General features: G+C 71.9%; 100 protein-coding genes and 2 tRNA genes (2 of these 102 only partly in view). 56 read left to right on the forward strand and 46 right to left on the reverse strand.

Annotation, left to right across the window (positions count from 1 at the left end):
* The 6 genes from MCBMB27_RS06610 to MCBMB27_RS06635 form a co-directional block, all read right to left on the reverse strand.
* On the reverse strand, positions 1 to 486 hold the start of the coding sequence (locus tag MCBMB27_RS06610) for a TonB-dependent siderophore receptor (RefSeq protein WP_051975939.1). It extends 1,695 nt beyond the left edge of the window; the window shows 486 of its 2,181 coding nt (coding positions 1-486); it begins with the start codon at positions 484 to 486; the stop codon falls past the left edge of the window.
* A 373-nt stretch (positions 487 to 859) separates the two neighbouring features.
* The gene (locus tag MCBMB27_RS06615) at positions 860 to 1,498 is read right to left on the reverse strand and encodes a TetR/AcrR family transcriptional regulator (RefSeq protein ID WP_075380106.1); all 639 of its coding nucleotides are present in this window, start codon (positions 1,496 to 1,498) and stop codon (positions 860 to 862) included.
* Complete coding sequence (locus tag MCBMB27_RS06620; protein WP_075380107.1) at positions 1,495 to 1,794, reverse strand: hypothetical protein; 300 nt, start codon at positions 1,792 to 1,794, stop codon at positions 1,495 to 1,497. Before MCBMB27_RS06620 ends, MCBMB27_RS06615 begins: the two co-directional genes overlap by 4 nt.
* A gap of 383 nt (positions 1,795 to 2,177) precedes the next feature.
* Positions 2,178 to 4,010 (reverse strand): NADPH-dependent assimilatory sulfite reductase hemoprotein subunit, encoded by a 1,833-nt coding sequence (locus MCBMB27_RS06625; RefSeq protein ID WP_043379496.1) that lies wholly within the window; start codon positions 4,008 to 4,010, stop codon positions 2,178 to 2,180.
* Positions 4,011 to 4,272: 262 nt separating this feature from the next.
* The gene (locus tag MCBMB27_RS06630) at positions 4,273 to 6,042 is read right to left on the reverse strand and encodes a diflavin oxidoreductase (protein WP_043756960.1); all 1,770 of its coding nucleotides are present in this window, start codon (positions 6,040 to 6,042) and stop codon (positions 4,273 to 4,275) included.
* A gap of 111 nt (positions 6,043 to 6,153) precedes the next feature.
* Positions 6,154 to 6,669 carry an Lrp/AsnC family transcriptional regulator gene (locus tag MCBMB27_RS06635; RefSeq protein WP_043351854.1) on the reverse strand — a complete coding sequence of 172 codons (516 nt, stop codon included), beginning with the start codon at positions 6,667 to 6,669 and terminating at the stop codon, positions 6,154 to 6,156.
* 269 nt (positions 6,670 to 6,938) lie between these two features.
* Here MCBMB27_RS06635 and MCBMB27_RS06640 point away from each other — a divergent pair, with 269 nt between their 5' ends.
* The 3 genes from MCBMB27_RS06640 to cysN are packed head-to-tail and all read left to right on the forward strand — an operon-like array spanning position 6,939 to position 10,128.
* Positions 6,939 to 7,763, forward strand: coding sequence for a phosphoadenylyl-sulfate reductase (locus tag MCBMB27_RS06640; RefSeq protein WP_043351853.1), 825 nt, complete (start codon positions 6,939 to 6,941; stop codon positions 7,761 to 7,763).
* Complete coding sequence (gene cysD, locus MCBMB27_RS06645) at positions 7,760 to 8,722, forward strand: sulfate adenylyltransferase subunit CysD (protein WP_043351851.1); 963 nt, start codon at positions 7,760 to 7,762, stop codon at positions 8,720 to 8,722. Before MCBMB27_RS06640 ends, cysD begins: the two co-directional genes overlap by 4 nt.
* The gene (gene cysN, locus MCBMB27_RS06650) at positions 8,722 to 10,128 is read left to right on the forward strand and encodes a sulfate adenylyltransferase subunit CysN (protein WP_075380108.1); all 1,407 of its coding nucleotides are present in this window, start codon (positions 8,722 to 8,724) and stop codon (positions 10,126 to 10,128) included. Before cysD ends, cysN begins: the two co-directional genes overlap by 1 nt.
* Positions 10,129 to 10,367: 239 nt before the next feature.
* On the opposite strand, the gene MCBMB27_RS06655 is transcribed toward cysN, so the two are convergent.
* Positions 10,368 to 11,408, reverse strand: coding sequence for a fumarylacetoacetate hydrolase family protein (locus tag MCBMB27_RS06655; RefSeq protein WP_083683413.1), 1,041 nt, complete (start codon positions 11,406 to 11,408; stop codon positions 10,368 to 10,370).
* 109 nt (positions 11,409 to 11,517) lie between these two features.
* The gene (locus tag MCBMB27_RS06660) at positions 11,518 to 12,543 is read right to left on the reverse strand and encodes an LLM class flavin-dependent oxidoreductase (protein ID WP_043386869.1); all 1,026 of its coding nucleotides are present in this window, start codon (positions 12,541 to 12,543) and stop codon (positions 11,518 to 11,520) included.
* 201 nt (positions 12,544 to 12,744) lie between these two features.
* Here MCBMB27_RS06660 and MCBMB27_RS06665 point away from each other — a divergent pair, with 201 nt between their 5' ends.
* The 3 genes from MCBMB27_RS06665 (at position 12,745) to MCBMB27_RS06675 (ending at position 15,959) form a co-directional block, all read left to right on the forward strand.
* Entirely contained in the window at positions 12,745 to 13,947 is a 1,203-nt protein-coding gene (locus MCBMB27_RS06665; RefSeq protein WP_043756972.1) for a pyridoxal phosphate-dependent aminotransferase, read from the forward strand.
* A gap of 578 nt (positions 13,948 to 14,525) precedes the next feature.
* On the forward strand, positions 14,526 to 14,891 hold the full coding sequence (locus MCBMB27_RS06670) for a hypothetical protein (protein WP_075380109.1): 366 nt from the start codon (positions 14,526 to 14,528) through the stop codon (positions 14,889 to 14,891).
* A gap of 114 nt (positions 14,892 to 15,005) precedes the next feature.
* Complete coding sequence (locus tag MCBMB27_RS06675; RefSeq protein WP_075380110.1) at positions 15,006 to 15,959, forward strand: DMT family transporter; 954 nt, start codon at positions 15,006 to 15,008, stop codon at positions 15,957 to 15,959.
* 30 nt (positions 15,960 to 15,989) lie between these two features.
* On the opposite strand, the gene MCBMB27_RS06680 is transcribed toward MCBMB27_RS06675, so the two are convergent.
* Positions 15,990 to 16,259, reverse strand: a complete 270-nt coding sequence (locus MCBMB27_RS06680) for a hypothetical protein (protein WP_043346930.1) — start codon at positions 16,257 to 16,259, stop codon at positions 15,990 to 15,992.
* Between the two features lie 333 nt (positions 16,260 to 16,592).
* On the opposite strand from MCBMB27_RS06680, the gene ileS reads away from it, so the two are divergent.
* The 7 genes from ileS to MCBMB27_RS06715 all read left to right on the forward strand — a co-directional run bounded on the left by ileS (position 16,593) and on the right by MCBMB27_RS06715 (position 26,432).
* Positions 16,593 to 19,559: an isoleucine--tRNA ligase gene (gene ileS, locus MCBMB27_RS06685; RefSeq protein ID WP_075380111.1), complete on the forward strand. Its 2,967-nt coding sequence runs from the start codon at positions 16,593 to 16,595 to the stop codon at positions 19,557 to 19,559.
* A gap of 232 nt (positions 19,560 to 19,791) precedes the next feature.
* Complete coding sequence (gene lspA, locus MCBMB27_RS06690; protein ID WP_043386857.1) at positions 19,792 to 20,307, forward strand: signal peptidase II; 516 nt, start codon at positions 19,792 to 19,794, stop codon at positions 20,305 to 20,307.
* A gap of 160 nt (positions 20,308 to 20,467) precedes the next feature.
* Positions 20,468 to 21,130 (forward strand): hypothetical protein, encoded by a 663-nt coding sequence (locus MCBMB27_RS06695; RefSeq protein ID WP_043346925.1) that lies wholly within the window; start codon positions 20,468 to 20,470, stop codon positions 21,128 to 21,130.
* A gap of 159 nt (positions 21,131 to 21,289) precedes the next feature.
* On the forward strand, positions 21,290 to 22,699 hold the full coding sequence (locus MCBMB27_RS06700) for a M16 family metallopeptidase (protein WP_043346924.1): 1,410 nt from the start codon (positions 21,290 to 21,292) through the stop codon (positions 22,697 to 22,699).
* Positions 22,700 to 22,805: 106 nt separating this feature from the next.
* Entirely contained in the window at positions 22,806 to 24,101 is a 1,296-nt protein-coding gene (locus MCBMB27_RS06705; protein WP_043756983.1) for a M16 family metallopeptidase, read from the forward strand.
* A gap of 292 nt (positions 24,102 to 24,393) precedes the next feature.
* Complete coding sequence (locus tag MCBMB27_RS06710) at positions 24,394 to 25,344, forward strand: ring-cleaving dioxygenase (protein ID WP_043346919.1); 951 nt, start codon at positions 24,394 to 24,396, stop codon at positions 25,342 to 25,344.
* Positions 25,345 to 25,658: 314 nt separating this feature from the next.
* On the forward strand, positions 25,659 to 26,432 hold the full coding sequence (locus tag MCBMB27_RS06715) for a ferredoxin--NADP reductase (protein WP_043346916.1): 774 nt from the start codon (positions 25,659 to 25,661) through the stop codon (positions 26,430 to 26,432).
* Positions 26,433 to 26,457: 25 nt separating this feature from the next.
* Here MCBMB27_RS06715 and MCBMB27_RS06720 read toward each other — a convergent pair whose 3' ends face one another.
* A complete protein-coding gene (locus MCBMB27_RS06720) occupies positions 26,458 to 26,751 on the reverse strand; it encodes a helix-turn-helix domain-containing protein (protein WP_043346915.1) in 294 nt (97 codons plus the stop codon).
* Between the two features lie 646 nt (positions 26,752 to 27,397).
* Here MCBMB27_RS06720 and MCBMB27_RS29490 point away from each other — a divergent pair.
* The 3 genes from MCBMB27_RS29490 (at position 27,398) to MCBMB27_RS06725 (ending at position 29,398) form a co-directional block, all read left to right on the forward strand.
* A tRNA-Ser gene (locus MCBMB27_RS29490) sits at positions 27,398 to 27,465 on the forward strand.
* Positions 27,466 to 27,597, forward strand: a tRNA-OTHER gene (locus tag MCBMB27_RS29495).
* Between the two features lie 226 nt (positions 27,598 to 27,823).
* On the forward strand, positions 27,824 to 29,398 hold the full coding sequence (locus MCBMB27_RS06725) for a TROVE domain-containing protein (RefSeq protein ID WP_075380112.1): 1,575 nt from the start codon (positions 27,824 to 27,826) through the stop codon (positions 29,396 to 29,398).
* Between the two features lie 34 nt (positions 29,399 to 29,432).
* On the opposite strand, the gene MCBMB27_RS06730 is transcribed toward MCBMB27_RS06725, so the two are convergent.
* A complete protein-coding gene (locus MCBMB27_RS06730; RefSeq protein ID WP_075380113.1) occupies positions 29,433 to 32,882 on the reverse strand; it encodes a DUF3971 domain-containing protein in 3,450 nt (1,149 codons plus the stop codon).
* A 183-nt stretch (positions 32,883 to 33,065) separates the two neighbouring features.
* Between MCBMB27_RS06730 and MCBMB27_RS06735 the strand changes: the two genes are divergently transcribed.
* The 8 genes from MCBMB27_RS06735 (at position 33,066) to MCBMB27_RS06760 (ending at position 39,510) form a co-directional block, all read left to right on the forward strand.
* A complete protein-coding gene (locus tag MCBMB27_RS06735; RefSeq protein ID WP_053608289.1) occupies positions 33,066 to 33,533 on the forward strand; it encodes a peroxiredoxin in 468 nt (155 codons plus the stop codon).
* A gap of 77 nt (positions 33,534 to 33,610) precedes the next feature.
* Positions 33,611 to 34,822 (forward strand): M23 family metallopeptidase, encoded by a 1,212-nt coding sequence (locus MCBMB27_RS06740; RefSeq protein ID WP_053608290.1) that lies wholly within the window; start codon positions 33,611 to 33,613, stop codon positions 34,820 to 34,822.
* A 57-nt stretch (positions 34,823 to 34,879) separates the two neighbouring features.
* On the forward strand, positions 34,880 to 35,110 hold the full coding sequence (locus MCBMB27_RS29500; protein ID WP_139231551.1) for a hypothetical protein: 231 nt from the start codon (positions 34,880 to 34,882) through the stop codon (positions 35,108 to 35,110).
* Between the two features lie 82 nt (positions 35,111 to 35,192).
* The gene (locus MCBMB27_RS06745; RefSeq protein WP_053608291.1) at positions 35,193 to 35,756 is read left to right on the forward strand and encodes a Uma2 family endonuclease; all 564 of its coding nucleotides are present in this window, start codon (positions 35,193 to 35,195) and stop codon (positions 35,754 to 35,756) included.
* Between the two features lie 49 nt (positions 35,757 to 35,805).
* Entirely contained in the window at positions 35,806 to 36,147 is a 342-nt protein-coding gene (locus tag MCBMB27_RS06750; RefSeq protein ID WP_043345965.1) for a hypothetical protein, read from the forward strand.
* 144 nt (positions 36,148 to 36,291) lie between these two features.
* Positions 36,292 to 37,143 (forward strand): DUF1206 domain-containing protein, encoded by an 852-nt coding sequence (locus MCBMB27_RS06755; RefSeq protein WP_043345966.1) that lies wholly within the window; start codon positions 36,292 to 36,294, stop codon positions 37,141 to 37,143.
* 106 nt (positions 37,144 to 37,249) lie between these two features.
* On the forward strand, positions 37,250 to 37,408 hold the full coding sequence (locus MCBMB27_RS30155; protein ID WP_164706392.1) for a hypothetical protein: 159 nt from the start codon (positions 37,250 to 37,252) through the stop codon (positions 37,406 to 37,408).
* 101 nt (positions 37,409 to 37,509) lie between these two features.
* Positions 37,510 to 39,510: an SDR family NAD(P)-dependent oxidoreductase gene (locus tag MCBMB27_RS06760; protein WP_075380114.1), complete on the forward strand. Its 2,001-nt coding sequence runs from the start codon at positions 37,510 to 37,512 to the stop codon at positions 39,508 to 39,510.
* A gap of 30 nt (positions 39,511 to 39,540) precedes the next feature.
* Here MCBMB27_RS06760 and MCBMB27_RS06765 read toward each other — a convergent pair whose 3' ends face one another.
* The gene (locus MCBMB27_RS06765) at positions 39,541 to 40,566 is read right to left on the reverse strand and encodes a cyclase family protein (protein ID WP_053608293.1); all 1,026 of its coding nucleotides are present in this window, start codon (positions 40,564 to 40,566) and stop codon (positions 39,541 to 39,543) included.
* 313 nt (positions 40,567 to 40,879) lie between these two features.
* Here MCBMB27_RS06765 and MCBMB27_RS06770 point away from each other — a divergent pair, with 313 nt between their 5' ends.
* The 9 genes from MCBMB27_RS06770 (at position 40,880) to MCBMB27_RS06810 (ending at position 51,894) form a co-directional block, all read left to right on the forward strand.
* The gene (locus tag MCBMB27_RS06770) at positions 40,880 to 42,139 is read left to right on the forward strand and encodes an ABC transporter substrate-binding protein (RefSeq protein ID WP_075380115.1); all 1,260 of its coding nucleotides are present in this window, start codon (positions 40,880 to 40,882) and stop codon (positions 42,137 to 42,139) included.
* Between the two features lie 18 nt (positions 42,140 to 42,157).
* Complete coding sequence (locus MCBMB27_RS06775) at positions 42,158 to 43,033, forward strand: branched-chain amino acid ABC transporter permease (RefSeq protein WP_043386828.1); 876 nt, start codon at positions 42,158 to 42,160, stop codon at positions 43,031 to 43,033.
* A gap of 313 nt (positions 43,034 to 43,346) precedes the next feature.
* Positions 43,347 to 44,267 (forward strand): branched-chain amino acid ABC transporter permease, encoded by a 921-nt coding sequence (locus MCBMB27_RS06780; RefSeq protein WP_043345981.1) that lies wholly within the window; start codon positions 43,347 to 43,349, stop codon positions 44,265 to 44,267.
* Positions 44,264 to 45,769 carry an ATP-binding cassette domain-containing protein gene (locus tag MCBMB27_RS06785; protein ID WP_053608294.1) on the forward strand — a complete coding sequence of 502 codons (1,506 nt, stop codon included), beginning with the start codon at positions 44,264 to 44,266 and terminating at the stop codon, positions 45,767 to 45,769. The genes MCBMB27_RS06780 and MCBMB27_RS06785 overlap by 4 nt, the downstream gene beginning before the upstream one ends.
* 295 nt (positions 45,770 to 46,064) lie before the next feature.
* Positions 46,065 to 47,300, forward strand: a complete 1,236-nt coding sequence (locus MCBMB27_RS06790) for an acyl-CoA dehydrogenase family protein (protein WP_043383145.1) — start codon at positions 46,065 to 46,067, stop codon at positions 47,298 to 47,300.
* The gene (locus tag MCBMB27_RS06795; RefSeq protein ID WP_043353020.1) at positions 47,297 to 48,355 is read left to right on the forward strand and encodes a phosphotransferase family protein; all 1,059 of its coding nucleotides are present in this window, start codon (positions 47,297 to 47,299) and stop codon (positions 48,353 to 48,355) included. The genes MCBMB27_RS06790 and MCBMB27_RS06795 overlap by 4 nt, the downstream gene beginning before the upstream one ends.
* Positions 48,356 to 48,357: 2 nt before the next feature.
* Positions 48,358 to 49,134, forward strand: a complete 777-nt coding sequence (locus tag MCBMB27_RS06800; protein WP_075380116.1) for an SDR family NAD(P)-dependent oxidoreductase — start codon at positions 48,358 to 48,360, stop codon at positions 49,132 to 49,134.
* Between the two features lie 220 nt (positions 49,135 to 49,354).
* A complete protein-coding gene (locus MCBMB27_RS06805; protein ID WP_075380117.1) occupies positions 49,355 to 50,125 on the forward strand; it encodes an SDR family NAD(P)-dependent oxidoreductase in 771 nt (256 codons plus the stop codon).
* Positions 50,122 to 51,894, forward strand: coding sequence for a class I adenylate-forming enzyme family protein (locus MCBMB27_RS06810; RefSeq protein WP_075380118.1), 1,773 nt, complete (start codon positions 50,122 to 50,124; stop codon positions 51,892 to 51,894). Before MCBMB27_RS06805 ends, MCBMB27_RS06810 begins: the two co-directional genes overlap by 4 nt.
* On the opposite strand, the gene MCBMB27_RS06815 is transcribed toward MCBMB27_RS06810, so the two are convergent.
* Entirely contained in the window at positions 51,861 to 52,442 is a 582-nt protein-coding gene (locus MCBMB27_RS06815) for a hypothetical protein (protein WP_043383130.1), read from the reverse strand. The genes MCBMB27_RS06810 and MCBMB27_RS06815 overlap by 34 nt on opposite strands.
* A gap of 585 nt (positions 52,443 to 53,027) precedes the next feature.
* Between MCBMB27_RS06815 and MCBMB27_RS06820 the strand changes: the two genes are divergently transcribed.
* Positions 53,028 to 54,767 carry a methyl-accepting chemotaxis protein gene (locus MCBMB27_RS06820; protein ID WP_075380119.1) on the forward strand — a complete coding sequence of 580 codons (1,740 nt, stop codon included), beginning with the start codon at positions 53,028 to 53,030 and terminating at the stop codon, positions 54,765 to 54,767.
* Positions 54,768 to 54,807: 40 nt separating this feature from the next.
* Here MCBMB27_RS06820 and MCBMB27_RS06825 read toward each other — a convergent pair whose 3' ends face one another.
* The 5 genes from MCBMB27_RS06825 to bchO all read right to left on the reverse strand — a co-directional run bounded on the left by MCBMB27_RS06825 (position 54,808) and on the right by bchO (position 59,613).
* Complete coding sequence (locus MCBMB27_RS06825; protein ID WP_075380120.1) at positions 54,808 to 56,061, reverse strand: cytochrome P450; 1,254 nt, start codon at positions 56,059 to 56,061, stop codon at positions 54,808 to 54,810.
* Between the two features lie 9 nt (positions 56,062 to 56,070).
* Entirely contained in the window at positions 56,071 to 57,342 is a 1,272-nt protein-coding gene (locus tag MCBMB27_RS06830) for an NAD(P)/FAD-dependent oxidoreductase (protein ID WP_075380121.1), read from the reverse strand.
* Positions 57,342 to 57,587, reverse strand: coding sequence for a ferredoxin (locus MCBMB27_RS06835; RefSeq protein WP_043383119.1), 246 nt, complete (start codon positions 57,585 to 57,587; stop codon positions 57,342 to 57,344). The genes MCBMB27_RS06830 and MCBMB27_RS06835 overlap by 1 nt, the downstream gene beginning before the upstream one ends.
* Positions 57,588 to 57,796: 209 nt before the next feature.
* A complete protein-coding gene (locus tag MCBMB27_RS06840; protein ID WP_043757034.1) occupies positions 57,797 to 58,582 on the reverse strand; it encodes a gamma-glutamyl-gamma-aminobutyrate hydrolase family protein in 786 nt (261 codons plus the stop codon).
* A gap of 122 nt (positions 58,583 to 58,704) precedes the next feature.
* Positions 58,705 to 59,613: an alpha/beta fold hydrolase BchO gene (bchO, locus tag MCBMB27_RS06845; protein WP_075380122.1), complete on the reverse strand. Its 909-nt coding sequence runs from the start codon at positions 59,611 to 59,613 to the stop codon at positions 58,705 to 58,707.
* A gap of 219 nt (positions 59,614 to 59,832) precedes the next feature.
* On the opposite strand from bchO, the gene MCBMB27_RS30160 reads away from it, so the two are divergent.
* Positions 59,833 to 59,979, forward strand: coding sequence for a hypothetical protein (locus MCBMB27_RS30160; RefSeq protein ID WP_164706391.1), 147 nt, complete (start codon positions 59,833 to 59,835; stop codon positions 59,977 to 59,979).
* Positions 59,980 to 60,010: 31 nt separating this feature from the next.
* Here MCBMB27_RS30160 and MCBMB27_RS06850 read toward each other — a convergent pair whose 3' ends face one another.
* From MCBMB27_RS06850 to bchF, 16 genes are all read right to left on the reverse strand, one after another.
* Complete coding sequence (locus MCBMB27_RS06850; RefSeq protein WP_236952926.1) at positions 60,011 to 61,639, reverse strand: magnesium chelatase subunit D; 1,629 nt, start codon at positions 61,637 to 61,639, stop codon at positions 60,011 to 60,013.
* Between the two features lie 268 nt (positions 61,640 to 61,907).
* On the reverse strand, positions 61,908 to 62,918 hold the full coding sequence (gene bchI, locus MCBMB27_RS06855; RefSeq protein ID WP_053608298.1) for a magnesium chelatase ATPase subunit I: 1,011 nt from the start codon (positions 62,916 to 62,918) through the stop codon (positions 61,908 to 61,910).
* A gap of 134 nt (positions 62,919 to 63,052) precedes the next feature.
* The gene (gene hemA / locus MCBMB27_RS06860) at positions 63,053 to 64,270 is read right to left on the reverse strand and encodes a 5-aminolevulinate synthase (RefSeq protein ID WP_043383104.1); all 1,218 of its coding nucleotides are present in this window, start codon (positions 64,268 to 64,270) and stop codon (positions 63,053 to 63,055) included.
* Between the two features lie 112 nt (positions 64,271 to 64,382).
* A complete protein-coding gene (puhE, locus tag MCBMB27_RS06865) occupies positions 64,383 to 65,177 on the reverse strand; it encodes a putative photosynthetic complex assembly protein PuhE (RefSeq protein WP_043354267.1) in 795 nt (264 codons plus the stop codon).
* 1 nt (position 65,178) lies between these two features.
* Positions 65,179 to 66,267 (reverse strand): magnesium-protoporphyrin IX monomethyl ester (oxidative) cyclase, encoded by a 1,089-nt coding sequence (gene acsF, locus MCBMB27_RS06870; protein ID WP_075380123.1) that lies wholly within the window; start codon positions 66,265 to 66,267, stop codon positions 65,179 to 65,181.
* Positions 66,264 to 66,560, reverse strand: a complete 297-nt coding sequence (locus MCBMB27_RS06875; RefSeq protein ID WP_020095258.1) for a hypothetical protein — start codon at positions 66,558 to 66,560, stop codon at positions 66,264 to 66,266. The genes acsF and MCBMB27_RS06875 overlap by 4 nt, the downstream gene beginning before the upstream one ends.
* Entirely contained in the window at positions 66,560 to 67,054 is a 495-nt protein-coding gene (gene puhC, locus MCBMB27_RS06880) for a photosynthetic complex assembly protein PuhC (protein ID WP_052083600.1), read from the reverse strand. Before puhC ends, MCBMB27_RS06875 begins: the two co-directional genes overlap by 1 nt.
* Before the next feature lie 11 nt (positions 67,055 to 67,065).
* Entirely contained in the window at positions 67,066 to 67,716 is a 651-nt protein-coding gene (gene puhB, locus MCBMB27_RS06885) for a photosynthetic complex putative assembly protein PuhB (RefSeq protein WP_043757042.1), read from the reverse strand.
* Positions 67,713 to 68,492, reverse strand: a complete 780-nt coding sequence (puhA, locus tag MCBMB27_RS06890; protein ID WP_043757045.1) for a photosynthetic reaction center subunit H — start codon at positions 68,490 to 68,492, stop codon at positions 67,713 to 67,715. The genes puhB and puhA overlap by 4 nt, the downstream gene beginning before the upstream one ends.
* An 18-nt stretch (positions 68,493 to 68,510) precedes the next feature.
* The gene (locus tag MCBMB27_RS06895; protein WP_043383090.1) at positions 68,511 to 69,941 is read right to left on the reverse strand and encodes a BCD family MFS transporter; all 1,431 of its coding nucleotides are present in this window, start codon (positions 69,939 to 69,941) and stop codon (positions 68,511 to 68,513) included.
* On the reverse strand, positions 69,938 to 70,690 hold the full coding sequence (bchM, locus tag MCBMB27_RS06900) for a magnesium protoporphyrin IX methyltransferase (protein WP_043757049.1): 753 nt from the start codon (positions 70,688 to 70,690) through the stop codon (positions 69,938 to 69,940). The genes MCBMB27_RS06895 and bchM overlap by 4 nt, the downstream gene beginning before the upstream one ends.
* A gap of 16 nt (positions 70,691 to 70,706) precedes the next feature.
* Positions 70,707 to 71,600, reverse strand: coding sequence for a ferredoxin:protochlorophyllide reductase (ATP-dependent) iron-sulfur ATP-binding protein (gene bchL / locus MCBMB27_RS06905; protein WP_043346558.1), 894 nt, complete (start codon positions 71,598 to 71,600; stop codon positions 70,707 to 70,709).
* Positions 71,597 to 75,301 carry a magnesium chelatase subunit H gene (locus tag MCBMB27_RS06910; protein WP_075380124.1) on the reverse strand — a complete coding sequence of 1,235 codons (3,705 nt, stop codon included), beginning with the start codon at positions 75,299 to 75,301 and terminating at the stop codon, positions 71,597 to 71,599. Before MCBMB27_RS06910 ends, bchL begins: the two co-directional genes overlap by 4 nt.
* On the reverse strand, positions 75,276 to 76,874 hold the full coding sequence (gene bchB / locus MCBMB27_RS06915) for a ferredoxin:protochlorophyllide reductase (ATP-dependent) subunit B (RefSeq protein ID WP_075380125.1): 1,599 nt from the start codon (positions 76,872 to 76,874) through the stop codon (positions 75,276 to 75,278). The genes MCBMB27_RS06910 and bchB overlap by 26 nt, the downstream gene beginning before the upstream one ends.
* A 4-nt stretch (positions 76,875 to 76,878) precedes the next feature.
* Positions 76,879 to 78,153 (reverse strand): ferredoxin:protochlorophyllide reductase (ATP-dependent) subunit N, encoded by a 1,275-nt coding sequence (locus MCBMB27_RS06920; RefSeq protein ID WP_075380126.1) that lies wholly within the window; start codon positions 78,151 to 78,153, stop codon positions 76,879 to 76,881.
* A complete protein-coding gene (gene bchF / locus MCBMB27_RS06925) occupies positions 78,150 to 78,656 on the reverse strand; it encodes a 2-vinyl bacteriochlorophyllide hydratase (RefSeq protein WP_043346566.1) in 507 nt (168 codons plus the stop codon). The genes MCBMB27_RS06920 and bchF overlap by 4 nt, the downstream gene beginning before the upstream one ends.
* Before the next feature lie 317 nt (positions 78,657 to 78,973).
* On the opposite strand from bchF, the gene MCBMB27_RS06930 reads away from it, so the two are divergent.
* From MCBMB27_RS06930 to MCBMB27_RS06970, 9 genes are all read left to right on the forward strand, one after another.
* Complete coding sequence (locus tag MCBMB27_RS06930) at positions 78,974 to 79,864, forward strand: cobalamin B12-binding domain-containing protein (protein WP_075380127.1); 891 nt, start codon at positions 78,974 to 78,976, stop codon at positions 79,862 to 79,864.
* A 40-nt stretch (positions 79,865 to 79,904) separates the two neighbouring features.
* The gene (gene ppsR / locus MCBMB27_RS06935) at positions 79,905 to 81,356 is read left to right on the forward strand and encodes a transcriptional regulator PpsR (RefSeq protein WP_075380128.1); all 1,452 of its coding nucleotides are present in this window, start codon (positions 79,905 to 79,907) and stop codon (positions 81,354 to 81,356) included.
* A gap of 292 nt (positions 81,357 to 81,648) precedes the next feature.
* Complete coding sequence (gene chlG, locus MCBMB27_RS06940; protein WP_075380129.1) at positions 81,649 to 82,533, forward strand: chlorophyll synthase ChlG; 885 nt, start codon at positions 81,649 to 81,651, stop codon at positions 82,531 to 82,533.
* Entirely contained in the window at positions 82,533 to 83,927 is a 1,395-nt protein-coding gene (locus MCBMB27_RS06945; protein ID WP_210281282.1) for a BCD family MFS transporter, read from the forward strand. The genes chlG and MCBMB27_RS06945 overlap by 1 nt, the downstream gene beginning before the upstream one ends.
* 4 nt (positions 83,928 to 83,931) lie before the next feature.
* Positions 83,932 to 85,158 carry a geranylgeranyl diphosphate reductase gene (locus MCBMB27_RS06950; RefSeq protein ID WP_043383072.1) on the forward strand — a complete coding sequence of 409 codons (1,227 nt, stop codon included), beginning with the start codon at positions 83,932 to 83,934 and terminating at the stop codon, positions 85,156 to 85,158.
* On the forward strand, positions 85,155 to 85,649 hold the full coding sequence (locus tag MCBMB27_RS06955; RefSeq protein WP_043383069.1) for a TspO/MBR family protein: 495 nt from the start codon (positions 85,155 to 85,157) through the stop codon (positions 85,647 to 85,649). Before MCBMB27_RS06950 ends, MCBMB27_RS06955 begins: the two co-directional genes overlap by 4 nt.
* A complete protein-coding gene (locus MCBMB27_RS06960) occupies positions 85,649 to 86,002 on the forward strand; it encodes a hypothetical protein (RefSeq protein ID WP_043353938.1) in 354 nt (117 codons plus the stop codon). Before MCBMB27_RS06955 ends, MCBMB27_RS06960 begins: the two co-directional genes overlap by 1 nt.
* A gap of 31 nt (positions 86,003 to 86,033) precedes the next feature.
* Complete coding sequence (locus tag MCBMB27_RS06965; RefSeq protein ID WP_075380130.1) at positions 86,034 to 87,629, forward strand: cytochrome c; 1,596 nt, start codon at positions 86,034 to 86,036, stop codon at positions 87,627 to 87,629.
* Between the two features lie 131 nt (positions 87,630 to 87,760).
* Positions 87,761 to 87,934, forward strand: coding sequence for a YqaE/Pmp3 family membrane protein (locus tag MCBMB27_RS06970; protein ID WP_012318839.1), 174 nt, complete (start codon positions 87,761 to 87,763; stop codon positions 87,932 to 87,934).
* A gap of 4 nt (positions 87,935 to 87,938) precedes the next feature.
* On the opposite strand, the gene MCBMB27_RS06975 is transcribed toward MCBMB27_RS06970, so the two are convergent.
* Positions 87,939 to 89,432: a L,D-transpeptidase family protein gene (locus MCBMB27_RS06975; protein WP_075380131.1), complete on the reverse strand. Its 1,494-nt coding sequence runs from the start codon at positions 89,430 to 89,432 to the stop codon at positions 87,939 to 87,941.
* Positions 89,433 to 89,593: 161 nt separating this feature from the next.
* Positions 89,594 to 90,757 carry an MFS transporter gene (locus MCBMB27_RS06980; RefSeq protein ID WP_043757069.1) on the reverse strand — a complete coding sequence of 388 codons (1,164 nt, stop codon included), beginning with the start codon at positions 90,755 to 90,757 and terminating at the stop codon, positions 89,594 to 89,596.
* A 274-nt stretch (positions 90,758 to 91,031) separates the two neighbouring features.
* Between MCBMB27_RS06980 and MCBMB27_RS06985 the strand changes: the two genes are divergently transcribed.
* Complete coding sequence (locus MCBMB27_RS06985; RefSeq protein ID WP_043761120.1) at positions 91,032 to 91,952, forward strand: LysR family transcriptional regulator; 921 nt, start codon at positions 91,032 to 91,034, stop codon at positions 91,950 to 91,952.
* A gap of 78 nt (positions 91,953 to 92,030) precedes the next feature.
* Here MCBMB27_RS06985 and MCBMB27_RS06990 read toward each other — a convergent pair whose 3' ends face one another.
* The 4 genes from MCBMB27_RS06990 to MCBMB27_RS07005 all read right to left on the reverse strand — a co-directional run bounded on the left by MCBMB27_RS06990 (position 92,031) and on the right by MCBMB27_RS07005 (position 95,793).
* Positions 92,031 to 92,762: a DUF1796 family putative cysteine peptidase gene (locus tag MCBMB27_RS06990; RefSeq protein ID WP_043353944.1), complete on the reverse strand. Its 732-nt coding sequence runs from the start codon at positions 92,760 to 92,762 to the stop codon at positions 92,031 to 92,033.
* The gene (locus MCBMB27_RS06995) at positions 92,759 to 93,721 is read right to left on the reverse strand and encodes an acetyl-CoA carboxylase carboxyltransferase subunit alpha (RefSeq protein ID WP_043757075.1); all 963 of its coding nucleotides are present in this window, start codon (positions 93,719 to 93,721) and stop codon (positions 92,759 to 92,761) included. The genes MCBMB27_RS06990 and MCBMB27_RS06995 overlap by 4 nt, the downstream gene beginning before the upstream one ends.
* Positions 93,722 to 93,878: 157 nt before the next feature.
* Entirely contained in the window at positions 93,879 to 95,252 is a 1,374-nt protein-coding gene (locus tag MCBMB27_RS07000) for a PleD family two-component system response regulator (RefSeq protein ID WP_043383055.1), read from the reverse strand.
* A gap of 172 nt (positions 95,253 to 95,424) precedes the next feature.
* On the reverse strand, positions 95,425 to 95,793 hold the full coding sequence (locus MCBMB27_RS07005; protein WP_043353956.1) for a response regulator: 369 nt from the start codon (positions 95,791 to 95,793) through the stop codon (positions 95,425 to 95,427).
* Between the two features lie 80 nt (positions 95,794 to 95,873).
* Between MCBMB27_RS07005 and MCBMB27_RS07010 the strand changes: the two genes are divergently transcribed.
* Entirely contained in the window at positions 95,874 to 96,170 is a 297-nt protein-coding gene (locus MCBMB27_RS07010; protein WP_043353976.1) for a DUF3572 domain-containing protein, read from the forward strand.
* 294 nt (positions 96,171 to 96,464) lie between these two features.
* Here the strand turns inward: MCBMB27_RS07010 and MCBMB27_RS07015 are convergent, their stop codons facing one another.
* Both MCBMB27_RS07015 and MCBMB27_RS07020 read right to left on the reverse strand, forming a co-directional pair.
* Complete coding sequence (locus MCBMB27_RS07015) at positions 96,465 to 97,376, reverse strand: cell envelope integrity EipB family protein (protein ID WP_075380132.1); 912 nt, start codon at positions 97,374 to 97,376, stop codon at positions 96,465 to 96,467.
* 109 nt (positions 97,377 to 97,485) lie between these two features.
* Positions 97,486 to 99,351 (reverse strand): ABC transporter ATP-binding protein, encoded by a 1,866-nt coding sequence (locus MCBMB27_RS07020; protein WP_043383052.1) that lies wholly within the window; start codon positions 99,349 to 99,351, stop codon positions 97,486 to 97,488.
* A 374-nt stretch (positions 99,352 to 99,725) separates the two neighbouring features.
* On the opposite strand from MCBMB27_RS07020, the gene MCBMB27_RS30910 reads away from it, so the two are divergent.
* Positions 99,726 to 100,022, forward strand: coding sequence for a helix-hairpin-helix domain-containing protein (locus MCBMB27_RS30910; protein ID WP_244538785.1), 297 nt, complete (start codon positions 99,726 to 99,728; stop codon positions 100,020 to 100,022).
* A 228-nt stretch (positions 100,023 to 100,250) separates the two neighbouring features.
* Here MCBMB27_RS30910 and trpB read toward each other — a convergent pair whose 3' ends face one another.
* Positions 100,251 to 101,492: a tryptophan synthase subunit beta gene (gene trpB / locus MCBMB27_RS07030; protein WP_043353967.1), complete on the reverse strand. Its 1,242-nt coding sequence runs from the start codon at positions 101,490 to 101,492 to the stop codon at positions 100,251 to 100,253.
* 142 nt (positions 101,493 to 101,634) lie between these two features.
* Between trpB and msrA the strand changes: the two genes are divergently transcribed.
* A complete protein-coding gene (gene msrA, locus MCBMB27_RS07035; RefSeq protein WP_043353969.1) occupies positions 101,635 to 102,351 on the forward strand; it encodes a peptide-methionine (S)-S-oxide reductase MsrA in 717 nt (238 codons plus the stop codon).
* A 22-nt stretch (positions 102,352 to 102,373) separates the two neighbouring features.
* Here msrA and MCBMB27_RS07040 read toward each other — a convergent pair whose 3' ends face one another.
* Both MCBMB27_RS07040 and MCBMB27_RS07045 read right to left on the reverse strand, forming a co-directional pair.
* Positions 102,374 to 103,318 (reverse strand): prephenate/arogenate dehydrogenase family protein, encoded by a 945-nt coding sequence (locus tag MCBMB27_RS07040; protein WP_043353972.1) that lies wholly within the window; start codon positions 103,316 to 103,318, stop codon positions 102,374 to 102,376.
* A complete protein-coding gene (locus tag MCBMB27_RS07045; protein ID WP_043383046.1) occupies positions 103,311 to 104,438 on the reverse strand; it encodes a pyridoxal phosphate-dependent aminotransferase in 1,128 nt (375 codons plus the stop codon). The genes MCBMB27_RS07040 and MCBMB27_RS07045 overlap by 8 nt, the downstream gene beginning before the upstream one ends.
* 491 nt (positions 104,439 to 104,929) lie before the next feature.
* Between MCBMB27_RS07045 and MCBMB27_RS07050 the strand changes: the two genes are divergently transcribed.
* The 8 genes from MCBMB27_RS07050 to cysC all read left to right on the forward strand — a co-directional run bounded on the left by MCBMB27_RS07050 (position 104,930) and on the right by cysC (position 110,486).
* Complete coding sequence (locus MCBMB27_RS07050) at positions 104,930 to 105,226, forward strand: hypothetical protein (protein WP_075380134.1); 297 nt, start codon at positions 104,930 to 104,932, stop codon at positions 105,224 to 105,226.
* Positions 105,227 to 105,412: 186 nt separating this feature from the next.
* A complete protein-coding gene (locus MCBMB27_RS30165; protein ID WP_164706390.1) occupies positions 105,413 to 105,580 on the forward strand; it encodes a hypothetical protein in 168 nt (55 codons plus the stop codon).
* Between the two features lie 82 nt (positions 105,581 to 105,662).
* On the forward strand, positions 105,663 to 105,842 hold the full coding sequence (locus MCBMB27_RS07060) for a hypothetical protein (protein WP_043355901.1): 180 nt from the start codon (positions 105,663 to 105,665) through the stop codon (positions 105,840 to 105,842).
* Between the two features lie 125 nt (positions 105,843 to 105,967).
* A complete protein-coding gene (locus tag MCBMB27_RS29505) occupies positions 105,968 to 106,129 on the forward strand; it encodes a hypothetical protein (RefSeq protein ID WP_158713284.1) in 162 nt (53 codons plus the stop codon).
* Positions 106,130 to 106,300: 171 nt separating this feature from the next.
* The gene (gene metX, locus MCBMB27_RS07065; RefSeq protein ID WP_043355903.1) at positions 106,301 to 107,506 is read left to right on the forward strand and encodes a homoserine O-acetyltransferase MetX; all 1,206 of its coding nucleotides are present in this window, start codon (positions 106,301 to 106,303) and stop codon (positions 107,504 to 107,506) included.
* A gap of 83 nt (positions 107,507 to 107,589) precedes the next feature.
* The gene (gene metW, locus MCBMB27_RS07070) at positions 107,590 to 108,288 is read left to right on the forward strand and encodes a methionine biosynthesis protein MetW (RefSeq protein WP_043355923.1); all 699 of its coding nucleotides are present in this window, start codon (positions 107,590 to 107,592) and stop codon (positions 108,286 to 108,288) included.
* Between the two features lie 346 nt (positions 108,289 to 108,634).
* Positions 108,635 to 109,756, forward strand: coding sequence for a hypothetical protein (locus MCBMB27_RS07075; RefSeq protein ID WP_043383043.1), 1,122 nt, complete (start codon positions 108,635 to 108,637; stop codon positions 109,754 to 109,756).
* Between the two features lie 82 nt (positions 109,757 to 109,838).
* Complete coding sequence (gene cysC / locus MCBMB27_RS07080) at positions 109,839 to 110,486, forward strand: adenylyl-sulfate kinase (protein WP_043383157.1); 648 nt, start codon at positions 109,839 to 109,841, stop codon at positions 110,484 to 110,486.
* Between the two features lie 138 nt (positions 110,487 to 110,624).
* Here the strand turns inward: cysC and MCBMB27_RS07085 are convergent, their stop codons facing one another.
* Positions 110,625 to 110,809 carry the 3' end of a sensor histidine kinase gene (locus tag MCBMB27_RS07085; RefSeq protein WP_043757087.1) on the reverse strand. It continues 1,159 nt past the right edge of the window, so 185 of the gene's 1,344 nt are visible here — the last part of the coding sequence; its start codon lies off the right edge, out of view — the gene reads right to left on this strand; its stop codon occupies positions 110,625 to 110,627.

Genomic DNA, 110,809 nt, shown 5'->3' on the forward strand with positions numbered 1-110,809 from the left:
CCGTGTGACCGGGTAGAAGTTGATCGCTGGATCGACCAGCACACCGTCGACGGCGAAGACCTGCGTGGAGAATCCGCGGATGAGGTAGTTCTGCGATCGTCCCTGGATGGTGCTGCCGAGCACGACGTTGCTGACGTTGGTTACGGCATCGGTCAGGCGCAGGTCCTGCTGGTCGGTCAGCACCGCGCGGGGAACGATGTTGATCGATTGCGGCGAGTCGCGCACGGGGGTGTCGGTGCGTGTGGCCGTCGCCGAGCGTGTCGCCCGATAGCCGATGACGGGGCCATCTGCCCGTTCACCGACCGGACCGGTACCGGTGACGCTGAGTTCCGAGAGAACGACCTCGTCGGCTGTCGGAGCGGATTGCGCGAGAACCTCTGCGGGCGAAGAAAATAGAAGGGCCGTTGCAAGTCCGGCTCGATAGAGAATCAAGCAAGAGCGATAATATTTGGCTTGATCGACGGCGTCGATCTGATCGGCTGGCATAATTTAAAATCATTCTTAGGAGTGGCGTCTCGATATGACGCTGTATTCCTAGAGTGCAAATGCCGCTCGATCTCAATGGCGATCGAGCATGGCGCGGATCGGGGGCGCATCCTGTGTCCGGGTGTTGCGTGAAGGGCACGATTTGTTCTGAAATACTTTGAAGTCATTCAAATCTGACAACTTTTGCGTGTGATTTGCTGAAACTTCGCAACCCGTTGCATCCGGTGACGGGCATCGGGATTCGTCCGCCGTACCCCGCCACATGGTGCAGGGGGTCGTCGGGAATGGCCGGCACGGCCGGCCCGCGATCGGGAATTGCGGTTGTGCGGGCTCCCTGTCCGTGCGGCCCATGGAGGCCGCCACGGAGCCGGGATCAGCGGGCTGCGGGCCGATCCGGTGTCGCCGGGCACGGCAGGCGGCCGTCGAGCCCGGCATGGAGGAGCGCGTGGATCTGGGTGACCGCCCCGGCGACGTCGTAATCGGGCAGCGCGGCGCGGCTCACGACGATCCCCTTCATCAGAGGCGCGAGGAGGGCGTAAAGCGCCGCCGGATCGCAAGCTGGCGCGGTGGCGAGCGCCGACAAGGTCGCAACGAACCAGTCCCGGCTCTCGACTTCGGTCTGCGCCGTCATGGCGGCGATGGCCGGATTGCGCGTCGATTCCGACCAGATTTCCACCCGCAGAGCCGCGGCTTCGCGGGTGATCGACATGAAGTAGCGGGCGATGAGGCCCAGCAACGTCCCGCGCGGGTCACTGCTGCCCTCCATCTCGGCGACCAGGAGCGTGCCGCGCTCGCGCTCACGCTCGACCAGCCCGAGGACCAGGGCCTCCTTGGATTCGAAGTAGCGGTAGAAGTTGCCCGGACTCATCGCAGCCTCGCGGGCGAGGTCCTGCATGGTGGTGCGATGGAAGCCGTTGCGCGTGAAGCAGGCTTCGGCGGCGTCGAGAATGTGCTCGCGCCGGGCGGAGGGCCCGACGCGGGCCTCCGCAAGTCCGTCCGCTGCGGCGGTCACTGCCCCGGCTGCGCGGCGACGGCCACCGGCGTGATGCGGCTCTGATCCTTGCCCAGGCTGGCGACGGTGCAGGATTGCGGTCCCTGATGCAGGTCCGCGCAGATCCGGGCCTGCCAGCCGTCCGGGCCGGCCCCGGTCCAGCCGATCAGCGCCAGCCAGGCGAGGGCCAGGACGGCGCCAAAGGTCAGGTTGGCGGGGGTGCAGACGGTGCGGAGCTGGGTGAGAGCGCCCGGGCCGCGGGCGCCGAAACGCTCGGCATCGAGATCGGACCAGCGGCCTTCGAGGGTGAGAGCCATCGTGCGCTCCTGTTGGCCTCACCTGTGTAATGAACGTTCATTCTCATGTCAATGAACGTTCATTCTCGTCGAGGTCGCGCAGCGGACGAAGGACGGCCTGCCGCCGATGCCTGCGGTTCGTCGGGAGGGAGGGCGCGATCGCTGCCGGGTCTTCGACGCCGGTGCAGGGTATGCCGGAGCGGCGGTTCGGACCGGTGCGCGGGCGGGACGCCGCTCCGGGTCCGCGATCCCTCCCGCCGCGCTCCGGCGGCTCGGGATCGGGGGCGCAGAATCAGTCGTGGTGGATCCGGTCATGCCGGAGCCGGGCCGGAACCCGTGATCCGCGGCTGTGTCGCGGTCTCGGCGCGTCCGGGAGCCCCGTCCCGGACGCGCGAGGCCTGCCGTCAGCCGAGCACGGCCGGCTTGAGGGCGCCGGTCCGCTCGTGGAAGTCCGGGCCGTTGGTGGTCCGGGCCACGTGGCCGGCGCGGATCAGGTAGTCGCCGAAATGCTCGCCCGGTTGCCGACCCTTCGCGTAGTCGGCAAACAGCGGATCGAGGGTGCTGCGGATCTCGGAGGCCGCGACGTCCTCCTTGTAGAGCTTGCTCAGGCGCGAGCCGTCGTGGGCGGCGCCGAGATAGAGGTGGTAGCGCTCGGGGCCGCGGCCCACGAGGCCGATCTCGGAGATGAACGGCCGGGCACAGCCGTTCGGGCAGCCGGTGGAGCGGATCGTGATCTCCTCCTCGGCCAGCCCATGGGACGCGAGGCTCTCCTCCAGCTCCGTCATCAGGTCCGGCAGGTAGCGCTCGCTCTCGGCGAGCGCCAGGCCGCAGGTCGGCAGGGCCACGCAGGCGAGCGAGTTGCGCCGCAGCGCGCCCGCGCCCCGGGTCAGGCCGTACTCGTCGACGAGCGCGTCGATCTCCGCGCGCTTCTCCGCCGGCACGTTGGCGATGATCACGTTCTGGTTGCCGGTGAGGCGGAAATCGCCCTCGTGCACCTCGGCGATGCGCCGCAGGCCCGAGAGGAATTGCGGCCCGCCCTCGATGTCCTTGATCCGGCCAGAAGGCACGTAGAGGGTGAGGTGATAGCGGCCGTCGTCGCCCTCGACCCAGCCGTAGCGGTCGCCGTTGTTGGTGAAGGTGAAGGGTTTGGGCGCGCCGAGCTTCTGGCCGATCCGCTTCTCCACCTCGGCCCGGAAGGCGTCGAGCCCGTAGCGCTCGATCGTGTATTTGAGGCGGGCGTTCTTGCGGTTCTTGCGGTTGCCCCAGTCGCGCTGGACCGTCATCACGGCCTCGGCGACCTTGAGGGCGTCCTCCGGCTTCACGAAGCCCATCACGTCGGCGGTGCGCGGGAAGGTGTCGGGCTCGCCGTGGGTCATGCCCATGCCGCCGCCCACCGTCACGTTCCAGCCCGTCACCTGGTTCTTCTTGTCCAGGATCGCGATGAAGCCGAGGTCGTGGGCGAAGATGTCGACCTCGTTGGAGGGCGGCACCGCCACGACCGTCTTGAACTTCCGCGGCAGGTAGGTCCGGCCGTAGACCGGCTCGACCTCGGCCGCGTCCTCGCCGCCGACCACGCGCTCGCCGTCGAGCCAGATCTCCCGCCACGCGCTGGTCTTGGGCAGCAGCGAGTCGGAGATGTCCTTGGCGAGCTGGTAGGCGGCCTTGTGGGCGCCGGTCTGGGCTGGGTTCGTCGCCGCCATGACGTTGCGGTTGACGTCGCCGCAGGCCGCGATCGTGTCGAGGAGCGCGCCGTCGATGGCCGCCATCGTGCGCTTCAGGTTCGACTTGATCACGCCGTGGTACTGGAAGGTCTGGCGCGTGGTCGCCCGCAGCGCCCCGCCCGCGTAGGTCCGGGCGATGTCGTCGAGGATCAGCCACTGCTTCGGGGTGATGACGCCGCCCGCGATGCGCAGGCGGATCATGAAGCTGTAGGCCTTGTCGAGCTTCTTCTTGGTCCGCTCGGGGCGCAGGTCGCGGTCGTCCTGCAGGTACATCCCGTGGAACTTCACGAGCTGCCCGTCATCCTCCGAGATCGCCCCCGTGGCGTGCTTCAGGAGGCCGTCCGCCAGCGTGCCGCGGAGATAGCCGCTGGCGATCTTGATGTGCTCGTTCGCCGCGAGCTGGGCCGCGCGGGCGGCCTCGGCATCGGTGATCGGCCGGTCGGTCGGCGGGGTCTCGTAGACGCGCTTGGCCGGGGTCGGGGTCTCGGCGGCGTCGCGGGGGCTGTGGTCGTCCATGGGGTGAATCCGTCTGTCTGAACGCGTCTCCCACCCCACGCGTCAGGGGTGGGTGCCGAGCGGAACGCGTGCCGGTTCACGGGAGGGGCGGGGTCCGCGACGGTCCCCCTCTCCCGTGCGGGAGAGGGTCGGGGAGAGGGATGCGCCCTCTCCGGAAAGACCTGGATCCCTCACCCTGTCCCTCTCCCGCACGGGAGAGGGGACCCGCGCCCCGTCCTGCTCCGCTCCAATCTCGATCCTGCGGCCTCGGAAGGCCGGTCCGTTAGTACACGTCCTGCTGGTAGCGGTGACCGCGCTCCAAAGCCGCGACCTGGGTCTCCGCGTCGGCGGCGCTCAGGTTCTTCACGGTCTGGTACGCGCCCACCACCGCGGCCCGCACGTCCTTGGCCATGTTCTTGGCATCGCCGCAGACGTAGAGATGGGCGCCCCCATCCAGCCAGGAGACCAACTCCTGCGCGTGCTGGGTGATCCGGTCCTGCACGTAGACCTTTTCCGGCTGGTCCCGCGAGAAGGCCACGTCGATCTTCGTGAGCGACCCGTCCTCCAGGGCGTCCTGCCACTCGAGCTGGTACAGGAAGTCGTGGGTGAAGTGCCGGTCGCCGAAGAACAGCCACGACCGCCCGGGGGCCTCGATCGCCCGGCGCTCCTGCACGAAGGCGCGGAACGGCGCGACGCCGGTGCCGGGGCCGACCATGATGATGTCGGTGGCCGGGTCCTGCGGCAGGCGGAAGTGGCGGTTCGGCTTCAGCCGCACCCGCAGCTTGGCGCCGTCGCGGATCCGGTCGGCCACGTGGACCGAGGCGACCCCCGAGCGGGCGCGGCCGTGGGTCTCGTAGCGCACCGCCGCGATGGCGAGGTGGACCTCGTCGCCCACCTCCTTGCGCGAGGAGGCGATCGAGTAGGCCCGCGGCGGCAGCGGCCGGGTGATGGTGCCGAGATGCTCGGCCGTGAGCTTGGCCGGGTAAGTCTCCAGCAGGTCGATCAGGTGCCGCCCCTCGATCCAGGCCTTGGCCTCGCCGCTGTCGATGAGCGTCTGCGCCTGCGTGTGGCCGGTGGCCTTGACGAAACGCTCGACCGTGGCGGCCGACAGCGTGGTGATGTCCCGCTCGGCCAGCAGCGCCTTGCGCAGGGCCTCGTCACCCGAGAGCCCGGCGGCGTTGAGGATCTCGTCCACGAGCTGCGGGTCGTTCTCAGGGAAGATTTCCAGCGAATCGCCCGGCTCGTAGGCCGGGGCGCCCTCCTCGAAGGCGAGGGCGAGGTGGATCGTCTCCTTGTCGGAGCGCGAGGAATTGAGGTTCACGTGCTCGACGACCTCGACCACCACGGGCTCGCGGCTCGGCTCGGCGTCGTCCTCCTCGCCGGTGCCGGCGCGGGCGAAGTCCACCGCCACGACGTTGTCGGGCTGCTCCGCCGGGGCGAGCGCCTTGAGCGCGCCCTTGATCCAGTCGGCCGCCGGCTTCTCGAAGTCGAGGTCGAGGTCGGCCCGCTCCGCGGCGCGCTTGCCTCCCAGCGCCTCGAAGCGTTCGTCGAGGGCCTTCCCGATGGCGCAGAACTCCGCGTAGGAGGTGTCGCCGAGCGCCAGCACCGCGAACTCGACGCCGTCGAGGCGCGGGGCGCCCTCCCCCATCAGCTCGCCATAGGCCCGCACGGCCCGGGCCGGCGGCTCGCCCTCGCCCCAGGTGGCCGCGATGGCGACGAGCTTGCCGGCCTTGGGCAGGGTCGCGATGTCGAGGTCGGCGAAATCCACGACCTTCGGCTTGAAGCCCTGCTTGCGCGCGAGCTTCGCGACGGTGCCGGCGAGCGCTTCGGAATTCCCCGATTCGCTCGCGTAGATCACCGTCAGCGGCGCGGCGGCCTTGGGCGGGGCGGCCGGCAAAGCGGCGGGCTGCCCACCGGCGGCGTCGAGGCCCGCCAGGAAGCCGGCCAGCCATGCGCGCTGCGTGGGGCTCGCGGCGCCGAGCACCGCATCGAGGCTGGCGCGCTCGCCGTCCCCGAACGGGGCGGTGCGCGGGAGGAGGTTCTGGCGGGACATTACGAGACCATGTCGGGGCCTGCGCGGCCCGTGTCAATCAAGAAACGTTCTTTTTGCAGAACGGGCGGAGACGAGAACATCACATTCGCTGCACTGCGAAAAAAGAGAATATCATTCTCCCACCACGGAGAGGACCGGGGAGGTGCCGGGCAGATGGCGCCCGTTCTTCGGCGGCGCCGGCAGCGGCAGCGCCGTCGTGGATTTCACCTTTTCCATGGCGAAGCGGGAGGTGACGTTCTTGAGCGGCAGCACCGCGATGAGGTGCTTGTAGAAGCTGTCATAGGCCTGCATGTCGGCGACGACGACGCGCAGCATGTAGTCCACGTCGCCCGCCATCCGGTAGAACTCCAGCACCTCCGGCATGGCCGAGACGGTTGCGGCGAAGCGCTGCAGCCAGTCCTGGGAATGGTCGGCGGTCTCGATGGAGACGAACACGGTCAGCCCGAGGCCGAGCTTCACCGGATCGAGCACCGCCACCCGCCGGTCGATGACCCCATCGGCCTCCAGCTTCTGGATCCGCTTCCAGCACGGGGTCTGCGACAGGCCCACGCGTTCGCCGATCGCCGCGATGGAGAGCGTCGCGTCGGTCTGCAGCAGGGCGAGAATCTTCAGATCGATCGCGTCCAAAGCTGTCTCCGTGGGCTTCCGCCGCGCGCGGGGCGCGGGCGCATATAGGAGGCTACCGGTCTCGGTGAGAAGAATCTTTTACCTCGGGACCAGGTTGCCCGCGCCGATTGCTGTGCGCAACCGCACGCCGAACCGCCGGCCCGACACCGTCAAGCGCGCCGGGGCGCCTTGACTTCGTTCGGTATAGCGAACATTTCCGCCCTTCGACAACAGGCATGGCGCAGGCCGTGGCCTTTCCACCCACCACGCGAACCCCGGGACATGGCGCGATGACCCGTCCGGACCGACAGACGGCCGAAGCCCTCGCGGAGCGGCTGTCCGGGCTCGACCTTCCAGGCCGCCTCCACCTGATCGCCGCCGAGATCCCCGGCCGCCTCGTCTTCACGACGAGCCTGGGCGTCGAGGATCAGGCGCTCACCCACGCCCTGGCCATGGCGGGCCTGGCGAAGGGGCGCGTCGAGATCGTCACCCTCGATACCGGCCGCCTCTTCGCCGAGACCTACGACACCTGGACCGAGACCGAAGCGGCCTACGGCATCCGGATCGCCGCCTATGCGCCCGAGCGCGCGGCCGCGGAGGCGTTCGTTCGGAACGAAGGCATCAACGGCTTCCGCCGCTCGGTGGCCGCCCGGCAGGCCTGCTGCGGCTTCCGCAAGGTCGAGCCGCTGGGCCGGGCGCTCGAAGGCGCGAGCGGCTGGCTTACGGGGCTGCGGGCCGGCCAGTCCGCCAACCGCGCCGAGACGCCGCTGGCCGAGTTCGACCCCGCCCGCGGCCTGATCAAGCTGAACCCCCTGGCCGATTGGTCCCGGGCGCAGGTCGACAGCTTCGTGCGCGAGAACTTCGTTCCCTACAACGTCCTGCACGACCGGGGCTTCCCGTCGATCGGCTGCGCCCCCTGCACCCGGGCCGTGAAACTCGGCGAGCCCGAGCGCGCCGGCCGCTGGTGGTGGGAGCAGGAGGAGAAGAAGGAATGCGGCCTGCATGTCGGACGCCCCGGGGCGTCGGTGCAGCCCGGCCAGGAGGCCGCCGTTTTCGAGACTTCTTTAAAGACTAACCAAGATCATTCAGCCCGCCAGCCGGAGTTCGCCCGATGAGCGCCGCCCTCGCCGCCACCGTGCCGCCGAGCGCCCCTGCGTCCGCACAGACCTCTGCCGACCGCCTCAGCCACCTCAAGCGGCTTGAGGCCGAGGCCATCCACATCTTCCGGGAGACGGTCGCCGAGACCGAGAACCCGGTGATGCTCTACTCGATCGGCAAGGATTCCTCGGTGCTGCTGCACCTCGCCCTCAAGGCCTTCGCGCCCGGGCGGCTGCCGTTCCCGCTGCTCCACGTCGACACCACATGGAAGTTCCGCGAGATGATCGCCTTCCGCGACGCCCGCGCCAAGGAACTCGGCCTCGACCTCCTGATCCACACGAACCCGGACGGGCTCGCCCGCGGCATCGGACCGGTGAGCCACGGCTCCGAGGTCCACACCGACGTGATGAAGACGCAGGCCCTGCGGCAGGCCCTCGACAAGCACAAGTTCGATGCGGCCTTCGGCGGCGCCCGCCGCGACGAGGAGGCGAGCCGCGCCAAGGAGCGGATCATCTCCCTGCGCACCGCACAGCACCGCTGGGACCCGAAGCGCCAGCGCGCCGAGCCCTGGCATCTCTACAATCTCAAGAAGAAGCGAGGCGAATCCCTGCGGGTCTTCCCGCTGTCGAACTGGACCGAGCTCGACATCTGGCTCTACATCGAGCAGGAAAACATTCCGATCGTGCCGCTCTACTTCGCCAAGGAGCGGCCCGTGGTGGAGCGCGACGGGCAGCTGATCATGGTCGACGACGACCGGCTGCCGTTGGCGCCCGGTGAGACCCCGCAGCAGCGGCTCGTCCGCTTCCGCACGCTCGGCTGCTACCCGCTCACCGGCGCGGTGGAGAGCGACGCCGCGACGCTCCCCGAGATCATCGGCGAGACGCTCGCCGCCCGCACCTCGGAGCGCCAGGGCCGGGTGATCGACAAGGACGGGGCCGGCGCCATGGAGCGCAAGAAGCAGGAGGGCTATTTCTGATGACGGTGCACCAGGCTCCTACGGCCTTCGCCGATCGCGCCTCCGGCTACGCGGCCTTCCTCACGGCCCACCGCAGCAAGGCGGTGCTGCGCTTCATCGCCTGCGGCTCGGTGGATGACGGCAAGTCGACCCTGATCGGGCGGCTCCTGCACGACACCAAGCAGATCTTCGACGACCAGATCTCGGCGCTCCAGCGCGATTCGCGCAAGCACGGGACGCAGGGGCAGGAGGTGGATCTCGCGCTGCTGGTGGACGGCCTCCAGGCCGAGCGCGAGCAGGGCATCACGATCGACGTCGCCTACCGGTTCTTCTCCACCGACAGGCGCTCGTTCATCGTGGCCGACACGCCCGGCCACGAGCAGTACACCCGCAACATGGCCACCGGCGCCTCGACGGCGGACGTGGCGGTGATCCTGGTCGATGCCCGCCAGGGCCTGACCCGCCAGACCCGGCGCCACGCGCTGCTGGTCTCGAATCTCGGGATCCGCCGGGTCGTGCTGGCGGTGAACAAGATGGATCTCGCCGGCTGGGCGCAGGGCACCTTCGACGGCATCGTCGCGGGCTTCTCCGACTTCGCCCGGGATCTGAACTTCGCCGAGGTCAAGGCGATCCCGCTCTCGGCCAAGAACGGCGACAACGTCGTGGAGCCGGGCATCGCGGCGCCCTGGTACACGGGCGGCCCCCTGCTCGCCTACCTGGAGACCGTGCCGGTCCGCGCCGAGGCGCTGAACGCGCCGTTCCGCATGGCGGTGCAGTGGGTCAACCGGCCCAATTCCGAGTTCCGCGGCTACAGCGGCCGGATCGCCAGCGGCCGGGTGCGCCCGGGCGATTCCGTGACGGTCCAGCCCTCCGGCCGGACCTCGACCGTGGCGCGGATCTACACCGCCGACGGCGACCTGCCCGAGGCCGGCGAGGACGAGTCAGTCACCCTGGTGCTGGCCGACCAGATCGACGCCTCCCGCGGTCAGGTGATCGTGGCCACCGACGCACCGATGCGGGTCACCGAGACCCTCGACGCCCGCCTGTTCTGGGCGGCCGAGACCGATCTCAGCCCGGGTGCCAGCCTGTTCGCCAAGATCGGCACCGCCACGGTCACCGCGACCGTGGAGCGGATCATCTCGCGCATCGATCCAGAGACCGGCAGGCCCGGCCCGGCCGAGCGCCTGTCGGCCAACGACATCGCCGACGTGGCCCTGCGCCTCGACCGGGCGGTGGCGGTCGACGCCTACGCGGAGAACCGCGAGACCGGCAGCCTGATCCTGATCGACCGCGAGACCACCGACACGGCGGCGCTCGGGCTGGTCCTGGCGCCGAAGACGGAAGCGGCCAAGCCGGCGACGCCCGATGCGAAACCTGCGGAAGGCGGCGGCTTCCTCGCCCGTCTCGGTCGCCTGTTCGGGCGCTGAGGACGGCCGGGCGCGCGACTGGTTTCAGGATCGGGCGCGGGTCCCCTCTCCCGTGCGGGAGAGGGACAGGGTGAGGGATCAGGTCTGTCCGGAGAGGGCTCGACCTGACTGCGCGGCAAGGACGGGCTCGATCCTGTGGCGTCTCGTCCCTCACCCCAACCCTCTCCCGCACGGGAGAGGGGGCCGGTCGCTTGCCGCGCCCGTGTAGGCGCAGCGGACCGGGCCGTCGCGCAACGCGATCAGACCAGCTTGAACCGCAGCGCCCCGAGCCCTTCCAGCTCCGAGACCACCTCGTCGCCGGGCTTCAGCCACGCCCGGTCCTTGCGCGGAGTCTTCTCGCCGAAGATCACCCCCTGCGGCGTGCCCGTGTAGAAGATGTCTCCCGGCTTGATCGTCATCACCTTGGACGCGAAGCTGATCAGCTGGCGGCAGTTGAAGATCATGTCGTTGGTGCTCCAGTCCTGGCGCACCTGGCCGTTGACCAGCGTCTTGAGCTTGAGGTTGTTCGGGTCCTTCACCCGGTCGGCGGTCACCAAGTAGGGGCCGAGCGGCGCGAACCCGTCCGAGGTCTTGCCGATCATGAATTGCGAGGTCAGCGTCTGGAGATCCCGGGCGCTGAAATCGTTGCCCGTGCAGTAGCCGGCGAGATAGTCGAGGGCGTCCGCCTCGGACACGTTCCGGCACTCGCGGCCGAACACCATCACCAGCTCGGTCTCGTAGTCGAATTCCCGCGCCGCCTGGGTCGGCAGCGTGATCGTGCCGCCGTGGTGGTTCAGGGCGTTGTTGTACTTGTTGAACAGCGGCGGGTCCTTGGGGATCGGCGTGCCGGTCTCCTCCGCGTGGTGGCGGTAGTTGAAGCCCATCATGATGATCTTCTCGGGCCGCGTGACCACCGGCGCGTAGGCGATGCCGGATTCCGCCAGCATGAAGCGCCCGTCGGGGGCGGCCTCGACCGCGTCGATCAGCGCCCGCAGCGCCGGGCCGCGCCCGTTCTGGAGAAGGTCGTCCATGTCGGTGGGAACCGGCATCCCGAGCGCCCGGCCGGCGGCTTCGACGTCGAGCACGCCGTCCCTGGTCTTCACGCCCAGGGCGTAGCCGTTGCCGCGGCGCATGTTGAGCAGGATCATGTCCCGGGGCATGCCGACGGGCGGCGGCGCCGCCGGCGCGGTGTTGGGCGCGGTCTTCGGAGCCGCCGTGCGCTCCTCGGCGGCCCGGGCCGGCGCCGCGGCGGCGGCGAGGCCCGCGGCCGTGGCGGTCAGGAATTCGCGTCGGTTGCCCATGCTGCCTCTCCTCCGGTCGGCCCGTCTGGTCGCGGGCGGTGATCCGGGCGGGAGCCTGCACGGCCGGCGGCGGCGCCGCCAGGACCCCGCGGCGGGGGCCGGTGACGGCTCAGGCCGCCTGTGAGGCGGCGCCGAGCCCCCAGGCCTGCGCCAGCAGCGCGTAGGATTCGTGCCGGGCGGCTTGGTCGGGGATCGCCGTGACGACCATCAGCTCGTCGGCCTGCGTGCGCTGGACCATGTCGGCGAGCCGGGCCCGCAGGGTCTCGGGGCCGCCCACGTGCAGGCGGTCTCGGCCGCGCGCGATCTGCATCCGCTCGGCGTCGGAATACGGGTAGGCCAGCGCCTCGGCGAGGCTCGGCAGCGGCCGGTACTCGCCCCGCTCCCGCCGCAGCGTCGCCAGCCGCGCGCTGGAGGCCAGCCGCTCGGCCTCCGCATCCGTGGGGGCGCAGATCGCCGCCACCGCCAGGATCGCGTGGGGCTTCGCGCCGAGCCGCGTCGGCTGGAACCGGTTCCGGTAATCCAGCATCGGCGGCTCCGCGGGCATCCCGGAGAAGTGCTGCGCGAAGCCGAAGCCGCAGCCGATCTCGGCGGCGAGGCGAGCGCTGTAATCGGAGGAGCCGAGCAGGAAGATCGGCGGCAGCGGCACCCCCGCGGGGCTCGCCTCGATCCGCGCGAACGGATGCCCCTCCGGGAAGCCGCCGTCCCAGAACAGGAGCTCCTGCAGGCGGTCGAGGAAATCGTCCCCGCCGCCCTCCCCCGGCGCCTCCCGGCGGCGCAGCGCCCGGGCGGTGAGGCCGTCGGTGCCGGGCGCGCGCCCGAGACCCAGATCGATCCGGCCCGGGAACAGCGCCTCCAGCACCCGGAAGCGCTCGGCCACCATCAGCGGCGCGTGGTTCGGAAGCATGATCCCGCCCGAGCCGACCCGGAGGTTGCGGGTCTCGGCGGCGATCTGGCCGATCATGATCTCGGGGGCGGGGCTCGCCACGTTGGGCAGGGCGTGGTGCTCGGCGAGCCAGTAGCGCCGGTAGCCGAGGCCGTCGACGTGGCGGGCGAGCGCCAGGGTGTCGTGCAGGGCCTGCGCCGGGGTCGAATCGGCGCCGACGAAGGAGAGGTCGAGGACGGAGAGCGGAGTCATGGACAGGATCTGGTAACGACGATCCCGCAAAGCGAGAGCGGCCGCGCAGGCGAGACCTGCGCCGCGCGCCCGGCGCGAGATCCGGCTTCGTGCCGCGCACCGCCTTGCCGGCTCAGCGTCCCGGGCCTAGGGTCCGCCGCGCCGCAAAAAGGGGCGGCGAACGGGCATTCCTCGCCCACGCAATCCGGAGCACCGCACGCCATGGCTCTCCTCGCCGACGTCCTCTCGCGGGTGAAGCCGTCCGCGACCATCGTGATGACCCAGAAGGCCCGGGACCTGAAGGCCTCCGGCGTCGACGTCATCAGCCTGTCGGTGGGCGAGCCCGACTTCGACACGCCCGAGCACATCAAGCAGGCCGCCATCGCGGCGATCCACCGGAACGAGACCCGCTACCCGCCGGTCTCCGGCATCGTGCCCCTGCGCGAGGCGATCGTGCGCAAGTTCAAGCGCGAGAACGGGCTCGACTACAAGGTCTCGCAGACCATCGTGGGCACGGGCGGCAAGCAGGTGCTGTACAACGCCTTCCTCGCCACCCTGAACCCCGGCGACGAGGTGGTGATCCCCCGCCCCTACTGGGTGTCCTACCCGGAGATGGTCGGCCTGTGCGGCGGCACGCCGGTCTTCGCCGACACCGACATGGCCAACGGCTTCAAGCTCCAGCCCGAGGAGCTCGACCGGGTCCTGACGCCGAAGACCAAGTGGATCGTCCTCAACTCGCCCTCGAACCCGTCTGGGGCCGCCTATTCCCGCGCCGAGATGAAGGCGCTGACCGACGTGCTGCTCCGCTATCCGGACGTGCACATCCTCACCGACGACATCTACGAGCACCTGACCTACGGCGATTTCGAATTCGTCACCCCGGCCCAGGTCGAGCCGGAGCTCGTCGAGCGGACGCTGACCATGAACGGCGTCTCGAAGGGCTACGCCATGACCGGCTGGCGCATCGGCTACGCGGCCGGGCCGGAGACGCTCATCAAGGCGATGGATTTCGTCCAGGGCCAGCAGACCTCCGGCGCCAGCACGATCGCGCAATGGGCTGCGGTCGCTGCCCTCGACGGCCCTCAGGATCACCTCGCCACGTTCCGGGCGGCCTTCCAGGGCCGGCGCGACCTCGTCGTGTCGATGCTCAACCAGACCAACGGCCTGACCTGCCCGACGCCCGAGGGCGCGTTCTACGTCTACCCGTCCTGCGCGGCGCTGATCGGCAAGAAGACGGAGGCCGGCAAGACCATCGAGACCGACGAGGACTTCGTCATGGAGCTGCTCCAGGCCGAGGGCGTGGCCGCGGTGCATGGCTCGGCCTTCGGGCTCGGCCCGAACCTGCGCATCTCCTACGCGACGTCGAACGCGGTGCTGGAGGAGGCCTGCCGGCGTATCCAGCGCTTCTGCGGCTCGCTGCGGTAGGGCCCTCCGGGCGATCCTTCCCGGGCGCGGACCCCGGTCCGCGCTCGGCGTGACGGGGCTCGCGCCCGCGCTCTTGCCCGCGCTCTCGGGGGCGCCCTCCGGTCGGCCGCGGGGCCCGCTGATACGCTTCGCCGCGGCCGCGGCGGCGCGCGGATCGCCGCGCGGGCCACCGAAACGGTCCCGCCTCTGTTGCCGGCTCGGCTGTCACCCTCTACACGGGCTGTCCCCAGCGGCCGATGCGCCTGAAGGTTTCGCGAGCCCGCTCGGGCCTGCATGGCAGCGGGGTCGGCAGTGACGGGGCGGTCCGGACCAGTTCTCTGGACCGTTCCTGTGAGGCTCAGTGGGCCGAGTCGCTGCAGGAGTGTCGGGAGCGCGGGGAACAGGAACCGCGGGTTCGGCGCAAGGCCCACAAGATTCCCCGTCGACCGAGCGCCGGAGCCGTCCCGACGCCGCGATCTGACCCGTTCCGGGACAGGCCCGAACGCGACGGTTGCGGCTTCGTTCACGCTCCCGCGCGATGATGCGTCCGGGCCGGGGATCCGGTTCCGCGTAACCGCGTTCTCTCGGGCCTGACGACCATGCGAGCCCTGCTCACCAGCGGCATCAAGGCGATCCTCGGCATCGCCGCGCTCTCCACCGCCGCCCACTGGACCTTGCGCGTGCAGCGCGAGTCCGCCGCGCCCGCCACCGCGACGGCGCGCCCGGCCGAACCGACCGTGACCGGCTCCATCGAGCCGCGCCGGGTCGAGCGGGCCGCCGCGCTGGTCCCCGCCTCGGTGCCGGCCCCTGCGGCGGCGGTTCCGGTGGCGGCCGCGCGCGCCGCTCCGGGGCTCGACCAGTCGCATCTGGCCGCCCTGATCGCCGGCGCCACGCCGCCCAAGCCGAAGCTCGCAAAGACCGCGACCAAGACGGCCTCCGCCGAGAAGGCCGCGGTGAAGCGCTGAGCTCCGCCCCGGCCCGGGCGATCGTGCGGGCTGCATGGTTCCCCTGCGCGCCGGCGGATACCGGCGAAGCGCCGGGCGTGGCAGTGAACCGGCCTCTACCGAGATGGGTCAGGCATGAGCACGCAGGTCGCGACCTCCGTCCCCGATGACATCGGCGCGCCGCGCGCCGCTCCGGAGGTCGACCTCGCCGGCCGCCGACGGATCGTCGGCATCGCGCTGATGTGCGGGGCCGTCGCCTTCTTCGCCAGCCTCGATGCCTGCGGCAAGACCCTGGCGCGGGCCGGCGTCGACCCGCTGGTCACCACCTTCATGCGCTACGCGGCCAGCGTCGCCATGATCTCCCTGGTCATCAACCCGGTGCGCACGCCGGGCGTGGTGAAGAGCCGGCGGCTGCCGTTGCAGATCGTCCGCTCGCTGCTGCTCTTCGCCTCCACGGCCCTGAACTTCCTGGCCCTGCGCTACCTGCAACTCGCCGAGACGATCTCGATCCAGTTCGCCGCGCCGCTCACCGTGGCGCTGCTCGCCGGGCCGCTGCTCGGCGAGTGGTCGTCGCGGGCGCGGCTTATGGCGATCGGCGTCGGCTTCCTGGGGGTGCTGGTGATCGTGCGCCCGGGCGTGGGCGGGATGCATCCGGCCGCGCTGCTGTGCGTCGCCAACGTCGTGGTCTACGCCTTCTACGCGATCATCACGCGCAAGCTCGCGGCCTACGATTCGACCGCCACGACCATGTTCTACACGGGGCTCGCGGGCCTCGCGCTGATGGCCCCGCTCCTGCCCTGGATCTGGACGAGCCCGGCGAGCCTGACCCACTGGGCCCTGCTGTTCGGGGTCGCGCTGTTCGGGACGCTGGGCCACTGGCTGCTGGTGATGGCCCATGCCCGGGCCCCGGCCAACGTGCTGGCACCGTTCATCTACACGCAGCTGCTGTGGTCGGTGACGCTGGGCTTCCTGCTGTTCGGCGACGTTCCGAGCCGCTGGACCGTGGCGGGCGCCATGATCGTCGTCGGCTCGGGCCTGTATCTCCTGGCGCAGGAGACGATCCGCCGGGACACGCGTCCGGCCGCCTGAGGCGGCCGGACGGTCCGGTGACGGATCGGGTCAGCGGCCCATGCGCTCCTGGCGCTCCATCCGCTCCTCGCGGCGGTTCTCGCGCGCACGCCGGGCCGGATCCGGATCGGTGCCGAGCACGCCGCCGACCGTGCCGGTGGCTGCGCCCACCGCGCCACCGACGACCCCGCCCACAGGACCGGCCGCAGCCGCGCCATCCTCGGCACCCCGCTGGGCGCCGCGGGCCGTGCCCTGGGCCTGCGCGGCGCCGGCAAAGGCGAGGGGCGCGAGGGCGAGGGTCGTGATCAGTAGCTTCTTCATGGGTCTGCTCCGGTCATACGGTCTGGGAGTCTCCGCGCCGCCTCGGGGCGCGGAGGATGTGCCTGTTCAACGGTTCAGGCGCCGATTGGTCCCATCCGCGGTCACGGGCGCGTGATCCGCGCTGCCGCTGGCCTCGGGCCGGAGCGGCTGATAGAGAACGGGTCATGCACGCTTCGCGCGCCCTGCGCGGCTTCGGCCGCCCGATCCGAATTACCGGCCCGGCCTCCGCCTGAGGGCCCGCTTCGGCGCGGCCGCGCGGAGGTCCGGGATCCTCCTGCCGCCTGACCCGATTCCGCCGGCCTTTCGCCGGCCCGACCGCCGATGCGAGATCCGATGACGACCCCCGAGACCGCGCCCGCCCGCGACTATTCCAAGACCCTGTTCCTGCCGCAGACCGAGTTCCCGATGCGCGCCGGCCTGCCGGTGCGCGAGCCGCTGTTCATCGAGCGCTGGAAGCGGATGGACCTCTACGGGAAGCTGCGCGCCGGCGGCCAGGGCCGGCCGAAATTCGTGCTCCACGACGGCCCGCCCTACGCCAACGGCAACATCCACATCGGCACGGCGCTCAACAAGATCCTCAAGGACGTGGTGGTCCGTTCGCAGACCGCCCTCGGCTTCGACGCCAACTACGTCCCGGGCTGGGACTGCCACGGCCTGCCGATCGAGTGGAAGATCGAGGAGCAGTACCGCGCCAAGGGCCGCAACAAGGACGACGTGCCGGTGATCGAGTTCCGGCAGGAATGCCGGACCTTCGCGGCCCACTGGCTCGACGTGCAGCGCGAGGAGTTCAAGCGGCTCGGCGTCACCGGCGACTGGGACCATCCCTACGCGACCATGGCGTACCCGGCCGAGGCGGTGATCGCCGACGAGCTGATGAAGTTCTCGATGAGCGGCCAGCTCTATCGTGGCTCGAAGCCCGTGATGTGGTCGGTGGTGGAGAAGACCGCGCTGGCCGAGGCGGAGGTCGAGTACGAGGAGCACGTCAGCGACACGATTTTTTGTGCTTTTCCGATCCGGTCCGGCGCCGAGGGTGATCTCGCGCAGGCCCGGGTGGTGATCTGGACGACCACCCCCTGGACGATCCCGGGCAACCGCGCGGTCGCCTACTCCAAGAAGATCGCCTACGGGCTGTATCGGGTCACCGAGGCGCCGGCCGACAACTGGGCGACCCCCGGCCAGACCTATGTCCTCGCCGACAGCCTGGCCGCGACCGTGTTCAAGGCCGCCCGCGTCGAGGCGTTCGCGCGCGTCGGCGACGTGAGCCCGGCGATGCTCGCCGCCCTCACCCTGGACCATCCCCTGGCCCAGCGCGGCTACGGCTTCGCGGTGCCGATGCTCGACGGCGACCATGTCACGGACGAGTCCGGCACGGGCTTCGTCCACACGGCGCCGAGCCACGGCCGCGAGGATTTCGAGCTCTGGATGGCGAGCGGCCGGTCGCTGCGCGAGCGCGGCATCGACACGACCATCCCCTACACGGTGGATGCGGACGGCGTGCTCACGGAGGCCGCCCCGGGCTTCACCGGCACCCGCGTGCTCACCGCCAAGGGCGAGAAGGGCGACGCCAACAAGGCGGTCATCGCCGCGCTGACCGAGGCCGGGGCGCTGATCGCCCGCGGGGTGCTGCGCCACCAATACCCGCATTCCTGGCGCTCCAAGAAGCCGGTGATCTTCCGCAACACGCCGCAATGGTTCATCGCCATGGACCGGCCGGTGGATTTGCTCGGCGACCGGACGCTCCGGGAAGTGGCCCTTCAGGGCATCGACGACACCCAGTGGGTGCCGGCCCAGGGCAAGAACCGCATCACCGGCATGGTCGCCAACCGGCCGGACTGGGTGGTCTCGCGCCAGCGCGCCTGGGGCGTGCCGATCACCGTGTTCGTACACCGGGAGACGGCCGAGATCCTGAAGGATGAGCGCGTCAACGCCCGCATCCGCGACGCCTTCGCGGCCGAGGGCGCCGATGCGTGGTTCCAGGACGACGCCGCCCAGCGCTTCCTGGCGCCGGACCACGACCCGGCCGCCTACGACAAGGTCACCGACGTCCTCGACGTCTGGTTCGATTCGGGCTCGACCCACGCCTTCGTGCTGGACGATCCGGAGGCCTTCCCGGGCCTCGCCGGGGTCCAGCGCGTCCGCGACGGCGGGCGGGACCGGGTCATGTACCTGGAGGGCTCCGACCAGCACCGCGGCTGGTTCCAGTCCTCGCTGCTCGAATCCGCCGGCACCCGCGGCCGGGCCCCCTACGACATCGTCCTGACCCACGGCTTCGTGCTCGACGGCAAGGGCCTGAAGATGTCGAAGTCCAAGGGCAACGTCGTCGCGCCGCAGAGCGTCATCAAGGATTCGGGGGCCGACATCCTGCGCCTGTGGGTCGCCGCCTCCGACTACACCGACGACCTGCGCATCGGACCGGAGATCATCAAGACCTTCGCGGAGACCTACCGGAAGCTGCGCAACTCGCTGCGGTGGATGCTGGGCTCGCTGGCCCACCGGGTTCAGGGCGACGACGTGGCCTACGCGGACATGCCGGAGCTGGAGCGGCTGATCCTGCACCGGCTCGCCGAGCTCGACGGCGAGATCCGCGAGGCCTACGCGGCCTTCGACACCAAGCGGGTGGTGGCGCTGCTCAACGGCTTCATGACCGGCGACCTGTCGTCCTTCTACTTCGATGTCCGCAAGGACGCCCTGTACTGCGACCCGATCTCCTCGGTCCGCCGCCGGGCGTCGCTGCAGGTGATCGACGAGGCCTTCCGGCGGGTGGCGATCTGGCTCGCCCCGGTGCTCGCCTTCACGGCCGAGGAGGCGTGGCTCGACCGCTACCCGTCCGAGGACGGATCGGTGCATCTCCAGACCCTGCCGGAGACCCCGGCCGCGTGGCTCGACGCCGCCCTCGCGGAGCGCTGGCACAAGATCCGGCGGGTGCGGCGGGTCGTGACCGGCGCCCTGGAGATCGAGCGCGCGGCGAAGCGTATCGGCGCGAGCCTGGAGGCGGCCCCGCACGTCTACGTGGCGGATCCCGAGTTGCTCGCCGCGCTCGAGGGCTGCGACTTCGCCGACACCTGCATCACCTCGGACATCACCGTGGTGGCGGGCGAGGGGCCGGCCGACGCCTTCCGCCTCGACGAGATCCGCGGCGTCGCCGTGGTGCCGAGCCCGGCCGAGGGGCGCAAATGCGCCCGCTCCTGGCGGGTGAGCCCCAGCGTTGGCAGCGATCCGGACTATCCGGACGTGACCCCCCGCGACGCCCGGGCCCTGCGCGAGTGGGACGCGGCGCATCCGGAGGCGAGCGCGGCGTGAAGAGGCGCGCGACGGTGCTCTCCCTCTCCTCCCTGCGGGGGAGAGTGGCCCTCGCGTCCGCGAGGGTCGGCAGAGGGGAGCCCGGCTTCCGGTTGCGGCGCGACCGTCTTGAAGCCCACAGCCTTTCTCTGCGCCGTCGCTCCCCTCTCTCCCGCTGCTGCGCAGGGTACCCTCCCCCGCAGAGGGGAGAGGGCGATGCGCCCGCACGGCACGGGTCGCGGGGTCGGCGCCCGTGACCCCCTTCCGCGCCGGCCTTCTGGCCCTCCTCCTCACCCTGGTCCTCGACCAGGCCTCCAAGCTCGGCCTCTATTTCGGCACCGACCTCGTGCTGACCCAGCCCTGGCGGCTGGCGCCGTTCGTCGACTTCGTCGTGGTCTGGAACCGGGGCGTCTCCTACGGCCTGTTCCAGCAGGAGGGCGGGATCGGGCGCTGGCTCCTCGTGGTCCTGTCGCTCGCCGCCGCGATCGGCCTCGGGATCTGGATGCGCCGGGCCGGCTCGCGGCTCCTCGGCGTCGCCCTGGGGCTCATCGTCGGCGGGGCGCTCGGCAACGCCATCGACCGGGCCGCCTACGGGGCGGTGTTCGACTTCGTCCATCTGCATGCCGGCGGCTGGTCCTGGTACGTGTTCAACGTCGCCGATGCGGCGATCGTGGCCGGCGTGATCGGCCTGATCCTCGACAGCCTGTCCCCGGACAGCCGCAAGGAGCGGCCGCTTCCGTCGCAGGGCGACCCCGCGCCGCGCCTGTGATCCGCGCAACACACAGGTCCACCTGCATGCCTGCCCTGGCGCAACGTGGCCAAGGCGCCATACGATCGCCGGAAACCGGTCTCAGGCCGGAACCCGTCGGATCAGGCCGCGCCGCGGTCATCCCAGAGCCGGACGCTCCGTCCGGAACCCGTGAGGCAGCATGACCGGGCATAGCAGGCTTCGTCCCCTCCTCTCCGCCGCGGTCGTCCTGGCCCCGCTCTGCGCCGGCACCGCGCAGGCGCAGGAGCGCGGCGAATTCATGCGCGACGCGCTGTCGGGCATCGGCCTCTTGGAGAAGCGCCAGGATCCGATCGACTATCACGAGCGCCCGCCGCTGGTGATGCCGCCCAAGATCGACGGCAAGGCCCTGCCCCAGCCCCGGGCGCGCTCCACCAGCACCGCGTGGCCGAAGGATCCCGAGATCGTCGAGCGCGAGCGCGCCGCCGTGGAGCGGCGTAATCCCAGGGGCGCCCAGGCCCAGGGCCGCTACGACGACAACAACGCGACGCTCTCCGTGGATGAGATGCGCGGCGGCCGCCGCGCCGGGGCGGGCCTCACGACCACGGCCGAGCGGAAGCCCGGCGACAACAACCGCGACGACAGCCTGCTCAGCCCCTTCGAGCTCCTGAAGGGCAAGAGCGCCAATGCCGAGCCGTCCGACATCGAGCCGAGCCGCGACACGCTCACGGATCCGCCGACCGGATACCGCCAGTCGCCCAAGAAGCTGGCCCGCCCGCCGTCGAGCGACCCGATCAACAACGCCAGCCGCGAACGCGAAGAGGCGGATCCCGGCGCGTATCTCCGGAAGCGCGCGCAGCAGTGACGGGGGCGCCGTGTCGCCGTTGCAACGACGACGCGGCATGGCAACATGAGATGATCGTCCCGGTACGGCTCTTGCCCACCGGAGACCAGGACGGCCCCGAACCACGAACGCGTCCTGTCGTGGAACGCTTCGATCCGGGGCCGGCAGAAGGAAAGCGGAATGCACCTGTTCAGGAAGGCGACGCCCCACCTCTTCCCGCTGCGTCCGGGTTCGTCCTTCGGCGGCAGCGCCGGCCGGGGCGAGGCCGCGCCGTTCGGGCGTTCCGAGGCGGGCGGACCGGAAGTGACGGCCTTCACCCTCGACAACGGCCTCGACGTGGTGGTCGTCCCCGACCACCGGGCCCCCGTCGCCACCCACATGATCTGGTACCGCAACGGCTCAGCCGATGATCCCCTCGGCCAGTCGGGCATCGCCCACTTCCTCGAGCACCTGATGTTCAAGGGCACCGAGAAGCACCCCGTCGGGGCCTTCTCCAAGGCGGTGTCGGGCCTGGGCGGCCAGGAGAACGCCTTCACCAGCTACGACTACACGGCCTATTTCCAGCGGGTCGCCCGGGATCATCTCGGCACCATGATGGCGTTCGAGGCGGACCGGATGAGCGGCCTCGTCCTCGACGATGCCGTCGTGGCGCCCGAGCGCGACGTGGTGCTGGAGGAGCGCCGCATGCGGGTCGAGACCGACCCCTCCGCGCAGCTCTCCGAGGCGATGGCCGCCGGCCTGTTCGTGCACCATCCCTACGGCATCCCGATCATCGGCTGGATGCACGAGATCGAGGGACTGAACCGCGAGCATGCGCTCGCCTACTACAAGCGCTTCTACACCCCCGAGAACGCCATCCTGGTGGTCGCGGGCGACGTCACCCCGGACGAGGTGCGTCGCCTCGCCGAGGACACCTACGGCCGCGTGACGCCCCAGGGCGCCCGGCCGGAGCGCCTGCGGGCGCGGGAGCCGGAGCCGAAGGCGCTGCGCCGCGTCGCCGTGGCCGACCCGAAGGTGGAGCAGCCGACCCTGCAGCGGCTCTACCTCACGCCCTCCTGCATCACCGCCCGCGACGGCGGCTGCCACGACCTGGAACTCCTCGCCGAGGTGCTGGGCGGCGGCTCGACCTCCTACCTCTACCGCAAGCTGGTCATGGAAAGCGGCCTCGCGGTGAATGCCGGCGCCTGGTACATGGGCTCGGCGATCGACGACACCCGCTTCTCCGTTTACGCGGTGCCCGCCGAGGGCGTGCCGCTGGAGAAGCTGGAGGAGGCCGTCGACAAGGTGCTGCGCCGCGCGCCCGCCGAGGCCCTGGACGCCGAGGCGATCGAGCGGGCCAAGACCCGCCTCGTGGCCGAGACCGTGTACTCCTCCGACAGCCAGTCGTCGCTGGCGCGCATCTACGGGTCTGCGCTCGCGATCGGCGAGACCATCGAGGAGGTCCGCCGCTGGCCGACCGATATCGAGGGGGTGACGCAGGACCGCCTCAAGACCGCCGCCGAGCGCTGGCTGACGCCGGCCCGCTCGGTGACCGGCTACCTGACCAAGGCGCAGGATCCGGACGCCCCGGTCGCGATGGCCGCCGAGTAGCCCCGGGCGCGTCCCGCCCGGCCCTCGGAGGGCCGGCACGGGGCGTGTGCCGAACGGGAGCCTTGGCCCGCTCCGCCGTCGCCCGAGAAAGAGACAAGAGGTTCCCATGAGCTTGGCCGAGACTCTGGTCGAGACCGCCGCCCCCGCCGCCACGTCGCCCACGACGGCGCTGCCGGTGACGACCGCCCCCGGCATCGAGGCGTGGCACGTCGAATCGCCGGTGGTGCCGATGATCGCCCTCGCCTTCACCTTCGAGGGCGGCGCCGCGCAGGACCCGGCGGGCAAGGCCGGCTGCGCCCAGATGCTGGCGCGGCTCCTCGATGAAGGGGCGGGCGACCTCACCTCCGACCTGTTCCAGGAGCGGCTGGCCGCCCGGGCCATCGAACTGTCCTTCCATGCCGGCGCCGACGCGGTCGGCGGCTCGCTGAAGATGCTGGTCAAGCATGCCGACGAGGGCATCGCCCTCCTCGCCCTGGCGCTGGCCAAGCCCCGCTTCGATCCGGACGCGATCGAGCGGGTTCGGGCCCAGATCATCGCCGGCCTGCGCTACCAGCAGAACGATCCGGGCGTCCTGGCCTCGCGGCGCTTCTTCAAGGAGGCCTTCGCCGGCCACCCCTACGCTCGACCCTCCTCCGGCACCGTGGAGAGCGTCGCGGCGATCACCCGCGAGGACCTGCTGGAGATGCATGCCCGCATCATCGGGCGCGGCCGGGTCAAGGTCGCGGCCGTCGGCGCCATCGGGGCGGAGCAACTCGCCGAGGGTCTGAACCGCGCCTTCGGGGCGCTCCCCGAGGCCGGGGCGCTGAAGGCGGTCCCGCGGACCGAGGTCCAGGATCTCGGCCGCCGCATCGTCGTCGACCTCGACGTGCCCCAGTCGGTGATCCGGTTCGGCATGGCCGGCGTGCCCTGGCGGGACCCGGATTTCATCCCGGCCTACGTGCTGAACCACATCCTCGGGGGCGGCGCCTTCACGTCCCGCCTGTTCCAGGAGGTGCGCGAGAAGCGCGGGCTGGCCTACTCGGTGGGGACCTCCCTGGTCAGCCACCGGTCCGCCGCGATGACCTGGGGCTACACCGCCACCAAGAACGAGCGCGTCGGCGAGGCGCTGTCGGTGATCGGCGACGAGATCGGCCGGCTCATCACCGACGGGCCGGACGACGACGAATTGCAGAAGGCCAAGGACTACCTCACCGGCTCCTACGCCCTGGGCTTCGACACCTCGACCAAGATCGCCCACCAGCTGGTGCAGATCGCCTTCGAGGAGCTCGGCATGGACTACATCGCCCGCCGCAACGCCATGGTCTCGGCCGTGACCCAGGCGGATATCCGCCGGGCCGCCGCCCGCACCTTCGCGGACGGCAAGATGCTGGTGGTCGCCGCCGGCCGTCCGGTCGGGCTCTGAGCTTTCGGAGCGGACCATCGAGGCGGTCGACCGCGAGGCCGTCCGCTCCAACCCTTCATCCTGGAGGCTGAACGATCGTCGATCGTTCAGCCTCGCAGGTGCTGTCCAGGGCCCGCACGGCTGGCTGGAAGACCTGTCCCAGTCCCCGCGCACGGCGTCGGCATCTCCGGACCGGATTGCGCCCGGACGAGGCGCCTTCCGACGCGATGTCGATCGGCCCGGAAGCCTCGGTGCTCGCAGTGCCGGCGGGGATCCCTACCTGAGACGCATCGGCGTCAACCCCCGGATCGACATGCACCTCACCGGCCTCCATCACCTCACGGCGGTGACCGCCCGCGCGGCCGAGAACGTCGCCTTCTACACCGGGACGCTGGGCCTGCGCCTCGTCAAGAAGACGGTGAATCAGGATGACGTCTCGGCCTACCACCTGTTCTACGCGGACGGGCTGGCGAGCCCCGGCACGGACATCACCTTCTTCGACTGGCCGGCGCCCCCGGAGCGGCGGGGCTCCAACAGCATCACCCGCACGCATCTGCGTGTGCCCGGCGAAGGCGCAGTGGCCTGGTGGCACGCCCGGCTGCGCGAGGCCGGGTTCGTCGAGGCCGAGCCCGCCCTGCGCGACGGGCGCCTCACCCTCGACTTCGAGGATCCGGAGGGTCAGCGCCTCGCCCTGGTCGATGACGGCGGGACCGGGCCGGAGCATCCCTGGGACGGCTCGCCGGTGCCGGCGGCCTACCAGATCCGCGGCCTCGGCCCGATCCGGCTCTCGGTGCCGGACCCGGCCCGCACCGCCGCGGTGCTGACCGAGGTGCTCGGCATGCGTCGGGACCGCGTCTTCGAGACGGGCGACGGGCCGGTGGCGGTCTACGCCATGGGGCCCGGCGGCCCGGCCGCGGAGGTCCAGCTCCTGGCCGATCGGTCCGCGCCGGCCCGCCAGGGCGCGGGCGCGGTTCACCACGTCGCCTTCCGCATCCCGGATGCGGATTACGGCGGCTGGGCCGACCGGCTCAAGGCCGCCCGGGTTCCGACCAGCGGGCCGGTGGACCGCTACTACTTCCGCAGCCTCTACTTCCGCGAGCCCAACGGCATCCTGTTCGAGATCGCCACGGATGGGCCCGGCTTCACCGCGGACGAGCCGCTGGAGACCCTGGGCGACCGCCTCGCCCTGCCGCCCTTCCTTGAGCCGCGCCGGGCCGAGATCGAGGCGGGATTGAAGCCGCTCCACCCCGGAACCGCCGGCTGATCGCGCCGCGCGAGGCCCGGCGGGCGGCAACCCTCCCATGTCCGGAGCGGTGCTGCAGACCTTCCGCGAAGACGCTAAATATTCGAACGATTCCAGGCCGTTCACTTCTTTCGCGAGTGTGATCCCGGCGCGCCTTGACGGGCGTGCTGCAACTGCGAAAGAAGCAGCGCGCGTGTGTCATCCGGATCCGGGCGGGCTCTCTCGTCGAGGATCCACCCCCGCCCGAGCGGGGCGGCGGGGATCCGCCGAACCACGGCCCCCGAATCGTCGGGACCGTGAGCCGAGCATCAGAGGATTCGAGGGCTGATCCGTCGATGAGCAAGTTCTACGAGGAGCGCGTCCTGTCGGTCCACCACTGGACCGACAATCTGTTCTCGTTCCGCACGACCCGCGACCCGGCGTTCCGGTTCCGCAACGGCGAGTTCACCATGATCGGCCTGGAGGTCGAGGGCCGGCCGCTGCTGCGCGCCTATTCCGTGGTCTCGGCCAATTACGAGGAGGAACTGGAGTTCTTCTCGATCAAGGTCCAGGACGGCCCGCTGACCTCGAAGCTCCAGCACCTCAAGGTCGGCGACCCGATCATCGTCGGCAAGAAGCCCACCGGCACCCTCGTGCTCGACAACCTCCTGCCGGGCAAGAACCTCTATCTGCTCGGCACCGGCACGGGGCTCGCGCCGTTCCTGTCGATCATCAAGGATCCGGAGGCTTACGAGCGCTTCGAGAAGGTCGTGCTGGTCCATGGCTGCCGGCAGGTGCAGGAACTCGCCTACGGCGAGACCATCACCGAGACGCTGCCCAAGCATGAATTCCTGGGGGAGATGATCTCGAACCAGCTGATCTACTACCCGACCGTGACCCGCGAGCCGTTCCGCAATCGCGGCCGGATCACCGACCTCATGGTCTCGGGCAAGCTGTTCGAGGATATCGGCCTGCCGGACATGTCGATCGAGAACGACCGGTTCATGCTGTGCGGCAGCCCCGACATGATCCGCGACACGCGCGAGCTGCTCTCGGGCCGCGGCTACGAGGAGGGCAACCACGGCGAGGCCGGTCACTACGTGATCGAGAAGGCGTTCGTGGAGAAGTAGCCCGCCGCGCAGGTCGGTTTCGGGTTCAGCCCGGTGCGGTCCGCCGCGCCGGGCTTTTCTGTGCCGGCCCGTCCCCGGATCCGGTCGCGGGGGCGGGGCGCAGGATCGCCCCGTATCCCTCCTGATCGTCGCCGACGAAGCGGATGCCCGCCCCTTCGAGGACCGTGCGGATCGCCGCGAGGGTCCGGTTGCGGGGCTGGACCTGTTCGCTCTCGATCATGTTCAGGGTGACGACGGAGACCGCGGCGCGGCTCGCGAGAACCCCTTGCGTCCATTTGAGAAGTCCGCGGCCGGCGCGGATCTGGGCGGCAGTGATCATGGCTCCGGCATCGCCCGAACTGAAAGAATTTTCAAGTTTCCGGTTGACGCAGGTCGAGCGCGGCCGTATCCACCCCGCCATCGGCCTGCCGGGCCGGTGATCCGAGGTTATCGCACCCTTGGGACGTCCGCGGCCGGCGAGCCGCGGGGGTGAAACGCCCAGTCCGCCTCGATCGGACATGACCGGCAGGCCCCTGACATTCACCGGCGCGGGCCGGAGACGCTCGGTTATCCCTGTCACGGATCCCCCCGAGCCTCATCGACACGCCCGCGTCACCCGCAGCCCCGTTCGGACGGAGCCTGGCATGAAACAGCACGACGGAATCGGCGTCGCGGCGTTCGCCCGTCCCGGGCTGATGCGACCGTTACGGTCGTATCGCGGGGCTCTCGGCCCGAGAGGCTGAGCGCGTCCGGGCGGAGCCCGGCGCCGCCGACGCGGTTCCCACGCGCGTCTCGAGGACCCTGCGGGCCGGCAGGGGACGGTTATCATCGGTAGAGCGCCGCGGGCTTGTCCCGCGGAGGTTGCGGGTTCGATCCCCGCCGGGGGCCGCGAGGTCGCCGGAGCTCATGCCCGTCCCCGACACCACGACCGCAGGGCCCCGCGAGACGACCGTGGAGCCGACCGTGCGCGGATCCCGACCGACGATGCGGGCCGGAGAGGAACGGTTATCCTGACGCAGGAGGAGGTCGCGGGTTCGAATCCCGCCGGGCCGCGAGGCCCGTAGCTCAGCCCGGATAGAGCGCCCAGACACCGTTCCTCACGCCACGACTGCATCGCCCGGACGCGGGCCGGAAGACGAAGGTTCTCGGGATCCGAGGGGTGCGGGTGCAAGTCCCGCCGGGCCGTCAGGCCCGTCGCTCAAGCAGAGCATCGGACAAGCCCTTCGTCGCCGCCACGCCCGCAGCCGGACGGAAACCCGCCCCCGACGACACGAGAGACCGGCCGCCCGGCAGCGGCGGAGGACGACGCGCTGCCGGGCGGCCGGTCTCTCGTGTCGTCCGCGCGCGCCGAAACGCGCCACCGGCCGGCGATCGGCCGCGATGGAGAGAGGAGAGACAGAGAGGAGCCCGCCATGACGAAGCTTGCACAGATGTTCCGGCTCCGAGCCACCCCGCAGGCGGAGCCGATCCTCGGCACGGTGCCGAACGCAGCCGGGGGCCACGCCTTCGCGGTCGGCGACTGGGCGCGGTTCGACCGCTTCCTGGTGCTCGGCTCCGAGGGCGGCTCGTACTACGCGAGCCCGCGCGCCCTGACCGCCGAGAACGCGGCTTCCGTGCAGCGGTGCATCGCGCAGGACGGCGCCCGCGCGGTCGCCGCCATCGTGGCGGTGAGCGAGGGCGGCCGGGCTCCGAAGCAGGATCCGGCGATCTTCGCCCTGGCGCTGGCGGCCGCTTCGGCGGATCTGGCGACCCGGCGCGCGGCGCTCGCGGCCCTGCCCCGGGTCTGCCGCACCGGCACGCACCTGTTCCAGTTCGCCGCGTCCGTCGAGGCGATGCGCGGCTGGGGCCGGGGCCTGCGCCGGGCCGTCGGCGGCTGGTACTGCGCCAAGCCCGTGGAGGCCCTGGCCTTCCAGGCGGTGAAGTACCGGGCCCGTCAGGGCTGGTCGCACCGCGACCTGCTGCGGCTGGCCCATCCGGAGACGGAGGAGCCCGCCCGGAAGGCGCTGTTCGACTGGATCTGCCGCGGCACCGTGACCGAGGCCGCCCCCGGGATCGTCCACGCCTTCGCGCAGGTGCAGGTGGAGGGCATCGACGGGGCGGTGGCCGCCGCCCTGGTGCGCTCGCACGGCCTGCCCTGGGAGGCGCTGCCGACCGGGCTGATGGGCAGCCGCGCGGTGAACGAGGCCCTGATCGAGCGGATGCCGGTCGGAGCCCTCGTGCGCCAGCTCGGCCGCCTCACGGCCGCGGGGGTGCTCGCGCCCTTCTCGGAGGGCACCGAGCATGTCCGGTCGGTCCTGTCGGACCGGGAGCGCATCCTCCGGGCGCGCCTCCACCCGATGGCGCTGCTGCTCGCCCTCAAGACCTACGCCTCCGGGCGCGGTCAGCGGGGCACGCTCGCCTGGGAGCCGGTGGCCGCGATCGTCGAGGCGCTGAACGCCGCGTTCTACACGGCGTTCAGCGCGGTGGAGCCCACGGGCCGGCGCCTCGTGCTGGCGCTGGACGTCTCGGGTTCGATGGGCGCCAGCACGGTCGCGGGCTCGACGCTCACGGCCCGGGAGGCGGCCGCCGCGATGGCGCTCGTCACCGCGGCGACCGAGGAGCACTGGCAGGTGCTCGGCTTCACCGACGGTCTGACGCCCCTGGCGATCGGCCCGTCGATGCGGCTCGATCAGGCGGTGCGGGCGACCGCCGACCTGCCGTTCGGCGCCACCGACTGCGCCCTGCCGATGCGCTGGGCGCTGGAGCGGGGCGTGAAGGCCGACGCGTTCGTGGTCTACACGGACTCGGAGACCTGGGCGGGGCCGGTCCACCCGGTCCAGGCCCTGCGGGCGTACCGGGAGAAAACCGGGATCCCGGCGAAGCTGGTGGTCGTGGGGCTGGTCTCCAACGGCTTCAGCATCGCCGACCCGGCGGATCCTGGCATGCTCGACGTGGTCGGCTTCGACGCGGCGGCACCGGCCGTGATCGCGGATATCATCCGCGCGTGAGACTGGGGCGGGCGGCTCTTCCGGGCTGCCCGCCCTATTGCTGCGGGACCCCCTGCATCCCGTCCGCGAAGGGGCCGCCGCCGGCGCTGAACAGCTTGCGCAGGAAGCCCGGGGCGATCGCCGAGAGCGGGTTCACGCTCACGTCCGGCGAGGCGAGCTTGCCGGAGACGCGGAAATTGACCGCGAACAGGCCCTCGTTGTGGCCGCCGCCCAGCAGCGGCCCGAGCAGGGGCAGCTGCGAGGCCACGTTGTTCAGGCCGTAGAGCGGCACGAAGGTGCCGGTCATGTCGGTGCGCTCGCGGCCGGTATCGAGCCAGCCCGACAGGGTGAAGCCCATGGCGGCGTTCGAGATCGCCGCGTCGCTGAAATCGACGCGGGTGCCGGTGCGCACGAAGTTTGCGCGCATACGATCGAAGCTGACGTCGCCCGCCCCCCGGCCCGGGGCGACCCGGCGGCCGCGGGCCGTCTCCGTGTCGGTCGGCTCCGGGCCCTGCGCCATGATGCTCGACAGCGCCGGCTCGTTGCGCAGGATGAAGTCGCGGATCTGCACGACGCCGGATTGCGGACCGTCGTTGAGGCCGATCCCGGCATTGAGCCGGCCGCCATACATGCGCCGGTACACGTCGACGAACCGCAGCGTCGCGCCGGCATCGGCCGAGTCCACCGCGAGCGTCGGCACGCCGCGCTCGCCGCGGGTGACCGTGGCGGCGAAGGGCGCGGCGCGGAACCGCCCGGTGATGGTGGCGGCCCGCAGGGTCTTCCCGTGCAGGGCGAGCTTCAGGTTGGCGCCGGTCAGGGCCTCCTCGTTGAAGCCGGTGACGATGGGAACCTGGATGTCGGCATCGACATCCTTCGGGTTCGCGTCCTTCGCCTCCCGGCCGCCCTTGGGATCGGGGGCGCCCAGGGATTTCAGGAACGGCCTTGCATCGACCACCGCGCCCCGGACCACGACCTTGTAGCCGCCGCCGGTCCGGTCGAGGCTCACGCGCAGGTCGTCGCCGGGGGAGAGCTTGACGTTGGTGAGATCCGCCCGCTCCAGGCCGCCCTCGGGCGTGATCGAGACGGTGCCGCGCGCGCTCGCGGGGGCCGCGTCGAGGGCGAAGTCGCGCAGGTCGAAGCTCTGGCCGCTGTCGACGAGGGTGAAGCTGAGCCGCCCCGGCTTGCCCGCGGGCTTCGTGAGCCCCGGGATCAGCCCGTCGATCCCGGCCTTGGCCAGATCCGCCTCGACCCGGATCGGTGGCTTGCCGGATCCCGGCCGGCCGATCGGCACCACCGCGCGGACCGGGATCGTGCCGGTGAGCTGCGGCGCGGTCGGCAGGCCCTTGCGGCCGCGGACCGCCTCGTCGAGCGAGACGTTGACCACCGCCTCGCCGGGCTGCCCGACCTTCGGCTGGCGCAGGTCGACCGACATGGGGGCGCCCGCGACCCGGCCGTCACCCTTCAGCGTGAAGGCACCCCGGTCGTAGGCGAGGTTGAACTTGCCGGACTCGAGCCTGTCCCGGCCCATCACCTTGTCGACCGAGAGGTCGGCGAGCGTGCCGATCAGCGTCACCGGCAGGTCCGGCAGATCGGGGATGTGCTTGAGATCGAGGGGGAAGTCGACGCGCAGGTCGGCGCTGCCCTTGATCGTGGCGGGGTCGAGGTCGACGCTCATCACGCTCTTGAACAGCTTGGCCTGGAGCACGGAGGCCATGCCGTCGGCGCCGCCGGAGAGCCGCATCCCGATCTGCGCCACGACCCGGTCCGGCGTGATCTGCGGGATGACGAAGCTGCCGTCCGTGATGGCGAGCCCGCGCCCGTCCGGCCCGTGGACCTCGGCGGTCACGTTGCGCACCGTGGTCGAGCGTCCGGTGATGACGCCGGTGACGTTGCCCTTGGTGACCGGCGGAGCGTCGGCGGTGACGTCGATGGCCGCGTCCGAGACGTGGAAGTCGATATGGACCGCGTCGTCCGGGGCCGGGTCGCCCCGGGTCGCGGCGGCCAGGACCGAGCCCGACATCTTCACCTTGATGTCGACGGAATCGACCCGGCCCCGGCGGAGCTGGTCCACCAGGTAGGTGCGGGCCGGCGGCGCGATGTGCTCCGGCCAGAGCCGCAGCCCGGTGCGGACCTCGCCATCGTGGCCGGCGAGGTGGAGCGTCAGGCCGCCGTCGTCGGCGGTGGTGCCGATCGTGCCGGTGATCGAGCCCTTCACGCCGGGGCCCGACAGGGTGAGCGCGTCGATGGCGATCCCGCCGTCGCGGCCGGAGAGCTGCGCGTCCAGGGCGTCGATCTTCACCGGCGGGTCCTGCGGGGTCGCCCCGCGTAAGATCGCGTCGCGGCTCGCGAGGGTCGCGGTCCAGGCCATGCTCGCGTCGGCGGGGTTGCCCTTCCACGTCCCCGTGAGGTGCACGGCGTTGCCGGCCCCGCGATAATCCAGGCCGGTGAGCGACATGACCCGGTTGGCCTCGTCCCAGTCCAGGGACGCGTCGAGGCTCTCGACGGTGACGGGGTTGAAGTCCTTCTCCTCGATCAGGAACGTGCCGTCGCCGGTATGGAGCTTGGCGTTCATGGTCCGGATGCGGCCGGCCGTCAGGCTCACGTCGGCGCGAGCCGAGACCTTCAGGTCCGTGGTCAGCGGCATGCCGGACTGGCCCGAGAGCAGCAGGAGATCCGTGACCGGCAGGTCGTCGAGGGTGATGACGCCCGAGCGCTCCTGCCCGTCCGCGCCGTCGCGCAGCGTGCCGCCGAAGCGCCACTCGCCGTGCGGACCGTCGAGCCGCAATTCGAAGTTCCGGGTCCCGTTGACCGGATCGCGCCCGAACAGGCCGTTGACCCGCGCGAAGACCGCGCGCTCGTGGCCGTCCTCGTCGATCAGCCGCAGGCGCGCGTCGGTGACGCGGGCGCGGTCGAGGGCGCCGACCACGCCGCCCGAATCGAGGACGACACCGAAGATCGACGCGATCGCGGCCGAGAGCGGCGAGACGGTGCCGCGCACCCCGTCCACGCTCGGCGGCGTGTGCGGCGCGATATCGACCGGGTGGTTGGCCTCCGAGGCCGCGAAGGCGATGGAGCCGTCCCGGTGCAGCAGCGCGGTGGTCTGCGTCTCGCGGAACTCGATCGAGCGCGGCTGCACGTTGAGCCGCAGGAGTCCCCAGAGGTCGAGGCTGACGAGCGCCAGGGGCGCACGCACCACGAGGTCGCCCTGCGGGTTGCGGATGTCGAGGCCGGAGAAGCGTAGGCTCAGAGCGTTCTCGCGGTCGAGCTCCAGGCTGCTGCCGCGCAGCCCGATGCTCCAGCCGGGCCCGATCCGCTCGGCCACGGCGGCGGCGACGCGGCGCGACAGGCCGTCGATCTGCAGCGGCCCGTTCGACAGGCGCAGGGCCACGAGGCCGACACCGGCGCCGAGGAGCAGCACCAGCGCGAGGGCGCTCACGAGGCAGAAGCCACCCACGCGCCGCGCCCGCCCCCGAGGCCTGCCTGCCGACGTTGTCTCGTCCGCCATCGGGACCCTTGTTCCGGGGGCTCTGCGCGCGGCACCCTCGGGCACCGCGGCCGGTGGATCGAAGCACGCCCGCGCTTTACAGCGGCGGCGACTCCGGGCTTGGCTCGGACGTGCGCGGCGCAATCGCTTGAGGCCGCGCACGAGATCGGTTGCACATCATCAATCGGCCGAAAGGAAGGCACGATGCCGCTGTCAGAAGGGGATCTTGCCCCCGATTTCGACCTTCCCGCCTCGGGCGGAGGGCGCGTCGGATTGTCCGCGCTCAAAGGTCACAAAGTCGTGCTCTACTTCTACCCGAAGGACGACACGAGCGGATGCACGCTGGAAGCGCAGGACTTCAACGGTCTCCTGCCGGCCTTCGCGGAGGCGGACGCCAAGGTCGTCGGCCTGTCGCCGGACCCGGTGAAGAGCCACGACAAGTTCTGCGGCAAGTACGGACTCGCCTTCCCGCTCGCCGCCGACGAGGACAAGGCCGTGCTCGAAGCCTACGGCGTCTGGGTCGAGAAGAGCATGTATGGGCGCAAGTACATGGGCGTGGAGCGCACCACCGTGCTGGTCGACCGCGCGGGGCGCATCGCGAAGATCTGGCCGAAGGTGAAGGTCCCGGGGCATGCCGAGGCCGTGCTGACGGCCGCCCGCGCCCTGCCCTAACCGGCCGGACGACCCGGCCCGCGACGGATCCTTAACCCTATTGAGGTCTGAATGGCGGCTCCCCCGGGGCCGTCCCGATGCATCCTCCGAAGTTCCACATGCTTCCCAGGCCGCGCCGGCCGGCCCCCTGGCTTGCCGCCGGCCTCGCCCTGGCGCTGGTCTGGGCGCTCGGCGCCTCCTACCTGATCGTGTTCCACGACGACGTGCTCGCCGGCTTCGTCGCCCGGCAGGCCGCCCTGCGCGACGCCTACGAGGCGCGCATCGGCGAGTTGCAGGACCACCTCGACCGCGACCGGCGCGACAGGGTGGGCAGCGAGGCGGGATTGGCCGAACGGGTCGCGGCCGCCCTGGAGCGCCAGGCCGAGCTGGAGCGGCGCACCGCGGCTCTCGGCGACCTCGAGCGGCAGGCCCTGTCCGAGCCCTCCACCACCGGCGCCCTGCCCGACCGGTCCGACGGACCGCGCAGCGGCGGCTATGACGGGCTTCTCCTGCGACCGACCGAGGGGTCGGCTCCGGCGCGGTCCGCCATCGAGCCCCTGCCCCGCCGGAGCGCGCGCGAGGCGGAGACCGGGCTGATCCGGCTGGAGGCCCGGCTCGACGGCCTGCAGGCGGCCCAGGGCGAGCGCCTCGCCCGACTGGCCGCCCGGGCCGGGGACGCGGTGCGGGGGCTGCGCGGCCTGATCGGCCGCACCGGCCTCGATCCCGACCGCTTCGATGCGGCCGTGCCGGCCGCCGGACTCGGCGGCCCGCTGGTCCCCCTGAATGGCCGCGCCCTGGACGGCAGCGGCTTCGCGGAGGGCCTCGCGCTGGCCCGGCGGACGCTCGACGACGGCGAGCGCCTGCGCCGGGTCGCCGCGACCCTGCCCCTGGCCCGTCCGATCCGGGGGGCCTCGATCGTGTCGAGCCCGTTCGGCACGCGCCTCGACCCCTTCACCCGCGGCCTCGCCCTGCATACCGGGCTGGACCTGAAGGCGGAGTACGGCGAGCCCGCCCGCGCCACCGCGCCGGGCCGGGTCGTCACCGCCGAGGCTGCGGGCGGGTACGGCAACATGGTCGAGATCGACCATGGCCACGGCCTGACCACCCGGTTCGGCCATCTCGCCCGCATCGGGGTGCGCCCGGGGCAGCGCGTGGCCGCGGGCGACGTCATCGGCTCGGTCGGCTCGACGGGGCGCTCCACGGGGGCGCATCTGCATTACGAGACCCGCATCGACGGCGCGCCGGTGGATCCGCAGCGCTTCCTGGACGCCGGCGCGACCGTCGCGACGGCCCGGCTCGGAGCCGACTGAGTCCGCCCCCTGGAGGGCCGCATCGTGCGAGCCTCCGCGTCGTGCTCGGAGGCCGCTATGGCATTGGCCGTGAAGCGCGACGCGCGCATGGGCGTCGCCGAGGACATGCGATGGCTGAAGCCGTGCCCGGACGAGGGGCGCGGGGACGTCCTCGACGGTGCTGAGGGCGCCGTCGCGCGCGCGGCTGATCGTTCTCAACGGTCGCCTGAAGTCTCGACGCGATGGCCCGAGAACGGGGCGGCGGCGCCTATCCGGATCCCGGATCCGCAGCGCCGCGATCGACGATGACGCGCCCGGATGCCCTTCTAAGCCGGCGCTGTTGCGGCCGGCCGCCCCGGTGCTACGATCGGGTCGGGATCGGGGATCGGCGATGGCTCTGACCGCGAAGCGCGACGCGCGGATGGATGTGTCCGAGTTCAGGCTCTGGGTGGAGAGCCGGCCCGCGCACGAGCGTCGGGAACTGCCCGACGGCGGACCCGTGCTGATGGCGCCGCCGCGGGAGCGGCATCGGGCGATCGTCGCCAACCTGATCCGACGAATCGGCGATCTCGCGGACGGCAGGGGCTGCCGCACCATGCCGGATCTCGGGATCCCCCGCCCCGCGAGGGACGATTTCGCGACGGTCCCCGATGTGGTGGTGCGGGCCGGGCCGCCCCTGCCGGAGGGCGATGCCACGGATCCGCTTCTCGTCGCCGAGGTGCTCCTTCCCGCGACCATGAGGCTCGACCGCGGCCGCAAGATCGATACCTGCCGGACCGTGCCGCGCCTCGCGGTGATGCCGATCGTCTATTCCGACGCGGCACGGGTCGAGGTCTGGCGGCGCGCGGGGGACGACCGGAGCGTCGCGGCCCTCGGGCTCGACGGCACCGTGCCGCTGCCGGAACTCGACGGCGCGGTGCCGGTGCGCGACATCTACCGCGGCCTCGCCTTCTGAGCGCCCGCACCCCACCTGATCGAACGGCGACGCATCAAGGCACCGAGACTTGCCCCATTTCGAAGACTTCTACGCGGCCAAGCTGCGCGGCTCCCTCGGCGTGACCGACGCCGAGTCGGTGCTCGACCTGCGCGGCGCCAACCGGGCGACCGCCGAGGCCTCCCTCAAGGACATGCTGGAGCGCAGCCGCTTCGCCAAGGGCAAGACCGTGGCGATCCGGCTCGATCCGCCGCCGGAGGGCGGGGGCGAGACCCTGTTCCAGCCGGCCGGCCGCCTGCTCCTCGACGCGAAGCGCCGCGGCCTGATCGAGCGCCTGCAGACCCTCCCGGCCCAGGACGGGCTGGGCTTCTACGTGGCGCTCACGGGCCGGGCCGAGCGGACGCCGATGTAGGCGGCCGGAACTCTGCGCCGGCAACGGATCGCGCGCGGGCCGCCGGGCGTTGACGAGGTGCAGCGTCACCGGACGTCGCTCAGGACGTCGCTCATCGAGGCAGCCCGTGACGAACATCCGTATCCCGGCTTCCCAGGTCTGCCGATGAGGACGCTTCCCGGGGGCCGCAACACGATCGAGCGCATCGCCCGCTTCGGCTACGGCGCCCGCGGTGTCGTCTACATCGTGGTCGGCGGCCTCGCCTTGCTGGCGGCCCTGGGGCATGGCGGGCGGGCCGGGGACAGCAAGGACGCGCTCCGCGCCGTGATGGCCGGGCCGTTCGGCGCGGCCATCGTCGGCCTGATCGCCCTGGGTCTCGCCGGATTCGCCCTCTGGCGCCTCGTCGAGGGCATCACGGATGCCGACCGGCGGGGCACCTCGGCCAAGGGCCTCGCCGTGCGCGGCGCCCACCTGATCAGCGCCGTGCTCTATCTCGGTCTCGCCGCCAGCGCGGCCTCGCTCAGCCTCGGCCTGGGCATGAGCGGCGGCGACGGCGTGCATGACGGGACCGCGTGGCTCCTGAGCAAGCCCTTCGGCCGCTGGCTCGTGGCCCTCGTCGGCCTCGCGGTCGTCGGAGGCGGCTTCGGCTTCCTCGGCAAGGCTTGGCGCGGCGACGTCACCGACCGACTCGCCATCGACCCGCAAGCCCGTGACCGCTGGGCCGGCCCGATCGGCCGGTTCGGCTACGCGGCGCGGGGCCTCGCCTTCCTGATCATCGGCGGGTTCCTCGTGGCGGCGGCGTGGCACCAGCGCTCCTCGGATGCCAAGGGCCTGTCCGAGGCTTTCGCGCTGCTGCGGGCCCAGCCCTACGGCTGGGTGCTGCTCGGGCTCGCCGCGGCGGGCCACGCGGCTTTCGGTGCCTTCGGGCTGATTCAGGCGCGGTACCGGCACATCGAGGCCCCGGACATCGACCGTGTGGACGATGCGGCCGGCGCCGCGGCCCGGGCACTGACCTAAGCCTGGCAATTCTGAGGCTGCTCCGATTGTAATCGGCTGGCCACACACCAAGTAAAACAGACCCTCCGCGCGATCCTGTGCCCTGGGCGATGTTGCGGAGGCGAAGATGGCTAGAATTCTGATCACCGGTCGGGCACAGACCGTGACCACGGAAGACTTCAATGAGCGCGTCAAAATTCTGATGGTCGACAAGGCCGACCCGGTGAAAGGGCGCACTTATCAGAAGAATTTCAAATCCGGGTTCGGCGGCAGTCTCGGCAGGTAATACGCCCAGCGGTCGCGCGTCCGTGTGGCGCGGGGCCGGAGCGGCGCGTTGACAGGGCCGGTGCCGCGGCGGATACCCCGCGGCATCCCATCCGGCACCCGATGCAGCAGCGCCTCTACAAGACCGCGGTGATGGTGACCCACGACCTCGCGGCGACCGCTGCCGCCGTGGTGCTCACCTTCCTGTTCCGCTTCCAGGGCGGCATGCTCGCCGAGCGCCTGCACGCCCTGCCCCTGCTGCTGCCGCCGTTCCTGGTCTTCGCAGGCCTCGTCTACGGCCGGTTCCGGCTCTACCGGACCAAGTGGCGCTTCGCCTCGCTGCAGGATCTCGCCGGCATCGTCCGGGCGGCCAGCGTCCTGGCGCTGGCGCTCCTGGTGACCGACTGGGTCCTGGTCTCGTCCGACCTGTACGGCTTCTACTTCTTCGGCAAGATCGCGATCCTGCTGTACTGGGTCCTGCAGATCTTCTTCCTGGGCGGTACCCGGCTCGCGTTCCGCTACCTCAAGGATACCCGCTCCCGGCAGACGAGCGCGCGGGCCGCCACCGTCCCGACCCTGCTCCTCGGCCGTGGCGCCGACATGGACGTGCTGCTCCGGGCGATCGAGACGGGCTCCGTGAAGAAGCTCGCGCCGCGGGGCATCCTGTCGCCCCGGGCGGACGAGCGTGGCCAGTTCATGCGCGGCGTGCCGGTTCTGGGCGGGTTCCCCGATCTTGAGCGCGTGGTCGCCGACCTCGCGAACCGCGGCGCGCCGGTGCGGCGGCTGGTGGCGGCCCCGAGCGCCCTCGTGCCCGAGGCGGCCCCCGACGACCTGATCGCCCGCGCCCGGCGCCTCGGCCTGCCGCTCGCCCGCGTCGTCGGTCTCGGCGAGGGCGTCCAGGGCCCGGAACTGGCGCCGCTCGAGATCGAGGATCTGCTGCTGCGGCCGACCGTCGCCATCGACCGCCCGCGCCTGGAGGCGTTCCTCGCCGGACGCCGGGTCGTGGTCACCGGCGGCGGCGGCTCGATCGGCTCGGAGATCTGCCTGCGGGCCGTGGCCTTCGGGGCCGCCGCCGTGCTGGTGCTCGAATCCTCCGAGCCGGCACTCCACGGCATCCTCAGCCACCCCGCGATCCTGGCCGCGGAGGCGGACGTGACCGGCTTGCTGGCCGATATCCGCGACCGGGAGCGGACGCACGCGGTGATCGCGGCGTTCCGGCCGGACTACGTGCTCCACGCCGCCGCGCTCAAGCAGGTGCCCTACCTGGAGCGGGACTGGCAGGAGGGCATCAAGACCAACGTGTTCGGCTCGATCAACGTGGCCGAGGCCGCGGTGGCGGCCGGCGCCCGGGCGCTCGTGATGATCTCCACCGACAAGGCGATCGAGCCGGTCTCGCAGCTCGGCGTCACCAAGCGCTTCGCCGAGATGGTCGCCCAGGCCCTCGATGCCGAACAATCGGTCAGGCCGAACCACGCGACCCGACTGATCGCCGTGCGCTTCGGCAACGTGCTGGGCTCCGCCGGCTCCGTGGTGCCGGTGTTCAAGGCGCAGATCGCCCGGGGCGGCCCGGTGACCGTCACCCACCCCGACATGGTCCGCTACTTCATGACCGTGCGCGAGGCCTGCGACCTCGTGCTGACGGCGGCCTCGCATGCCGACGGCGAGGCCCGGGCGGGCGCGGAGCGTGCCGCGGTCTACGTGCTCAAGATGGGCCAGCCGGTGCGGATCGCCGACCTCGCCGAGCGGATGATCCGGCTGGCCGGCTTCGAGCCCGGCGCGGAGATCGAGATCGCCTATACCGGCGCCCGGCCCGGCGAGCGGCTCAACGAGATCCTGTTCGCCCGCGAGGAGCCCCGGATCGCCCTGCCGGGCATCGACGGGGTGATGGCGGCGCGGCCGGTCTTCGCCGACCGGGCCCGGCTCGACGGCTGGGTGGTGCGGTTGCGCGACGCCGTGGCGGCCGGCGACCGAGCCGCCGCCGAGGCCGTATTCGAGGCGGCCATCCCGCATTTCCGCGAGCGCGCCGTCCTCCGTCCCGGGCCGCCCCAGGAAGCCGCGGAGCCGGCCGCGGAGCCGGTCGGCGATCCGCCGCGCGCCGCCGCCGCGCCCGCCGCCCTCGGCTGATCCGGTCGGCACCTGAGGCCGCCCCGGTGCTCACACCGTGGCGATCGGCGTCGTCGGCGAGCCCACCGCGCCGGGCAGGCGCAGCGGCGGGGCTGTGAGCAAAAAGCGGCTCCGTCCATGGGCGCGCAGCCACGCGGCCAGCGGCGTCAGGTGCCACAGTTCGCCGAGATTGACCCCGAGCTTGAACAGGCAGTGCTCGTGGAGCGGCAGCGTCGCGCAGCAGGCGGGACCGGGTCCCGCCGGGTAGGCCTCCACGGCGTAGTTGTCGGCGATCAGCGCGCAGAGCCCGGTTCGGGTGATCCACTCGAGGAGCCGCGGGTCCCGCCCGTCGAGGCCGGCGCAGAGATTGTGGACCAGCTTCGGGTCCGGATCGCCGCCCATGGCGATCAGCCGCTCGGCAAAGCCCGTATGCAGGCAGACCATGTCGCCGGGCTCGATCACGACGCCATCGGCCTCCAGGATCCGGGCGAGCTGGTCGTAACCCACCTTGGTCTTGGCGTCGCCGAGATGGGCGCGCAGGTCGATCATCACGGCGCGGCCCTGCATGCCGGTCTCGGCGAGGCGCTCGATCCCCAGGCGCTTCGCCCGGGACGGCTGATCCGCCGCCTCCGGCGCGCTCGGACCGACGATGTCCCGGCCGCCGCGGAAGCCGTTGTAGTAGGTCGGCGTCGCGCCTGTGCCGTCCGCGTCGAACAGCGACCCGACATGGGCGAGCGAGTCCCACTGCGTCGAGTATTGCAGGTGGATCAGCGCCCGGTCGTCGCAGATCACGTCGGTGGCGCCGTCGACCTCCTCGCAGACCGGGAAGTTCATGTTCGGCCGGCCGTCGGCGCGGCGGGTCGGGGTGATCTGGGGCGGGTGGCGGCGCGGGTTCAGGACGTTGCCGCCCGGCAGGTCCAGCGGCAGGCTGAGGCAGAAGGTCAGGCCCGCGCGCACCTCGGCGACGCCCTGCAGCACCTTCTCGGGGGTGAGCAGGTTCAGGCGCCCCAGCTCGTCGTCGGGGCCGAAATCCCCCCAGGTCGAGCCCTCGGGCCGCCGGGTCCAGCGCAGGGTCATGCCTGTGGTCCCCCTGCCTGCGCCGGCCGCTTCCCGAGGCTCCAGGGCCGCGGTCCGGGGCGAACCCCGGCCGCGGCCGAGCGTGCGTTCCTCACCAGACCGTGCCCTTCTTCGAGGCCGCCGGGCCCGCGCTTCGCAGGGCCGCGGCGAGCCTAGGACGCGGCGGCGCGCCGCGATACCCCGGGCGGAAAACGACTCGGTGCAAACGTCACCGGCCGGTCCCGATCGGCCCCTTGTGATCCGTCGGAGCGCGGGTACAGTCCGTCCCAAGCCCGCGAATATAAAATTCGGGCACTGGGATGAGGAAGCGCCGATGTCCGAGACCGTGCGCGCCGCCGCTCGGGTTGCCCCGATTCGGCGCATGCTGCCCGCGCTGATCGCGGCGGGGCTGGTCGCCGCCGGGCCCGTCCGGGCCGCGGATCCGATCAAGATCGGGGTGATCGCCGAGGCGCAGTCGGTCGCCGGGGCCTCGATCCCGCAGGCGGTCCAGCTCGCCGCCGACGAGATCAACGCCAAGGGCGGGATCGACGGGCGCCAGATCCAGGTCGTCACCTACGACGACAAGTCCTCCGCCTCCGACGCGGTCCGCGCCTTCCAGCGGGCGGTCTCCGAGGACAAGGTCAACGTCGTCATCGCCAGCTACATCTCGGAGGTCGTGCTGGCGCTGATGCCCTGGGCGGCGCGGCTCAAGACGCCGATGATCACGCCCGGCGCGGCCTCCAACGAGATCAGCGTGAACGTCCATAAGGACTACGCCCGGAACAAGTACACCTTCCACGGCTACCTGACCTCCCACGCCCTGGCGCAGGCGGTCTGCGACTCGGCCAAGGAGGTGCTGGTCGGGACGCTCAAGGCCAAGACCGCCGCGATCATGAGCGAGGACGCCGCCTGGACCCGGCCGCTCGACGCCGCCTACCAGGAATGCCTGCCGAAATCCGGGCTCAAGGTGGTGGAGCATGTCCGCTTCTCGCCGGACACGGGGGACTTCACGCCGATCTACAACAAGATCGAGGCGGCCAAGCCCGACCTGATCGTCACCGGCATCGCCCATGTCGGCGTGCAGCCGACCGTGCAATGGCAGAACCAGCAGGTGCCGATCGCCATGACCGGCATCAGCGGCCAGGCGACCTCCTCGACCTTCTGGGCCAACACCAACGGCGGCACGCAGGGCGTGCTGTTCGACAGCGTGGCGCTGCCGGGCGTGGCGCTCACCGAGAAGACGATCCCGTTCGCCGAGGCCTTCACCAAGCGCTTCGGCGGGGCGCCGTCCTACGCGGGCTACATGGCGTACGACGCCGTCTACTACACCGCGGAGGCGATCAAGCGGGCGGGCTCCACGGAGGCCGACAAGCTCGTCGAGGCCCTTGAGAAGACCGATTATGTCGGCACCGTCGGGCACCTGAAGTTCTACGGCAAGGACGACCCGTTCACCCACTCGATCCAGTACGGCCCCGGCCTGATGACCAGCGTCCTCGGCCAGTGGCAGAACGGCAAGCAAGTGGCGATCTGGCCGGCGGCGACCGCCAACGGGACCATGATCCTGCCCCCTGCGGTGAAGGCGGCGGTCCCGTAGTCGGACAGGGAGAGCGCGATGATCGGCCTCCAGATCCTCGTCGACGGTTTCGCGATCTCGGCCCTCTACGCCCTCGGCGCGATGGGCTTCACCCTGATCTTCGGGGTCTCGGGCGTCCTCAACCTGACCCACGGCGCCCTGATGGTCATGGCCGCGGTGGCGGCCTGGGCGGCCTCGGCCCTGTTCGGGCTCGGCTCCTATGCGGGCGCGGCGATCGGCGTGCTGTGCGGGCTCGCGGGCGCCCTCGTCACCTATTTCGCCGTCGTGGCGCCGATCGAGCGCAGCCGGGCGATCCCGCGCGAAGAGAAGGAAATCTTCGTGCTCACCGGCACGCTGCTCTGGGGAATCATGATCCAGGAGCTGGTGGCCTACTTCTTCACCGACAACCCGAAGACCGTGCTGCCGCTCATCGAGGGCGTGGTGGAGATCGCGGGCGTCCGCACGCCGAAGAACGAGCTCTTCACCGCGCTGATCTGCTGGGTGGTGATCGGGCTGCTCTGGCTGTTCGTGAACCGGGCGCGGGCCGGCAAGGTCCTGCTCGCCGCCTCCATGAACCCGCGCGGCGTCACGCTGCTCGGCCACGACATGGCGAAGATCTACGTGGCGGTCTGGGCGATCTACGGGCTTCTGGCCGGCATCGCCGGGGTGCTGCTCGGGATGTTCCTCGGGGTGTCTTCGTATTCGGTGGGGCCGCTCACCGCGAGCGCCTTCTCGATCGTGGTGCTGGGGGGCTTGGGGAGCGTCACCGGCTCGCTGATCGCCGCCTACGTGGTGGGCTACCTCGAGACCGCCACCGCCTACCTGATTTCGCCGGCCTACCGGGTCATCCCGGCGCTGCTGCTGCTCGTCGCCGTCATGTACCTGCGCCCGCAGGGCCTGCTGGGGCGGCGCTGATGGCGGTCCTCGAGATCAGAGTCTTTGCCGGGCGCGGGATGAACGCCCTCCCCTGTGCTGGCTCCCGGATTCGAACGGCGTGTGCGCCGCCGCGGCGGCGGCAAGACGAGACGCGGGTCCCCTCTCCCGTGCGGGAGAGGGACAGGGTGAGGGGCGTGCGGCGCCCGGAAAAGGCGGGACGCGCGTCGAGGACGGGCTCGATCCTGAACAATCTCGACCCTCACCCCAACCCTCTCCCGCACGGGAGAGGGGGTGCGTCGCGTTCTTTCATCAGCGTTGAAGCCCTGATCATCAATCCTGGTGCGGCTCATCCATGAAGCTCCTCACCACCCCCGGCTTCTGGATCGCGATCCTCGCCGTCGCGGCCGCCGCCACCCTCCCCTGGTATGTCTCCGGCTACATCCTGGGCCTGCTCACGATCGCCTACTATTTCGGCGTGTTCTCGATGGCCTGGGACCTCCTCTTCGGCTTCGCCGGCGAGGTGAATTTCGGCCCGACCTTCCTGATCGGGCTCGGGGCCTACGGCGCCGGCATCCTCAACAACCGCTACGAATTGCCGATCCCCTACTGCCTCGCGGCCGGGACCGTGCTCGCCGTGGTCGGCGGCCTCGCCCTGGCGCTGCCGGCGCTCAAGGTCCGCGGCCCCTATTTCGGGCTGATCACCCTGGTGGCGGTCCTGCTCCTGCAGAACATGATCGTGGTCTTCTCCGGCCTCACCGGCGGCGAGATCGGCCTGACCGTCCCCGACGTCATATCGATCGACGCCGACACCAATTACTGGCTGGCGCTCGGCTTCATGGCGGTCTCCGGCCTGATCCTCACGGCCATCGCCCGCTCGCCCGCGGGGCTGATCCTCCAGGCCGCCGGCCAGGATCCGGTGGTGACCGGGGCGCTCGGCTTCAACGTCGCCAAGCACAAGCTCGCGGCCTTCGCGGTGAGCGCCGCCTTCTCGGGCCTCGCGGGCGGGCTGGTGGTCTTCTACATGGGCACCGCCTCGGTGGGCACGCTGATCAACACCTCGGTGGGCGTGCAGGTGATCATCGCGGCGGTGCTCGGCGGCCGCCGCACCATCGTGGGCGCGGCGCTCGGCGCCGTGTTCCTGATCGCGGCGGGCGAGCTGCTGCGCCCGCTCGGGGGGCTGTCGACCTTCGTGGTGTCGGCGGTGGCGCTGCTGGTGATCCTGTTCGTGCCCTCGGGGCTCCTCGGCCTCGCGTCCTTCCGGAGCGCCCGATGACCGTCGCCGTGGCACCCCCGCCGGCCGTGTCTCCCGTCCTGGCCGAGCCCTGCCTCACCGTGCGCGGCCTGACCAAGCGCTATGGCGGCCTCGTCGCCGTCAAGGAGGTCGATCTCGACCTGCGGCCCGGCGAGATCCTCGGCCTGATCGGCCCGAACGGCTCGGGCAAGTCCACCGTGATGAAGCTGATCATGGGGCTGGAGCGGCCGAGCGCCGGCTCGATCCGCCTCGACGGCGCCGAGATCGGCGGGATGCCGGCCCACCGGGTGGCGCGCTCCGGGATCGGCCTCGTGTTCCAGCACGCGCGGCCGCTCCAGCGGCAGACGGTGCTGGAGAATATCAGCCTCGCGCTCCTGCCCGACAGCCTGATCCGATTGGTCGCGGATCCCCACGTCGCGCGGCGCGCGAAAGAAATCGCCGAGCGCGTCGGCCTCGGCGCCGTGGTCGACCGGCGGCCCGGCACCCTGCCCTTCGCGGATCTGCGCCGGCTCGAGCTCGCCAAGGCCATCGCCCGCGATCCCCGGGTGGTGCTGGTCGACGAGCCCTTCGCGGGCTTGACCGGCGGCGAGGTCGCGGCCTTCTCGGAGCTGATCCGGGGGTTTCGCGACGAGGGCAAGGCCGTGCTCCTCGTCGACCACAACGTGAAGAGCGTCGCGGCCCTCGTGGACCGGGTGTTCGCCATGTATCTCGGCGAGCGCATCGCCGAGGGCTCGGCCGAGTCCGTGATGGCCGACCCGACCGTGCGCCGGGTCTATCTCGGCGGCAGCATCGAGACGGCGGCCCGGCCCGAGGCCGCGTTCAAGCCCGACTCGCTTCTGACGGTCGAGAACGTCGACGTCCTCTACGGCAAGGCGCAGGCGCTCCGCGCCGCCGCGATCCACGTGCACGAGGGCGAGTTCGTCTCGGTGGTGGGCCTCAACGGCGCCGGCAAGACCACGTTGTTCAACGCCATTTCGGGCCTCGTGCCGCATACCGGCACGATCCGGTTCGACGGCCGGGATCTCGCGACGATGAAGCCCGCCGCCATCGCGCGCGCCGGCATCGTCCAGGTGCCCGAGACCCGCGAGCTGTTCGGTGACCTCAGCGTGCGCGAGAACCTCGACCTCGGCGGTCAGCATTTCCCCAAGGCCGAGAGCGCCAGGCAGCGCGACTGGCTCTACGAGCTGTTCCCGATCCTGAAGGCCCGCGAGACGCAGAGCGCCCGCACCCTGTCGGGGGGCGAGCAGCAGATGCTGACCATCGCCCGGGCGCTGATGATGCGGCCGCGCCTCCTGATCCTCGACGAGCCGACGCTCGGCCTCGCCCCGGTGATCCTGGAGCTGCTGTCGAAGGCCTTGGAGAAGCTGCGGCAGACCACGCCGATCACGGTCCTGCTCGGCGAGCAGAACGTCACCTTCGCGCTCCCGCACGCCGACCGGGTCTACGTGCTGGAGCAGGCGCGGATCGTCTGGGAGGGGCCGCCGCAGCGTTTCGCCAGCGAGATGGGATCGGCCTATCTGTGAGGGGTGGCGTGATCCGGGTCGATCAAGATCCACGTTCGATTCGGGTTGGAGCGCAGGTCCCCTCTCCCGTGCGGGAGAGGGACAGGGTGAGGGATCAGGTCTGTCCGGAGGCGGCGCGCCAGGGACGCGCGTCGCTGGGTTGCTTGATCCTGAGAGTTCTCGTCCCTCACCCCAACCCTCTCCCGCACGGGAGAGGGGGCCCGTCGCGCCGCGGGTGAAGGCAGTGGGACGGCGGGCAGCCGGCTCGCACAGCTTGGTGCGCTGGCCGGCAGGAAAACCCTAGGGAGCGGACACCGTGGACTTCAACCTCTCCCAGTCCCAGACGCACTGGCTGAACCGCGTCCGCGCCTTCATCGCCGCCGAGATCCTGCCGGCCACCGCCGCGGTCGCGGCCGAGCGGACGGAGAGCCGTGCCCCCTCGCCCACGATGGAGCGGCTGAAGGACCGGGCGAAGGCCGAGGGCCTGTGGAACCTGTTCCTGCCGCCCTCCCCCGAGCACGACACGGTGGAATACCGCGGCGCCGGCCTCACCAACCTCGATTACGCGCTCTGCGCCGAGGCGATGGGCCGGGTCGGGATCGCCTCGGAAGTCTTCAACTGCGCGGCGCCCGATACCGGCAACATGGAGGTGCTGCACCGCTACGGCAGCCCCGCCCAGAAGGAGGCGTGGCTCAGGCCCCTGATGGCCGGCGCGATCCGCTCGGCCTTCCTGATGACCGAGCCGGAGGTCGCCTCCTCGGACGCCACCAACATCGCGACGTCGATCCGCCGGGACGGCGACCACTACGTCATCGACGGCCGCAAGTGGTGGTCGACCGGCGTCGGCGACCCGCGCTGCAGGATCGCGATCCTGATGGGCAAGACCGACCCGGACGCCCCCCGCCACCGGCAGCAAACGCAGATCCTGGTGCCGATGGACACGCCGGGGGTGCGGGTGGAGCGGCTGCTGCCGGTCTTCGGCTACGAGGACGCCCCCAAGGGCCACGGCGAGGTGGTGCTGGAGCATGTCCGCGTGCCGGCCGGGAACTTGATCCTGGGCGAGGGCCGCGGCTTCGAGATCGCGCAGGGAAGGCTCGGGCCGGGCCGGATCCACCATTGCATGCGCACCATCGGGGCCGCCGAGGTGGCCCTGGAGGCCATGGCGCGCCGCCTCGTGTCCCGGGTCGCCTTCGGCAAGCGGATCTCCGAGCAGTCGGTCTGGGAGCAGCGGGTCGCGGAGGCGCGGATCGACATCGAGATGGCCCGCCTCCTCTGCCTGAAGGCCGCCGACATGATGGACAAGGTCGGCGCCAAGGGCGCCAAGCTCGAGATCGCCATGATCAAGGTCGCGGCGCCCCGGGTGGCGCTGAAGGTGATCGACGACGCGATCCAGGCCCATGGCGGGGCCGGCGTCTCGGAGGATTTCGGGCTCGCCAGGATGTACGCCCATATTCGCACCCTGCGGCTCGCCGACGGGCCCGACGAGGTCCACAACCGCTCGATCGCCCGGCTGGAATTCGGGCGCTACACCAATGCCCGCGAGGGCGCATGAGCGACGCGGATGTCTTCTCCGGCGTGAAGCCGGTCGAGCCGCGCCACCGGATCGACGAGGCGAAGCTCGCCGCCTGGATGGAGGGCCACGTCCGCGGCTACGCCGGCCCGCTCACCGTGCGGCAGTTCCGCGGCGGTCAGTCGAACCCGACCTACCGGCTCGACACGCCCGCCCAGGCCTACGTGCTCCGGCGAAAACCCTTCGGCCCGCTCCTCCCCTCCGCGCACGCGGTGGACCGCGAGTTCCGGGTGATCGGCGCCCTCTACGGCGAGGGTTTCCCGGTGCCGCGGCCCTTCGCGCTGTGCGAGGACCCGGACATCATCGGCGCGGCCTTCTACGTGATGGAGGCGGTGGACGGCGCGGTGCACTGGGACGGGGCGCTGCCGGGCCTCGATCCCCATGCCCGCCACCGGCACTATGCCGGCATGATCGCCACGCTGGCGCGCCTGCACGCCATCGACCCGGAGGCGGCGGGGCTCTCCGATTACGGCCGGCCCGGCAACTACTTCGCCCGGCAGGTCGACCGCTGGACCCGCCAGTACCGCGCCGCCGAGGACGGGCGCCTGGAGGACGTCGAGCGGCTGATCGCGTGGCTGCCTCGGACCGTGCCGGAGCAGCAGGGCGCCTGCGTGGTCCACGGTGATTACCGCCTCGACAACCTGATCTTTTCCCGCGACGGCGGCGTCAGCGCGGTGCTCGACTGGGAGCTGTCGACGCTCGGCGACCCGCTCGCCGATTTCAGCTACCTGCTGATGCAGTGGGAGTTGCCGGCCGACGGGCGCAGCGGGCTCGGCGGGCTCGACCTGCCGGCTTTGGGCATTCCCACACGGGACGAGGCGGTGGCGCTCTACTGCCGGGCGGCGGATCGGAAAAGCCTGCCCGACCTCGACTGGTACTTCGCCTACAACCTGTTCCGGCTGGTCGGCATCCTGCAGGGTGTGGCCGCCCGCGCCAAGGCGGGCAACGCCGCGAGCGAGCACGCCGCCGCCATGGCGGCACGCGTCCCGAAGCTTGCCGAAGCGGCCTGGGGCTTCGCCGAGCGGGCGGGGGCCTGAGCATGGAGTTTTCCGGCCGCGTCGTCGCCGTCACGGGGGCCGCCCGGGGCATCGGCCGGGCGCTCGCCGCGGCGGCCCGGGCCCGGGGCGCGACCGTGGTCGCCCTCGACCGCGACGGCGCCGGGGCTGAGGCCGTGGCGGCGGAACTCGGCGGACGGGCCTATGCCATCGACGTGGGTGACCCGGAGGCGGTTGCCGCTGCCCTCGCAGGCATCGAGGCCGGGATCGGTCCCATCGCGCTCTACTGCTCCAATGCCGGCATCCTGGAGCGCGACCCCGATCCGGATCTCGCCACCTCCGCCGATCCGGAGAGCTGGGCGCGGTCGTGGTCGGTGAACGTGATGGGCCATGTCCACGCGGCGCGGGTTCTGGTCCCGCTCTGGCGCGCCCGAGGCGGGGGCGCGTTCCTCGGCACCGTCTCGGCGGCGGGGCTCTTGAGCCAGATCGGCAGCGCCACCTACGGGGCCACCAAGCACGCGGCGCTGGCCTTCCTGGAGCATCTCGCCATCGCCCATGCCGCGGACGGGATCCGGGTCGCCGCCCTGTGCCCGCAAGGCGTCGACACCGCCATGCTGGGGGCGGCCAGCGCCGCGTCGCGCGACGGCGTGCTGTCACCCGAGGCCGTCGCCGAGGCCGCCCTGGATGGGCTGGCATCGGGGCGCTTCCTGATCCTGCCGCACCCGCAGGTGGCCGAATACGCCCGCCGCCGGGCCGAGGATCCCGAACGGTGGCTTGCCGGCATGGCGCGCCTGCGCCGGTCGATGCGGGCGGGGGCGTGAGGATGGGCGGCGTCCGGAGACACCAGCGGTGGCCGCGTGAGGCGCTGGTCCCCTCTCCCGTGCGGGAGAGGGACAGGGTGAGGGATCGGGTCTTTCCGGACAGCGCGCACCCCTCACCCCAACTCTCTCCCGTACGGGAGAGGGGGCGCGTCGCGACCGTCAGATCCCGCGGAACCAAGCTGGCGGGCGTGTCCGGCCCTGCGCAGCGCGGAGGCGAGCCATGTCCCTGTTCGACCTGACCGGCAAGGTCGCGCTCATCACCGGCTCCTCCCGGGGCATCGGGCGGGCGATCGCCCTGCGGATGGCCGAGCACGGCGCCCGGGTGGTGATCTCCTCGCGCAAGCGCGAGGCCTGCGCGGCGGTGGTCGCCGAGATCGAGGCCGCGCACGGCGCCGGCCGCGCCATGGCGATCCCGGCGAGCATCTCGGTGAAGGACGAGCTGGAAGCCCTGGTCACCGAGACCGAGGCGCGGCTCGGCCCGGTGGACGTGCTCGTCTGCAACGCCGCCAGCAATCCCTATTACGGGCCGCTGGCCGGCATCTCCGACGCGCAGTTCCGGAAGATCCTCGAGAACAACGTCCTGGCGAACCACTGGCTGATCCAGAGGGTCGCCCCCGGCATGGTGGCGCGGCGGGACGGCGCGATCGTCATCGTCTCCTCCATCGGGGCGCTCAAAGGGTCGCCGGTGATCGGCGCCTACAACGTCTCGAAGGCCGCCGACCTCCAGCTCGCCCGCAACTACGCGGTGGAGTACGGGCCCGCCAACGTGCGGGTGAACTGCCTCTGCCCGGGGCTGATCCGCACCGATTTCGCCCGGGCCCTGTGGGAGGATCCCGAGATGCTGGCCGCCACCACGGACGCCGCGCCCCTGCGCCGGATCGGCGAGCCCGACGAGATCGCCGGCGCCGCCGTGTTCCTGGCCTCCGCGGCGGGCCGGTTCGTGACCGGTCAGGCACTGGTCATCGACGGCGGCGTGACCATCGCCCGATGAGTCTCGACCCCCGCATCCCCGCCGGCTGGCCTTCCCTGCCCTTCCGCGAGGCCGAGGCGCGGCTCACCGCCCCGGGCGCACCCTTCGCCATCGCCACGGTGCCGATCCGGGGCGTGCCGACCCGGATCTGGGAGAAGGCCCCGCCGACCCTGCGCGACCTGTTCCGGATCGCCCGGGGGCACGGAGAGAAGACCTTCGTGGTCTATCAGGACGAGCGCGTGACCTTCACGGGCTTCGCCCGCGCCGCCACCGCCCTGGCGCGGGCCCTGGTGGAGGCCGGCCTGCGCAAGGGCGACCGGGTCGCCATCGCGCAGCGCAACCTGCCCGAATGGCCGGTGAGCTATTTCGGCGCCCTGCTCGCCGGGGCGATCGCGACGCCGCTCAATGCGTGGTGGACCGGGCCCGAGCTCGCCTACGGCCTGCAGCATTCGGGCGCGCGGGTGCTGATCGCCGACGGCGAGCGCTTCGCCCGGCTCGCCCCGCATCTGGGCGAATGCCCGGCCCTGGAGCGGGTCCTCACCACCCGGATGGAGCCGGACCCCCGGGCGATGCCGCTCGCCGAGATCGTGGGGCCGGTCCGGGACTGGGCCGCCCTGCCCGACCTGCCCCTGCCCGACATCGCTCTCGATCCGGAGGACGACGCGACGCTGTTCTACACCTCGGGCACCACCGGCAAGCCCAAGGGGGCGGTCGGCACCCACCGGGCGGCCGCCACGACGGTGATGGCCTATCCCTACTCGGCGGCGCGCAGCGCCCTGCGCCGGGGCGAGAGCCCGCCCAAGCCCGACCCGTCCGCGCCGCAGCGGGCGGCGCTGCTGGTGATCCCGCTGTTCCACGTCACCGGCTGCCACGCGAGCCTCGGGGCGGCGCTCTACGGCGGCCACCGGCTGGTGATGATGCATCGCTGGGACGCGAACGCGGCCCTCGATCTGATCGAAGCCGAGGGCTGCACCAGCGCGGGCGGCGTCCCGACCATCGCGTGGCAGCTCGCCACCGCCGCCCGGGAAGCCGGACGGCCGCTGCCGAGTCTCGAGGGCGTCACCTATGGCGGCGCCCCGGCCGCCGGCGACCTCGTGCGAACGCTCGGCGAGGCCTTGCCGAAGGTCGTCCCCGGGACCGGCTGGGGCATGACCGAGACCTCGGCGACCTTCACCCATCACCAGGGCGAGGATTACCTCGCGCATCCCGAGTCCTGCGGTCCGCCCCTGCCGGTCTGCGAGGTGCGGATCGTCGACCCCCTCGGGGACGTGCTGCCGCCGGGCGCGGTCGGCGAGCTCTGCGTGAAGGGCCCCAACGTGGTCCGCGGTTACTGGGACGACCCGACGGCCACCGCCGAGGCCCTCTCCGAGGGCTGGCTGCGCACCGGCGACCTCGCCCGCGCCGACGACGAGGGGTTCCTGACCATCGTCGACCGGATCAAGGACATGCTGATCCGCGGCGGCGAGAACATCTATTGCTGCGAGGTCGAGAACGCCCTCTACGCCCATCCGGACGTGATCGACGCCGTGGTGCTGCCGGTGCCCCATCCGACCCTCGGGGAGGAGCCGGGCGCCATCGTGGTTCTGGCGGAGGGGTCGAGTGCCGACGCCTCGGAGATCCGCGCCTTCGCGGCCGCGCGGCTCGCGGCGTTCAAGGTCCCGGTGCGGATCGTGATCCGGGACGAACTCCTGCCGCGCAACCCCGCCGGGAAGATTCTGAGGGCCCCCCTGCGGGCGGTGTTCGCAGGCGTGTCAGATCAGAACGGCTCACCCTCTTGGTCCGGGCGGTAGACCCGCAGGGTCCGGCCGTCGGGGAACTGCACCGTCCGGCGGCGGACCACGACGTAGCCGGCGGCCTGCGCGCTGCTCAGGCGATCGAGGCGGTCGTCGGTGTCGTCCGGCGCGTAGCCGTACCCATAGCCGGGCCCGTAATTGTAGGCGCGGTAGCGCGCGTAGCCTTCAGGCGGAGGCGCCGCGGCGATCTGCGGGCCGCTACGGATCATGCGGGCCGGCGCCGCGGCGATGCGGGCCCGGCGCGGCGCGGCGGCGAGCCGCTTGGCGGTCGATGATGGGCCGCGTGCCGCCTTCCGCTCCGGCTCGCGCCGCGCCGCGACGGCCGTCCGTTTGGCTGGCGTCGGCCGGACCTTCGTCGCCGCCGCGGGGGTCGAGGCGGCCGTTGCCGGCGCCGCCGCCTTCTGATCCGCGGCCGGCGCCTTTTCGGTGGCCGGTTTGTGGGCCGGTGGGTCCGTCCAGGTCGTGGCCACGGATTCGGCGGATGCGCCGCCCAGGCCGAGGGCCAGGATGAGGGCGGCGAGGCTCGTTCGCGCACCGTGCAACATGGTGCCCTCCTGAAATCGCGGCGTTCCCGACTGATCCGCTAGGCGATGCAACAATAGATCGAACTGCCGCACAGGGGAATTCCGTCGCTGCATTTCCATGAAGATCGTCGAAGCACGTTTAATACCGATGACGCTCCGCTCGGGCGATCCGTGTCGGGGCGGCCGCGGTCCTGCCGGCCGGGAGCCCCTGCCGGACCGGCGCCATCGGAGCCTGCCGATCGATGACGGATCCTGCGGCCGGACAGGCTCGCGCTCGTGGCGCAGACCGGACTGATCGTCGGGCCGACCGCCGCTCGCCCCTGCGGCCGGACACGGGCTGCTTCAGGCGGGTACACTACAGCGTGACCGGACAGCCGTGAACAGTTGAGTTGCTGTCCCGTCTCGAATAGAATTAGATACTAATCTATGTAAATTTACTGAGATAGGCTGCTTTCACGGGGCGCCTCTCGACATCCGCCCTCAGGGTTCCGGCTCTCGGTCGCGAATTTTTGCGATTTACTAACCCGATCGCGCGAAAGTGGCTCGATGCAGCGCCGACGGCGACCCTGTTCCGGCAGGCTGCAGGCGTCCTCTTCCGGTGCTCGGATGATTCCCAACCAGACCAGCCGCCCGTCCGCCGACCGTGCCGTGCCGTGGTACAGTCTCGCCAACCTCAAGCTCCGCCACAAGCTGGCGGCCGTGATGGTCCTGGTGCTCGTGGCCATCGGCGCCCTGAGCGCGCTGAGCTATGTCGACATGCGCAGCTCGGCGCTCGAGGATCGCGCCCTGATGACGAAGCGCCTCACCGAGGTCGCGCAGAGCCTGCTCGGCCATTACGAGGCGCAGGCCACCGCGGGCCAGATGCCCCTCGCCGAGGCGCAGAAGGCGGCCCTCGCGGCGATCACCGCCCTGCGCTTCGGCAGCGAAGACTACTTCTTCGTCCTCGATGCCCAGGGTCACCTGATCGCCAACGCCTTCAACGCCAAGAACGTCGGCAAGCGGGTGGTGGACCAGACCGACGTCCCCGGCGGAAAGCGCTACTTCGCCGAGATGGTCGAGACCGCCACGCGCGACGGCTCCGGCTTCGTCGACTACATGAAGCCGCGCGCCGGCGGGTCCGTGGCGGTGGAGAAGGTCGCGAGCGTGCAGATGTTCAAGCCGTGGGGCTGGATCGTCGCCACAGGCCTGTACCGGGACGATGTCCACGCGGCCGTGCGCGACCGGGCGGTCACCATCGCCGTCTGGTCAGCCGGCCTCGCCCTGCCGATCCTGGCGCTGCTCCTCCTCGTCGGCAACAGCCTGGCGCGTCCGATCACCCGCCTGACCGCGGCGATGCGCGGCCTCGCGGACGGCGATCTCGCGGTGACGGTCGATGACCAGCGGCGCGGCGACGAGGTCGGCGCCATGGCCCGCGCGGTCCAGGTGTTCAAGGACGCCCTGATCGCCAAGCGCGCGGCCGACGCGGCCGCCGTGGCGGAGAACGACGCGAAGATGCGCCGCGCCCAGATGCTGGACGCGATCACCGCCCGGTTCGACACGCAGGTCGGCGCGCTGACGCAGGGGCTGTCCTCGGCCGCGGTGGAGATGGAAGCCACCGCCCGGGAGATGACGCGCACGGCCGCGCGGACCACCGACCAGTCCGTGCGCGTGGCCGCTGCCTCCGAGCAGACGTCGAGCAACGTGCAGACCGTGGCGGCGGCCAGCGAGGAGATGGCCGCCTCGATCCACGAGATCGCGGCCCGCGTCGCCCAGTCCTCCGCGATGGCCGACCGGGCCAGCACGGATGTGACCCAGACGAACGCCCTGATGCAGGTGCTGTCCCGCGGCACCGACCAGATCAGCGAGGTGATGGGCCTGATCGCCGGGATCGCCGGGCAGACCAACCTGCTGGCCCTCAACGCCACCATCGAGGCGGCGCGCGCCGGCGAGGCCGGCAAGGGCTTCGCCGTGGTGGCGGGCGAGGTGAAGGCGCTCGCTTCGCAGACGGCCCGGGCGACCGAGACCATCGCGGCGCAGATTGCGGCCATACAGACCGAGACGCGGCAGGCGGTCGAGGCGATGCGGACGATCGGGGGCACGATCGACGAGATGCGCACGGTGGCGCTCAGCGTGGCCGCCGCCATGGAGGAGCAGGGCGCGGCCACCAGCGAGATCGTCCGGAACGTCACGCAGGCGGCGCAGGGCACGCAGGCGGTGAGCACCGATATTGCCGACGTCCGGCAGGCGGCCCGCGACACCGGGACGGCCTCCGGACAGGTCCTGAGCGCCGCGCAGGAACTGGCCCGCTACTCGGCGAGCCTCGGCGCGGAGGTCACGACCTTCCTCGCCGCCGTCAAGGCCGCCTGAGGGGCATCGTGCGCCGCCGACCCGCCGGCCCGGCGGCGCCTCATGCGATCCCGTCGATCGCCACCCGCAGATGCTCGGGCCCGCGGAGCGCCGCGCCCGACCGGTAGGGCGGCGGGTCCTCGATCAGCCGGGGCGCCTTGAGCCGGCGGGCAAGGGCGGTCAGCGCCGCCTCGGCCTCGAACCGGGCAAGGGGCGCGCCGACGCAGTAATGCAGGCTGCCGCCGAAGCCGAGATGGCGGAGTCCGGCGCGGTCGGGGTCGAACCGGTCGGGATCCGGGAAGACGGCCCCGTCGCGGTTGCCGGCGGCCAGCAGCAGCACGAGGTCGGCGCCCTCGGGGATCGTCACGCCCGCGATGTCGATGGCCGAGAGCGTCCGCCGCGTCCGGAACTGCACCGGCGGCTCGTAGCGCAGCAGTTCCTCGATCAGCCGCGGGGCCCGGAGCGGATCCTGCCGCAGGCGCTCCAGCTCATCGGGATGGCGCAGCAGGGTCAGCAGGCCGTTGGTGATCAGGTTCACGGTGGTCTCGTGGCCGGCCACCAGCATCAGGATCGAGGTGGCGATGAGGTCGTAATCGCCCATCTTCACCCCGGCTGGGGTCGCGTGGTTGGCAAGCCCCGACAGCATGTCGTCCCCCGGGTGCTTCCGCTTGTCCTTGATCAGGTCGGCCATGTAGCCGCCGATCGCGTCGAAGGTCCGGCTGTTCTCGGCGCGGATCTCGGGGTCGGACAGGCTGTCGGGCTCCAGCGCGGTGGCGAGCTGCGTCGCCCAGCCGTGGAACTTCGGCTCGTCCTCCCGGGGCACGCCGAACAGCTCGCAGATCACCGTCACGGGCAGCGGGTAGGCGAGGTCGTCGACCGCATCGATCTCTCGGGCGCCGCATTTCTCGTCGAGCAGATCGGCGACCAATTGGTCGGAGCGGGCGCGCATCGCCTGAACGCGCTCCCGGCTGAACTGGTGCATCACCGCCGAGCGCAGGGCATCGTGGTCCGGCGGGTCGCGGAAGATGAAGACCCGGTGCCGGTCCATCATCCAGTCCTTGAGCGGCTTCACGATCAGGTCGGTGAGGGGGTTGCCGGTACGCGGCCGGTCGGCCGGGGGCAGGGTCTCGGAGCTGACCCGCGGGTCCTGCAGCAGGCTGGCGATGGTGCCGTGGGTCGCCGCAACCCAGGTGCCCTCCTCGGTGCCGTCGTCCTGGCGCGAGACGGGGTTCTCCCGCAGCCGCGCATAGATCGGATAGGGATTCGGCCGGTTGGCGAAATCCTTGACCTGATTGAGGAGGGTGGCGTCGGGCATGCGGTTTCCTTAGGGCAAGCCCGGCTCGAGGATCGTGACGGCCTTCGGCCGGTCGGTCGCGGCGCCGCGTGGCGGGAACGGGGCCCGGGCGGCGACCAGCTCGGCATGGGCCGGCAGCCAGCGGGCGGAATCCACCGAGACCGCCGCGATGCAGCGTCCTTCGCGGCCGTAGAGGGCGACGAAGCGGCCGGCGGCCGGATCGCCCTGCGTGATCGCCACGGCGTCGGCGCCCTCGGTCAGACCCGCGGATTTCACCACGAGGTCTCCTTGCGTCGACCAGAAGGTCGGCAGGGCGCCGTAGGGCACCTCGGGTCCCGCGCCGGCGAGCAGCCGGCCGGCATGGATGCCCTGCGCCACCGCGTGGCTCCAGTGCTCCAGGGCGACGCGCCGGCCCCCGTAGAGGGGATGGGGAAAGCGCGCCACGTCGCCGGCGGCGGCGATGTGCGGATCGGGCTGTCCGTCGGTGTCGAGGACATAGCCGCGCGCGTCGCAATCGACCCCGCCGCAATCCGCAGACAGGCCGGATCCTTCGAGCCAGTCGGTGTTGCGCACCGCGCCCAGGGCGATGACGGCGATGTCGGTCGCGATGCTGCCGCCGTCGACCAAGTGGGCCCGCACCAGCCGGCCGCCCTCCGCCTCCAGCCACTCGACTTCGCTGCCGCAGCGCACCGCGACCCCGTGGCCCGCGTGGATCGCGCCGATCAACCCTCCGACGGTGCTGCCGAGCACGCGGGACAGGGGCGTCGCGCCGGGCTCGACCAGGGTGACGGGAAGGCCGAGCTGCCGGCACAGGCTCGCGACCTCGCAGCCGATGAAGCCCGCGCCGATCACCAGAACGTGCCTCGGGCCGGCGGCCAGGGCGCGCCGCAAGGCGGCGGCATCGTCCCGCCCGCGCAAGGTGAAGACGCCGGAGAGCCGGCCCTCGTGGGGGTTCGGCCACGGCCGGGCGCGGGTACCGGTGGCGATGAGCAGCCGATCGTACGGGAGGGCACGCCCGTCGGCGAGGCGGACCGTGCGGGCTTGCCGATCGAGGCTCACGGCCGCCGTGCCGAGCTGCCAGTCGGCCGCGAGGCCGTGGCGTCCCGGCAGCGTCGTCGCGTCGGCCGCGACGGCACCGGTCAGGACATGCTTCGACAGCGGCGGCCTGTCGTAGGGAGGATGGGGCTCGTCGCCGACGATGGTGAGCGGGCCGGAGAACCCCGCCGCGCGCAGGGACTCGGCACCGCGCAGGGCCGCGAGGCCGGCGCCCACGATCAGGGCCCGCCCGGGGGGCTGCGCCATCAGGCGCCCCGCTCCGGATCCTCGACCCGGATCGCCTGGACTGGACAGGCAACGCGCGCCCGCTCGATGTCGTCCCGGTCCTGCGCGGCGGGCGCGGGATCGTAGAACAGGGCCTCGTGCCCCTCGATGCGGAAGTGCCGCGGCGCCGCGTAGCAGCACTGGGCATAGGCCTGGCACAGGTTGAGATCGACGCTCACCCGCAGGCCGGACGGGGGACCGGAAGACGCATCGGCAGAGGGGGACATGGCGAGGCAACCGCGGGCGGGCGCTGCGGGTTCCGCGGGCCGTCGTCGCGGCCCGATGCGCCCGACCCTGGATGCCGATGCCTGGCAGCCTCTGGCGGCGTGGAGACGGCGGCCACCCCCTTCATCAGGCCGCGCCGGTGGGGACGTACCCTGGGCCCGCCGCATCGGCGCCCCGTCAGGGGATCGCCGTCCGCGGCCGATGCCGCGCTTCAGCGCCCCCCGGCCACCCTTGCCCGGTGCCGCGTCGCCGCGGCCATCCCGAAGGCCTCGAACAGGGCGCGGTTGAGCGGGTTGGTCGCCGGATCGTGCTCGGCGTGCCACTGGACGCCGAGGGCGAAGCCCGCCGCGTCGCGGACGCGGATCGCCTCGACCGTCTCGTCCTCGGCGACCCCCTCGATCACGATCCGTCCGCCCGGTTCGAGGATGCCCTGGCCGTGCAGGGAGTTCACCCGGATCGTCTCGCGTCCGAGGAGACGGGCGAAGGCGCCTCCGGGCGTCAGGCGGACCTCGTGACGGTCGGCGAAGATCACCTCCAAGTCCGGATGGATCTCGCCGTTCGGGAGGCGCGGCATGCGGTGGTTGAGCCGGCCCGGCAGGTCGCGGATCTCCGGGTGCAGGCTGCCCCCGAAGGCGACGTTCATCTCCTGAAAGCCGCGGCAGATGCCGAACAGCGGCACCCCGCGTGCCACGCAGGCCTCGATCAGCGGCAGAGCCACGGCGTCGCGGTCCTCGTCGTAGGGCTCGTGCGCCGCGCAGGGCTCGGTGTTGAACCGGGTCGGGTGGACGTTGGCGCGGCCGCCCGTGAGCAGGATGCCATCCACGGTATCGAGGAGGTCGCCGAGGTCGGTGATCGCCGGGGCGGCGGCGAACATCAGCGGCAGGGCTCCCGCCACCGCGGCCACCGCCCGCATGTTGTTCTCGCCGACGATCTGCGCCGGAAACCGATTGTCGATCAGGCGGGCGTTGCCGATGACGCCGATCACGGGTCTCGCCATCGTCCCGGCTGCTCCTTGTGCTGGCTAATTGTGCTGGCTAATTGTGCTGGCTAAGCGGCAGGCCCTTGCGGCCCGCGGCAGGCTCTACGACCCACGCAAGGCCGACGCCAGTCCCGTCCGGGTCACGGCGGCGACAGAAGGCCCGCGTCCAAAGCCTCCGCGTGCAGCACCTCGGCCACGCGCTCCGGCGCCTCCTCGTGCGCGAGGTGGCCGAGACCCCGGATCAGGCGGACGCGGGCGTCGGGCAGGCGGTCGCGCAGGGCGAAGGCGGTGTCCGGCAGGATGGCCCTGTCGTCGCCGCCGACGATCAGCACGGTCCGGGTCGCGAGGCCGGGCAGCGCCCGGTGCAGGCCGGCCAGATCCCAATTCGCCATCATCCCCAGCGCACCGCGGACATGGCCGGCCCGGGCGAAGAGCCGCCGGTAGAGATCGACGCCCTCCGGGTCGAGGCGCGAGCCGGTCCCCTCGATCAGCCGCTTGGCCGCGGCGCGGTCCGCCGTCCAGGCGAAGATCTTCGGGGTGAGCGGGTTGAGGAACAAGAGCCGCGCCATGCCGGGGAACAGCAGATTGGCCGCCCCCGGCAAGGGCGCCAGGGCGCCGTTGAAGGCCGCCAGCAGCCGGGGAGCGATGGCGCCGTCGAGGCACATCCGTGCCAGCACGGCCGCACCGGCCGAGTGGCCCGCCGCCAGGACGGGCGGCCGGCCGAGCGCCGCCACGAGGCCCGCCACGGCCCGGGCCATGCCGGGCAGGGACAGGTCGGCGTCGGGCAGGGGATCCGTGAAACCGTGACCCGGCAGGTCCGGGGCGATGACGCGGAAGTCACGGGCGTGGAGCGGCGCCAGCCCGCGCCAGGAATGCGTGGCCGCCCCCGTCCCGTGCAGGAGCAGCAGCGTCGGGGCATCCGGGGACCCGAATTCCTGGACGTGCCATCGCAGGCCCGCCGCCTCCACGAAGCGGCTGGCCTCCCGATGGGGCCAGTCGCGACCCTCCACGGCCCAGTCCGGTCGGTCGGTCGCGACGCCGGTCAACATGCGTCCGCATCCCGCAATGCGGCATGACCGGAGAGGCCGGAGGTGCCAGAGGCGGCGGCGGTGCTATCGTTCATGGCCGGAAGTATTTCGTAGCACTGCATAATCCTATGCGGCGGCCGCATGCCACCGGTGAGAGGAAGCGGATTGCTGCGCCGCAACAACGGCGGCATATCACGGGCGAGCAAGAGCAACACGCGTCCCCGGACTTTGGAGAAGGCCATGATCCTGTTCACCTCCTCGACCCAGAACATCGCCGCCCCGGTCTCCGGCGGCTGGAGCCTCAAGGCCGTCATCCGCGAGATGCTGAACTCGTGGCTCGCCCATCACCAGCGCCTCGCCGACAGCGGCATCGGCGGCGACCTCTGAGACCCCGCCCCGGGGCTGAAGAGCGGGGCGCTCAGAGCGCCGCCCGCACCGCTGCGCTGAGCTGACCGGCCTCGGCCCGCGGCAGCTTCAGGTAACGGGCGCCCATCGCGTCCGCCACCGCCCGGGCGTCCTCGCCCCGGGTCCCCGTATCGACCACCAGGGCCGCCAGCCCGGCCGCCCGCAAGGTGCGGGCCGCCTGCAGGGCCTCCGCGCCCGCCCGGGCCCGTCCCCCCTCCCCCGACCGGGCGACGTTGGCGCGCCCGTCGGTCAGCAGCACGATCGCCGGCCGGCTGCCGCCGCGGCGCACGCCCAGCGCCACCGCGACCGCGGCATCGATCCCCGCCGCGAGCGGCGTGCCGCCCCCGCCGGGCAGCCCCGAGAGCCCGCGCTTGGCCCGGGTGAGCGAGCGGGTCGGCGGCAGCACCAACTCCGCGCCGGTGCCGCGGAACGCCACCAGCGCCACCCGGTCGCGCCGGACATAGGCCTCGGCCAGCAGCAGCTCGACCGCGCCCTTGGCTTCGGCCAGCCGCTCCAGGGCGGCCGAGCCCGAAGCATCGACACAGAACACCGTGGTGGTCTCGGTCCGCTGCTTGAGGATCCGGATCCGCAGATCGTCCCGCCGCACCACGATGCGGCGCGTCTCCTCCCCCGTGCGCCGCAGGGCCTGCCAGGGCGCGGCCGTTCGCAGGGTGGCGAGCAGGTCCAGGCGTCCCCGCCGCGGATCGCCCCGCCGGCAGCCCACCGGGCGCCCGGTGCGGGCGGCCGCCGCCTGCCCCACCCGGCCGGACTTCGCGGCCGTGAGCCGCCGACCCCCCGCCAGCAACTGGTCGAGGAGGTTCGGCGGTATGGCGGCGCGCACCGCCTCCAGCACGACGTCGTCGGGGGTTTCCGCGGCGGACGGATCCGTCGTCTCCGCCCTGGGCTGCTCCTGAGGCGCGTCCGCGGGTGGCGCCTCGGCGGTCTCGGGGCGCGGTTCTTCCGGTGCGGGCAGGCGCGTGGCGCGCGGCGCCAGGACGAGGCGCCCGGCCGCGACGATCTCCGCCCGGCCGATCGGCCCGTCGCCCGCGAGGGCGCGCGCGACCCGCACCGCCAGGATCGGGCCGCGCAGCGACGCGATCCCGAAGGCCTCGGCCAGGGCGCAGAGGCTCCCGACCGGATCGGGCTCCGGAGCGTCCGAGACGGGTTCCGGCTCAGCCGGGGGAGGCTCCGCGAGGCCGTTCAGGTCGATCCGGAAGGCGAGGCGATCGGCCAGCGCCTCGGCCACCGTCTCGTCCGCCTCGCCCTCGTCGAGGAGGATCAGGCCGAATCGGGCCGGCCGGTCCACCGCGGTGCCGGCATCCAGGGCGGCCGCGAGGCGGGACGCGGTGCCGGCCGGCAGGCGCTCGGCCATGGGGACGACGACGATCCCGCCATCGGCCTCCGCCAGCAGACCGGCCCGCGCGATGGGGCGGCCCGCCGCCAGGGTCGCGGCGAGATCCAGGCCGCCGAGCAGGCTGTCGTCGCCGATGCCGGGCGGCAGTCGCCGCCAGAGCGTTCCGGAGGGCAACGCGGACCGCAGGGTCTCGAGCCAGCGCTCGCGCTCCGGTCCGGGAGGGGCGCGGACCACCGCGCCACCGAGCCCATGCGGGTCGGCGGCGAGGAGCCGGGCGGCGCGATGCACGTCGGTCCAGGGATGCGACGCGCTGAAAAGCCTGTCCTGCAGAGGCGCGTTCTCGCCCTGGGCCGCCGGTTCGGCCTGCCCGGGACGCGACGCGACGCCCCCTGTCTCCCGTGCGGAAGAGGGTCGGGGTGAGGGAGGAGACCTTTCCGGATCGGGCACGTCCGTCACCCTGTCCCTCTCCCGCACGGGAGAGGAGACCCGCGCGCCATCCCGACCCGGTCGGGCGCGGTCCGTCCGGCCCACGACAGGCGGACCGGCAGCGCGACCGTCACGAAAACATCTCCGCCAGCGCCCGCTCCACCCGGGCGGTGGATCCGGATTCGTCCAGCGGGTTGCGGCGCAGCCGGTGGCGCAGGGCGGCCGGGGCGATGCGGCGGAGGTGGTCGTCGGTAACGGCCCCGGCGCCATCGAGGGCCGCGAGCGCCCGGGCGGTCCGCATCAGGGTCAGCTCGCCGCGCAATCCGTCCGTGCCCAGGGTGAGACAGAGCTGCGCCGCGCGCTCCAGGGCGGCATCCGGCACGGTCACCGACGGCAGGCGCTCCCGCGCCAGCAGGAGCCGCTTTCGAATCGCGGCCTCGTCCCGGGCGCGGGCGGCGCAGAAGCCCTCCGGGTCGCGCTCGTAGGCGTCGCGGGCACGCACCACCGCGATGCGGGTCGGGATGTCCTTCGGGGTCACGACCTCGCAGGCCAGCCCGAACCGGTCGAGGAGCTGCGGGCGCAATTCGCCCTCCTCCGGGTTGCCGGATCCGACCAGCACGAACCGCGCCGGATGGCGCAAGGACAGGCCTTCGCGCTCGACGGTGTTGACGCCGGAGGCCGCCACGTCGAGCAGCAGGTCGACGAGGTGGTCCTCGAGGAGGTTCACCTCGTCGATGTACAGGAAGCCGCGATTGGCCCGGGCGAGCAGCCCCGGCTCGAAGGCCTTCACGCCTGCGCCGAGCGCCCGCTCCAGATCGAGGGTGCCGACCACGCGGTCCTCGGTGGCGCCGAGCGGCAGGTCCACCACCGGCACCGGTGTCTTGTGACTCTTTCGCGGGCCGCCTTCCGCGCAATGCGGGCAGGATGCGGCCGGGCTGTCGGGGTCGCAATTGTAGGGGCAGCCGGCCACCGCCCGCATCGGCGGCAGCAGGGCGGCCAGCGCCCGGATCGCCGTGGACTTGCCGGTGCCGCGGTCGCCGAAGACCAGCACGCCGCCGACGGACGGGTCCACCGCCGCGATCAGCAGCGCCTGGCGCATCTCGTCCTGGCCGACGATGGCCGAGAAGGGGAAGGTGGGCACGGGGTTCTGGCTCTGGCTCCTCTCCTCCCCGCGTGGGGAGGAGCCGGAGATGGGGGGTGCAGGATGGGTCGAGGCGGTGCCGTCTGCACCACCCCCACCCCTACCCCTCTCCGCAAGGGGGAGGGAAGAGCGCCTTACTCCGCCGCCTTCTGCCGAAGCCCGATCCGCCCCCAAATCGTGGTCAGGGCCTCGACGAGACGGGCGATGTCGGCATCCGTGTGCAGCGGCGACGGGGTGATCCGCAGGCGTTCGGTGCCGCGGGCCACCGTCGGGTAGTTGATCGGCTGCACGTAGATGCCGAACTCGTCGAGCAGGGTGTCGGAGATCCCCTTGCACAGCACCGGGTCGCAGACCATCACCGGCACGATGTGGCTGTCGTTGGGCATGGTCGGGATGTCGGCGGCCTCCAGCGCCTGACGGACCTTCGCCACGCGCTCCTGATGCCGGGCGCGCTCTTCGCCGCTCGTCTTCAGGTGGCGGATCGACGCCGCCGCGCCCGCCGCCACCGCGGGTGGCAGGGAGGTGGTGAAGATGAAGCCCGACGCGAAGCTGCGCACGAAGTCGCAGAGCTTCTCCGAGGCCGTGATGTAGCCGCCGTGCACGGCGAACGCCTTGCCCAGTGTTCCCTCGATCACGTCGAGCCGGTGGGCGACGCCGTCCCGCTCCGAGATGCCGCCGCCGCGGGCGCCGTAGAGGCCGACCGCGTGGACCTCGTCCAGGTAGGTGAGTGCCCCGTGGGCCTCGGCCACGTCGCAGATCTCTCCAATGGGGGCGATGTCGCCGTCCATCGAGTACACCGATTCGAACGCCACCAGCTTCGGTCGGGCCGGATCGACCAGGGCGAGCTTGCGGTTCAGGTCCTCCGGGTCGTTATGACGAAAAATGTGGCGCTCGGCGCGGGAGAACCGGATGCCCTCGATCATCGAGGCGTGGTTCTCGGAATCGGAGAAGACCGCGCAGTTCGGCAGGCGTGAGGCCAGGGTCCCGAGCGCCGCCCAGTTCGACACGTAGCCGGAGGTGAACAGCAGGGCCGCCTCTTTGCCGTGGAGGTCGGCGAGCTCGCGCTCCAGGAGCACGTGGTAGTGGTTGGTGCCCGAGATGTTGCGGGTGCCGCCGGCGCCGGCGCCGCAGCGGTCGATCGCCTCATGCATCGCGCCGGTCACGGCCGGGTGCTGGCCCATGCCGAGATAGTCGTTGGAGCACCACACCGTCACGGGACGCGTGCCGCCGGCATGGTGGTGCGTGGCGTGCGGGAAGTTGCCCGCGTGGCGTTCGAGGTCGGTGAAGACCCGGTAGCGCCCTTCCCGGTGGAGCCCGGCGATCTCAGCCCCGAAGAAGGTCTCGTAGTCCATGTCGCCTCTCCCCGAACAAATCCTGCGGGTTGATCCCGCCTGTGACACCGGACTTCGCACAAGACCAGTTCCAGATTGGTGGACGTGCGTCGCCCGTTCGTGATCCCTCGGCCTACACGTGATCCGGCGGTCCGGCCGCTTCCCCGGGCGCCCGGGCCGGCAGGCTCCAGCGCCACAGCTCCGCCGAGGGCAGCGGCAGCATCAGGAACCAGTGCTCCAGGGTGGCGAGCGCCGTGAGCGTCGCCAGGACCGTGAGGCCGATCAGCTCGTGCTCCAGCAGGTCCGGCCCCAGGGCCGCGCGTCCGAGCAGCGCCGCCGCGATGGTCCCGAGGCTCACGGAGACCGGAAACAGCAGGTTCATCGGCTTCCGGGACAGGTAGCAGGCGAGGTAGCCGAGATGGTCCGGGAGGAACTCGGCATGGAGGTTGCGCACCCCCAGGAACAGGTTGAGCCGCGCCGAGAGGTTCATCACCACCAGGGTGCCGTAGGTCCACAGGGCGAAGCGGTTGGGGCTGCCCCAGACCAGGGCCAGGATCGCCAGACCCCCGATCACGATGGCGAATTCGTGCCACAGGCTGGTGGCGAGCGCCGCGAGGAACCGGTCGAACCCCCGCACCCCCGGCGCGCAGGCGGCCGGCTTGGGGCCGGACAGGAAGCCCATGTAGTAGCTCATCTCCTGCCAGCCCCAGACGACGAGCGCCGCCGTGAAGGCCGTGTAGGCCCCCGTGGCACTCGTGTCCGCGGCGCTGGACCGGATCGCCAACAGGGCGCCCGCGAGCAACAGCGTCGCCCCGGCCATGCTCCACGCATGCGTCCGCCGCGGGGCGTGGTCGAGCAGCAGGATCAGCCCGGTGGAGAACCACCAGAGCAGGACCGCGTAGACCACCGGGGCGGCGTAGGTCCCCATGCTACCAGACCGGCTGGAGGCGGATGTCGGCCGGCAGGGCGTTGGCCTTGACGGGGAGGAGATAGAGCCGGGCGAAGGTCGTGGCCGCCCGCAGCACCTGCGCGCCGTGCTGCACCGTGCCGACGACGCCGCCCCGCGCCTTGGCGTCGGCGATCGCCCGCGAGCAGGCAAGCAGCCGGTCGAGCCCCGCCTTGAACTTCGGGTTGTCGAGGTCGAGCTCCAGCGGGAAGGTCTGCCGGGAGATCTCCGAGGTGATCCGGAAGACCTTGAAGTCGTAGTCGGTGGGATCGACCCCGAGCGCCTTGTGGAAGGCCGGCCGGTGATGGTCGCGCACGTACATCGTGGCGAAGACCGCAAGCAGGAAGAATCGGATCCAGTAGCGGTTCACGCCGCTCGTCAGCTTCGGGTTCGCGCGCATCAGGAGCGCGAAGGCCTCCCCGTGGCGGAACTCGTCGTTGCACCAGAGTTCGAACCACTTGAAGATCGGATGGATGCGCCGCTCCGGGTGCCGCTCCAGCTCGCGGAAGATCGTGATGTAGCGGGCGTAGCCGATCTTCTCCGAGAGGTAGGTGGCGTAGAAGATGAATTTCGGTCGAAAGAACGTGTACTTCTTGGATTTGGTGAGAAACCCCAAATCCACGCCGATGCCGAAATCCTTGAGCGTATCGTTGATGAACCCGGCGTGACGCGCCTCGTCCCGGCTCATGAAGCCGAACAATTCCTTGATATCTTTGTTCTTTGCCCGCTTCCTCATCTCGGCATAGAGGACGCAGCCGGAAAACTCCGCCGTGATCGAGGAAACCAAGAAGTCCAAAAACTCCTTCCGCAATTCGGGCTCCATCTGCGACAGGTCGCAGTCGAACTCCTCGTTGCGGGTGAAGTGGCGCTTGTTCGGGTCGGCGCGCAGCTCGGCAATGAGCAGATCCCAGTCGCGGCGCACGGGCTCGACATTGGTGCGATCGAGCTCGTCGAAATCCGTCGTGTAGAAGCGCGGGCTGAGGAACGTCGTCTCCTGGGCGGCCCGCGTCGATTCGTTGACCGGAACCTTGGGGACAGGCTGGCCGGAGGGCGGCGGGACAGATGCGTTCACAGCTTCCTCCTCTCGGAAAAGCTGACCTCGTAGAGTTCGGTCAGCTCGAGATGGGCGATGAGTTTGGTCCAGGCCCGCTCCAGCGCCCCGGCCCGGGTGACCGTGGCGGTGCGGCGCACGGTCAGCCGCTCGCCGTAGGGCACCGAGGTCGGCGCGTCGTGGACCTGGACCTCGTCGCCGGGTTCGATCTCGAAGCCGGCATCGAGGGTCACGTGGGCGTGCAGGCTCTCGGGGGTCTGCTCGATCTCCACCGTGCAGGGTACGGTGACGGTGCGGCTGCCGAACAGGCCCATCACCGCGTCTCCGTGGCGGGTACGCCCGGCGCGGGCATCAGCCGGGCGAAGGCGCCGGCATTGGTCGGCCCGAAGGCCTCGAGCGGCACCCGGCGGCCGGTGGCCTCGTCGGCGAGCGCGAGCCGGCCGTCCTCGTAGCGGGTCAGGCTGAACGGTTGCTCGGGCCCCAGGCCTTCCCGTTGGCGGGCCTGGGCGAGGCCCCGCAGGGTCCCGCGCAGGAAGCCGTCCTCGCCGGGGCGGATCCAGGCGACGATGTGCCGGTCGGCGATGTCCCGGAGGGCGATCGAGCCATCGACCTGATCCTCGGCGCGGAATTCGAGCCGCGCCACCGCTTTGGCGGGCGGCAGTGCGACGAGGCCGACCTGCTCGCTCCGGCCGATCAGGACCGCCAGCATGGTGAAGCCCATGAGTGCGCCCGCACCGACCATCAGCAGCGCCGGTGCCGGTCCCGCCGGCCCCATCGCCCGGCCGGCGCCCTCCGCCCGCTCGCCCATCGTGCCCCTCCCTATTCGGCCGCGACGAGGCGACCGGAATTTTCGTCCGCGCGCTCGAGCTGCGCCACCCGAACCGGCGGCGCGGTGCCGTCGGCATGGGCCGCGAGGGCCCGTGCCAGCAGCGCCGCCGCGGCGTCGGCCTCCGGTACGGAGCGCATCATGGGCTCGGTCCGGGCGAGACGCCAGGGCCGGACATGCGGCCAGATGTGAAGGTAGGCGATGCGGATACCCGGCCGCAACTGCAGAGGGAGATCGCCGCTGCCATCCGTGAAGGCGCGCAGGGCCGCAGTCTCGATCTGCGCGAAGGGCAGGTTGTGGGTCACCGGCAGGGCGATGCCGGCCTGCAGCACGACACGACGGTTGGTCACCGTGTAGAGCGTCGTCCGATGGGTGAGCCATGCGAGCAGCCAGAGCAGCGCGACGGCGCCCGCGCCGATCACCAGGGTCGGTCCCACCACCTTCAGGGCCGAGGCGGGCGAACCGGCTGCCAGGCCGAAGGCCAGGGCGCAGACCGCAAACCACGCAATCACCAGACGGGCGTGGAACACCCGGACCAACAGGCCCAAGGTGGTCGGCCTGCTCTGCCACAGGATGCGCTCGCCCGCCGGCAGAGGACCGGGCAGGCCCCGCGGGGTGCCCTCGGGGAGGAAGTCGCCGCTCATATCAGGGGCTCCGCCCGGGCCGGCGTCGCGTAGAGCGTGCCGGCGCCGAAATACGAGACGATCCGCTCCTCCTCCAGGAAGGTCACGCTGTCGGGATCGCGGGTGGTCGGGATGTCGGCGAACTGGCTGGCGAGCAGCGCCTCGGTCGTCACCGTCTTGGTGAAGCCGCCGGCCCGGCAGAAGGTGGTCGGCATCAGCCGGCGGCCGCCCGCCGGGAGTTCCACCTCATAGTAGCGGATCAGCGACTCGCCGCGGTCGACCCAGACGTCGCTGATCACGCCTGCCACGGCGTTGTCGGTGCCGAACACCGTCATACCGATCGGGTTCGGGCCGCTTTCGTGGATGACGAAGTTCTTCGCCACCCGCAGGGGAACGATGCGGATCTCCTCGTCCCAGGTCCGGTCGTGGACGTCGTGTCGCAGCACCCAGGAGCCGGGGCCGACGCCGGCCTGGAGCGACGTGTCGGTGCGCTCGTAGGGAGCGCCGGGCCAGGGCTCGACCTTGCGGGCCGGGATGCCGGTCTCGATGTCGTCCCGGCCGTGCACCGCCTGCGGTGCGTAGGTGGTCTCGCCGCCGGGGAGATGGAAGGCCTTGGACCGGGGAATCAGGATCGGATCGTCCGCCTTGCGGCGGCCGACGGCCTCGTTCTCCAGCGGGTAGCCCTCCCGCCGGTCCTCGCGGCGCAGCCAGAAGACCAGCCCGGCGAAGAAGATGAAGAACGCGTAGAGCACGACCTGGGCGACGTCGACATAACCCGTAAGTGCGCCGGTTGGCATGGCTGTCCTCCCCGAATGTCAGGCCGTCCGGCCGGCAAGGCCGTTGGCGATGCGGTCTCGATCCTCTGTCCGTGCGTCCTCACGCACCAGCGGCCCCAGCGCGAGGAGCGCCGCGAACAGCAGGGCGATCTCGATGTGGTAGACGATGAGGTAGCCGATCGCGGGCTCGTTCATGCCCTCGCCGAGCACCCCCGACTGGGCGATGGCGCCGCCCACGTCGCGCACGAGGCCGCTCGCCGCGATCGACAGGCCCGCGGCGGTCGCCTGCACGGCGCCCCAGGCGCCGAGCGCCAGCCCCGTATCCTCGGGGCCGGCGCGGTTCATCGAGGCGGTGAGCGTGCCGTGGGCGAAGAGGCCGCCGCCGAGCCCGATCAGGCTGACGCCGGCGGCGAACAGGTCGGCCGAGGCCAGCGGCGCGGCGAAGACCACCGCCGAGAAGGCGAGGATGCCGATGCCGACGCCGACCGCCGACACCCGGAACGGATCGCCCCCGCGGCCGAGCCAGCGCGCCGCAACCAGCAGGCCCAGCCCGCCGCCCGCGGCGAGCAGCGCCGTGAGGGCCGTGGTCGCGCCCACGGAAAGGTGCAGGATCTGGCCGCCATAGGGCTCCAGCAGGATGTCCTGCATGGAGAAGCCCGCCGTGCCGAGGCCGATCGCCACGAGGCGACGGCGGGCGGTGCCCTCACCCGCATAGGCCCGCCAGGACGACCGGAAGTCGCGCTGCGGCGCCGTCTGCGTCCGGTTGGGATCGCGCGGCTCCTGCTTCCAGAGGGCGAACCCGTTGAGGATGATGGTGACCAGGGCGGCGCCCTGGATCACCTGGATCAGGCGCACCGGCGAGAAATGGGCGAGGAACAGGCCGAACAGCAGGGCGCTCGCCATCATGCCGAACAGCAGGGCCGCGCAGAGCAGCGCCACCACCTTCGGCCTTGCATGCGCGGGGGCGAGGTCGGTGGCGAGCGCCAGCCCGACGGTCTGGGTCGTGTGCAGACCGGCACCGACCAGCAGGAAGGCCAGAGCCGCCGCAAGGTTGCCGACCCAGAGCGGCCCGGTGGTGTCGCCCGACAGGATCAACAGGGCGAACGGCATGATCGCGAGGCCGCCGAACTGAAGCAGCGTGCCGAACCAGATGTAGGGCACCCGCCGCCAGCCCAGCAGCGAGCGATGCGTGTCCGAGCGGAAGCCGACCAGCGCCCGCAGGGGCGCAAAGATCAGCGGCAGCGCCAGCATCACCGCGACGATCCAGGCCGGCACCCCCAGTTCGACGATCATCACCCGGTTCAGGGTGCCGATCAGCAGCACCGCCGCCATGCCGACGGTGACCTGGAACAGGGCGAGCCGAAGCAGGCGCCCGAGGGGCAGCTCGACGGTTGCGGCATCCGCGAAGGGGAGGATCGCCGGGCCGAGGCGCATCAGCGCGCGGGTCAGTTTCTGGGATGCGGCGTTCATGTCCGCACCCCGGGCGACGCCGCCCCCGATCCCGCAGAGGCGGACGGGCGCGCGCGCGTCAGCGCCACCGCGTTCGACAGGTAGAATCCGCTGTTGATGCGGTGGCTCCGCGCCCAGGTGAAGGCGTCGAGCGCTGTTTCAGAGGTCATCCGACGGCGCAGGCCGCCCTCGGTCACCGGCACGATCGCGGGCGAACGGTCGCTGCGGGGAAAGAACTTGCCCGCCGCGTGCATCACAGTCAGCAGGGCCGTGCGCGGCGCCACGGTGAACAGCACCGAGCCGTCGGTGCGCGCACCCAGCGCCGCCAGCGCCCGGGCGATGTCGGCAGCCCGGTAGTGAATCAGCGAATCCATCGCCACCACGTGGTCGAAGCGGCCGAGACCCGGATCGAGCATGTCGCCGACGCGGAAGTCGATGCGGCCCGCCCCGGCGATCGCCGGCAGCCGCTCCTGCGCCAGCCCGATCAGCGTCGGCGAGACGTCGATCGCCACCACCTCCGCCCCGCGGTGCGCCGCCTCGACGCTGAGCGCCCCGGTGCCGCAGCCGGCATCGAGCAGGCGCAGGCCGGTCATGTCGGCGGGCAGCCAGGAGAGGAGCGTCGCCCGCATGGCGTCGCGGCCTGCTCGCACCGTGGCGCGGATGCGGCTCACCGGCGCGTCCGAGGTCAGGCGCGACCACGCCTCGACCGCGGTGCGGTCGAAGTAGGTGGTCAACTCGCCCCGGCGGGCGTCGTAGCTGGCGCTGGCCATCGGTCGGACCCTAAACTCAATCGAAACCGAGGAACTCGAACAGGTCGCGATCCTTCATCGGGACCGCCTCGCAGGGCGGGGCGCCCGACCACAGCGTCTCGGCGAGCCGCATGTACTCCGCGGTCACGGCGTCGAGCTCCGGGGACGAGTCCATCTCGAACAGGGTGGACTTCTTGAGCCGCGAGCGGCGGACCACGTCGAGGTCGGGGAAATGAGCCAGCCGCTTCAGGCCGACCGCGTCGTTGAACCGGTCGATCTCGTCGGTCTTGGCCGAGCGGTTGGCGATGACGCCACCCAGGCGCACGGGGTAGTTCTTCGACTTGGCGTGGATCGCCGCCACGATCCGGTTCATGGCGAAGATCGAGTCGAAATCGTTGGCGGTGACGATCAGCGCCTGGTCGGCGTGTTGGAGCGGCGAGGCGAAGCCGCCGCAGACCACGTCGCCCAGCACGTCGAACACCACGACGTCGGTGTCTTCCAGGAGATGGTGCTCCTTGAGGAGCTTCACCGTTTGGCCGACCACGTAGCCGCCGCAGCCGGTGCCGGCGGGCGGGCCGCCGGCCTCGACGCACATGACGCCGTTATAGCCCTCGACCACGAAGTCCTCGACGCGCAGCTCCTCCGAATGGAAGTTCACTGCCTCCAGGGCGTCGATCACCGTGGGGGCGAGGCGCTTGGTCAGGGTGAAGGTCGAGTCGTGCTTCGGGTCGCAGCCGATCTGGAGCACGCGCTTGCCGAGCTTGGAGAAGGCCACCGACAGGTTCGACGAGGTGGTCGACTTGCCGATGCCGCCCTTGCCGTAGACCGCGAAGACCTTGGCGGTCTCGATCTTCAGGTCCGGGTCCAGGGCGACCTGGACGCTGCCTTCTTCCTTCCGGGCGACGACCGGATTGCGGATGGCGATGTTCATGCGGCGACTCCTGTGGTGACGCCTTCGAGACGATCCTCCAGCTCCTCCTCGGCCCGGTCGAGGGCGTCGCGCATCTCTGCGTTGGGAGTCCAGAAACCGCGGCGGTGGGCCTCGATCAGCCGTTGGGCGACCTTGGCGGAGGCGGTGGGGTTGAGGGCCGCCATGCGCTCGCGCATGGCGGGGTCGAGGACGTAGGTCTCGGTGATCCGCTCGTAGATCCAGGGCTGGACCGCGTTGGCGGTGGCCGACCAGCCTACCGTGTTGGTCAGGTGGGTCTCGATCTGGCGGACGCCTTCGTAGCCGTGGCCGAGCAGGCCCTCGTACCATTTGGGGTTGAGCATGCGGGTGCGCGTCTCCAGCGCCACCTGCTCCTCGAGGGAGCGCACGCGCCCCTCCCCGCGGGTCTGGTCGCTGATGTAGATCGGCACCGACTCGCCCTTGGCGCGGGCCACCGCCCGGCCCATGCCGCCGAGGCCGTCGAAGTAGTGGTCGACGGAGGTGACGCCGACCTCGACCGAGTCGAGGTTCTGGTAGGCCATGTCGACGGAGGCCAGCACCGCCTGCATCAGGGCGCGTTGCGGCGCCGGGCGGCCGGTGCGGCCATAGGCGAAGCTCTTGCGGCGCGAGAAGGTCTCGCACAGCTCGGCGTCGTCGTCCCAGCTCCCCGAATCGACAAGGTGGTTGACGTTCGCGCCGTAGGCCCCCTCGGCGTTCGAGAAGACCCGCAGGGCCGCCGTCTCCAGGTCGCAGCCCTGCTCGGCCTGGATCGCCAGGGCGTGCTTGCGGACGAAGTTTTGCTCCAGCGGCTCGTCCGCGGTGGCGGCGAGGTACGAAGCCTCCGCCAGGAGCTTCGTCTGGAGCGGCAGGAGATCGCGGAAGATGCCCGAGAGGGTGACCACCGCGTCGATGCGCGGGCGGCCAAGGGTCTCCAGTGGGATCAGCTCGGCGCCGCTCAGGCGGCCGTAGCCGTCGAAGCGCGGCGCGGCGCCGATCAGCGCCAGCGCCTGGGCGATCGGGCCGCCCTCGCTCTTGAGGTTGTCGGTGCCCCACAGGACCAGGGCGACGCTCTCCGGGCAGGGCTTTCCGTCGGCCGCGAAGCGTTCGAGGATGCGGGCCACCTGCCGGGCACCGTCCGCGACCGCGAAGGCGGAAGGCAGGCGGTAGGGGTCGAAGCCGTGGAGGTTGCGGCCCGTTGGCAGGATCGCAGGGTTGCGCAGCAGGTCGCCGCCCGCCACCGGCGGAACGAAGCGGCCGTCGAGGGCCCGCAGCAGCGCCGGCACCTCGTGGTCCCGGGCGAGCAGCCGGTCGGTCTCGGCCAGACTCGCGAAGGCGGCGCGGCTGGTCTCGTCGGCGGACAGGCCGGAGGCCGTCAGCGCCGCCTCGACGCCGTGCCCGGCCACCAGGGCCTCGATCCCGGCCCGCTCCGGACTCACGCCGTGCGCCGACTCGGCGAGCGCCAGGAGCAGGTCGACCCGCTCGACCTCCGGCGTCCCCGCTCCGACCACGTGCAGCCCGTGCGGGATCAGGGTCTGCTCCAACTCCTGCACGGCGGACCAGAGGGCGCCGACCCGGGCGCCGAGATCGCCGGTCCAGGCCGGCTCGGCGGCCACGAGATCGAGGGCCGCGCCCTGGTCCTGGATCATCCGGGCGAGACTCTCCCGCTCCGTCCCGGCTTCGAGGTCGAGGCCGCGCCAGCGCTCCATCGAACTCTTCAGGTCGATCAGCCCGCGGTAGAGCCCGGCCGCCGCGAGGCTCGGGGTCAGGTAGCTCACCAGCGTCGCGGCCGAGCGGCGCTTCGCGAGCGTCCCCTCCGACGGGTTGTTGGCGGCGTAGAGGTAGACGTTCGGCAGCGCCCCGATCAGCCGCTCCGGCCAGCAGGCCTCGGACAGGCCGGTCTGCTTGCCGGGCATGAATTCGAGCGCCCCGTGGGTGCCGAAATGCAGCACGGCGTCGGCGGAGAAATCCTCCCGCAGGTAGCGGTAGAAGGCCGAGAAGGCGTGGGTCGGCGCGAAGCCGCGCTCGAACAGCAGCCGCATCGGGTCGCCCTCGTAGCCGAAGGCAGGCTGGACTCCGACGAAGACGTTGCCGAACTGCGCTCCGAGCACGAAGATCTCGGCGCCGTTGGTCTGATGGCGGCCCGGCGCCGGGCCCCACTGGGTCTCGATCTCGGCGAGGTAAGTCTCGCGCCGCACATGGTCCTCGGCCGGAATGCGGGCGTGGACATTGGCCTGGGTGCCGTAGCGCTTGGCGTTGCCCTCAAGGATCGCTGCGCGCAGGGCATCGACGCTCTCCGGGACGTCGACTATGTAGCCGTCGGCCGCTAGGCCCTTCAGGGTGTTGAGGAGCGAGCCGTAGACCGACAGGAACGCCGCCGTGCCGGTGGCGCCGGCATTCGGCGGAAAATTGAACAGCACCACGGCGAGTCGGCGCTCGGCTTTCTCGGTCCGGCGCAGGGACACCAGCCGTTCGACCCGCTCGGCGAGGCGCGCGGCCCGCTCGGGATGGACCCGCATGTCGCGGGAATTGTCGCTGCCCGACGCGGCGGAGCGGCCCCCGAAAACCATCGGGGCGGTGGCGCCGTCGAGTTCGGGGATCGCGACCATCATGGTCGCCTCGACCGGCGACAGGCCGCGCTCACCCGCCTCCCACTGCTCCAGCGTCTGGAACTCCAGCGCCTGGGCGGCGAGGTAGGGCACGTCGAGTCGGGCCAGCATCGCCTCGGCGGAAGCGGCATCGTTGTAAGCGGGGCCGCCGACCAGGGAGAAGCCGGTGAGGGACACGAGGGCGTCGATGCAGGCGCGCCCATCCCGCATGAAGAACGAATCCACGGCCGGGCGGTTGTCGAGACCGCTGGCGAAGGCCGGCACCACGTCGAGGCCCTTGGCCTCCAGGGCCGCGATGACGCCGTCGTAGTGGGCGGTGTTGCCGGCGAGCACGTAGCTGCGCATCACCAGGAGGCCGACGCGGCCCGTCGCGTCCGCCCGGCGCGGCAGCCGGGACGGGTCCGCGCCGATTCGGCCGGGCAGGCGCGGGTGGTAGAGGCCGGTCTCGGGGTAGTCGAGGGGCGCGGGTGCCGCCGGCCCGTCGCGCCAGGCCGCCCGCTCGCCCGCCGCGTAGCGGTGCACGAGGAAACGCACCAGGGCTGCGACGTTCTCGTCGGAGCCCGCCAGCCAGTATTGCAGGGTGAGGAAGTAGGCGCGCACGTCCTGGGCCGAGCCCGGGATGAAGCGCAGGATCTTCGGCAGCTTGCGCACCAGGGCCATCTGCCGGCCGGCATTGCCCTGCTGGCCGGGCTTGCCGCGCAGCTTCTTCAGGAAGTCGAGGGCGCTGCGCTTGGTGCCGCTCATGTCGAAGCGGCCGAGCCGCGTAGTCTTCACCACATCGCTTGCCGAAAGGCAGCCGATGATCGCGTCGCAGGATTCCCGCCGGGCCGCGAGCGCCGGCAGGATCGCCCGGACATGCTCGTCCATGAACAGCATGGCCGAGAGCACGATGTCGGCCTGCGCGATGTCGGCCCGGCAGGCCTCCAGCGTCGCAGGATCGGTCTCCCACTCGGCTGCCGCGTGGAAGCCCAGCACCAGCCCCGGCATCTCGGACCGGAGGCGCAGGCGCGCCCGTTCCACCGCGCTCGCCAAATGATTGTCGAGCGTGACGATGACGACGCGGATCGGCGGCCTAGCGGCCGTAATGCGCTTTGGCATCGTAGAGGGTCTCGATCGTGATGAGCGGCAGGTGCCGCTCCCGGGCGAAGGTCTCGGTGTTGCTGCGGGCCTTGCCGCGCACGAAGAACGGGATCTTTCTCAGTTCCTTCTCGGCTTCCGGCGACCACGCGGTCGCGACCGGCCTGTCCAGCAGGATCGGAACGGGCGCCGACGTCGGAGGGGTGTCGGCCGGCGCCCGTTCTCCGGCCTCGAGCGCCCCGTCCGCCGGAGTCCCGAAGGACTTGCCGCCGAGATGCGAGGGGCCGACGCCGTCGTGGAATTCGGGATCCTCCCGGAACATGCCGAGGAGGTGCTCTTCGAGGCCCATCATCAGCGGATGGACCAGGGTGTCGAACAGGACGTTGGCGCCCTCGAACCCCATCTGCGGCGCGTAGCGGGCCGGGAAGTCCTGGACGTGGACCGGCGCCGAGATCACCGCGCAGGGGATGCCGAGCCGCTTGGCGACGTGGCGCTCCATCTGGGTGCCGAGCACCAGTTCCGGTGCCGCCGCGCGGATCGCCGCCTCGACGTCGAGGTAGTCGTCGGTGATCAGCGCCTCGATCCCGTGCTCGGCCGCTTCGGCGCGGACCTCGCGGGCGAATTCGCGGCTGTAGGTCCCGAGACCGACCACCGTGAAGCCGAGTTCGCGCGCCGCGACCCGGGCGATGCCAATGGCATGCGTCGCGTCCCCGAACACGAAGACGCGCTTGGCCGTCAGGTAGGTCGAATCGACCGACCGCGAGTACCAGGGCAGGCGCGAGCCCGGGCCGTCGAGCACGGGCGCCGGATCGATTCCCGCGATCTCCGCCACCTCGGCGACGAACCGGCGGGTGCCGCCGACGCCGATCGGCAGTGTCTGCGTGAATGGCTGCCCGAAGCTCTTCTTCAGGTACTCCGCGGCCGACCGAGCGGTTTCGGGGTAGAGCACGACGTTGAAATCTGCGTCCCCGAGGCGGCCGAGGTCGGCCGGAGAGGCTCCCAGCGGCGCGACAATGTTGACGGCGATCCCGAGGGAGTCGAGCAGACGTCGGATCTCGATCAGATCGTCCCGGTGGCGGAAGCCCAAAGCCGTCGGCCCGAGGATGTTGCAGAGCGGCCGCCGACCGGGCTCGCGCGCCGGACGCGGGGCCGGCGGACCGGCGAGCGCCCGGACGAGGCGATAGAAGGTCTCCGAGGCGCCCCAGTTCTCCTTCTTCTGGTAGGCGGGCAGCTCCAGCGGGATCACCGGGATCGGCAGGTTGAGGGCCTTGGCGAGGCCACCCGGATCGTCCTGGATCAGCTCGGCGGTGCAGGAGGCGCCGACGATCATCGCCTGGGGTTGGAAGCGTGCGTGCGCGGCGGCGACCGCCTCCTTGAACAGCTCGGCGGTGTCGCGGCCGAGATCCTGCGCGCGGAAGGTGGTGTAGGTGACGGGCGGGCGGGCGTCCCGCCGCTCGATCATCGTGAACAGCAGGTCCGCGTAGGTGTCGCCCTGCGGCGCGTGAAGCACGTAGTGCAGGCTGGACATCGCCGTTGCGACGCGCATGGCGCCGATATGCGGGGGACCCTCGTAGGTCCAGAGGGTGAGCTGCATGGCGCTACACCTCCAGCAGGGCGCGGCGCCGGAGCGGGCGCACGAACAGCTCGGCGAGGTCGCCGGCCTGCTCGTAGCCCTGTACCGGCGTGAACAGCAGCTCGATCGACCACTTGGTCGACAGACCCTCCGCCTCCAGCGGGTTGGCCAGGCCGAGGCCGCAGACCGTGAGGTCCGGGCGCGCCGCCCGGCAGCGGTCCATCTGGTCGTCGAGGCTCTGGCCCTCGGTCACCCGCGTACCCTGGGGCAGCAGCTCGATCTCGGCGGCGAGATGCGCCCGGTGCAGGTAGGGCGTCCCGACCTCCACGAGATCCGCGCCGAGTTCCCGGGCGAGGAAGCGGGCGAGCGGCACTTCGAGCTGTGAATCAGGGAAGAAGAACACGCGCTTGCCCGCGAGCTTTTCGCGATGGGGCGCTAGGGCGGTCTTGGCTCGGGTGCGGCCCGGGGCCGTCGCCCGGTCGAAGACGGCCTCAGCGACGCCGAACGCCTCAGCCGCCGCCCGCAGCCATCCGGTCGTGCCCTCGGCACCGAGCGGGAACGGCGCCGGGAGCCGGCGGGCGCCGCGCTCTTCGAGGGCGCGGGCCGTGTCGGCCAGGAACGGTTGGGCCAGGAGGTAGCGCGTGTTGCGCCCAATCGCGGGCATCGTGTCGGCCCGGCGGGCGGGCAGGAACCGGACGTCGCCGATCCCCATCGCGGCAAAAATCCGAAGAAACTGGTCCTCCACCACGTCGGCCAGCGCCCCGACGACCAGGAGCGACGGCGCGGCCGTCTCGACCTCGCGGAGCAGGTCCGGCACCAGGGCGGCGAGGCAGGCATCCTCGCCCTGCGTGAACGTCGTCTCGATGCCGGAGCCGGAGTAGTTCAGGACCCGCACGGGGGCGAGGCGCCCCGACAGCCGTTGCGCCGCCCGGGACAGGTCTAGCTTGATCACCTCCGACGGGCAGGAGCCCACCAGGAACAGGAGCTTGATATCCGGCCGCCGCTCGATCAGCCGGGTCACGACCCGGTCGAGCTCCTCGTTCGCGTCGGCGATCCCGGCGAGGTCGCGCTCGTCGATGATCGCGGTCGCGAAGCGCGGCTCGGCGAAGATCATCACCCCTGCGGCGGACTGAATCAGATGCGCGCAGGTCCGTGAGCCGACCACGAGGAAGAAGGCGTCCTGGATCTTCCGGTGGAGCCAGACGATGCCGGTGAGGCCGCAGAACACCGCCCTCTGCCCCTGCTCTTGGTGCAGGTCGATGCCGCCGCAGGGAGGCTGGTGGATCAGGGGAGCGTTCATGACAGCGCCTCCGCGAGGCGCGGTGCGCGGCTGCCGGTGCCCTCGAGACGGGCGGCGCGGAGCTTCATGAGGAACTGGCCGGCATTGACCACGTAGGTCGCGTAGGCCGCCAGCGCGAGCAGCAGCAGCGCCTGCCCGCTGAGTGCGCCCGTGATGAGAGCCGCGAGATAGGCTGTGTGGAGGGCCAGCACGAGCATGCTGACCACGTCTTCCCAGAAGAACGCCGGTGCGAAGAGCCACCGCCCGAACACCGCCTTTTCCCAGATCGAGCCGGTGACCATGATCGCATAGAGCGCCAGGGTCTTCACGACGACCGAGATCTCAGCGGCGAACTGACCTGCACCGGTGGCGAGGGTGCGCAGCACTAGGACGAGACTGATCAGGAAGATCGCGAATTGCAGAGGCGCCAGCACGCCCTGAACCAGGGTCCAGGGCGAAGAGTCGCGCCGTCGCCGTTCGGCAGGCGTGTAGAGCGGTCGTGCCGGCCGGTCCTCGGGACCCATGCATCCGCTCCCTGGTGCTCGGCGGCGCCAATGGCTCCGTCGTTGACAGAGGCTAGGGCGAGGGTCCCAGAAGTGTCAAGTGCGCTTGACGGTTTCGGAACATGACAGGTGAGAGATATTTTTTCTTCGAATAAGATCATTGCCAAGATCGCCAGGAAGCGTATCGTCGGGCTCGACGGCTGGAGACTGCCGCAGTTTCACTTGTCAGATCCGGGACTGACGAACGCGAAGAATAGACAGGCGAGCAACGCCGCACCCAGGACACGAGCGGTGCCGCTGGTCCTCCCGGGCCAGGGCCGACTCAGGGAGGGATGCCGATGGGAGACTGGAGGCATTTCGGCGATCGCCTGGATCACGGCCAGCCCGCGGCCGGCTGTAACCCTGTGAGCGATGGTCGTTCCGTGTTCCGCGATAGCCCCGTCGGTTGGTCCGATCTGCGCCGGCCCGTTCCGGACATGCTCGCCCGCGTGGTCGAGGCGGAGATCCTGCCCCGGCTGATGCTCGCGCACCGGCCCGCCGGCCGCGGCCGCTCGGCGAATCGCGCGCCGAGTGCCCGGGAGATCGCCGAGTTCAGCGCCCTGCTCCTGGAGGCTGGTCCGGTCGATCTCGACGCCCGGGTGGAGGTCCTGCGCGACGGCGGCCTGCCCCTGGCCCGCCTGCTCCTCGATCTGCTCGCCCCGGCGGCCCGCCACCTCGGCGCGCTGTGGGAGGAGGATGCCTGCGACTTCCTGGCGGTGACGGAGGCGCTCGGGCGGCTCCATGCGGTGAGCCGACGCCTCTGCGCCGAGCTGGAGGACGAATCGATCCCGGCCAACGGGCGCAGCGTGCTGCTGCTGCCCTGTCCCGGCGAGACGCATGTCTTCGGCCTGTCGATCGTCGCGAGCTTCTTCCGGGAGGCCGGCTGGGACGTGACCACGGCGGTGCCCGGTCCCGAGGTCGATCCCCTGACGCTGCTCCGCACCGACTGGTTCGATGCGGTCGGCCTGTCGCTCTCCTGCGACGTGCTGCTGCCGGCCCTGACGAAGGCCGTGGCGGAGGTGCGCCGCGACTCCCGCAACCGGGAGATCCGCGTTCTGGTCGGCGGCCCCTATTTCGCGCGCTACGGCGGCGAGGCGGGGATCGTCGGGGCGGATGCCTGCGTGTCGGACGCCTGCCTGGCGCCCGCCGCGGCGGAAGCTTTGCTGGACAGACAGGCATTGGCCTGCTGAAAGGGTTGGTATCCGAATATCACATTGCAATCACATTGCGGTGACCGTGACGCCCCAGCCTCGCCACACCTCGCAGTCGCCGCCCGCGGCCCTGCAGCAGGTGGCCGGCCTCCTCGAAGGCGAGGCGGTCGGCCGCATCGTCGCGGCATCGACGGACCTGTCGCTGGTGATCGATGCCGACGGGGTGATTCGGGACGCGACGGTCGGCGCCGATCTCAAGGCCGAGACGGTGGCGGGCTGGCTGGGCCGGCGCTGGATCGACACGGTCACGGTGGAGAGCCGCCCGAAGGTCAACGCCCTTCTGCGGGATGCCCGGGCCGAGGGCATCACCCGATGGCGCCAGGTGAACCATCCCTGCCCCGACGGGATCGACCTGCCGATCCGCTACGCCTCGATCCGGCCGGCGGGGGACGGTCCGATCCTCGTGCTCGGGCGCGACATGCGGGCGGTGGCGGCCCTTCAGCGCCGGCTGATGGAGACGCAGCAGGCCCTGGAGCGGGACTACGACCGCCTGCGCGCCGCCGAGACCCGCTACCGGCTGCTGTTTCAGATCTCCGGCGAGCCGGTGCTGGTGGTCGATGCCGGGACGCGCCGGGTGGCCGAGGTCAATCCCGCCGCGGCGCGCCTGCTCGGGCGGCCCGCACGGCGCATCACCGGCCAGGACGCCGTCGACCTGTTCGACGCCTCCAGCGCCCGGGCCCTGGAGGCGCAGTTCGCCGCCCTGCGGGCGACCGGGCAGGCCGGGGCGATCCGGGCGTCCCTGCCGCACGAGCGGGGCGAGGTCACGGTGTCGGCCTCGCTGTTCCGGGGCGAGGGCGGCGCCAGCGCCCTGCTGCAGCTGGCCGCCGACCCGGCGGCGGCGGCGGCCGGGCCCGATCAGGAGGCGCCCACCGCCGCCGTGCTGGCGGCGATGCCGGAAGGATTCGTCGTCACCGACCCGTCGCGGCGCGTCCTCATGGCGAACGCCGCCTTCCTGGAGCTGGCCCAGCTCGCCACCGAGGGGCAGGCCCGCGGGCGGACCCTCGACCACTGGCTCGGCCGCGACGAGATGGAGGCGCAGGCCCTGTTCGCGACCCTGGTCGACCACGGCGCCGTGCGCCGCTTCGCCACCGTCATCCGGGGCGCCTATGGCGGCCTGGAGGATGTGGAGGTCGCCGCCGTGTCGGTGGCCGGCCCCCGCCCCTGCCTCGGCTTCGCCATCCGGTCCGGCCCGCGGCGGATCGCCGAGGGGCGCTCCGCCGCGGCGATCGGGCGGGGGCTGCCCCGCTCGGTGGAGCAGATGACCGAGCTGGTGGGCCGGGTCTCGATGAAGACCCTGGTGCGCGAGACCACGGACCTCATCGAGAAGCTCTGCATCGAGGCGGCGCTGCGGATCACCCGGGACAACCGGGCCTCGGCGGCCGAGATGCTGGGCCTCAGCCGGCAGGGCCTCTACGCCAAGATGCGCCGCTACGGCGTCGGCGATCTGGACGGCCCGGCCGACGACGCCTGAGGCGGGCGCCGCACTCCCTTTCGGCCCTCGGCGGACTGCCGCGCGCCTGACCGCGCCCGACGCGCGAGGATGGCCGCGTTCCGCGCGCACGACCGCCGGATCGCGCGCGCAGGACCGCCGCCGCACCGGTAAAACCGGCCGCCGCCGAGGCGCTGCGCTCCGCGACTTTCCGGTGTGCCGGATAATGTATTCCTGACGTGGGGGTTGTATTCGCTGGACAAACGCCGCGCACATTCCGCCGCGTGGTGTAAATCTGCCTTGACACTTCGGCGGGGCCCGGTAGCCTCCCGCCATGGCCGCTACGCCCGCCCCGAGCGCAGTCATCGAGCTGCTCAAGCCGCTGACGTGGTTCGCGCCGATGTGGGCGTTCGCCTGCGGGGTGATCTCCTCCGGGCAGCCGGCCAGCGGCCAATGGCCGGTGATCGCCGCCGGGGTGCTGCTCGCCGGGCCGCTGGTCTGCGCCACCAGCCAGGCCGCCAACGACTGGTTCGACCGCCACGTCGACGCGATCAACGAGCCGAACCGGCCGATTCCCTCCGGGCGGATCCCGGGCCGCTGGGGGCTCTACCTCGCTTTGGGCTGGACGCTGCTGTCGCTGGTGGTGGCCGCCGCCCTGGGGCCCTGGATCCTCGGGGCCGCCCTGTTCGGGCTGGTGCTGGCCTGGATCTACTCGGCGCCGCCGGTCCGGCTGAAGCGGAACGGCTGGTGGGGCAACGCCGCGGTGGCGCTCTGCTACGAGGGGCTGCCCTGGTTCACCGGCGCCGCCGTCATGGCCGCGGCCCTGCCGGACCGGCGGGTGCTCCTGGTGGCGCTGCTCTACGCAGCCGGCGCCCACGGCATCATGACGCTCAACGATTTCAAGTCGGTGGAAGGTGACCGGCGCATGGGTCTGCTGTCCCTGCCCGTGCAGATGGGCTCGCAGCGCGCCGCGCGCTTCGCCTGCCTCGTGATGGCCCTGCCGCAGGTGGCGGTGATCGCGCTCCTCGTCGACTGGGAGCGGTACTGGCATGCCGGCCTCGTCGCGGCGCTGCTCGCCGGCCAGGCCGCCCTGATGGTCCGGTTCCTCGAGAACCCCCGGGAGCGGGCGATCTGGTACAACGGCACCGGCACCACCCTCTACGTCCTGGGCATGCTGGTCTCGGCCTTCGCGCTGCGCCCGCTGGTGGGAGGGGTGTGATGGCGGGCGGCTCGCGCACGGAACGGCCGGGCGCCCGCCCGTCCCCCGCGAAGGCGGGCGGGCGAGCGGTCGCGTCCGACGGGTATCTCGGCTGGCCCCAGATCGTCCGCCTCGGCCTCGTCCAGACGGCGCTGGGCAGCGTCGTCGTGCTGATGACCGCCACCCTCAACCGGGTGATGGTGGTGGAACTGGCGCTCCCCGCCATCGTGCCGGGCCTGCTGGTCGCCCTGCACTACGCCGTGCAGGTCCTGCGCCCGCGCTGGGGCTACGGGTCCGACCGCAGCGGCCGGCGCACCCCCTGGATCGTCGGCGGCATGGTGGCCCTCTGCCTCGGCGGGTTCGGCGCCGCCTGCGGCACCGCGCTCGCCGCCGAGAACCTCGCCCTGGGCCTCGCCCTCGCGGCCCTCTCCTTCCTGTGCGTCGGGATGGGCGTCGGCGCGGCCGGGACCTCGCTCCTCGTCCTGCTGTCGGGGGGCGTCGCCCCGGCCCGGCGGGGCGCGGCCGCCACCATCGTCTGGGTGATGATGATCGTCGGCTTCGCCGTCACGGCACCGCTCGCCGGGCATTTCCTGGATCCGTTCTCCGGTCTGCGGCTCGTGGCGGTGTCGGGCACGGTCTCGCTCGTCGCCTTCTGCGTGGCGGCGCTGGCGGTCGCCGGCATCGAGCGCCGCCTGCCGGTCCGCGCCCCGGAGCCCGCGGAGGCGCGCCGGCCGTTCTTCACCGTGCTGGCCCAGGTGCTGGCCGATCCCGTGGCCCGGACCTTCACGATCTTCGTCTTCGTCTCGATGCTGGCCTACAGCGCCCAGGAACTGATCCTGGAGCCCTATGCCGGCCTCGTCTTCGCGATGAGCCCCGGCGCCACCACCAAGCTCGCCGGGTTGCAGCACGGCGGGGTGCTCGCCGGCATGCTGCTGGTGGCGGGGGTGACCCTCGCCGCCCGCGGCACCGCCCTCGCCTCCCTGCGGCTCTGGATCGGGATCGGCTGCGCCGGCTCGGCGGCCGCCCTCTTCGCCCTGGCGAGCGGTGTGGCGGCGGGCTCGGACTTCCCCCTGCGCGCGACGGTGTTCGCCCTGGGCGTCGCCAACGGTGCCTACGCGGTGGCCGCCATCGGCTCGATGATGGCGCTGGCCGGCCGCGGCGACGCACGGGAGCGCGGCACCCGCATGGGCGTCTGGGGCGCCGCGCAGGGCGTCGCCTTCGGGGCCGGCGGATTCCTGGGGGCGGCGGCGGTGGATGCCGTCCGGCTCGTCACCGCCGAACCGGTCCAGGCCTACGCGGCGGTCTTCGCCGCGGAAGGCGTGCTCTTCCTCGTCGCGGTCGTCCTGGCGGCCCGGCTCGAACCCGCTCCGGCACCCGATTCGGTGCCGCTCGATCCTGCCTTCAGCGCGAGGTGAGGCCATGGCTCGGTTGGACGAAGGCGGCTCCGGTCGCGAATCCTACGACGTCGTCGTGGTCGGCGGCGGGCCGGCCGGGGCCACGGCGGCCACCGACCTGGCCCGGGCCGGCCACGCGGTTCTGCTCCTCGACAAGCCCGGCCGGATCAAGCCCTGCGGCGGCGCGATCCCGCCGCGGCTGATCCGCGATTTCGCGATCCCCGATGCGCTCCTCGTCGCCAAGATCCGGTCCGCCCGGATGGTGGCGCCGAGCGGCAAGACCGTCGACATGCCGGTGGGCGAGGGCTTCGTCGGCATGGTCGACCGCGAGCATTTCGACCCGTGGCTGCGCGCCCGCGCGGAAGAGGCCGGCGCCGACCTGCGCGACGCCGCCTACGATCGGATCACCCGGCCCGACGACGGGGTGCCGCTCGTCCACTTCACCACCGGGACCGGCGCGGATCTCGCCCGCCACGCCGTCCGGGCCCGCCTCGTCATCGGCGCCGACGGCGCCTGCTCGCCGGTCGGCCGGGCGGAGGTGCCGGGCCACGCCAAGATGCGGCAGGTCTTCGCCTATCACGAGATCCTGCGGGTGCCGGAGGCCGGCACCCCCGGGGCCGAGGCCGTCGAGGCGACCCGCTGCGACGTCTACTACCAGGGCCGCCACTCGCCGGATTTCTACAGCTGGATCTTCCCCCATGGGGATACGCTCAGCATCGGCACCGGCAGCGCCAGGAAGGGCTTCTCGCTCCGCTCCTCGATCCGGGCCCTGCGCGCGGCGACCGGCCTCGACCACGCCGAGACCGTCCGCCGCGAGGGCGCGCCGCTGCCGCTGAAGCCCCTGAAGCGCTGGGACAACGGCCGGGACGTGCTGCTCGCGGGCGACGCCGCGGGCGTCGTGGCGCCGGCCTCCGGCGAGGGCATCTACTACGCGATGCTCGGCGGCCGGCTCTCGGCCGAGGCCGCCGCCGCCTTCCTGCGGACCGGGGACGCGCGCGCCCTGGCCGGGGCGCGCAAGGCCTTCATGAAGCTGCACGGGCGCGTGTTCTGGATCCTCGGGATGATGCAGTGGGTCTGGTACCGCAGCGACGGGTTGCGCGAGCGCTTCGTCTCGATCTGCCGGGACAAGGACGTCCAGCAGCTCACCTGGGACAGCTACATGAACAAGGAGCTGGTCCGGGCGAAGCCCGCCGCCCACGCGCGGATCTTCTTCAAGGATCTCGCCCACCTGTTCCGCTGGGTCTCCCCGTGAGCCTCGCCGTCGACCTGGGGCCGCCCGCGGTGGCCGCCGCCGCCGCCGTGCTGGTGGCCGTGGCCGGCGGCCTCGCGACCACCACGGACGGCTGGTACCGGCGCCTGCGGGTCCCGGCCTGGAAGCCGCCGGACTGGGCCTTCGGCCCGGTCTGGACGGTGATCTTCGCGCTCACCACCACGGCCGGTGTGCTCGCCTGGAACGGCGACGCCGATCCCGCCGCGCGGGGTGTCCTCCTGGCCGCCTACGCGGTGAACGGGGTTCTCAACATCGCCTGGAGCGTGCTGTTCTTCCGGTTCCGGCGGCCCGACTGGGCGCTGGCCGAGGTGGCGGCCCTGTGGCTGTCCATCGCCGTGCTGATGCTGGTCACCGGCCGGGTCAGCCTCGGCGCCGGGCTGATGAACCTGCCCTACCTCGCCTGGGTCAGCGTCGCCGCCTGCCTGAACCTGCGGATCGTGCGCCTCAACGCGCCCTTCGGGCAGCCGGCGTGATGGAGGGTCTGCTGGCCCCCCTGTTCGCCTCGGGCCGGATCGTCGACGGGATCCTCCTGCTGGTCGCCGGGGAGGCGCTCGTCCTCGCGTGGCTCGTCCGCCGCCGGGGCGGCCCGCCGCTGCCGTCCCTTCTGGCGAACCTCGCCTCCGGGGCCGCCCTGATGCTGGCCCTGCGGGCGGCGCTGGTGGGCGCCGGCTGGATCGCGGTCGCCGCCTGGATGCTCGCCGGGCTCGTCGCCCATCTCGCCGATCTCGGCCTGCGGTTCCGGACGGCCACGGCACAACGCCGCAGCCCGGCGCCGGCCGGAACAACGCCGCGAACGGCCGCGTTCACGCGCGGCACACGAATCTGAATTACTCTAAGTTCGGGATGGGAGACGCGGCATGCAGCGCACGAGAGCCCTCTCCTCCGGCCGCGTGTCGGCCCCGATCCTAGCGAGCCTGTTCCTGGCCGCGCCGGCGCTGGCGCAGGCGCAGGACGGGTCGGCCGACCAGATCGAGCGGGGCAAGTACCTCGTGACCATGGGCGATTGCGCGGCCTGCCACACGGCGCCGGGCGGCAAGTACCTCGCCGGCAACTATGCCCTGAACATGCCCTTTGGCGTGATCATGACCCCCAACCTCACCCCCGACAAGGAGACCGGGCTCGGCGACTACACCTATGCCGACTTCGAGAAATCGTTCCGGCAGGGCTACAGCAAGCATGTCGGCTATCTGTACCCGGCCTTCCCCTTCGCTTGGTACACCAAGGTCACCGACGAGGACACGAAGGCGATCTGGGCCTACCTGCAATCGCTCCCGCCGGTGAGCGAGAAGCGGCAGGAGAGCCAGATCCCGTTCCCCTTCAGCGTCCGCACGGCGCTGGTGACGTGGCGCACCGCCTTCTTCACCGAGGAGCGCTTCAAGCCCGACCCGAACGCCAGCGCCGAGGTGAATCGCGGAGGCTATCTCGTGGAGGGGCTCGGCCACTGCGCCATGTGCCACAACGAGAACAAGCTCGTCGGCAATTCGAGCTTCGCCGGGCGCTTCGGCGGCGGCGTGATCGACGGCTGGTACGCCCCCAACATCACGCCCGACGGGCATCAGGGCATCGGCGCCTGGACCGACGAGCAGGTGGTGACCTATCTCAAGACCGGCACCGCCCCGGGCAACCGGCCGGGCGTCGCCGCCGGGCCGATGCGCCAGACCATCATGGAATCCCTCTCCAAGGTGAAGGAGGAGGATCTGAAGGCGATGGTCGCCTACCTGCGCACGGTCCCGGCCAAGCAGACCTACAAGCCGAAGGATCTCGCCGCCTTCGACACCGCCGACGCGCCGGGCGCCTCGACCTACCTGACCTACTGCTCCTCCTGCCACCAGCCCGACGGCAAGGGCATCGAGGGCGCGGTGCCGGCGCTCGCCGGCAACACCTCGGTCCAGTCCGAAGGGCCCGAGACGGTGCTGCGGGTGATCTATGGCGGGCTCGCGGCCCAGAGCGGCCTCGCCCCGATGGTGGCGATCGGCCAGCAGATGACCGACGTCGAGGTGAGGAACGTCACCGACTACATCCGCAACTCCTGGGGCAACAAGGCGCCGGTGGTGACGGGCGACAAGGCCTCCGAGGCGCGCGCCGCCACCAAAACCATGCTGGCCGGCACCGCCCCCTGCGCGGAGATCGAGCAGGACAAGCTCAAGGCCGCCTTCGACAAGATCGGCATCCAGGAGAGCCTGAAGGGGTTGAAGCAGCAGGACTTCGTCCCGACGCTCGTCCGGCTGGTGCAGCAGGTGAAGGCGGAGCCCACGGGGGTCACGGACGACGACATCGTCAACGGCCTGACCACGGCGTTCTGCAAGGTCGGCCGCGACGACCCGCAATACGGCAACCCGAGCTGGCCCGCGGTGATCGGCACCTTCGCCAACGTCGCCTACAGCCAGGTGAAGCATCCGGAGAAGCAGGCGGCCAACGTGCCGTCCGCGACCACGCCGCCGGCGAAGAACTGAGGCGCCACGCCTCAGGCCGCCGCTCCGGGCTCCGATACGGGACACCGGAGCGGCGCGAACAGTCCCGGGAACGGAGAGGCGCGCCCGTCGTTTGAGCGAGGATCCCTCAGGAACCTCGTCCCGGAGTGTCCGTGTCCAGCCTCGTCCGCATCCTGCTCGCGATCTTCTTTCCGCCGATCGCGGTTCTCGTCACCACGGGCTTCGGCCTGCAGTTCCTGCTGAACATCCTGCTGTGGATCCTCGGCTGGCTGCCCGGCACGGTCCACGCCCTGTGGCTGATGAACCGCGACCGGCCGCTGGTCTGAGCTGTCAGGGCTTCCGGCCCTCGGGCTCGCCCTTCCGGAGGGCGGGCTTCGCCTCGGCCTTGCCGTCGATCTTGCCCTCGACCTTGGCGGTCTTCACCGCATGGGCCTTGGCGGCCTTCGGCGCGACCTTCTCGGCGGCGTGGGCGAGCTTCACCGGCTCCGGCACCACCGCGGCGTCGACCGCCGGGGTCGGGGGCGCCGCCGGGGCCGGCTTGTCCTTGGCGAAGAGCTGGCCGAACAGCTTCTGGTAGCTGCTCGGGTCGCCGTCCGCGTCGGCGACCGCGATCCGCGCGGGCTTCTCGGGCAGCGCCGCCGTGGTCTCCACCTGCGCGTTGGGATCGGCGCGGTTCGCCATGAGTGTCGTGACCGCCGGCTTCGCGGGCTCCCGCCCGCGCCCCTTGCCGTCGGCCTTCGCGGCCCGGGCGGGGGCCGCCGGCTCGGCGCCGGCCAGCATCACCGGCTGGCCCTTCGGCGTGACCTCGATCTCCTGCGGGCCCGCCGCCAGGGTCTCGGGCCGGCTCACGTCGCCGAGATTGTGCCGTCCGTATTCCTTAGCGTCGTAGGGCAGGACCGTCTCGGTCCCGCCGAGGCTCGCGAAGGCGCTCGTGTTCTGCGGGCGGAAGACCGGGTTCTGGCCGCCGTCCTGATAGACGACCCGCACCGCCGGCGTGCCCTTGGCGACGAGGTCGGCGACCGCGCGGGCGTCGTGCGCGCTCTTCTCCGCCACCAGCGGGTCGACATGGGGCTTGCACGAGCCGGCCGCCGCGTCGGCCCCGCCGAACACGTATTTGGTCCCGCACTGGCCGACCTTCGGCTCCTCGTGCAGGGCCTCGAAATAGTCGGACCCTTCCTTGAGGTTCTGCCAGAAGGCGATGTTCGGGTCGTTGCGGAACTTGGCCATGTTCTCGGCCGTCATCCGGAACGGATAGGACTGGAACTGGAAGCTGCGCTGGCCGCCGATGAACGCCTCGCGGGCGACGGCGTAGATCTCCGCGATGGTGGCGTCGGTCATGGCGAAGCAGCCCGCCGACGAGCAGGTGCCGTGCACCATCAGGTACTTGCCGGTGCGCCCGTTGGCCCGGTCGACGGCATTGGGGAAGCCGGTATCGAACGAGAGATAGTACGAGGAATTCGGGTTCATCAGGCCCGGGGTGATCGTATAGAAGCCCTCCGGCGCCTGCCGGTCGCCCTCGCGGGTCTTGGGGCCGAGCTGGCCGGACCAGCGGCAGATCGGGTAGGTCTTCAGCAGGGCGTAACGGCCGTCGCCGCCCCGCTTCCAGATCTCCATCTCCGCTTCCTTCTTGAAGGTGCGGATCAGGATCGGGTCGGATTGCTGCATCCCCTTGGATTGCATCAGGGCGACCGTCTGGGGGGCGACCGGCGCGAGGCTGCGCGCGCTCGGGCCGTTGATCCCGGAGCCGTCCTGGCAGGCGGCGAGCGACAGGGCCAGCAGGGACGCTGCCGCCAGCAGTCGCGCGGTCGCGAGACGCGCCGTCATGGGGAACCTCGATCGTCTTACGCGCGCCCGCGGGCCTTGCTGGCCGCGTCGGGTGCCACTCCCCAACCCAATAGGCTCGTTAAGCTTGCGCCTTCCTTACCGCAAGGACGCGGGTGCAACACTGGATTGTTATCCGGTGTGGAGAGCCTGCGGCGCAGGCCCTATCCACAGGCGGCCGGGACCGCGGCGGGGCGACCCAGCCAGAGCACGAGGACGAGGCCGGCCAGCGCCAGGGCGGCGCCGGCCAGAGACACCGCCGGGTAGCCGAGCCCGGCATCGATCGTGGCGCCGCCGACGGCCGCCCCGACCGCGTTGCCGAGGTTGAAGGCGCCGATATTCATGGCCGAGGCGAGGCTGGGCGCGTCCGCCGCCTGCGCCATCACCCGCATCTGGAGCGGGGCCACGCTGGCGAAGCTCGCGACACCCCAGAGGACGATCAGCAACGCCGCGGCGGCCGCCCCGTGCATGCCCCAGGCGAACAGCACGAGGACGACGAGCTGCGCCGCCAGCGCGCCGATGATCGTGCCGTCCACCGAGCGGTCCGCGAGCCGGCCGCCGAGCCAGTTGCCCACGGTCAGGCCGAGCCCGAACAGGACCAGCATCGCGGTGACGAACGGCGCCGTCGCGCCGGTCTCGGTCCGCAGGATCGGCGCGATGTAGGTGAACACCGTGAACATCGCGCTGAACCCCACCATGGTCAGCGCCAGGGCCGCCAGGACGGGGCCGCGGCCGAGGACGCGCAGCTCGGACCACAGGTCGGCGCCCGGTTCGGCCTTCAGCTCCGGCAGGGCGAGCCGCAGCGCCAGCATGGCGACGGCGCCGATCGCGGCGATCCCCCAGAAGGCCGCGCGCCAGCCGAGCATCGCGCCGGTCCAGGCGGCGAGCGGCACGCCGCCGATCGTCGCGATGGCGAGGCCCGAGAACATGGCCGCCACCGCGGCGGCACGGCGCTCCGGCGGCACGAGGCCCGCGGCCACCACCGCGCCTACGCCGAAGAAGGCGCCGTGGTTCAGCGCGGTCACGAGCCGGCCGGCGACCAGCATGGCGTAGCTGTCGGCGAGGGCCGCCATCAGGTTGCCGAGGGTGAAGATCGCCATCAGCCCGACCAGCAGGCGCCGCCGGGGCAGACGCGCGGTGGCGAGGGTCACGAGCGGCGCGCCGATCACCACGCCCAGCGCGTAGGCGCTGACGACGAGGCCCGCCGCCGGGATCGACACGTTCAGGTCGGCGGCGATCAGGGGCAGCATGCCCATGGGGGTGAACTCGGTCACGCCGATGCCGAAGGCGCCGACCGCGAGGGCCAGCAGGGGTGGGTTGAGCGCCATGGGGTCCGCATCTCCGTTCGTTCCGGGGAGGCAGGTGGCGGATTCGTCTCCAGGGGAGTAGTCCCCGCTCGGGACCAGGATCTGTGCGCCACCGGCACGAATGCGGGCTTGCCGACGGATCGGGGACGGGGGCATCCTGCGCGGCTCTCCCGAACACGCCCTCATCGTGAGGTGCCCGCGCCGGCGGGCGTCGGAGGGGCGCTCCGGCACCCCAGGATGAGGGCCTCGGGTCGGAGCGCCCGGGATCGGCTTCGGGCATCGCGGGACGGGCATGATGCTGCGCGACAAGGTCGACCGGGCGGGCGAGATGGCGGTGTTCGTGGCGGTGGCGGAGGCCGGCAGCCTGTCGGGGGCGGCGCGCCGGCTCGGGCTGACGCCCTCCGCGGTCAGCCGGATCGTCGCCCGGACCGAGGCGCGGCTCGGCGCGCAGCTCCTCGTGCGGACGACCCGGACCCTCCGGCTCACCGCCGAGGGGGAGACCTACGGGCGCGCCGCGCGCCGCATCCTGGCGGATCTCGACGAGACCGAAGCCGCGCTCGCCGACCGGGGCTGCCCGCGCGGGCGGGTCCGGGTCAGCGCCGCCACCGCCCATGGCCGGCTCGTGATCGTGCCGCTGCTCGCCGCCTTCGTCGAGCGCCATCCCGGCATCACGGTGGAGATCGACCTCAGCGACGAACTCGCCGACGTGCTCGGCGGCCGGGCCGACGTGGCGATCCGGTTCGGCCCGCTCGCCGACAGCCCGCTCACCGCCCGGCGGCTCGGGGAGACCGGCCGGACGGTGGTGGCCTCGCCGGCCTACCTCGCCCGGGCCGGCACGCCGCGGCGGCCCGCCGACCTCGCCGGCCACAACTGCCTGGATTTCAGCTTCCGCCGCTCCGAGCCCGGATGGCCGTTCCGCATCGACGGGCACGACAGCGTCCTGCCGGTGGGCGGCAACGTCGCCGCCAACAACGGCGAGACCCTGGTCCAGCTCGCCCTGCAGGGCACCGGCATCACCCGGGTCGGCAACTTCCACATCGCCGAGGATCTCGCCGCCGGCCGGCTGGTGCCGCTGCTGGAGCCGTTCAACCCGCAGGACCGCGAGGCGATCCACGCGGTGTTCGTGGGCGGCCCCGCCATGCCGGCCCGGGTGCGCGTGCTGGTGGATTTCCTGGCGGAGCGGATGCGCGGGGTCGCCTTCGGTGCTCACCCGTGAAGGAATTGCCTCGCGCCCGTCCGCGTCGGCGCGATCGTCGCCCTGTCGCGCGCCACGCAGTTCGGGCTTGGCGCCCGCTCAGCCGAACAGCGCCGGCCGCCGCGCCGCCTCGGCCCGGATGATCTCCACCAAGGCCGCGTCGTCGGCCGGGTCGGCCAGCCGCAGGCCGACGGGCTCCGAGGGCGTGTGCACGGTGAGCCAGCGCAGGGATGTCCGCAGGTCGACCGCCTCGGCGACCGCCATGCGCGGATGCCCGGTCTCCAGCTGCAGGAAGGTCAGGTGGTTGCGGCTGGCGCGCTGCCCGAGCAGGTCGTCGATCGCCTCGACCACGTCCCGGGGCGTGTGGAGATGGGTCATCATCCAGAGGCGGTTGTCGGTGCCCGGCGTGTCGAGGGCCCGGCGCAGCCGGCGCACGCCCTCGGTGAGGAAAGCGTAATCCGCCTCGCTCGTCGCCGGGTCGTGGTGGTTGAACACGCATTCGAGGCCGTGCCGCTCCCGGTAGAGGCGGTGGCGCCCCCGCCAGATGCCGGGGCCGCGCCGCTCGGATTCCGGGATGCTCTCCAGCTGGCTCCGGTCGACGAGCGCGGAGAAATCGTCGGCGAGGCAGTCCCGGGCCATGCCGGGCATGGAGAAGATCCAGTCGAGGGGCCCCGACCATTGGCGCAGGTCGAGCGTCTTGAGGACGTGCGCCATCTGGCAGTTGCAGCCGAGGGAGATATGGTTGTGCCGGTCCGGCTCCCGCGCGTCGCGCCGGCCCAGCAGCCGGCCGAGCGCGCCGAACAGCCCCCCCGACGCCCCGGGCTCGCTCACAGGGTCCGGCCGATCGCCAGGAACTTCTCCGCGCGCCGGTCGCGGATCTCGACGGCCGTCAGCCCGTCGAACTGGGCGAGGGCGTCGGCGACGGCGTCGCCCGCGGCCCGGATCGCCGCTTCGCGGTCGCGATGCGCCCCGCCGGTGGCCTCCGGGATGATCCCGTCGATGACGCCGAGGCGCAGCAGGTCCTGGGCGGTGATCTTCATGGCGGTGGCGGCGTCGGCGGCGCGGCCCTGGTCGCGCCACAGGATCGAGGCGGCGCCCTCCGGCGAGATCACCCCGTAGATCGCGTGCTCCAGCATCAGGACCCGGTTGGCGGTGGCGAGCGCGATGGCGCCGCCCGAGCCGCCCTCCCCGATCACCACGGCGACGTTGGGCACGCCCAGCGCGAGGCAGGCCTCGGTGGAGCGGGCGATGGCCTCGGCCTGGCCGCGCTCCTCCGCCTCGATGCCCGGATAGGCGCCGGCGGTGTCGACGAAGGCGAGGACCGGCAGGCCGAACCGGTCGGCGGTCTCCATGAGCCGGACCGCCTTGCGGTAGCCCTCGGGGCGGGCCATCCCGAAATTGTGGCGCAGCCGCGCCTCGGTGGTGGCGCCCTTCTCCTGGCCGAGCACCAGGACCGGCCGTCCGCGGAACCGCCCGAACCCGCCGAGGATCGCCTCGTCCTCGCCGAAGTTCCGGTCGCCGGCCAGCGGGGTGAACTCGGTGATCAGCCCGTCGCAATAGTCCACGAAGTGCGGCCGCTGCGGGTGGCGCGCCACCTGGGTCTTCTGCCAGGGGGTGAGGTTCGCGTAGATCTCCGCCAGCGCCTGGCCGGCCTTGGCCTCGAGCCGGCCGACCTCCTCGGCGATGGAGACCGCGCCGTCGCGCGCGCTCACGGCGCGCAGTTCCTCGAGCTTGGCCTCCAGCTCGGCCACCGGCTTCTCGAAGTCGAGGTAGGTGCGCGTCACCGCCATCGTATCACAGATCTTCCCGGGGTCCGCCGCGCGGGGGCGGCGGGCGCGAGGTGTTGGCGATGGCGGGAGTGGTGTCAACCGGCCTGTTGCCGGACCGGGCCGCCGGCCGGCGGTCCGGGCCCTCGGCCGGCGGCCCGGACAGGCCGCGGCCGGAGGGTCAGGCCGCCTGCGACTCGACCCGGTTCCGTCCGGCCGCCTTGGCCCGGTAGAGGGCGAGGTCGGCGCGCCGGAGCATGTCGGCGGCGCAGAGATCCTCGCCGCGGCGCACGGCGACCCCGATCGAGACGGTCACGGGCACCGTCCGGGTAGCCCCCAGCACCGAGAACGGCACCGCCTCGACCCGCTCGCGGATGCGCTCGGCGATGCCCTGGGCCTCGCCGAGCCCCGCCTCCGGCAGGATCACCACCACCTCCTCGCCGCCGTAGCGCGCCACGATGTCGATGGGCCGGGTGTGCTGGCGGACCCGCTCGGCGAAGCCGCGCAGCACCTCGTCGCCGGCCTCGTGGCCGAAGCTGTCGTTGATGCCCTTGAAGTGGTCGATGTCGAGGATGAGCACGGAGAGCTGGGCCCGGCGGGCGGCCTCGTCGCCGAACAGCGTGCCGAGATGGTTGTCGAGGTAGCGCCGGTTGTGCAGGCCGGTGAGCGCGTCGATCACGGCCATCTGGAGCGAGGCCTGCATCGCCCCCCGGAGCGCCTCGGTGAAGCGCTTGCGCTTCACCTGGGTGCGGACCCGGGCCATCAGCTCGTTGCGGTCGACCGGGCGCATCAGGAAGTCGTGCACGCCGAAATCGAGGCCGCGGACGACCCGGGCGCGGTCGTGCTCCTCCGCCAGCATGATCAGCGGCATCGTCCGGGTCCGATCCAGCGACCGGAGCTGGCTGCACAGGCGCAGGCCGTCGAAGCCCGCCAGATCGAGGCTGACCAGGGCGAGATCGAAGGGCGCCTCGGCGGCGAGGTGCAGGGCCGCCTGCGGATCGGGCTCGACCGTGACGACGTGGTGCTGGCGCAGGGCCCCGGCGAGGCGCTCGGCCGATCCGGGGCGGTCCTCGATGAGCAGGATCCGGGCATCGAGGCCGGTCTCGGCGGTGGCCAGCGCCAGGGGATCGCCGATCCCGAATTCGCGCGAGGCGAGCGCGCGCTGGCGCAGCTCGTCGGTCACCGCCTTGAGGCGCACGAGGCTGCGCACCCGGCTGAACAGGGCGGTGTCGTCCACGGGCTTGGTCAGGAAGTCGTCGGCCCCGGCGTCGAGGCCGCGCAGGCGGTCCGCCGGCTGGTCGAGGGCCGTGACCATCACCACCGGGATATGGGCCGTGAGCGGGTTGTTCTTGAGGTGCCGGCAGACCTCGAACCCGTCCATGCCGGGCATCATCACGTCGAGCAGGACGAGGTCGCAGAGGCCCTTCTCGCAGATCGCGATCGCGTCCCGGCCATTCATGGCCGCGAGCGTGTCGAAATATTCCAGGCCGAGCTTCGTCTCCAGAAGCCTGACGTTCGGGAACAGATCATCGACGATCAGGACACGGGCCGACATGCTTCCTCGTAGGGGCGCGGTGGAGCGGCCCGGACCGGGCACCGTGTGCCGTGGCGCGCGCCGCCGGTCAGCCGCAGGGGCCTGGGCGGATACGACAGGACGGACGGTTGAACCGGTCACCCGACCCGGACGGATCGGGTGACCGGTTCAACGGCGCGCCTCGCCGGCGTGGTCACGGCTCAAGATAGGCCCGAACCGTTGCCAAAAACTTCGCAACCGAGATCGGCTTCGACAGGTAGGCCTCGCAGCCGCCCTCGCGGATCCGCTCCTCGTCGCCCTTCATGGCGAAGGCCGTGATGGCGATGACCGGAATGCCCTTGAGGTCGTCATCCTCCTTGAGCCATTTCGTCACCTCGAGCCCGGAGACCTCGGGGAGCTGGATGTCCATGAGGATCAGGTCGGGATGATGGGCGCGGGCCAGTTCGATCGCCTCGATGCCGTGGGCGGTCTTCAGGGTCGCGTAGCCGTTCGCCTCCAGCAGGTCGTTGAACAGCTTCATGTTCAACTCGTTGTCCTCGACGATCAGCACCGTCTTCTTCATGATCCGATGTCCCGGTGCGCGCCGATCATGATTAGTGGGCGGTGAAGCCCCTCCGTCACCTTTGTAGCGTTCACATGTTGATGAATGGCAAACCTCTTCAAGGGGATGAGTCCGCCGAACGGCTCGCCCTGGACGTTCTGTTGTGGATCGCGGGGGACGAGGACCGGCTCCTGCCCTTCCTGGCGGCGAGCGGATTGAGCCCCGACACGCTGCGCGAAAGCGCCCGGGAGCCGGCTTTCCTGGTGGGCGTCCTCGACCACGTGATGGGCGACGAGAACGTCCTCGTCGCCTGCGCGAACGGTCTCGGCGTCAAGCCGGAGCGGATCGCCGCGGCGTGGCAGCGGCTGTCGCCGCGGCCGGATGACGAATGGGCGTGAGGCCTCCGGCGCGACGCGGACCGCTGCGCGCGTCCCGCCCGCGGATTCCCGGGCTTGCCGGCGATCCGCGCCCGGCCTGCCCCTGGCCCAGCCCCATGAGGCACGGGTCCCGGGCGCTGGTCTTTCACGCGGTGGATGGCTGGCACACGACGTGGGGATCGGCGAGCCCGCGCGGGAGAGGGGGGCCGCGCCGCACCCCGCGACCCGCCGACCGACCCGCCCCCCGATCGGATCGGCGGGCCCGGGAGCCCGGGAGCATGGTCGGAACGGTGCGCGCCCTCTGCCCACCGGCGCTCAGGGCGTGCAGCCCTTCCCCGCGTCCTTGTCGCTCCGCCCCGCCTTGGCGTCGATGTCGAGGGCGGTCATGTCGCCCAGGATGGCGAAATCGCCGTAATCGAGCTTGAGCGCGCCGCTGACGCCGTTCTCGTACAGGTCGAAGCCGAGGGTGTAGATCGGCGTGCGCTCCCCGGCGCCCTCGGTGTAGTAGCTCAGGCGGACCGGCCAGTGCGGCATGCCGGCGAGCGAACCGTCGCGCAGCGGCTTGTCCCGGTCGGAGCCCGCGGCCGAAGCCGGGCCGGTCTCCGTGTGGCCGATCACCGCGAAGGTGTCGTAGATCTTCTTGCCGTCGTCCGAGCCGTCGTAGACCTTGACCGAGAGGGTCGACTGGCCGGCCCGCGCCGCCGCGATCAGGCGGCGCATGTGCTCGCTCGGGAACAGGACCGGCCCCTTCACGGTGAACGGCTTCGGGCCGCCCTTCAGCTTCACCGTGAGGGCGTCGCCCTGCTCGGAGGCGGTCCCGTCCACCGGGGCGGCGGCCTTGTTGTTGGTCAGCGTCGTCGTCTTGAACCGGAACTCGCGCCCCTGCCCGCCCTCGAAGGTGGTGCTGCGCATGTCCGACAGGCGCGTGCCGGTCTCGCCGGAGGACAGCTCCGTCACCTGGCGGGTCAGCATCGTGTAGCCCCGGCAGGCATCCCCCCGGAAGTCGATGACGATGCGCCCGCGGGCGCTCTCCACCGAGCGGGTGCCTCCGCCCTCGGCCAGCGACAGGTCGTAGACCGCCCGATGGTTGGCCAGGACGATCTCGGGCGACGGGGTCGCCGCCTCGGGCTTGGCCGCCGGTTCGGGCCCGGCGGGCGGGGCCGCCTGGGCGTTCCCGGCGCAGACGAGAAGGCCGGCCGTCAGCAGTCGGAAGAGGCGCAGGCGCATGGACAACCTCGATTCGGTCCGCCGCAGATAGCAGGCTCAGGGAATCGGGCAATGCTTGGGCCGGGCCGCGGGGGCGTCCCGAGGGCCCCGCCCCCGCTTTCCGGCTCCCCTACCGGTAGCCCTCAGCCTGCAGGGTGAACAGCTCGGCGTAGCGGCCGCGCCGTTCCATCAGGGCGGCGTGGCCGCCCTCCTCCAGGACCCGGCCGCCCTCCAGGACGAGGATGCGGTCGGCCATGCGCACGGTGGAGAAGCGGTGCGAGATCAGCACCGCCGTCCGCCCGGCCGACAATTCCCGGAACCGCGCGAAGACGTCGTGCTCGGCCCTCGCGTCGAGGGCCGCGGTCGGCTCGTCCAGGATCAGGATCTCGGCCTCGCGCATGTAGGCCCGGGACAGCGCGACCTTCTGCCACTCGCCCCCGGAGAGGTCGAGGCCGCCGGCGAAGCGCTTGCCCAGGGGCTGGGCGTAGCCCTCGGGCAGGCGCTCGATCACCGGCGCCGCCAGCCCCCGGGCCGCCGCGGCCGCGATGCGCTCCGCGTCCCCGGCGGCCTCGATCCGGCCGACCGCGACGTTCTCGCCCGCCGTGAGGTCGAAGCGGACGAAGTCCTGGAAGATCGCCCCGATCCGCGCCCGCAGCTCGTCGAGGTCGTACGCGGTGAGCGGCACCCCGTCGAGGAGCACCCGGCCCTCGTGCGGGTCGTAGAGCCGGGTCATCAGCTTGACGATCGTGGTCTTGCCGGCGCCGTTGCCGCCGACCAGCGCCACCGTCTCCCCGGCGCGGATCGCGAAGGAGAGGTGGCGCAGCGCCCAGGCCTGCGTGCCCGGATAGCGGTAGCCGACATCCTCGAAGACCAGCCCCTCCCGGATCGGGCGCGGCACCGGCACGGCCTGCGCGGGCGAGCGGATCTGCGGGCGGATCGCGAAGAAGGAGTAGAAGTCGTCGAGGTACTGCGCCTGGCCGGTGATCTGGGTCAGCCCGAGGAGCAGTCCCTCCAGGCCGCCGCGCAGGCGCTGGAAGGCGCCGGCCAGGAAGGCGAGATCGCCCACCGAGAAGGTGCCCGCCACCGTCCGCCAGACGATCACCGCGTAGGCGGCGTAGTAGGCGAGCGTCCCGAGGCTCGCGAAGGCGAAGCCCCATCCGGCCCGGGCGACGGCGAGGCTGCGGTTCTCGGCGAGCAGCCGGCGCGCCGCCGTCCCGTAGAGGCCGGTCAGGTAGTCCGAGAGGCCGAAGAGCTTGATCTCCTTGGCGGTCTCGACGCTGGCGCCGAGGTAGCGCAGGTAGTCGATCCGGCGGCGCTCCGGGCTGCGGATCCAGGCGAGGCGGTAGCCGGCCTTGGTGAAATGCCACTCGTTGAGGACCGCCGGGACCAGGGCGGCGGCGATCAGCACCACGAGCCAGGGCGTGAAGGCCGCGACGCCGATCGCCAGGGTCGCGAGGGTCAGGAGCCCCTGCAACTGGCCGAACACCGTCCCGATGAGCCCGGTGCGGCCGCTGACCTGCCGGCGCGCCCGCTCCAGCCGGTCCTGCTGGGCGCTGTCCTCGAACTGCGCGAGGTCGAGGGCGGCGGCGTGCGCCATCAGCCGCAGGGAGGCGGCGTTGGCGTAGAGGTCGCCGATCAGGGTCTCGGTGAGGTTCGCGAGACGGCCGGTGAGGTCCGAGACCAGGGCGAGGCCGAATTCGGCCGCCACCAGCCCGGCGAGCCGGGCCCGGCCGGGATCGGCCAGCCAGTCCGCCAGCCCCGCCCCTGGCGCCGGCCGGGCATGCTCGGCCACGATCCCGTCGAGGATCAGCTTGGCGAGATACAGCATCAGGACCGGCAGGCAGGCCGCCACGAGGCGCAGCGACAGGCTCGCCGCGAGCAGGCGCGGGCTGGCGGCGGCGATCTCCCGGAACAGGGTCGGCAGGTAGCGCAGGGCGCCCAGGCGCTCCCCGAGCCGCTCGCCCAGGCGCGCGCCGAGCCTCGTCCGCGCGCTCATCCCCTGGGGATTGCTCACCGGATTTCGGACGTGGATTGGACGACGCGCAAAGACAGCATTAACTGTAGATGCATATAGTTTTAATCCTCGTCGAGTGGTGCGTGCTCAGCGGTCCTGCAATCCTCAGAATTTCGGTCCTCCTTATCATTGCCGGCATACTCGCGGCGGTGGTGCAGGTCCTGTTGCCGGGCCCGGCGCCCGGACCGGTATCCCCGCCTGCGCCCTCGGCACCGGCGGTTCCCGAACCCTCGACGGCCCCGCCGCCCGCGCCGGCACCCGCCCCGTCCGCCCCGTCCGCGGCGGTCGAGCCCGCGCCTGCGCAGCCCGGCAAGGCCCCGGCGCCCGCCGCGCCGTTACAGATGCCGTCCGACGCGATGGCGGTTCCCGCCGACCCTCCGGCTCCGCAGGCGGCGCCTCAACCGCAGGGCGAGGACGCGGCCGGTCAGGCCGAGGTCGAGCGGGCGGAGGACAGCGCCGGGCCCCGGGCCCTGGCCGTGGTCGATCTCAACACGGCCTCCGTGGCGGATCTCAACCGCCTGCGCGGCGGCGGCGCCATCGGCCGGGCGATCGTCGCCAAGCGGCCCTACACCGCGGTGGAGCAGCTGCTGTCGAAGCGGGTGCTCAGCCGGTCGGTCTACGAGAAGATCAAGGATCAGGTGACGGTGCGGTGAGGCGGCCGCGGCCGGCCCGGTGTCACGTGGTGTCGTCCGGGCTCGCCCCTGTCCCGGGCGCGTGCGACGCCGGCGGATGGCGGCCCGGGATCCCGCGCCGGACGTCGCGAAGCGTCCGCCCGAAACGCGCAGGCCCGTTCCGCCGCGCTTCGCCTGCCGGATCCCGGATCGCCGTCCACGGCGTTCCGGGCGTCCGGGAAGAGGGGTGCGTCCCGGAGGCGCCGGCCCTCAGAGCGTCGTCCCGAAGATCTCCGCCACCTGCGGGATGTCCTTGTCGCCGCGACCGCAGAGATTGATCACCATCAGGTGTTCGGCCGGGCGCTGCGGCGCCAGTTCCAGAACCTTGGACAGGGCGTGGGCCGGCTCAAGGGCCGGGATGATGCCCTCCAGCATCGAGCAGAGCTTGAACGCCTCGAGGGCTTCGGTGTCCGTCGCCGAGATGTAGGTGACGCGACCCGTCTCGTGCAGCCACGCGTGCTCGGGCCCGATGCCGGGATAGTCCAGCCCGGCCGAGATCGAGTGCGCGTCGGCGATCTGTCCGTCCGCGTCCATCAGCAGGTAGGTGCGGTTGCCGTGCAGCACGCCCGGCTTGCCGCCGGTGAGCGAGGCCGCGTGCAGGCCGGAATGAACCCCGTGGCCGGCCGCCTCGACCCCGAAGATCTCGACCTCGCGGTCGTCCAGGAACGGGTGGAACAGGCCCATGGCGTTGGAGCCGCCGCCGATGCAGGCGACCAGCGAATCCGGGAGGCGGCCCTCCTGGGCGATCATCTGCTCCCGGGTCTCACGCCCGATCACCGACTGGAAGTCGCGCACCATGGCCGGATAGGGGTGCGGCCCGGCGACGGTCCCGATGCAGTAGAACGTGTCGGCGACGTTGGTGACCCAGTCGCGCAGGGCCTCGTTCATGGCATCCTTGAGGGTCCGGGTGCCGGATTCCACCGGGATCACCTCGGCGCCGAGCATCTTCATGCGGAAGACGTTGGGCGCCTGCCGGGCGACGTCGACCGCGCCCATGTAGACGACGCACTTGAGGCCGAAGCGCGCGCAGAGCGTCGCGGTGGCGACGCCGTGCTGGCCCGCGCCGGTCTCGGCGATGATCCGCGGCTTGCCCATGCGCCGGGCCAGCAGGATCTGGCCCAGCACGTTGTTCACCTTGTGGGAGCCGGTATGGTTCAGCTCCTCACGCTTGAAATAGACCTTGGCCCCCTGCCCGGCCGGAGCCTTGGCGCGCAGGTGCTCGGTCAGCCGCTCGGCATAGTAGAGCGGGCTCGGCCGGCCGATATAGTGGGTGCCGTAGCTCGCCATGTCGGCCGCGAAGGCCGGATCGACCTTGGCGGCCTCGTAGGCGGCTTCCAGCTCCAGGATCAGCGGCATCAGCGTCTCGGCGACGAAACGGCCGCCGAAGATGCCGAAGCGGCCGCGCTCGTCGGGACCGGTGCGGAAGGAGTTGGGCTCGGGGGCGATGGTCACGGGACGGGTCCTGCGGTCGCTGGGGTCGATCTGTTGCGGGTGCGTAGACCCATGCGGGCGCGGCTGCAATGCGGCGTCCCGCCCGCGTAACCGGTTCGGGCCACGGGGCGAACACCCTGTTGGTTTCCGGCAGGAGGATAGAATGGCACATCGCGATCGAATCCGCACGCTCCTCGGGGCCGCCCTCGGGCTCGGACTCGCAGGGGCCGTCCTGCTCCCCCGGCTTCCGGCCTTCGCCGAGGAAGCGCCCCGGCGCCTGCCGGAGGCCGCGACCCGCTCCGCCGAGCCGCCGGGGCCGCGCGTCGCGGTCTTCGCCGGCGGCTGCTTCTGGGGCGTGCAGGGGGTGTTCCAGCACCTGCGCGGCGTGAGCAATGCGGTGTCGGGCTATGCCGGCGGCACCCGCGCGGAGGCCGATTACCGGACGGTGAGCGGCGGCGGGACCGGCCATGCCGAGGCGGTCTCGGTCACCTACGACCCGGCCGCGATCCGCTACGACGAGCTCCTGCGGATCTTCTTCTCGGTGGCCCTCGACCCGACCCAGGTGGATCGCCAGGGGCCCGATACCGGGCACCAGTACCGCTCGGCCCTGTTCCCGCAGGATGCCGAGCAGGCGCGGGTGGCGAAGGCCTACATCGCCCAGCTCGACGCGGCCAAGGCCTATGCGCGGCCGGTCGCCACCCGGATCGAGCCGGCGGCCGCGTTCTACCCGGCCGAGGGTTACCACCAGGACTTCATGGCCCTGCATCCCGGCCACCCGTACATCGCCGCCAACGATGCGCCGAAGCTGGAGGCGCTGCGCAGCCTGTTCCCGGAGCGGACGGCGGCGCAGCCGGTTCTGGTCAACCGCCCGCCGGCCTGAGCGGGCGGCCCGGCGCGGTCCGCTATTCCTCCGGTGGCCGCGGCCGGCCGAAATCCGGCGCCGCGGTCTCCTGGCCCTGCGCCACGATGCTGCGCCGGATCGCCCGGGTGCGGGTGAACATCGCGTGGAGCGCGTCGCCGTCGCCCCAGCGCACCGCCTTGGCGAGCGCCGACAGGTCCTCGTTGAACCGTCCGAGCATCTCCAGCACCGCCTCGCGGTTGTTGAGGAAGATGTCCCGCCACATGGTCGGGTCGGAGGCGGCGATGCGGGTGAAGTCGCGGAATCCGCTGGCCGAGAACTTGATCACCTCGGACTGCGTCGCCGATTCGAGGTCCGCGGCGGTGCCGACGATGTTGTAGGCGATCAGGTGCGGCAAGTGGCTGGTGATCGCCAGCACGTGGTCGTGGTGCTCGGCGCTCATCGTCTCGACATTGGCGCCCATCCCCGCCCACAGGGCGCGGACGGTCTCGACCGCCGCCGGATCGGTGCCCTCGGGCGGGGTCAGGATGCACCAGCGGCCCTGGAACAGGGTCGCGAAGCCCGCATCCGGCCCCGAGAACTCGGTTCCGGCGATCGGGTGGCCGGGGACCAGGGCGACGCCCTCGGGCAGGTGCGGCCGGATCGCCGCCACCACGGCGCCCTTCACCGAGCCGACATCCGACACGATCGCGCCGGCTTTCAGATGCGGCATCATCTCGGCCGCCGCGGCGCCGATGGCGCCCACCGGCACGCACAGGATCACGAGGTCGGTGTCGGCCGCGCCCTCCGCCGGGTCGCCCGTGACCGCGTCGGCGATGCCGAGTTCGCGCACCCGGTCGCGCACGGCCTCGTCCCGGTCGACGGCCACGATGGTGCGGGCGAGCCCGTAGCGGCGCGCCGCCCGGGCGATCGAGGATCCGATCAGCCCGAGGCCGACGATGGCGAGACGGTCGACGGCGGGCCTCTCGGCCTTGAGCGCCTCAGGCATGGGTGCTCCCCTGGGCGCCACGCACGAAGTCGCCGAGCGCCGCCAGGAAGGCCGTGTTCGCCTCGGCGCCGGCCACCGTCACCCGCAGGGCGTTGGGCAGGCCGTAGGCGGTGACCCGGCGGGTGATGAGGCCGCGCTCGGTCAGGAACGCGTCGGCATCCGCCGCCGAGCGGCCGGGCGCGTCGGGGAAGTGGATCAGCAGGAAGTTCGCGACGCTCGGCGTGACCGTGAGGCCGAGCGCCCGGGCGCCCTCGGTGAGCTTCGGCAGCCACTCGGCGTTGTGGGCGGCGGCGGCGGCCATGTGGGCCTCGTCGGCGATGGCGGCCGAGCCCGCGGCGATCGCCGGCCCCGAGACGTTGAACGGCCCCCGGATCCGGTTGACCGCGTCCGCCACGTGCGACGGCGCGACCATCCAGCCGATCCGCACGGCGGCCAGCCCGTGGATCTTCGAGAAGGTGCGGGTCATCACCACGTTCTCGGCTTCGAGCGCGAGTTCGAGCCCGGCCGAGTAGTCGTTCGCCCGGACGTATTCGGCATAGGCGCCGTCGATCACCAGCAGCACGTGCGGCGGCAGGCCGGCGTGGAGGCGGCGGATCTCGTCGAAGGGCAGGTAGGTGCCGGTCGGGTTGTTGGGGTTCGTGACGTAGACGATCCGCGTCCGGTCCGTGACCCGGGCCAGGATCGCGTCGACGTCCACCGTGAGGTCGCGCTCGGGCGCCACCACCGGCTCGCCCCCCGAGGCCAGGATGGCGATCCGGTACACGAGGAAGCCGTGCTCCGAGTAGATGCCCTCGGTGCCCGGCCCGGCATACGCGTAGGCCAGCAGCGAGAGCAGCTCGTCCGATCCCGCCCCGCAGACGATCCGCTCGGGATCGAGCCCGTAGCGCCTGGCGATGGCGGTGCGCAGCGCCGTGGCGCGCCCGTCCGGGTAGGTCTCGAGCTTGGCGGTCGCCGCGTGGAGGGCGGCGAGCGCCGCGGGGCTCGCGCCGAGGGGCGTCTCGTTGGAGGAGAGCTTGTAGACCGTGCCGCCGCCGGGCCGCCCGCTCTTGCCGGGCACGTAGGTGTCGATCGCCAGGACGCCGGGGCGCGGTTCCGGACGGGCGGGGCGGAGGGCGGACATTGCGGTGCGACTCGGGATGCGCGGGGTTCGGTCGGTTCCGCGTCCGTCTACAGCATTTCCTTTGCCGGTGAACCCGGGCCCGCTTCAGGGGCGCCGGTCCCGGTGAGCGCGCCCGGACGTCCTGAGGCGCAATCACGCAGCCCGGGGCGCCACGCCGGTCGCGCGCCGCCTCGATCCGATCCCGGCGGGACTCGTGGTCCGGGTTCGAGGCTGCACGCCGCGGCGAGGGAAGGCGCGTGGCGTGGCCGCTGGTCATCGGATGCGCCGGGGATGCGCCGGTCCCGCCGCGTCCGGCAGACCGAGTTCCGCAGGCCGGGGCCACCCGATCCGAGCCCTGTCCCGACCCGGGCGCTCCCGACCGCGCCGACGATTCGAGACGGACCCGATCCGGGATGGATCGGACGGCGCTGCGGCGTCTTGTACGCCCGCACGAAGTCATGGCTCAATGCCGGCGCTCCGCCGGCAGGCGCCCCATGCGAAGGACCCCATTCATGCCCCTCGAACGATACCTGGACGGCGGCGCCCACATCCTCCCCGCCGACGACACGCTGATCCGCTTCGGCATGACCAACGGCCAGCGGGTGATCGCGGTCGAGGTCCCGATCCCCGTGCTGCGTCAGCGATTCGGCGGCGGGGCCGACCTCGCGCCCCTGGAGCTGTTCGCCCGCAACCAGGCGGTGATCGAGGCCGCGGCGAGCCAGGCCTACGACCGGACCGAGACCCCGAACGATCTCCTGGATCTGGGGCCCGAGGATTTCGACACCCGGCCCGCCTCGGCCAAGCTCTGAACGGCAAGCTCCGACGGGCAAGCCCCGATCCGCAAGCTCTGACGGGCTCGATCCATCCGGGCGCGCCGCGGCAAATCGGCGACGCGCAAATGCCGCGGGGCACTCGCCACGTTTCGGCCTGTTGAACCCGGAGAACGGGGGCGCGTCGGGCGTGCCGCGCCCTGCATGCGCCTGGATGGATCGACGATGCCCGGTGACCTGATCCCCTGCAGCCTGTTCCTGATCGGGATCCTCGTTTCGCTCGCCGCGGATTGTCGCCTGCGCCGTGTCGAGCCGGCGCCCTGGGCCAACGGCTGCATCACGGCCGCCGGGGCCGCCCTGGTCTTCGCGGCCTGCGCGGCTGCGATGCGCTGAGGAACCGCCAGCCCCAGGACGCACTTTCCCACCGGCAATCAGGCGCCGCGCCAGGACGTGCGGCCGGCTGGGCGAGGGATTCATGGTTTCGATGCAGGCCCTGATCGGCTGCGGTCTCGTTCTCACCGGGATATTGATCGAAAGTGCTGCGAGCCGTCACTGGCGGGCGGGCGTCGGCGCGGATCGGCTGGATGCCCGCGCCGCCCTCGCCCTCGGCCTTCCGGCCCTGGGACTGGCCGTGATGGCCGCGCCGCTCGCGTGAGCGGCATCCGCTGCGGCGGCACGGCCCCGTTCCCGGGATCCTGCGTGTCCGGGCGCACCGTCGCGGCCGCCTGCCCGGCGTAGACCTGCGCCATCGCGACGACAGTGCGCGATGGAGGTGTCGAGATGAGCGTCGTTCTCAACTTCGTCCTGGACGGTGCGGCCGGCTTGGTCGAACCCGCATGGCTGCGCGCGCAACGCGCCGTGACCGGCGCCTCGGCGACCGAGATCCGGACGCGCGCGTCCGATTGGACATCCGGCGTCCCCGACGGGCAAGACCCCGCCTGAGTAACCCGGCCTGGGTAACCCGGCGGCGGCCGCCGGCCTGTGCGCGTTGACGCTCGGGCCCCCGCGCATTACCTCCGCAGGGCTGGCCGCGTCGGGCGAGTGCGGCGCGTCTGGCGGCACGATGCTCTCCCGGTTCGGATCCGAACGGATACACGGTCGTCGCGACCCGCCATGGACACCCAACCGGACACGGCCCTGAGGCCGGACCCGATCGACGAGCCGGCACGGCGCGCGTCCGAGCGCTCGCAGGCGCTCGACCCGAAGAGCCCGGTGGCGCGGTTTTCCGCGGACACGCCGCTGCTCACCGATGCGGGCATCGAACTCGCCCCGTTCCAGATCGCCTACCAGACCGCCGGCACCCTCAACGCCGCGCGCTCGAACGCGGTCCTCATCTGCCACGCGCTCACCGGCGACCAGTATTTCGCCCACACCCACCCGGTGACCGGCAAGCCCGGCTGGTGGGAGACCCTGGTCGGCCCCGGCAAGCCGATCGACACGGACCGCTACTTCGTCGTCTGCTCGAACGTCATCGGCTCCTGCATGGGCTCCACCGGGCCGGCCTCGATCGACCCGGCGACGGGGCGGCCCTACGGGCTGAACTTCCCGCTGGTCACGATCCGCGACATGGTCCGCGCCCAACTGATGCTGCTGGAGCACCTGGGCATCCACGACCTCTTCCTGTGCATCGGCGGCTCGATGGGGGGGATGCAGGTGCTGCAATGGGCGGCCCTCTATCCCGAGCGCGTCTTCGCCGCGATGCCGATCGCCACGGGCCCCCGCCATTCGGCGCAGAACATCGCCTTTCACGAGGTCGGCCGGCAGGCGATCATGGCCGATCCGGCCTGGGCGGACGGGCGCTACCTCGAGGCGGGCACGCGGCCCGCCAAGGGCTTGGGCGTCGCCCGGATGGGCGCGCACATCACCTATCTCTCCGAGCCCGCGCTGCATCGCAAATTCGGCCGCCGCTTCCAGGGCGGGTCGGCGCCGACCTTTTCGTTCAACGCCGACTTCCAGATCGAGAGCTATCTGCGCCACCAGGGCCTGAGCTTCGTCGAGCGGTTCGACGCCAACGCCTACCTCTACCTGACCCGGGCGATGGACTATTTCGACCTCGCCGAGGACCATGGCGGCGTGCTCGCCAACGCCTTCCGGGGGACGAAGACGCGCTTCTGCGTGATCTCCTTCACGTCGGACTGGCTGTTCCCGACCCGCGATTCCCGGGCGATCGTCCATGCGCTGAACGCCGCCGCGGCGCCGGTCGCCTTCGTGGAGGTCGAGAGCGACAAGGGCCACGACGCCTTCCTGCTCGACGAGCCGGCGATGTTCTCCGCCGCCCGCGGCTTCATCGACGCCGCCGCCCGGGCGCGCGGCCTGTGAGCGGCGGGTCCGGCAAGATGATGTTCGGCAAGCTGCCCCTGGGCAAGCACGCCCTGGGCAAGCATTCCATGGGCAAGCATTCCATGGGCAAGCATTCCCTCGGACAGGCCCCGCACGGCGCACCCTGGGAGAGCGCGGACGCCCTCCCCCATGCCGGCGAGGGCAACGGCGCCCGGGTCGACCATATCGTCGTGCTCGGCCTCGTGCCGGCGGGCGCCCGGGTCCTCGACATCGGCTGCGGCGACGGCTCGCTGCTGGCGCTGCTGCGCGACCGCCGGGGCATCGACGGGCGCGGGATCGAATTGTCCCGCGAGGGCGTGAATGCGTGCCTCGCCCGGGGCCTGTCGGTGATCCAGGGCGACGCCGACACCGACCTCGCCAACTACCCGGACGGCGCCTTCGACGTGGTGGTCCTGTCCCAGACCATCCAGGCGACCCGCAACCCCCGGGTGGTGCTGGAGCACCTGCTGCGCATCGGCCGGCAGGTGATCATCTCGTTCCCGAATTTCGGGCACTGGCGCGTGCGGTCCGAACTCGCCTTCCGCGGGCGCATGCCGGTCACCGAGATCATGCCGGACGCGTGGTGGGAGACCCCCAACATCCACCATTGCACGATCCGCGACTTCGTCGGCCTGTGCCGCCTGATCGGCGCGCGGATCGAGCACGCGACGGCGCTCGACGCCCGCGGCAGGCCGATGCGGTTCTCCATGCCCTGGTGGGTCTGGAACCTGTTCGGCGCGCAGGGCGTGTTCCTGCTCCGCCGCGAGGACGCCGGAAGCTAGCGCGCGAACGCGGCGCCGCCTCGGCGCCGCGTCCTGTAGGGGCCCTGGATCACCGTCCGCCGCGTCCCCAGCCCCCCTGTCCCGCACGGAGGCTGCGCCGCGCCTCCCTCGGAGGGGCCGGCATGCGCGCCTGCCCGACGCGCTTTGCCCGACGCGCTTTGCCCGATCCGAAATAGAGCAGAAACGGAGCTTGGCTATTTCTGGTCGCGTTCCCGTGATCGGACCGTGATTACGGATTCGTTTGGCGTTTTCCCGAGACGTGCGCGTCCACGAGGGGTCGTGGACTGTGTCCGGCTGTGCGGAAGACTTGCCGCAATCACGAAATCCAGCAGGGTCGACAGGACACGTGCGCCGCGCGATCGTTCACATCGGGATGCCGCGAACCGGCTCCACCGCGTTTCAGGAGGTGCTGGCCCGCCTGCGCCCCCGCCTCGCCTCGGTCGGGATCTGTTACCCGAACCTCGCCCCGCCGGGCGCCCCCGGCAGCGACGACGTCAATCACTACCGGCTCGGCCAAGCGCTGGACCGCCGCCGCGGCGCCGCGGAGCGCCGCGAGGCCCTCGCGCGGCTCGACGCGATCCTCGCCACCACGCCGGCCGACACGGTCGTGCTCTCGTACGAGGATTTTTCCGTCCAGCGCCCGCTCTGGCGCGTGCCCGAGATCCTGTCCGACCTCTTCGCGCGCCGCGGCTTCGCCCTGGAGGCGGCGCTCGTGGTCAAGCCGCAGGGTGAGCAGCTGGCCTCGGCCTATGCCCTGCGGGCTCAGGTCGTCGCCGAGGGCCGCACGTTCCGCGGCTTCCTGCGCTCCGAGGGCGCGTCCGGGCGCTACGACTACGCGGCCCGGCTCGAGCCCTGGCTGCGTGCCGCCGCAGGGCGCGTCACCGCCCTGCCGTACCGCGACCGCCGGTCCGACGCCCCGCTGCTGGCGCGGCTGGTCGACGGGCTCGGCCTGGGCGCGCGCCTCGCGCCGCTCCTCGGTCCCGCCGACCTGGAATACCGCACGAACCGGAGTTCCGGACCCGTCGCGGTCGAGGCGTCGCGCCGCCTGTACCGGCTCGGGGTCCACCGTCAGGTGACCGGGCATCCCCGCCTGCTCGGCCATGTCCTCGACGAGTGGGCCTGGGCGCGGGGGCTCGATGCCGAGCGGTTCCGCGGCGATGCGCCGGACGGTCTGGCCCGCGTCGCGGCGCGCTACGCGGCCGCAAACGCGCGCTTCGCCGCCGCCTGCTGGGGGCAGTCCTGGGACGCGGTCATCGATCCCGCCCCCGCGGCACCGCCGAACGAACTCGCCGCCGGGCCGATCGCGCCGGAGACGGAGGCGGCGGTCGATGCGCTGGTGCGGGCGGCGACGGCGCAGGCCGCCTTCCGGTCCCCGCCCGCGTGGTGGTGGCGGACGGCCCACATCCTGGAGGAATGCCAGGCGCGGCTCGGCGAGGCCGTCGGCTGCCCGGTCTGGCGCGTGCCCTGACGGCCCGCGCCGGCCCCCCGATCCCGTGTCGATGTCCAAAGACCGGCAGCCGCCTCCGCGCACGCTGCCCCAGGCGGTGGATATGTGCGTCTTGCAGAAGATCCCGACCGGCCTCCCTCCGGGCCCCGTGACCTGGCACCCCCTCCAGGCCCGGGAGGCGCGCTGGGCGCGCCTCGGCCAGGTCCCGGTGATCGCGTGGCTCACCGGCCTGTCGGGGGCCGGGAAGTCGACCCTCGCGGTCGAGGCCGACCGGATCCTCGTGGCGGGCGGCCGGCACAGCGCCGTCCTCGACGGCGACAACCTCCGCCACGGGCTGAACGCCGACCTCGCCTTCTCGCCGGAGGACCGCGCCGAGAACGTCCGGCGCACCGCCGAGGTGGCGCGGCTGATGGCCGAATCGGGCGCGGTGGTGATCGTCTCGCTGATCTCGCCCTACCGGGCCGACCGGGCGCTGGCCCGCCGGATCGCCGGCGACATCCCGTTCCTGGAGGTGTTCGTCGATACGCCGCTGGGCCTGTGCGAGGCCCGGGATCCGAAGGGCCTGTACCGGCTGGCCCGCGCCGGCCGCATCCCGGGCTTCACCGGCATCTCGGCGCCCTACGAGGCGCCGGAGCAGCCGGACCTGACGATCACCACGGAGGGCCGCAGCACGGACGCCTGCGCCCGCGCCTTGAGCGCGCGGCTGATGCGGCTGAGCCGGGCCGCCGAGGCGGCGAAGCCGCGGGGGTGAGCGGCGCGACCGGGATCATCCGACGCCGCTCGCGGCCTGTCGAGCGGCGGACGGGCCGACGATCCGAAACCGGGCGCGGGTCCCCTCTCCCGTGCGGGAGAGGGGGCAGGTCGCGCCCGCCAGCGGCTCCGGGTGTCCCTACGCGCCCGGCCAGCTCAGCTCCGCCCGCAGGCCCCCCATCTCCGAGCGCCCGAACTCGAGCTGGGCGCCCGCGGCCTCGGCGACGTCGCGGGCGATGGCGATGCCGAAGCCGGTGCCCGGCCGGCTCTCGTCCCAGCGCTGGCCGCGGCCGATGCCGGCGATCGCCGCCGGGCTCATGCCGG

It is taken from the genome of Methylobacterium phyllosphaerae (assembly GCF_001936175.1).
Lineage (GTDB): Bacteria > Pseudomonadota > Alphaproteobacteria > Rhizobiales > Beijerinckiaceae > Methylobacterium > Methylobacterium fujisawaense.

Excerpts from the sequence above, each read along its gene's own strand:
- bchL (WP_043346558.1), bottom strand. The coding sequence starts at position 71,600 with ATGAACATCGCCATCCGCAATCCGGTCGTCGCCCGGAAGGAAGAAGGC.
- MCBMB27_RS06710 (WP_043346919.1), top strand. The coding sequence starts at position 24,394 with ATGCACCTCACCGGCCTCCATCACCTCACGGCGGTGACCGCCCGCGCG.
- MCBMB27_RS07000 (WP_043383055.1), bottom strand. The coding sequence starts at position 95,252 with ATGTCGGCCCGTGTCCTGATCGTCGATGATCTGTTCCCGAACGTCAGG.
- MCBMB27_RS06910 (WP_075380124.1), bottom strand. The coding sequence starts at position 75,301 with ATGCCAAAGCGCATTACGGCCGCTAGGCCGCCGATCCGCGTCGTCATC.
- cysD (WP_043351851.1), top strand. The coding sequence starts at position 7,760 with ATGAGCGCCGCCCTCGCCGCCACCGTGCCGCCGAGCGCCCCTGCGTCC.
- MCBMB27_RS06715 (WP_043346916.1), top strand. The coding sequence starts at position 25,659 with ATGAGCAAGTTCTACGAGGAGCGCGTCCTGTCGGTCCACCACTGGACC.
- puhE (WP_043354267.1), bottom strand. The coding sequence starts at position 65,177 with ATGGGGACCTACGCCGCCCCGGTGGTCTACGCGGTCCTGCTCTGGTGG.
- MCBMB27_RS06760 (WP_075380114.1), top strand. The coding sequence starts at position 37,510 with ATGCAGCAGCGCCTCTACAAGACCGCGGTGATGGTGACCCACGACCTC.
- MCBMB27_RS06945 (WP_210281282.1), top strand. The coding sequence starts at position 82,533 with ATGGCGGGCGGCTCGCGCACGGAACGGCCGGGCGCCCGCCCGTCCCCC.
- cysC (WP_043383157.1), top strand. The coding sequence starts at position 109,839 with ATGTGCGTCTTGCAGAAGATCCCGACCGGCCTCCCTCCGGGCCCCGTG.
- puhA (WP_043757045.1), bottom strand. The coding sequence starts at position 68,492 with ATGCCAACCGGCGCACTTACGGGTTATGTCGACGTCGCCCAGGTCGTG.
- metW (WP_043355923.1), top strand. The coding sequence starts at position 107,590 with ATGGGCAAGCATTCCCTCGGACAGGCCCCGCACGGCGCACCCTGGGAG.
- MCBMB27_RS06765 (WP_053608293.1), bottom strand. The coding sequence starts at position 40,566 with ATGACCCTGCGCTGGACCCGGCGGCCCGAGGGCTCGACCTGGGGGGAT.
- MCBMB27_RS07045 (WP_043383046.1), bottom strand. The coding sequence starts at position 104,438 with ATGTCCGCCCTCCGCCCCGCCCGTCCGGAACCGCGCCCCGGCGTCCTG.
- MCBMB27_RS06805 (WP_075380117.1), top strand. The coding sequence starts at position 49,355 with ATGTCCCTGTTCGACCTGACCGGCAAGGTCGCGCTCATCACCGGCTCC.
- MCBMB27_RS06830 (WP_075380121.1), bottom strand. The coding sequence starts at position 57,342 with ATGGCGCAGCCCCCCGGGCGGGCCCTGATCGTGGGCGCCGGCCTCGCG.
- MCBMB27_RS29505 (WP_158713284.1), top strand. The coding sequence starts at position 105,968 with ATGAGCGTCGTTCTCAACTTCGTCCTGGACGGTGCGGCCGGCTTGGTC.
- MCBMB27_RS30155 (WP_164706392.1), top strand. The coding sequence starts at position 37,250 with ATGGCTAGAATTCTGATCACCGGTCGGGCACAGACCGTGACCACGGAA.
- ileS (WP_075380111.1), top strand. The coding sequence starts at position 16,593 with ATGACGACCCCCGAGACCGCGCCCGCCCGCGACTATTCCAAGACCCTG.
- MCBMB27_RS06815 (WP_043383130.1), bottom strand. The coding sequence starts at position 52,442 with ATGTTGCACGGTGCGCGAACGAGCCTCGCCGCCCTCATCCTGGCCCTC.
- MCBMB27_RS06705 (WP_043756983.1), top strand. The coding sequence starts at position 22,806 with ATGAGCTTGGCCGAGACTCTGGTCGAGACCGCCGCCCCCGCCGCCACG.
- MCBMB27_RS06820 (WP_075380119.1), top strand. The coding sequence starts at position 53,028 with ATGATTCCCAACCAGACCAGCCGCCCGTCCGCCGACCGTGCCGTGCCG.
- MCBMB27_RS06780 (WP_043345981.1), top strand. The coding sequence starts at position 43,347 with ATGAAGCTCCTCACCACCCCCGGCTTCTGGATCGCGATCCTCGCCGTC.
- MCBMB27_RS06825 (WP_075380120.1), bottom strand. The coding sequence starts at position 56,061 with ATGCCCGACGCCACCCTCCTCAATCAGGTCAAGGATTTCGCCAACCGG.
- MCBMB27_RS30165 (WP_164706390.1), top strand. The coding sequence starts at position 105,413 with ATGCCCGGTGACCTGATCCCCTGCAGCCTGTTCCTGATCGGGATCCTC.
- MCBMB27_RS06800 (WP_075380116.1), top strand. The coding sequence starts at position 48,358 with ATGGAGTTTTCCGGCCGCGTCGTCGCCGTCACGGGGGCCGCCCGGGGC.
- MCBMB27_RS06695 (WP_043346925.1), top strand. The coding sequence starts at position 20,468 with ATGACCGGGCATAGCAGGCTTCGTCCCCTCCTCTCCGCCGCGGTCGTC.
- MCBMB27_RS06985 (WP_043761120.1), top strand. The coding sequence starts at position 91,032 with ATGCTGCGCGACAAGGTCGACCGGGCGGGCGAGATGGCGGTGTTCGTG.
- MCBMB27_RS07060 (WP_043355901.1), top strand. The coding sequence starts at position 105,663 with ATGGTTTCGATGCAGGCCCTGATCGGCTGCGGTCTCGTTCTCACCGGG.
- MCBMB27_RS07005 (WP_043353956.1), bottom strand. The coding sequence starts at position 95,793 with ATGAAGAAGACGGTGCTGATCGTCGAGGACAACGAGTTGAACATGAAG.
- bchO (WP_075380122.1), bottom strand. The coding sequence starts at position 59,613 with ATGTTGACCGGCGTCGCGACCGACCGACCGGACTGGGCCGTGGAGGGT.
- MCBMB27_RS06675 (WP_075380110.1), top strand. The coding sequence starts at position 15,006 with ATGAGCACGCAGGTCGCGACCTCCGTCCCCGATGACATCGGCGCGCCG.
- MCBMB27_RS06835 (WP_043383119.1), bottom strand. The coding sequence starts at position 57,587 with ATGTCCCCCTCTGCCGATGCGTCTTCCGGTCCCCCGTCCGGCCTGCGG.
- MCBMB27_RS06640 (WP_043351853.1), top strand. The coding sequence starts at position 6,939 with ATGACCCGTCCGGACCGACAGACGGCCGAAGCCCTCGCGGAGCGGCTG.
- msrA (WP_043353969.1), top strand. The coding sequence starts at position 101,635 with ATGGCACATCGCGATCGAATCCGCACGCTCCTCGGGGCCGCCCTCGGG.
- MCBMB27_RS06735 (WP_053608289.1), top strand. The coding sequence starts at position 33,066 with ATGCCGCTGTCAGAAGGGGATCTTGCCCCCGATTTCGACCTTCCCGCC.
- MCBMB27_RS06895 (WP_043383090.1), bottom strand. The coding sequence starts at position 69,941 with ATGAACGCCGCATCCCAGAAACTGACCCGCGCGCTGATGCGCCTCGGC.
- MCBMB27_RS06920 (WP_075380126.1), bottom strand. The coding sequence starts at position 78,153 with ATGAACGCTCCCCTGATCCACCAGCCTCCCTGCGGCGGCATCGACCTG.
- puhB (WP_043757042.1), bottom strand. The coding sequence starts at position 67,716 with ATGAGCGGCGACTTCCTCCCCGAGGGCACCCCGCGGGGCCTGCCCGGT.
- hemA (WP_043383104.1), bottom strand. The coding sequence starts at position 64,270 with ATGGACTACGAGACCTTCTTCGGGGCTGAGATCGCCGGGCTCCACCGG.
- MCBMB27_RS06785 (WP_053608294.1), top strand. The coding sequence starts at position 44,264 with ATGACCGTCGCCGTGGCACCCCCGCCGGCCGTGTCTCCCGTCCTGGCC.
- MCBMB27_RS06700 (WP_043346924.1), top strand. The coding sequence starts at position 21,290 with ATGCACCTGTTCAGGAAGGCGACGCCCCACCTCTTCCCGCTGCGTCCG.
- MCBMB27_RS06620 (WP_075380107.1), bottom strand. The coding sequence starts at position 1,794 with ATGGCTCTCACCCTCGAAGGCCGCTGGTCCGATCTCGATGCCGAGCGT.
- MCBMB27_RS30160 (WP_164706391.1), top strand. The coding sequence starts at position 59,833 with ATGATCCTGTTCACCTCCTCGACCCAGAACATCGCCGCCCCGGTCTCC.
- MCBMB27_RS06625 (WP_043379496.1), bottom strand. The coding sequence starts at position 4,010 with ATGGACGACCACAGCCCCCGCGACGCCGCCGAGACCCCGACCCCGGCC.
- MCBMB27_RS06755 (WP_043345966.1), top strand. The coding sequence starts at position 36,292 with ATGAGGACGCTTCCCGGGGGCCGCAACACGATCGAGCGCATCGCCCGC.
- MCBMB27_RS06725 (WP_075380112.1), top strand. The coding sequence starts at position 27,824 with ATGACGAAGCTTGCACAGATGTTCCGGCTCCGAGCCACCCCGCAGGCG.
- MCBMB27_RS07040 (WP_043353972.1), bottom strand. The coding sequence starts at position 103,318 with ATGCCTGAGGCGCTCAAGGCCGAGAGGCCCGCCGTCGACCGTCTCGCC.
- MCBMB27_RS06655 (WP_083683413.1), bottom strand. The coding sequence starts at position 11,408 with ATGGGCAACCGACGCGAATTCCTGACCGCCACGGCCGCGGGCCTCGCC.
- bchB (WP_075380125.1), bottom strand. The coding sequence starts at position 76,874 with ATGCAGCTCACCCTCTGGACCTACGAGGGTCCCCCGCATATCGGCGCC.
- MCBMB27_RS06770 (WP_075380115.1), top strand. The coding sequence starts at position 40,880 with ATGTCCGAGACCGTGCGCGCCGCCGCTCGGGTTGCCCCGATTCGGCGC.
- MCBMB27_RS30910 (WP_244538785.1), top strand. The coding sequence starts at position 99,726 with ATGGCGGTTCCCGCCGACCCTCCGGCTCCGCAGGCGGCGCCTCAACCG.
- bchF (WP_043346566.1), bottom strand. The coding sequence starts at position 78,656 with ATGGGTCCCGAGGACCGGCCGGCACGACCGCTCTACACGCCTGCCGAA.
- MCBMB27_RS06980 (WP_043757069.1), bottom strand. The coding sequence starts at position 90,757 with ATGGCGCTCAACCCACCCCTGCTGGCCCTCGCGGTCGGCGCCTTCGGC.
- metX (WP_043355903.1), top strand. The coding sequence starts at position 106,301 with ATGGACACCCAACCGGACACGGCCCTGAGGCCGGACCCGATCGACGAG.
- MCBMB27_RS06740 (WP_053608290.1), top strand. The coding sequence starts at position 33,611 with ATGCATCCTCCGAAGTTCCACATGCTTCCCAGGCCGCGCCGGCCGGCC.
- MCBMB27_RS06975 (WP_075380131.1), bottom strand. The coding sequence starts at position 89,432 with ATGACGGCGCGTCTCGCGACCGCGCGACTGCTGGCGGCAGCGTCCCTG.
- MCBMB27_RS06795 (WP_043353020.1), top strand. The coding sequence starts at position 47,297 with ATGAGCGACGCGGATGTCTTCTCCGGCGTGAAGCCGGTCGAGCCGCGC.
- MCBMB27_RS06720 (WP_043346915.1), bottom strand. The coding sequence starts at position 26,751 with ATGATCACTGCCGCCCAGATCCGCGCCGGCCGCGGACTTCTCAAATGG.
- MCBMB27_RS06810 (WP_075380118.1), top strand. The coding sequence starts at position 50,122 with ATGAGTCTCGACCCCCGCATCCCCGCCGGCTGGCCTTCCCTGCCCTTC.
- MCBMB27_RS06950 (WP_043383072.1), top strand. The coding sequence starts at position 83,932 with ATGGCTCGGTTGGACGAAGGCGGCTCCGGTCGCGAATCCTACGACGTC.
- MCBMB27_RS06875 (WP_020095258.1), bottom strand. The coding sequence starts at position 66,560 with ATGGGCCTGTTCGGCAGCCGCACCGTCACCGTACCCTGCACGGTGGAG.
- MCBMB27_RS07010 (WP_043353976.1), top strand. The coding sequence starts at position 95,874 with ATGAATGGCAAACCTCTTCAAGGGGATGAGTCCGCCGAACGGCTCGCC.
- MCBMB27_RS06775 (WP_043386828.1), top strand. The coding sequence starts at position 42,158 with ATGATCGGCCTCCAGATCCTCGTCGACGGTTTCGCGATCTCGGCCCTC.
- MCBMB27_RS06745 (WP_053608291.1), top strand. The coding sequence starts at position 35,193 with ATGGCTCTGACCGCGAAGCGCGACGCGCGGATGGATGTGTCCGAGTTC.
- MCBMB27_RS07050 (WP_075380134.1), top strand. The coding sequence starts at position 104,930 with ATGCCCCTCGAACGATACCTGGACGGCGGCGCCCACATCCTCCCCGCC.
- MCBMB27_RS06670 (WP_075380109.1), top strand. The coding sequence starts at position 14,526 with ATGCGAGCCCTGCTCACCAGCGGCATCAAGGCGATCCTCGGCATCGCC.
- bchM (WP_043757049.1), bottom strand. The coding sequence starts at position 70,690 with ATGGCCAGCGCCAGCTACGACGCCCGCCGGGGCGAGTTGACCACCTAC.
- MCBMB27_RS06840 (WP_043757034.1), bottom strand. The coding sequence starts at position 58,582 with ATGGCGAGACCCGTGATCGGCGTCATCGGCAACGCCCGCCTGATCGAC.
- MCBMB27_RS06665 (WP_043756972.1), top strand. The coding sequence starts at position 12,745 with ATGGCTCTCCTCGCCGACGTCCTCTCGCGGGTGAAGCCGTCCGCGACC.
- MCBMB27_RS06995 (WP_043757075.1), bottom strand. The coding sequence starts at position 93,721 with ATGGCGGTGACGCGCACCTACCTCGACTTCGAGAAGCCGGTGGCCGAG.
- puhC (WP_052083600.1), bottom strand. The coding sequence starts at position 67,054 with ATGGGCGAGCGGGCGGAGGGCGCCGGCCGGGCGATGGGGCCGGCGGGA.
- MCBMB27_RS06630 (WP_043756960.1), bottom strand. The coding sequence starts at position 6,042 with ATGTCCCGCCAGAACCTCCTCCCGCGCACCGCCCCGTTCGGGGACGGC.
- MCBMB27_RS07015 (WP_075380132.1), bottom strand. The coding sequence starts at position 97,376 with ATGCGCCTGCGCCTCTTCCGACTGCTGACGGCCGGCCTTCTCGTCTGC.
- MCBMB27_RS06730 (WP_075380113.1), bottom strand. The coding sequence starts at position 32,882 with ATGGCGGACGAGACAACGTCGGCAGGCAGGCCTCGGGGGCGGGCGCGG.
- MCBMB27_RS06660 (WP_043386869.1), bottom strand. The coding sequence starts at position 12,543 with ATGACTCCGCTCTCCGTCCTCGACCTCTCCTTCGTCGGCGCCGATTCG.
- MCBMB27_RS06965 (WP_075380130.1), top strand. The coding sequence starts at position 86,034 with ATGCAGCGCACGAGAGCCCTCTCCTCCGGCCGCGTGTCGGCCCCGATC.
- MCBMB27_RS06930 (WP_075380127.1), top strand. The coding sequence starts at position 78,974 with ATGGGAGACTGGAGGCATTTCGGCGATCGCCTGGATCACGGCCAGCCC.
- cysN (WP_075380108.1), top strand. The coding sequence starts at position 8,722 with ATGACGGTGCACCAGGCTCCTACGGCCTTCGCCGATCGCGCCTCCGGC.
- MCBMB27_RS29500 (WP_139231551.1), top strand. The coding sequence starts at position 34,880 with ATGGCATTGGCCGTGAAGCGCGACGCGCGCATGGGCGTCGCCGAGGAC.
- MCBMB27_RS06680 (WP_043346930.1), bottom strand. The coding sequence starts at position 16,259 with ATGAAGAAGCTACTGATCACGACCCTCGCCCTCGCGCCCCTCGCCTTT.
- MCBMB27_RS07020 (WP_043383052.1), bottom strand. The coding sequence starts at position 99,351 with ATGAGCGCGCGGACGAGGCTCGGCGCGCGCCTGGGCGAGCGGCTCGGG.
- chlG (WP_075380129.1), top strand. The coding sequence starts at position 81,649 with ATGGCCGCTACGCCCGCCCCGAGCGCAGTCATCGAGCTGCTCAAGCCG.
- MCBMB27_RS06960 (WP_043353938.1), top strand. The coding sequence starts at position 85,649 with ATGGAGGGTCTGCTGGCCCCCCTGTTCGCCTCGGGCCGGATCGTCGAC.